This window comes from Streptomyces sp. NPDC047017 (assembly GCF_040644175.1).
In the GTDB taxonomy this organism is placed as follows: Bacteria; Actinomycetota; Actinomycetes; order Streptomycetales; family Streptomycetaceae; genus Streptomyces.
This window is the reverse complement of the sequence record NZ_JBEYVW010000018.1, coordinates 1-114,188: the sequence shown is the minus strand read 5'-3', so window position 1 is coordinate 114,188 and position 114,188 is coordinate 1. Positions and strand designations below refer to the sequence as shown.

The following is a 114,188-nucleotide window of genomic DNA, read 5'->3' as shown; positions in this document are numbered from 1 at the left end:
TAGCGCAGCACGCGGGCGTTGTCGTCGCCGGGGCCGTCCCCGTCGACCGGGCCCAGCTCGGCCTTCATCTTCCCGGCCATGGCGAAGGTGCGCCGCACGGTCTCCCCGGCGCGGCCCATGCCCTGCGCGTCGGAGGAGGTGATGCCGATCGCGCCCAGGTCGTGCAGCACGTCCTCGGCGCCCATGGTGCCGGCCCGGATGCGGTCGCGGGCCATGGCGGCGTCGCCGGGCAGGTCGGTCTTCAGGTCGTGGACGGAGACGATCATGCCGTAGTGCTCGGCGACCGCGTCCCGGCCGAAGGGCAGGGTGGGGTTGGTGGAGGAGCCGATGACATTGGGCACGCCGGCCATCTTGAGCACGTTGGGTACGTGCCCGCCGCCGCAGCCCTCGATGTGGAAGGCGTGGATGGTGCGCCCCTCCAGGACGCGCAGGGTGTCCTCCACCGACAGGCACTCGTTGAGGCCGTCGCTGTGCAGGGCGACCTGCACGTCGTGCTCCTCGGCCACGCGCAGCGCGGTGTCCAGGGCGCGGGTGTGGGCGCCCATGTCCTCGTGCACCTTGAAGCCGGACGCGCCGCCCTCGGCCAGCGCCTCGATCAGCGGGGCGTCGTGCGAGGACGAACCCCGGCCCAGGAAGCCGATGTTGACCGGCCAGGCGTCGAAGGCGTTGAAGGCGTGCCTGAGCGCCCAGGGCGAGTTGACGCCGACGCCCCACACCGGCCCGAACTCCTGGCCGATGATGGTGGTCACGCCGGAGGCGAGCGAGGCCTCCATGACGCGCGGTGACAGCAGGTGGACGTGGGTGTCCACGGCGCCGGCGGTGGCGATCATGCCCTCGCCGGAGACGATGGTGGTGCCGGTGCCGACCACGACGTCCACGCCGTCGAGGGTGTCGGGGTTGCCGGCCCGGCCGACCGCGCAGATGCGTCCCTCGCGGATGCCGATGGACACCTTGCGGATGCCCTGCGCCGCGTCGATCACGACGACGTTGCTGATCACCACGTCGCAGGTGTCGCGGACGGCGGCCGCCTTCAGGTGCAGGCCGTCGCGGGCGGTCTTGCCGAAGCCGGCGAGGAACTCGTCGCCGTACTGCTGCGCGTCGGACTCCACGCGGATGACGAGTCCCGAGTCGCCGAGGCGGACCCGATCGCCGGCGCGGGGGCCGTGGGTGGCGGCGTAGGCGTGCGGGTCGACGTGGATCGCCCGGCTGACCTCGCGTCCCTTGGAGCGGCTCATCGGTCGCCTCCTTCCGGTGTGATGCCCAGATATCCGCAGGCGGCGGCCCGGCGCAGGGCCTCCTGCTTGGCGCCGGGCGCGTCCAGCGGCCCGTCGACCAGCCCGGCGAAGCCGATGGCGACGCGCGCGCCGCCGATCGGCACGAGCCCGACCTCGGCGCTCTCGCCCGGCCCGAACCGCACCGAGGACCCGGCGGGCACGGCCAGCCGCATGCCGTAGGCGGCGGCGCGGTCGAAGTCCAGGCGCGGGTTGGCCTCGAAGAAGTGGAAGTGGGAGGTGACGGAGACCGGGACGGCGGCGGTGTTGGTGACCGTCAGGCACACGGCCGGCTCGGGGTCGGCGTGCTGCGGCGCGGGCAGCAGCGCGCCCGGCGCGTCCTCGCCCAGGCTGCCGCCGGCGAGCGGCTCGGTGACGATCGCGAGGCGGGATCCGTCGTCGAAGACGGCCTCCACATGGACCTCGGTGACCACGTCGGCCACGCCCGGCAGGACGTCGTCCAGGCCGAGCACGGTACGGGCGCGCTCGATCGCCTCGGTGAGCCGGGCGCCGTCGCGGGCGGCCTCGCACACCGTGTCGGCGATCAGGGCGGTGGCCTCCGGCACATTCAGCCGCAGGCCGCGGGCCCGGCGGGCGCGGGCCAGCTCGGCGGCCCCGAAGAGCAGCAGCCGGTCACGTTCGGTGGGGGTCAGTCTCACGCCTCGGCACCTCCTTGCCTCTCACACTTTAGAACACCACTCTAAACGTGGAATTCATAGAAACGAAAGGTTGACTGCACCACAAACCTCCGGTCACATTGAACGTCGCTCTAACCCGTACGCCCAACCCGTACGCCAACCCGTACGCCCAACCCCGTACGCCCGACCCTCCCCCAACCCGCTCCCCCATGCAGGCCCAGCAGGCGGCAGTCGAAGGAGACCCGGCCATGCCGATCGAACAGCGCGGTGTCGACACCATCCCGGACCACGAACGCACCAGTGGCCCGCGCGATCTGGTGTCGATCCTGCTCGGATCCAATCTGTGTCTCGGCGTGATCATCTTCGGCTGGCTGCCGCCCTCGTTCGGGCTCGGCTGGTGGGCCTCGGTCAGCGCGGTGGCCGCCGGGACCGTGGTCGGCACCCTGTTCACCGCCCCGCTGGCACTGGTCTCGCTGCGCACCGCCACCAACCTGTCCACCTCCTCCGGCGCCCAGTTCGGCGTACGCGGACGGCTGGTCGGCTCGGTGGTCGGGCTGCTGCTCGCCCTCGGCTACACCGCGCTGACCGTGTGGATCGGCGGTGACGTGATGGTGAGCGTGCTGCACCGGCTGTTCGGCCTCACGGCCGGCTCGGTGTCGTACGCCGTCGTCTACACGCTGCTCGCCGCGGCCACCGTCACGGGCGCGGTCTACGGCTACCGGGTGCTGCTCACCATGTCCCGCGTGCTGTCGATCGGCATGACGGCCCTGCTGGTCCTCGGCGTGTTCGCCTACGCCCCGCACTTCACCACCGCCGCGCTGCCGGAGGCCGGCGGCTATCTGCTCGGCGGGTTCTGGCCGACGTGGTTCCTGGCCGCCGTGGCCGCCGGGCTGTCCGGCCCGATCGCCTTCATCACCCTGCTCGGCGACTACACCCGCTACATGTCCCCGCGCCGCCACTCCCCCCGCCGGGTGCTGCACGCCACCTGGCTCGGGCTGGTCCTCGGCCTGCTGGTCCCGCAGCTGTTCGGCACCTTCACGGCGTACGGCGCCCGGGCCGCCCTGGAGTACGCCGGGCCGCTGGTGGCCGCCTCCCCCGCCTGGTACCTGATCCCGCTGCTGCTCGCCGCCTCCGCCGGATCGGTCGGCAACGCGGGCCTGATGCTGTACTCGATGGGCCTGGACCTGGACGCGATCCTGCCGCGCGCCTCCCGCGCCCGCGCCACCTTCACGGTCGCCGTGGTCGCCACGGTGTGCGTCTTCATCGGGCACTACGCCTGGAACGCGCAGTCCGCGATGACCTCCTTCGTGCTGCTGCTCACCGCGATCGGCACCCCCTGGGCGGTCATCACGCTGATCGGCTTCGTCCGCTGCCGCGGTGTCTACGACGCCGACGCCCTCCAGGTCTTCAACCGCCGCTCGCACGGCGGCGTCTACTGGTACCGGGCCGGCTGGAACGTCCAGGCCACCCTCTCCTGGGCCGTCGGCGCCGGCGTCGGCCTGCTGGCGGTCTCCCTGCCCTCCTACCAGGGCCCGCTGCTGCACCTGACCGGCGGGGTGGACTGCAGCTTCCTGCTGTCGGGCGCGGCGGGCGGCGTGGTGTACCTGCTGCTGACGGCGCGCCGCCGGGAAGGCGCCAGGGCCGCCGTGGACGAGGAGTCCACGGCGGCCCTGGTGACGAGCGGGGAGCTGTAGCCCCTGCCGGGCCGCACTGCCCCGGCCTGTACTGCCTAGCCGATGCGGTGCATCCAGCCGTGCTGGTCGGCCACGACACCGCGCTGGACGCCGAGCAGGGCCTCGCGCAGGCGCAGGGTGACCGGTCCGGGCGTGCCGTCGCCGTGCGTCCAGGCGCCCGACTTGGTCTTGACGTGGCCGATCGGGGTGACCACGGCGGCGGTGCCGCAGGCGAAGACCTCGGTGAGCGCGCCGGAGGCGGCGTCCGCCCGCCACTGCTCCAGGGTGACCACGCCCTCCTCGGCGGTCAGGCCGAGGTCGCGGGCGACCTGGAGCAGCGAGTCGCGGGTGATGCCCTCCAGGATGGAGCCGCTCAGCTCCGGGGTGACGATCCGGTCGCCGTAGACGAAGGCGACGTTCATGCTGCCGCTCTCCTCGACCTTGGTGCGGGTCACCGCGTCGAGGTAGACGACCTGGTCGCAGCCGTGCGCGGCGGCCTCGGCCTGGGGCAGCAGGGAGGCCGCGTAGTTGCCGCCGGTCTTGGCGTCGCCGGTGCCGCCGGGGACCGCGCGGACGTGGTCCTCGGCCACCCAGATGGTGACCGGCTTCAGCCCGCCGGAGAAGTAGGCGCCGGAGGGCGAGGCGATCAGCATGAACAGGTACTCGTTGGCGGGGTGCACGCCGAGCCCGGTCTCCGAGGCGAACATGAACGGGCGCAGGTAGAGCGACTCCTCGCCGCCGTGCGGCGGCACCCAGGCGGCGTCCTGGGCGAGCAGCGCGTCCAGGGCCGCGATGAACAGCTCCTCCGGCAGCTCGGCCATCGCCATGCGGCGGGCGGAGTTGCGGAAGCGGCGGGCGTTGGCCTCCGGGCGGAAGACCGCGACCGAGCCGTCCGGCTGGCGGTACGCCTTGAGCCCCTCGAAGATCTCCTGGCCGTAGTGCAGGACGTGGCAGGAGGGGTCCAGGGAGATGGGTCCGTACGGGACGAGCTGCGCGTCGTGCCAGCCGCGGCCCTCCGTCCACCGGATGGTCACCATGTTGTCGGTGAAGTGGCGGCCGAATCCGGGATTGGCCAGCATCGCTTCCCGCTCGGTGGCGGAGAGCGGGGTGGCGGAGGGCTTGAGCTCGATCGTGGGCGTCGTCATGAGTGGATGTCCTTCACCGGTTGTCGTGACGGGCCGCATTCACGCCCGCACGGCCGGGTGTCCGGCCAGTGGTTGGACGTCCGAGCATTCCCTCATACCGCGGCTCCGCGTTCGATTATCGCGCGGGGTCCGCGGTGGACGGAATCGGGGTGAGAGGCGGCCCCGGGATTGATGGTGGCACCCGGCGGCGGACACAGGAAAGCCGCCGGGCGCTGATGCGACCCGACGGCTTCGATGTGTTCGAGGAGCGCGGCGGGTCAGCCGGCTACTCGTACGGAGAGCGCGTCGCCGATCTCGGAGGTGCTGCGCGCGGGCAGCGTGCCGCGCTCCGCGAGGTCGGCGGAGACGGCGTCCTCGACGCGGGCCGCCTCGGCCTCGTAGCCGAGGTGGCGCAGGAGCAGGGCGACGGAGAGCACCGTGGCGGTGGGGTCCGCCTTGCCCTGGCCGGCGATGTCCGGGGCCGAGCCGTGCACCGGCTCGAACATGGACGGGAAGGCACCGCCCGGGTTGATGTTCCCGGAGGCGGCGACGCCGATGCCGCCGGAGACGGCCGCGGCGAGGTCGGTGATGATGTCGCCGAAGAGGTTGTCGGTGACGATCACGTCGAACCGCTCGGGCTGGGTGACCAGGTAGATGGTCGCCGCGTCGACGTGGATGTACTCGGTGGTGACCTCGGGGAACTCCTCGGCCACCCGGTGGAAGATGTTCGTCCACAGGTGACCGGCGAAGGTCAGCACGTTGTTCTTGTGGACCAGGGTGAGCTTCTTGCGCGGGCGGGCCTGGGCGCGGGCGAAGGCGTCGCGGACCACGCGCTCGACGCCGTAGGCCGTGTTGACGGAGACCTCGGTGGCGACCTCGTGCTCGGTGCCCTTGCGGATGGTGCCGCCGTTGCCGGTGTAGGGGCCCTCGGTGCCCTCGCGGACCACCACGAAGTCGATCCGCGGGTCGCCCGCGAGCGGGGTGGCCACACCGGGCAGGAGCTTGCTCGGGCGCAGGTTGACGTGGTGGTCGAAGGCGAAGCGGAGCTTGAGCAGGAAGCCGCGCTCCAGCACGCCGGAGGGCACCGACGGGTCACCGATCGCGCCGAGCAGGATGGCGTCGTGTCCCTTGAGGGCGTCGAGGTCGGCGTCGGTGAGGGTCTCACCGGTGGCGTGGTAGCGCCGGGCGCCGAAGTCGTACTCCTTGGTCTCCAGCTTCACGTCCTGCGGGAGGACGGCGGTGAGGACCTTGAGTCCCTCGGCCACGACTTCCTGGCCGATGCCGTCACCGGGGATCACTGCGAGATCGATGCTGCGAGACATGCCGGAACCCTACTCCTCGTCCCGAGAGCTGACACGGACTGTCCGCCATGTGGACGAGGGCGACGACGGACGGGCGGCGGACGGATGCCGGGCGGGCGGCGGACGCGGGCGGGACGGCTCAGTGGCCGGTCCGCCCAGTGGCCGGTCCGCCCAGTGGCCGGTCCGCTCAGTGGCCGGTCCGCTCAGTGGCCGGTCTCGCCGCCGTTGTCGCGGCGGTCGAGGGCGCGCTGCAGGGCGGCGGCGGCGTTCTTGCGGTCGGACTCGCCGGTGCGGGAGGCGTGGCGGACGCGGCGGCGGACGGTCGTCTCGGCCATGAGGGATCGACTCCTTCGAGAAGACACAGCGGGGTGCCTGGGCAGAGGGGGGTTGCAAGACGCCGGAAGGGCGGGGAGCGAGGGCCGCAGGGGTGACCTGCGCGGGGCCCGGCTCACGACCGCCGTTCGCTGGATGGAGCGAATCGTTCGGCTCTCCTCCCAAGCTAAGGGAGGTCCGCGCGCCTGTCTGCACCATTACTCGGACTTCCTACTATCTGAGACGGCGGCCCCGGCCGTCCGCCGACGGCACCGCCCTGACCTGCGCGGATCTCAGAGCACATCGCCGTCCCGCCAGTCGAAGAGCAGTTCGTCCCCCAGATCCCCGGCGTCGGCGGACCCGGGCCACACATAGGTGGTCCCCTCCTCCCCGGCCAGCCGCACCACCCCGTCCGGGCCGAGCGCGCACAGCCGTCCGCCCCACACCCGCCAGCCCCGCCCCCGGTACAGCCCGGCGCCGTCCTCGCTCGCGGACAGGGCGCCGAACGCGTACGCCCGCGCGACGACCTCCTCCAGGGCGCCCATGATCCGGCCGCCGGTCCCGGCGCGCCGTACGTCCGCGCGGACCGCGACCCCCTCGACGTACCCGACCCGCAGCCACCGCCCGCGGCAGCGCGCCCGCCGCATGACGACGGCCCCGTGCCCGGCGATCCCGCGCCCGTCCTCCACCAGCACGTGCACACCGCCCAGCGTGTGGTCCCAGTCGTCGTCACCGAAGTCGCCGTCGAAGGCGCCGTCCAGCAGGCCGCGGACGGCCCGCAGGTCGCGGGGGGTGAGCTGGGCCGTGTGGGCGGTGCGGAGCCTGGCGGTCATCGGGCCAGTATCGCGGGGGCGCCGGCCGGTCCGCACGGGCCCGCACGGCGGCCCCCGCCTCGCCCACCCGGCTGATCCTCGGCCCGGCGGGCGGCATCGGCGGGCGGCCGGGGAACGGTTGAGGTCATGGACGACACGGACAGGGCATGCCTGGAGGGCGGCCCGCGGGACCTGCCCGAACGGATCGTCGCGCGCCCGGCACCGGGCGAGGACGTGAAGGTCGAGCTGCGCGGCGGCTACGAGCACTTCCGGGCGACCTCGCGGCACACGGAGACGGACGAGGGCAGGCTGCCCGTGTACGAGTGGTGGGAGCGCACGGAGATGCCCGGCTAAGGTCCGGTCGCGGCGTACGACCCCGGACGCGTACGACCCCGGACGCGTACGGGCACGCGGACGGGCCGGTCCGTTTCCGGAACCGGCCCGTCGGGTGCGCCCGGGGCGTCAGCCCATGTGCGGGTAGCCGTAGTCGGTCGGCGGGACCAGGGTCTCCTTGATGGCGCGGGTCAGCGTCCAGCGCATCAGGTTCTGCGGGGCGCCGGCCTTGTCGTTGGTGCCGGAGGCGCGGCCGCCGCCGAAGGGCTGCTGGCCGACGACGGCACCGGTCGACTTGTCGTTGATGTAGAAGTTGCCGGCCGCGTAGCGCAGCTTCTCCATCGTGTACGCCGCCGCCGCGCGGTCGTTCGCGACGACCGAGCCGGTGAGGGCGTAGTCGGAGACCGACTCCATCTGGGTCAGCATCTCGTCGTACTTGTCGTCCTCGTAGACGTGCACGGCGAGGACCGGGCCGAAGTACTCGGTGGTGAAGACCTCGTTCTCCGGGTCGGTGCACTCGATGACGGTCGGGCGGACGAAGTAGCCGACCGAGTCGTCGTAGCTGCCGCCCGCCACGATCGTGCAGGCCGGGTCCTGCTCGGCCCGGTCGATGGCGGCCTTGTTCTTGGCGAAGGACCGCTCGTCGATGACCGCGCCGATGAAGTTCGACAGGTCGGTGACGTCACCCATGGTGAGGTAGTCGACCTCGGCGGCGAACTCCTCCTTGAAACCGGAGTTCCACACGGAGGCCGGGATGTACGCCCGCGAGGTGGCCGAGCACTTCTGGCCCTGGTACTCGAAGGCGCCGCGGGTCAGGGCGGTCTTGAGGATCGCGCGGTCGGCGCTCGGGTGGGCGACCACGAAGTCCTTGCCGCCGGTCTCGCCGACCAGGCGCGGGTAGGTGCGGTACTTCTCGATGTTGTTGCCGACCGTCTTCCACAGGTGCTGGAAGGTCTTGGTGGAGCCGGTGAAGTGGATGCCGGCCAGGTCGCGGTGGTTCAGGGCGACCTCGGAGACCTCGATGCCGTCGCCGGTGAGCAGGTTGATGACGCCCTTGGGCAGGCCCGCCTCCTCAAGCAGCTTCATCAGCAGCACGGCGGCGTGGGTCTGGGTCGGGGACGGCTTCCAGATCACCACGTTGCCCATCAGCGCGGGCGCGGTGGGCAGGTTGGCGGCGATCGCCGAGAAGTTGAACGGCGTGATCGCGTAGACGAAGCCCTCCAGCGGGCGGTGGTCCATGCGGTTCCACACGCCCGGGGAGTTGGCCGGGGGCTGCTCGGCCAGGAGCTGACGGGCGTAGTGCACGTTGAAGCGCCAGAAGTCGACCAGCTCGCAGGGGCTGTCGATCTCCGCCTGCTGGGCGGTCTTGGACTGGCCGAGCATGGTGGAGGCGGCGATGGTCTCGCGCCAGGGGCCGGCCAGCAGCTCGGCGGCGCGCAGGATGATCGCCGCGCGGTCGTCGAAGGACATCGCGCGCCAGGCGGGGGCCGCGGCGAGCGCCGCGTCGATGGCGTCCTGCGCGTCCTGCTTCGTGGCGTGGCGGCCGGTGCCGAGGACGGCCTTGTGCCGGTGCGGCTGCACGACCTCGAAGGACTCGCCGCCGCCCAGGCGCTTCTCGCCGCCGATGGTGCAGGGCAGGTCGACCGGGTTCTCGGCCAGCTCCTTGAGCTTGGCCTCCAGCCGGACCCGCTCGGGCGAGCCGGGGGCGTAGCCGTGCACCGGCTCGTTGACGGGCGTGGGGACCTGGGTCACAGCGTCCATGGGTTCCGTAACTCCTTGACTTGAGCGGGGTGGCGGGCGGGCGGTGCGGGCTCAGCCCTTGCTGACCATCGAGCGGAGGAAGAAGCGCAGGTTGGCCGGCTTCTCCGCCAGACGGCGCATGAAGTAGCCGTACCAGTCGGTGCCGTAGGCGGTGTAGACGCGCATGCGGTGACCCTCGGCGGCCAGCCGCAGGTGCTCGTCGCCGCGGATGCCGTACAGCATCTGGAACTCGTACTCGTCCAGCTTGCGGCCGGCCGTGCGGGCCAGCTCCTGCGCGATGGTGATCAGGCGGGGGTCGTGGGACCCGACCATCGGATACCCCTCGCCCTCCATCAGGACGCGCAGGACACGGACGTACGCCTTGTCGATCTCGTGCTTGTTCTGGTAGGCGACCTCGGCGGGCTCCTTGTAGGCGCCCTTCACCAACCGTACGCGGCTGCCGGCGGCGGCGAGGCGGCGCGCGTCGGCCTCGGTGCGGAAGAGGTAGGCCTGGATGACGCAGCCGGTCTGCGGGAAGTCCTTCCGCAGCTCCTCGTGGATGGCGAACATCGAGTCGAGGGTGGTGTGGTCCTCCGCGTCCAGGGTGACCGTGGTGCCGATCGCGGCGGCGGCCTCGACGACCGGGCGGACATTGGCGAGGGCCAGCTCGTGGCCGCCGTCCAGCGCCTGGCCGAACATCGAGAGCTTGACCGACATCTCGACCTTCTCGCCCAGCTCCAGGTCCTTGATCCGGTCGATCAGCGCCAGATAGGCGTCCCGGGCGGCGCCGGCCTGCTCGGGGGTGGTGATGTCCTCGCCGACCACGTCCATGGTCAGCTCCAGGCCGCGCGCGGTCAGGTCCTCGATGATGGGGACGATGTCGTCCACGCCCTCGCCGGGTATGAAACGGTCCACGACCTGCTTGGTCACCGGGGCCGCCGAGATCAGGCGGCGCATCCGGTCGCTGCGCGACGCGGCAAGAATCACGGGACCCAGCACGGGGCACCTCCACAGGTGAGCAAGGAGACCGAAACCCGACCGTTCGGGAACGGCACGGAGAACCACCGTGAAAGGTAGGGAACGCTCCGATCGTCTGCCATCGACAGCTGTCACGCATCCGTGCCGCCGATCTCAGACAGATGTATGAAAGCCCCGGGAGAATGGGAGAGAATGCCCGGGTGATGGCCGATTACAGGGGTGACTACCAGGAGCTGGTCGACGAGATCTCGGAGCTGCTCGGCGCGCCGGCCACCCTGGAGAACCGCGACTTCGAGCTGCTCGCGTTCGGCGCCTACGACAGCGAGGGCGACCTGGACCCCTCGGCCCTGGACCCGGTGCGCACCCGCTCGATCCTCACCCGCCGCTCCACCGCGGCCGTCCGCCGCTGGTTCGAGGGCTTCGGCATCACCCGCGCCACCGGCCCGGTCCGCATCCCGCCCACCCCCGAGGCGGGCGTCTACCGGGGGCGGATCTGCCTGCCGGTACGCCATCGGGGTGTCGTCCTCGGCTACGTCTGGCTGCTGGTCGACGATCCCGGGCCCACCGAGCAGCAGCTGACGGCGGCCATGCGGGTGACCGGGCGGATCGGCGCGCTGCTCGCGGACGAGGCCCAGCACGGCGCCGACCTCACCCGGGAGCTGCGGGCGGTGCTGGCCGCCGAGGAGGGCTGGCCCCGGGACATGGCGGTGGCCGAACTGCGGACGGCGCTGGGCGCGCGCGCCGACGGGCCGCACACGGTGGTGTGCGTGGCGCCGTGGCCCTCGGCCGACCCGGACGACGCCCCCTCGGTCCGTACGCTGCCGGGCGCGACGGCCCTGTGCACGCTGCCCTGGGGCACGGCCGCCCAGTGCCTGGCCCTGCTGGTGCGGCTGCGTTCCACGGACACGCCGGCCCCGGCGGTGTCGGTGGCGACCCGGCTGCTGGAGCGGGCGGGCGGCGCGGCCGCCGGCGGGATCGCCGCCGCCCGCACGGGGCTGGCCGAGCTGGGCACGGCCTGGACGCAGGCGTCGGCGGCGGCGCGGGCCGCGCTGGCCGAACCACGGCTGGGGCCCGTCGCCCAGTGGGCGTCGATCGGGCCGTTCCGGCTGCTGACGGCGCTGCCGCCGCAGGCCGCGTACGACCCGGCCGTGCACGCCCTGCGCTCCCCCGCCCACCAGGAGCTGGCCCGCACCGCCGAGGTCTACCTCGACTGCGCGGGCCAGGCCGGCCGCACCGCCGCCGAGCTGGGCATCCACCGCCAGACCCTGTACTACCGCCTGTCCCGGGTGGAGCAGCTCACCGGTCTCGACCTGGACGACGGCGAGGACCGGCTGCTGCTGCACATGGCGCTGAAGGCGGCGCGGCTCTGACGCTTGAGGCGGGTCGGCTCTGACGCTTGAGGCGGGGTCGCCCTGCCGCTTGAGGCGGGGTCGCCCTGCCGCTTGAGGCGGGGTCGCCCTGCCGCTTGAGGCGGGGTCGCCCTGCCGCTTGAGGCGGGGTCGCCCTGCCGCTTGAGGCGGGTCGCCCTAACGGCCCTGTGCGGCGCCCGCGAGCACCCGGCGCAGGCCCTCCGTGAGCTGGTCGGCGCCGGTGGCGGTGTCCGGGTCGAAGAGCCACTGCACCATGAGCCCCTGCAACAGGGTCTGGTAGAGGCGGCCCTCGGTGTCGACGGTCGCCGCGTCGAGGTCGGCCTCGGGAACGTCGTTGAACAGCGGGACGATGCCCGAACGGCCCTCCTCCTGCGCCCGCGCGAGCAGCTTGCGCACCTCCGGCACGCGGTCGCCCTGGAAGATCAGCTCGAAGCTCAGCAGCCAGATCGCGCGCGACTCGGGCACCGAGCGGATGACGCTCGCCCACACCTCATGGAAGCGCTCCAGCGACCCGGGGGCCGAGCGCGTCGCGCCGTCCGCCCCCCAGCCGGGCCCGTAGCTGTCCCCCGCCTCCTGGATCAACGCCACGTACGCCTCCACCAGCAGCGCGTCCTTCGAGCCGTAGTGGTAGCCGATCGAGGCCAGGTTGGCCCCGGACTCCTTGACGAGGTCGCGCGCGGTGGTGCGCAGGAAGCCCTTGGCCAGCAGGCAGCGCTTCGCGCCCGCCAGCAGATCCTCACGATGTCCCATGCGCTCCACCCTACCCACGATCCATACAAGCGTCCTAGACGCATGACTTATACAAGTGTTCTAGACACCCGTATAAGACGTCTGTACATTCCTCGGCATGACGAACTCGACGAGCACCACGAGCACCACCCCGGCCGGGACGGGCCGCGCCGGCCGCCGTGAATGGACCGCCCTCGGCGTGCTGATGCTGCCGCTGCTGCTGGTCTCGATGGACGTCTCGGTCCTCTACTTCGCCATCCCGGCGATCAGCGCGGACCTGGAGCCGAGCGGCACCCAGCAGCTGTGGATCTTCGACATCTACGCGTTCGTGCTGGCCGGCCTGCTGATGACGATGGGCTCGCTCGGCGACCGCGTCGGCCGCCGCAGGCTGCTGCTGATCGGGGCCGCCGCCTTCGGCGCCGCCTCCCTGGTGGCCGCGTACGCGAACAGCGCCGAGACACTGATCGCCGCCCGCGCGGTGCTCGGCATCGGCGGTGCGACCCTGATGCCCTCGACGATGGCGATCGTGCGCACCCTGTTCACCGACCCCGGCCAGCGGGCGAAGGCGATCGGCATCTGGACCGGCGTGATGACCGCAGGCATCGCGCTCGGCTCGGTGCTCAGCGGCGTCCTGGTGGAGTTCTTCTGGTGGGGCTCGGTCTTCCTGGTCAACCTGCCCGCGATGGCGCTGCTGCTGGTGCTCGGCCCGGTCCTGCTGCCCGAGTCGAAGAACCCCGCGCCCGGCCGCTTCGACCTGATCAGCGTGCCTCTGTCGATGGCCGCGGTGCTGCCCGTGGTCTACGGCCTCAAGGAGATCCCCTCCGAGGGCGCGCACCCGCTCTACGTCGTCTCGATCACCGTCGGCCTGCTCTTCGCGGTCCTCTTCGTGCGCCGCCAGCGCACCGCGGCCTCCCCGATGATCTCGCCGGCCCTGTTCCGCGGCCGGGGCTTCGCCCCCGCGGTGGCCCTGAACCTCGTCTCCGCGTTCGCGATGATGGGCTCGGCGTACTTCACCACGCAGTACCTGCAGTCGGTGCTCGGCAGGAGCGCGCTGGAGGCCGCCCTGTGGGCGCTGCTGCCCTCGGTGCCGATCGGGATGGCCGCCCCGCTGGCGACCTCGCTGGTCCAGAGGGGTGTCGACCGGGCGTACGTCGTCACCGCGGGCTTCGCGATCGGCGCGGCCGGTTACGCGCTGCTGGCCCTGGCCGGGACGGACTCCCTGTGGCTGGTCCTGGCGGCGTGCGGCGTGCTCTCCTCCGGCGCCGTGATGGTCATCTCCCAGCTGACCGACCTGGCGCTGGGCGCGGCCCCGCCGGAGCAGGCGGGCGCGGCCTCCTCGCTGCTGGAGACCGGCTCGGAGTTCGGCGGCGCGCTGGGCATGGCGGTGCTCGGCTCCATCGGCACTGCGGTCTACCGCCACGAGATGCCGGCCTCGGCCCCCGCCGCCGCCCACGAGACCCTCGGCGGCGCGCTCGCCGTCGCCGCCCACCTGCCGGGCCGCACCGGCCAGACCCTGACGGCGGCGGCCCGCGAGGCGTTCACCAGCGGGATGCAGGGCGCGGCCATCGCGGGTACGGCGATCCTGGCCCTGGCCGCCCTCGGGGCGGCGACGACACTGCGCCGGGTGCGCGGCGGGGAGACGGCACCGGAGGGGGCGGCGGAGACGGTGGAGGCACTGGTCTGAGCGGGGCCCGCAGACGAAGGACGCCGGACGGGCTGGTTCTCACCAGCCCGTCCGGCGTTTGAGGACGAGGCCGTTCAGGCCGAAGCGGGGGCCTGGGGGCGGCAGCCCCCGGGGACGTGCGGCGAAGTCAGACCAGGTTCACCGAACGCGCCGACGTCGCCCCGATCTCCGCCGACACCTCCGTGAGGACCCCCGCCGGCACCGTGTCGTCCACGGTCAGCACGGCCAGCGCCTCGCCGCCCACCGCCGCGCGGGCGACCTGCATGCCGGCGATGTTGATACCGGCCTCGCCGACGATCCGGCCGACCGTGCCGACGACGCCGGGACGGTCCTCGTAGCGCAGGACGACCATGTGGTCGGCGAGCGCGAGGTCCACGTCGTACTCACCGACGGCGACGAGCTTCTGCAGGTGCTTGGGGCCAGCCAGGGTGCCGGAGACCGAGACCTCCTCGCCGTCGGCCAGGGTGCCGCGCACGGTGACCACATTGCGGTGGTCGGTGGACTCGCTGCTCGTGGTCAGGCGCACCTCCACGCCGCGCTCCTGCGCGAACAGCGGCGCGTTGACGTAGGAGACGGTCTCGTCGACGACGTCCTCGAAGACGCCCTTGAGCGCGGACAGCTCAAGCACCTTGACGTCGTGCTGGGTGATCTCGCCGTACACCTCGACGTCGAGGCGGACGGCGACCTCGCCCGCGAGCGCGGTGAAGATACGGCCGAGGCGCTCGGCGAGCGGCAGGCCCGGCTTGACGTCCTGGGCGATGACCCCGCCCTGGACGTTGACCGCGTCGGGCACCAGCTCGCCGGCGAGCGCGAGGCGCACCGACTTGGCGACGGCGATGCCCGCCTTCTCCTGGGCCTCGTCGGTGGAGGCGCCCAGGTGCGGGGTGCACACGACCTGGTCGAACTCGAACAGCGGGGAGTCGGTGCAGGGCTCCTTGGCGTACACGTCGAGGCCGGCGCCGGCCACCCGGCCCTCCTTGAGCGCCGAGTACAGCGCCGCCTCGTCGACGATGCCGCCGCGCGCGGCGTTGACGATGCGCACGCTGGGCTTGACCTTGCGCAGCGCCTCGTCACCGATGAGGCCGAGGGTCTCGGGGGTCTTGGGGAGGTGCACGGTGATGAAGTCGGAGACTTCGAGCAGCTCGTCCAGGGTCAGCACCTTGACGCCCATCTGCGCGGCGCGCGCGGGCTGCACATAGGGGTCGTAGGCGACGACCTTCATGCCGAAGGCGGACATGCGCTGGGCGACCAGGGCGCCGATGCGGCCGAGGCCGACGACACCGAGGGTCTTCTCGGCCAGCTCGACACCGGTGTACTTGCTGCGCTTCCACTCGCCGTTCTTCAGCGCGCCGTTGGCCTGCGGGATGTTGCGGGCGGTGGCGAGGAGCAGGCCGCAGGCCAGCTCTGCGGCGGTGACGATGTTGGAGGTCGGGGCGTTGACGACCATGACGCCGGCCTTGGTGGCGGCGGAGACGTCGACGTTGTCCAGGCCGACCCCGGCGCGGGCGACGACCTTGAGCTTCTTCGCGGCGGCGATCGCCTCGGCGTCGACCTTGGTGGCCGAGCGGATCAGGATCGCGTCCACGTCGGCGATGGCGGGGAGCAGTTCGGCACGGTCGGCGCCGTTGCAGTGCCGGATCTCGAAGTCCGGGCCGAGCGCGTCGACGGTGGCGGGCGACAGCTCTTCAGCGATGAGTACGACAGGTTTCGAGCTCACGTGAGTCCTCACAAGTCCAATGCGGACGGCCGTCCCGACGGCCGCAGGCGGTGGAGGGGCATGCCGCGTGGAAGACGCACGACGCTGTGGGCCTGACGCGTTGTTGTGCAGCAGTCTAGTGGCGCTGCGCGGTGCTGATTGCGCCTCTGCGGCAGGATCACCCGGAAGTGGCTGGACACGGCGGCCAAACGAAAAACAGCCCCTCCGGCGCTGGAGGAGCGGGGTTCAGGACAGAGCCCCGCGACGGTGCCCGCAGCAGGCGGCACCGTCGCGGGGCGCTCCGCTCAGGCCTCTTCGTTCACCCAGCTCATGAGCTTGCGCAGCTCCTTGCCGGTGGTCTCCAGGAGGTGCTCGGAGTCCTGCTGCTTGTACTCGTTGTACTTCTTCAGGCCGCCGTGGTACTCCTCCATCCAGTTCCGGGCGAACGTCCCGTCCTGGATCTCCGCGAGGACCTTCTTCATCTCCGCCTTGGTGGCGTCCGTGATGATGCGCGGGCCGGTGACGTAGTCACCCCACTCGGCGGTCTCCGAGATCGACCAGCGCATCTTCTCCAGGCCGCCCTCGTACATGAGGTCGACGATCAGCTTCAGCTCGTGCAGGCACTCGAAGTAGGCGATCTCCGGCTGGTAACCCGCCTCGACCAGCGTCTCGAAACCGGCCTTCACCAGCGCCGCCGTCCCACCGCACAGCACGGCCTGCTCACCGAACAGATCGGTCTCGGTCTCCTCGGTGAACGTCGTCCTGATGACGCCGGCCCGGGTGCCGCCGATGCCCTTGGCGTACGACAGCGCCAGCGCGAACCCGCCACCCGAGGCGTCCTGCTCGACCGCCACGATGCACGGGACACCGCGGCCCTCCTCGTACTGACGGCGCACCAGATGACCCGGCCCCTTCGGGGCGACCATGCACACGTCCACGCCGGCCGGCGGCTTGATGAAGCCGTAGCGGATGTTCAGGCCGTGGCCGAAGAACAGCGCGTCGCCGTCCTTCAGGTTCGGCGCGATGTGCTCCTCGTAGACCTGGCCCTGGATCGGGTCCGGCACCAGGATCATGATGACGTCGGCCTCGGCGGCGGCCTCGGACGGGCTCACCACGCGCAGGCCCTGCTCCTCGGCCTTCGCCTTGGACCGGGAGCCCTCGTGCAGGCCGACGCGCACGTCGACACCCGAGTCGCGCAGCGACAGCGCGTGGGCGTGACCCTGGCTGCCGTAGCCGATGACCGCGACCTTGCGGCCCTGGATGATGGACAGGTCGGCGTCAGCGTCGTAGAACAGCTCGGCCACTTTGGGTTCTCTCCTTGGTGTGCAGGTTGTGCGTCCCACCGTATGCCGGTGAGGTGACGGGAAGTCTCGGGGTCTCGGTATCCGGGCGGCCGGTGTCGCCCGGCCGCCCGAACGTGTCGTTACGCCGAACGGTCCAGGGCGCGCAGCGACCGGTCCGTGATCGAACGGGCGCCGCGGCCGATCGCGATCGTGCCGGACTGGACCAGTTCCTTGATGCCGTACTGCTCCAGCATCTTGAGCATGGCGGTCAGCTTGTCGCTGGACCCGGTGGCCTCGATGGTCACCGCCTCCGGGGAGACGTCGACGGTCTTGGCGCGGAAGAGCTGGACGATCTCGGTGATCTGGGAGCGCGTCTCGTTGTCGGCGCGCACCTTCACCAGGACGAGTTCGCGCTGCACGGCCGAACCGGGTTCCAGTTCGACGATCTTGAGCACGTTGACGAGCTTGTTGAGCTGCTTGGTCACCTGCTCAAGCGGCAGGTCCTCGACGCTGACCACGATGGTGATCCGGGAGATGTCGGCGTGCTCGGTGACACCCACCGCGAGCGAGTCGATGTTGAAGCCGCGGCGGGAGAACAGGGCGGCGATCCGGGCGAGGATGCCGGGGGTGTTCTCGACCAGGACCGAGAGCGTGTGCTTGGTGGACATGACGGTCGTACCTTCCTGAAGTCCTCGGGCGGGCTCTCAGTCGTCGTCGTTGTCGCCGAAGTCGGGTCGGACGTCCCGGGCGGCCATGATCTCGTCGTTGGAGGTGCCGGCGGCGACCATCGGCCAGACCATGGCGTCCTCGTGGACGATGAAGTCGATCACGACCGGGCGGTCGTTGACCGCGTTCGCCTCCTCGATGGCCTTGTCCAGGTCCTCGGGGCGCTCGCAGCGGATCGCGTGGCAGCCCATGGCCTCGGACAGCTTGACGAAGTCGGGGACGCGGGTGCCCCGGGCCTCCGGGTTGACGTCGTCCGGGCCGGAGTGCAGGACCGTGTTGGAGTAGCGCTGGTTGTAGAAGAGGGTCTGCCACTGGCGGACCATCCCGAGGGCGCCGTTGTTGATGACGGCGACCTTGATCGGGATGTTGTTCAGGGCGCAGGTGGTCAGTTCCTGGTTGGTCATCTGGAAGCAGCCGTCGCCGTCGATCGCCCAGACCGCGCGCTCGGGCCGCCCGGCCTTGGCGCCCATGGCGGCCGGGACCGCGTAGCCCATGGTCCCGGCGCCGCCGGAGTTCAGCCAGGTGGCGGGCTGCTCGTACGTGACGAAGTGCGCCGCCCACATCTGGTGCTGGCCCACACCCGCCGCGAAGATCGTGCCCTCGGGGGCGAGCTGACCGATCCGCTCGATGACCTGCTGCGGCGACAGGGAACCGTCCGCGGGCTGGTCGTAGCCGAGCGGGTAGGTGTCGCGCCAGCGGCTGAGGTCCTTCCACCAGGCGCTGTAGTCGCCCCGGTGGCCCTCGGCGTGCTCCTTCTGCACGGCCTGGACCAGATCGGCGATGACCTCGCGGGCGTCACCGACGATCGGCACGTCGGCCTCGCGGTTCTTGCCGATCTCGGCGGGGTCGATGTCGGCGTGGACGATCTTGGCGTACGGGGCGAAGCTGTCCAGCTTGCCGGTGACGCGGTCGTCGAAGCGGGCGCCGAGGGCGACGATCAGGTCGGCCTTCTGCAGCGCGGTGACGGCGGTGACCGCACCGTGCATGCCCGGCATTCCCACGTGCAGCGGGTGGCTGTCGGGGAACGCGCCGAGCGCCATCAGGGTGGTGGTGACGGGCGCTCCGGTGAGTTCGGCCAGCACCTTCAGCTCGGCGGTGGCGTTGGCCTTCAGGACGCCGCCGCCGACGTAGAGGACCGGCCGCTTGGCGGCGGTGATGAGCTTGGCGGCCTCGCGGATCTGCTTGGCGTGCGGCTTGGTGACGGGCCGGTAGCCGGGCAGGTCCATGACGGGCGGCCAGGTGAAGACGGTCCTGGCCTGGAGGGCGTCCTTGGCGATGTCCACCAGGACCGGACCGGGACGGCCGGTGGAGGCGATGTGGAACGCCTCCGCGATCGTCCGCGGGATGTCCTCCGCCTTGGTCACCAGGAAGTTGTGCTTGGTGATCGGCATGGTGATGCCGACGATGTCCGCCTCCTGGAAGGCGTCCGTACCGATCGCCTTGGAGGCGACCTGGCCCGTGATCGCCACCAGCGGCACCGAGTCCATGTGCGCGTCCGCGATCGGCGTGACCAGATTCGTCGCACCGGGACCGGACGTCGCCATGCAGACACCGACCCTGCCCGTGGCCTGCGCGTACCCGGTCGCCGCGTGCCCCGCGCCCTGCTCGTGCCGGACCAGGACATGGCGCACCCGGGTCGAGTCCATCAGCGGGTCGTAGGCGGGCAGGATCGCCCCGCCCGGGATGCCGAACACGGTGTCGGCGCCGACCTCCTCAAGCGAGCGGATGAGGGACTGCGCACCCGTGACATGCTCGGGCGCGGACTGGTGTCCTCCGGATCGGGGCCGCGGCTGCGGATGGTGGGCCCCGGTGGCCTGCTCGGTCATCGGCATTCTCTTCTCGATGCTGAGGTTCTACGAAGCTTCTGGTGTCGGCTTTCGCCGGGTTCGCACGGTGTGCGGCCGGGGTGCGGCCGGTGCCCGTGCAACAAAAAACCCCTCGTGCCGTGAGGCAAGCGAGGGGAGCGCGCCGGTGAGGGTCGCTGGGGATTCCGGATCTCCTCCGGTGGGTCCCAGCTCAGCCGACGCGCTGTCCAAGTACGAGAATTCGGGTGCGCATGGCACTGACCCTCCCCCCGGCACGCACTCACTGTCAAGTGGGTGGGACGGGCGTCTCATTATGTGGGCGCAGTGCCGTCCCGCCACGGAAGACGGCCGGCGACGGCCCGCCGTACCCGCCCGCGCCGCCCCGCACGGCGAACGCCGGTTCGGCCGGTGAGTGCGGCACCGGGCAGCGGCCGGAGGCGAGCGCCCGGCGCAGCCGGTACTCGTCCAGCGGGCCGGCGAACGCCATGCCCTGCCCGTGGGTGCAGCCCATCGCGCGCAGGGCCACGACCTGCTCGGGCAGGTCGACGCCGTCGGCCACCGACTGGAGTCCGAGATCGCCGGCGATCCGCAGCAGCCCGCTGGTGATCTTGTACAGGCGGGCCGACTCGACCACCCCCTCGACCAGGCCGCGGTCGAGTTTCAGTACGTCGACGGGGAGCCTGCGGAGCGCGGTGACCGCCCCGTGGCCGCTGCCGAAACCGTCCAGGGCGATGCGCACACCGAGCCGCCTCAGGGCGGACAGGCGCCGCTCCAGCTCGTCCAGCGGCACCCGCGGGTCGGTGTCGGCCAGCTCGACGACGAGGGCGCCGGAGGGCAGCCCGTGCCGGGTCAGCAGCGTCTCCACCGAGCCGGGCGGCAGGGAGCGGTCGACCAGGCGGCGGGCGCCGGTGCGGACCACCACGGGCACGGGCAGGCCGGTCCGGGCGCGCTCGGCGGCCTGTTCGACGGCCTCCTCCAGCAGCCAGCGGTTCAGCTCGGCGGTCTTGTCGCTGTCCTCGGAGACCCGGAGGAACTCGGCGGGCGTGAAGAGCACCCCCTGGGAGGAGCGCCAGCGCGCCTGGGCGGCGACCGATGTGATCCGGCCGTCCGAGAGGCGGACCACCGGCTGGTGCAGCAGGGTGAACTCGCCGTCGCTCAGCGCGGACCTGAGCCGGCCGGCCAGCTCCGCCTTGCGGACCACGTCCTGCTGCATCTGCGGCTTGTACAGCTCGACGCGGCCCTTGCCGGCCGCCTTGGCCCGGTACATCGCCAGGTCGGCGTTGCGCAGCAGCTCGCCCGCGCCGAGGCCGGTCTCGGCGAAGGCGACGCCGATGGAGGCGGCGACCCGGACATCGTTGCCGTCGATGAGATAGGGCTGCGAGAGGGTCACTCTGAGCCGGTCGGCCAGCTCCAGGATGTGGCCCTCGCGGGCGGCGCGGTCGCGGGTGCCGTCGCCGAGGATCAGGGCCGCGAACTCGTCGCCGCCGAGCCGGGAGGCGGTGTCCCCGTGCCGGACCGACTCGTGGAGTCTGCGGGCGGCCTGCACGAGCAGCGCGTCCCCGGCCTGGTGCCCGATGGTGTCGTTGACGCCCTTGAAGCCGTCCAGGTCGATGAAGAGCACGGCGGTGCCGTGGTCGGTCGAGCGGCGGCCGGACAGGGCCTGCTGCACGCGCCGGGTGAACAGCGCGCGGTTGGGCAGGTCGGTGAGCGGGTCGTGCTCGGCGTTGTGCTGGAGCTGTGCCTGCAGGCGCACCCGCTCGGTGACGTCCCGGCTGTTGAAGATCAGGCCGCCGTGATGGCGGTTGATGGTCGACTCGACGTTGAGCCAGCCGCCGTCGCCCGAGCGGAACCGGCACTCGATGCGGGCGGTGGGTTCCTCCAGCGGCCCGGCGGTGAGGAACCGGCGCACCTCGTGCACCACGCAGCCCAGGTCCTCGGGGTGGATCAGGCCGGCCAGCTCGGTGCCCACCAGTTCCTCGGCGGGCCGCCCGTACACCCCGGCGGCGGCCGGCGAGACGTAGCGGAGGATGCCGTTGGGCGCGGCGATCATGATGACGTCGCTGGAGCCCTGCACCAGGGAGCGGAAGTGGTTCTCCTTCTGGGCCAGTTCCTGGGTGAGGGCGATGTTGTCGAGCAGCATGATGCCCTGGCGGACGACGAGGGCGAGCACCACGGCGCCGGCGGTGATCAGCACCACCCGGTCGACGCTGTGGCCGTTGAGCACGTTGTAGAGGACTCCCAGCGTGCACACGCCGGCGGCGAGGTAGGGCGTGAGGGCGGCGAGCGAGCCGGCGATGGGCCGGCCGGCCGGATAGCGGTCGTGATCGGGTGCGGGCACGGGCGGCCGGGCGTGCTCGCCGGGCGGTGCCGTGCGCTGTCCGGGCACGTGCTCGTGCGCCCCGTCCGCGGGGCCGCCGGGTGCGGGCCCGCGTCCGTCGGCCACGCGCGTGTGGCCGCCGTCGCCCGTCCCGGGCGCGTGCCCGGCGTACGCCGGGGCGCGGGGCGGGAGGGTCTCGTGCGGGACGGTCTCGTGCGGGCGGGCCTCGTAGGGACGGGTGGCGTACGGGTGGGTCGCGTGCGGGTGGCCGTCGGCCGTGGCGCGGGGCCCGCGGCGGGGACCGGTCCCCTGGTGGTGGGCGGCGGGGCCGCTCGCGGGCCGTCCGGCGCGGAGGTGATCGGCGGGCCCGGTGTGTCCGTCCGGGGCGCGGCGGTCCTCGGCCGGCTCGCCGCCGTACCGGGCGGCGACCCAGGGGGCGTACGCCAGGAGCAGTGAGCCGGCGAACCAGCCCGCGTCCAGGAGCTGTCCCGAGCGGTAGTTGCTGTGCAGCAGCGGCGAGGTGAACAGGGCGTCGCTGAGCACGGTCAGGGCCAGGCCGCCGATCGCGGTGTTGACGGCGGTGCGGTTGAGCGGCGAGCGCCGGAAGTGCAGCGCGAGCACCATGCTGACCAGGGCGATGTCCAGCAGCGGATAGGCCAGGGAGAGCGCGGTGTGCGCGACGCTCGGCCCGTCGAACCGGGCCGCCTGGGCCAGCGCGAGGCTCCACGACAGGGTGAGCAGCGAGCCCCCGATCAGCCAGGCGTCCAGCGCCAGGCAGACCCATCCGGCCCGCGTCACCGGCCGCTTGGCGAGCACCAGCAGGCCGACGATCGCGGGCGGCGCGAAGCACAGGAAGAACAGGTCGGCGTAGCTGGGGCTGGGCACCGGCTCGTCGAGGACGACCTCGTACCACCCCCAGACGCCGTTGCCCAGGGCGCCCATCGCCGAGGAGAGGGAGAACAGCAGCCAGGCGGACCGGAAGCGGACGCGGCGGCCGCGCGCGTACAGGCCGCAGGAGACGGCCGCGGTGCCGGCCGCGGCGCTCAGCCCGAAGTCGCCCATGACCAGGGCGACCGCGTGCGAGCCCCAGTCGCACGCGGAACCCACGGCGTACCCCGCGCACACCAGTGCGAGCAGGAGCTGGGGGCCCAGTCGGCGGGCGCCACCGTCCGCGGCCGGCGGCGAAACCGGCCGCGGGCCGGTCGGGGACAGCGGCCGCGACGCTTCGTCGGGCCTGGTCAGGGCGGGGGTGGGCGGGCTCACCGGATGCTCCCGGTGCCTGCCGCCGGGTCCCGCTGGGCCCGCTGTGCCGGGTGGGTGTGCCTCCTGCGGCCGCCGGGCCCGCGGTGCCCGGGCCCGCTGTGCTCGCCGGGCCGGTGGTGCGGGCCGCTGTGGTGGCCGCGGCAGTGCGCGGCGGCCGGGTGCCCGGGCCGCCGGTGGCGGCCCCGCCGCGTCGGATGGTTCGTCCATAGGCCGTGCATCGCCCGTCGCCCCCCTCGCAGTCCGACATGTTCGTCCCGGCGCCGGGACGGTGCCCGGCGCTACCCCTGTCGGGACGATACACCAGTCTCGTCACTCAGGGACATAGCTTCTCTACGCTCCGTGACGATCACCGAGAGGGCGGGTACGGACCGCGTCCGGGGGGTCGCCGACCGTGCCCGGAGCGGGCCAGGGCCTGTCTGACCATTCCCGTCGTCGCCCGGAGGGCGGCCGCGCGGCGTCAGGTGCGTGCTCTCGGGGTGCCGGGCGGAGAGCCTCGTACTGGGTGTACTCGGCTCTGCGCCCGGTGCGGCGAGAGGGCGTGCATGGCGTCGCGCGGCAGACGGGAATGGTCAGACAGGCCCTAGGCGCCGGTCCCGTCCGTGGTCAGGACCACGTGGGCGAGCGGTTCGCCGTGCGCGTAGCGGCGCAGCTGGGCGGCGAGCAGCCGCTTGGCGCGGGGCAGGTAGGCCGAGGTGGGGCCGCCGACGTGGGGGCTGATCAGCACGCCGGGCGCGTGCCACAGGGGGTGCCCCGGGGGCAGCGGTTCGGGGTCGGTCACGTCGAGTGCGGCGGTGAGGCGGCCGCCCTTCAGCTCGGCCAGCAGTGCCTCGGTGTCGACGACGGGGCCGCGGGCGACGTTCACGAGGAGGGCGCCGTCCTTCATCCGGGCCAGGAACGCGGCGTCGGCCAGGTGGCGGGTGTCCTGTGTCAAGGGCGTGGACAGCACCACGACGTCGGCGTGCGGAAGCAGGCCGGGCAGATCGGTGAGCGGGTGCACCGGACCGCGCGCTGAGGTGCGCGCGGAGCGCGCCACGCGCGCCACCCGCGCGACCTCGAAGGGCGCGAGCCGGTCCTCGATGGCCGAGCCGATGGCCCCGTAGCCGACGATGAGGACGCTCCTGTCGGCGAGCGCGGGATGGAAGCCGCCCTGCCAGTGCTCCTGCTGCTGGGCGCGGACGAAGCCGGGGACGCCGCGCAGCGAGGCGAGGACGAGGGTGAGGGCGAGTTCGGCCGTGCTCGCCTCGTGCACGCCTCGCGCGTTGCACACCTGGACGCCCGGCGGCAGGTCGGACAGGTGCGCCAGGACGTCGTCGACGCCGGCCGTCAGGGTCTGGACGACCCGGAGGGCGCGCATCCGCGGCAAGGGGCGCGCCTTGACCGGGCCGCGCTTCATGTACGGCACGACGTACACGGCGCAGTCGGCCGGGTCCCCGGGGAAGGGCTGCGTACCGTCCTCGCCGCCGTCCCAGAACAGGTACCGCGGGCCTTCGGGGAGCCCCTCGATCTCCTCGGGCGGGATGGGCAGCCACACGTCAGCACTCATGGTCAGGAGGCTATGCCAGGTGCCCGCGGAGGCAGAGGTTAGGTTGGTGGACCGCGAGAGAGGGAGGGTTACGGCGAGGTGGAGCGCAGGACGATCGGCGCGACGGCGCTCGCGGTGGGGGCCGTAGGACTGGGGTGCATGCCGATGAGCTGGGCGTACACCGCCTCCCGGCGGCGGGGCGAGGAGTCGCTCAGGGCGGTGCACCGGGCGCTGGACCTGGGCTCGACGCTGCTGGACACCGCCGACATGTACGGCCCGTTCACCAACGAGCTGCTGGTGGGGCGGGCGTTGAAGGAGCGGCGGGCGGACGCGTTCGTCTCCACGAAGGCCGGGCTGCTGGTGGGCGACCAGCACATCGTGGCCAACGGCCGCCCCGGGTACGTGAAGCGGGCCTGCGACGCCTCGCTGCGGCGGCTGCAGACCGATGTGATCGACCTGTACCAGTTGCACCGCGCCGATCCGGAGGTCCCCGTGGAGGAGACCTGGGGGGCGATGGCGGAGCTGGTGCGGGCCGGGAAGGTGCGGGCGCTCGGGCTGTGCGCCGTGGGGGTGCGCGGCGGACGCCGGTCGGGGGCACGACTGTACGACGGAACGATTCGGCAGCTGGAGCGGGTGCAGCAGGTGTTCCCGGTGAGCGCGGTGCAGGCCGAGCTGTCGGTGTGGGCGCCGGAGGCGCTGGAGTCCCTGCTGCCCTGGTGCGCGGCGCGGGGCGTGGGCCTGCTGGCCGCGATGCCGCTGGGCAACGGCTTCCTGACCGGCACGCTCACCCCCGGCCAGGGCTTCGAACCGGACGACCTGCGCGCCCGCCACCCCCGGTTCACCGCCGAGATGATGGCCGCCAACCAGCCGGTCGTGGCCGGTCTGCGCCGGGTCGCCGCGCGGCACGGCGAGCACGTCACCCCGGCCCAGGTGGCCCTGGCCTGGCTGCTCGCCCAGAGCCCGCTCGTGATACCGGTGCCCGGCAGCAAGCGGGAGCGCTGGGTCGCGGAGAACGCGGGCGCGGTGGCGCTGCGCCTGACGGGGCGGGACCTGGCGGAGCTGGGCCGGCTGCCGGCCGCACGGGGGTCCTGGGACTGAGGCCGGCCGGTCGCGGCGGCGTCGGATCGGGCCGATCGGGAACCTGGAGGGCGCGGGCGGTGTATGAGAGGTGCAGGGGTGCCACCGCCGCGTCGAAGGGACATGATCGTGCGAGGTCGAGCTGTGCCGGGCGTCCTGACCGCCGCCGCGCTGCTGCTGGCGGCCGGCTGCTCCTCCGGGGGCCCGCCGCCCGGCCTGGAGAGTACGGCCCCCGGCTCCACGGCGGCCGCGCCCTCCTCCCCCGGACCTGCGCCCACGCGGAGCGCGCCGCCGGCCAAGGGCTCGGTGACGGTGCTGCGCACGGTCGCGGAGGGCCTGGACAGCCCGTGGAGCCTGGCCGCGCTGCCCGGCGGCGGGCTGCTCGTCTCCTCCCGCGACCGGGCCACCCTCACCCGGATCGACGACAGGACGGGGCGCAAGACCGAGCTGGGCACGGTCTCCGGGGTGGCGCCGCAGGGCGAGGGCGGCCTCCTCGGCATCGCGCTCTCCCCCGATTACGCCACCGATCACCTGATCTACGCCTATTTCACCTCGGCCTCGGACAACCGCATCGTCCGGATGCTGTACGACGAGCGGAAACCGGCCGGGGAGCAGCTCGGCGCGCCGGACACGGTGTTCCGGGGCATCCCCAAGGGGGTCGTCCACAACGGCGGCCGGATCGCCTTCGGCCCGGACGGCATGCTGTACGCGGGTACCGGCGAGAGCGGTGAGCGGGGACTCGCCCAGGACATCAAGTCCCTGGGCGGCAAGATCCTGCGGCTGACCCCGGACGGCGAGCCGGCCCCCGGCAATCCGTTCCCCGGCTCCCCCGTGTACTCCTACGGCCACCGCAATGTGCAGGGCCTGGCCTGGGACACCCGGCAGCGGCTGTTCGCCTCCGAGTTCGGCCAGGACACCTGGGACGAACTGAACGCGATCGCGCCCGGCGGGAACTACGGCTGGCCCGACGCGGAAGGCCGGGCCGGCGAGGCGAAGTACCGCGACCCGGTGGCCCAGTGGCACACCGACCAGGCCTCCCCGAGCGGCATCGCCTGCGTCCAGGGGTCCGTCTGGCTGGCCGGACTGCGCGGTCAGCGCCTGTGGCGGGTCCCGCTGGACGGCACCCGGGCCGCCGCGCCGCCGCAAGCCTTCCTGACCGGCACCTACGGCCGGCTGCGCACCGTGGCACCGGCCGGCGGGAACCGGCTCTGGCTGGTCACCGGCGACACCGACGGCCGCGGCACCCCGAAGAGGGGGGACGACCGGATTCTGGAGCTGGAGGTGCGGTGAGGAGCGCTACTCGTCGATGAGGGACTGATCGAGGTTCGCGACGGACACCAGGATCAGGAACGCCCGGTGCACCATGTGGTCGACGGTCAGCCCCGGAGCGACGGACACGACCCGGATGTCCTCGCCGCTCACCGCCTGGGACACCGGCGTGAACGGGTCCTCGGCAAGCTTGTGGAGGCCGCGCTCCAGGAGCTTGCGCCTGCCCTCGGGCAGCGCGTCCGTTGTCCGGCCGCGCGCTCGGGGAACTCGATCTGGTACAACACGGCTCCTCCGTGGCTGGTTCCCGGGTCACGTTATCCCGCAAGCACCCCCTCCTCGGCCGCCTGCGGGAACAGTTCCAGCCGGTGGGCCACCGCCGCCGCCTCGCCGCGGCCCGAGACGCCGAGCTTGCCGAGGATGTTGGAGACGTGGACGCTGGCGGTCTTGGGCGAGATGAACAGCTCCTCGGCTATCTGGCGGTTGGTGCGGCCCAGCGCGACCAGGCGCAGCACGTCGCGTTCCCGGCTGGTGAGGCCGAGAGCGGCGGCGGGGTCGGCGGGCGCGGGGCGCTGCCCCGGGGCGGGCGTCAGGGACAGGCGGGCGCGCTGGGCGAGCAGGGCCGCGGCCTCGGCGAGCGGGCGGGCCCGCAGGTGCTCGGCGACCGCGTGGGCCAGCCGGAGCAGTTCGGTGGCGCGGTCCCGCTGGTCCTCCTCGCCGGCCAGCAGCAGCGCCTCGGCCAGCCGGCAGCGGACGCGGGCGAGGTCGTAGGGCCGCTCCAGCGTCTCGAACGCGGCGACGATCCCGGTCCAGTCCTCCGGGCGGCCCCGGCCCTCGGCGCGCAGCAGTTCGGCGCGCACCCAGCGTTCGTGGGCCTGCCAGACGGGCACGTTGGTGCTGAGCGACTTGGCGCCCCGGCGGATGCCGTCGAGCGCGCGGGAGCGGCCCGCGTCGGCGGCGGGCAGCCCGGCCGCGCGGGCCTCCACGGTGGCCGCGGCAAGGAGCAGGGGCCAGCCGTAGCGCTGGGTGCCGGGCGGGAAGCCGGTGTCCAGCACGCCGTCGAGTGCGGTGCGGGCGTCCAGCAGCCGGCCCTCGCCGGCCGCCACGCCGATCGCGATGCGGCTCAGCGGCAGGCTGTGCTGCGGCGCGCAGTCGTAGGTGCCGAAGTGGGTGCGGGCCTCGGCCAGATGGGCGGCGGCCTCGGCCGTCTCGCCGCGGGCGAGCGCGAGTTCGGCGCGGATCCGGGCGTGGAAGGCCCGCGGCCGGGCGCTCTGGCCCACCCGCCGGGACCGGGACGCCGCCTCGGCGGCCTCCTCCCAGCGGCCCAGGGTGAACAGCGACTCGGCGAGATTGCCCCACGCCCACGCCTCCTGGTCGAGCAGCCCGAACCGCCGGGTGTAGGCGATGCCCTGCTCCAGGAGGGGCACGGCCTCGCGCGAGCGGCCCACGGACTCCAGCTCGGAGGGCAGGTTGACGTAGGAACGCCCGGCCACGGCGGTGATGCCGTCGGCCACCGTGCGCTCCTGGACCTCGTACATCCCGGCGAGTCCCGCATCGACATGGCCGGCGTCGACCATGAGGCCGGCCAGGGTCAGGCGCGCGTTCATCTCGATCTCGCGGGCGCCGACCATGCGCGCGTACTCGACGGCCTGTTCGGCGGCCGAGAACGCGTCGGGGCCCGGCCGGTGCACCATGGACCAGTTGGCGACGTGGGCGAGCACCTCGGCGTGCACCTCGGACGGCGGCAGGCCGCGCACCAGCTCCTGGGCGCGGGCCAGTTCCTGCCAGCCGTCGCCCTGGGCCTTCGACTGGACCAGGCGGGAGCGCTGGATCCAGAACCAGGCGGCGCGCAGCGGGTCGTGCTCGTCGTCCAGCAGGCGCAGCGCCCGCTTGATGATCTTCATGGCGCGGTCCCGCTCCCCGCAGAAGCGGCCCGCGACGGCGGCCTCGGCCATGAGGTCCAGATAGCGCAGCGGGGTGGTGGCCGGATCGCAGCCGCAGGGCGGGTAGACCTCGGCGTAGTCCACCGGCCGCAGCCGGTCCCGTACGTCCTGGGGGGCGGTGTCCCACAGCTCCATCGCCCGCTCAAGGAGCCGTAGCTGTTCGCTGTAGGCGTGCCGGGAGCGGGCCGTGACGGAGGCGTCCAGGACGGCGGGCAGGGCCTTGGCGGCGTCGTGCGCGTGGTACCAGTAGCTGGCCAGCCGCATGACGCGCTGGTCGGCGGGGACGAGCGCCGGGTCGTCCTCCAAGGCCTCGGCGTAGCGGCGGTTGAGGCGGGAGCGTTCGCCGGGCAGCAGGTCGTCGCTGACGGCCTCGCGGACCAGGGCGTGCCGGAAGCGGTAGCCGTCGCCGGTGGGGGCGGCGGTGAGGATGCTGGCGTGCACGGCGGCCCGCAGCGCCTCGATCAGGTCGTCCTCGGTGAGCCGGGCGACGGCGGCGAGCAGCCGGTGCTCGACGGTGGAGCCGCCCTCGGCGGCGATCCGCACGACCCGCTGGGCGGGCTCCGGCAGTGCCTCGACGCGCACGAGGAGCAGGTCGCGCAGGGAGTCGCTGAGGTCGATGCAGCCCTCGTGGGCGCAGACGGCGAGTTCCTCGACGAAGAAGGCGTTCCCGTCGGAGCGCGCGAAGATCTCGTCGACCTGGGCCGGGTCCGGTTCGGTGGCGAGGATGCCGGCGATCTGGCGGCCGACCTCCTGCCGGGTGAAGCGGGCCAGTTCGATCCGGCGGACCGTGCGCAGCCGGTCGAGTTCGGCGAGCAGGGGGCGCAGCGGGTGGCGGCGGTGGATGTCGTCGGAGCGGTAGGTGGCCAGGACGATCAGGCGGCCGGTGCGCAGGGTGCGGAAGAGGTAGGCGAGCAGGTGCCGGGTGGAGGCGTCGGCCCAGTGCAGGTCCTCCAGGGCGAGGACCACGGTGTGTTCGGCGGCGATGTGCTCCAGGAGGCGGGCGGTCAGCTCGAAGAGGCGGGCCATGCCCTCCTCGTCGTGCCGGCCCGCGCCGCGCGCGGCGCCCTGCTCGCCCAGTTCGGGCAGCAGCCGGGCGAGTTCCTCCTCCTGGCCGGCGGCCGCGGCGGCGAACGCCTCGGGCCGTTCGCGGCGCAGGGCGCGCAGGGCGGTGGAGAACGGCGCGAACGGCAGTCCGTCGGCACCGATCTCCACGCAGCCGCCGAGCGCGACGACCGCGTCCCGGCGGCCGGCGACGGCGGCGAACTCCTCGACCAGCCGCGTCTTGCCGACGCCGGCCTCGCCGGCCAGCAGCAACGCCTGCGGCTCGCCCGCGGCCGCGCCCGCGAGCGCCTCGTGCAGCGTGTCCAACTCGTGTGCGCGGCCCACGAACACCGGACTGACAGACCTGGTCTCCACGGTCCAGAGGATCGCACGCGGGTCTGACAGTGCGGCACCGGTTTTCCGCCGGGCGGCCGGTGTGAGGCGGCGGGCCGGTCCCGGCGCGGGGCCCGGAGGGCGGGGGGCCGGTGCCGGTGGGGAGCCCGGAAGGCGGGGGGCCGGTGCCGGTGGGGAGCCCGGAAGGCGCCCGGCCGTCCCCCCGCGACGGCCGGGCGCGTTCCGGGGGCCGGGGGTCATGCGGCCCGGGTGAACCGGTGCCTGCGGGGGCCGCCGCTATGGCCCTCCGCCTCGCGGGTCTCCTCGGCGGCAGGGCGGTGCTCGGTGCGGCGGGCGAGGACGGCCTCGCGGGCCAAGCGCTCCTGGTCGGCCTGGTGGCGCAGTTCGGCGGAGCGCAGCTGGTAGAGCGTGTACGTGAGGAACATGGGGTCCGGTCTCCCTCTGACGGTGGTGTCCGGCACCGTCGGTCCGGTGCCATGGACCACCTTCGTCGGCCAGGGGGGCCGGCGGCATCGGGAGAGTTCCGCATCTTCGGGGCCGCCGGGGGCCTTAGACGCGCGCGGGGGCCCCGGAGCCGCCGTAAGAGGTACCTACGGCGGTCCCGGGGCCCCTGGGTGTGCGGGCCCGGCGGCCGGTCAGGCGGAGGGCAGGCCGAGCAGGACGTCGGTGTACTTGAGCACGGCCAGCAGCAGGCCGACCACGCCGAGCGCGACACCGGCCCAGGCGACCGACTTGATCCAGGGCGCCTGCACACGGCCCGGCACGCCGAACGCGGGCCGGGCGAGCACCGCGACGCCGGCGATCAGGGCGACCAGCGCGAACACGCCGCCCCATAGGGCGGTGGTGTGCCAGGCGTCGCCGTAGATCTCCTTGACCTGCGTGGCCACGCTCGCCGAGGTCGCGGTCCGGAGCTGGCCGATCAGCTGTTCGCGCGCTCCGGCGACGGTGCCGAGCCAGCTGCCGCTGAGCGAGACGAGGCCCAGCGCGGCGGAGACGACGGCGGCGGCGCCCTGCGCGGGCCCGTTCGGACGGTCCTGCCCGGCCTCCTCGCCGGACGTCACGGCCGCCGCGCCGGCCGCCCCCTCAGCCTCGGCCTCCTCGGCCTCGGCCTCCTCCGTCCCGGCCGCCGCCCCGGTCTTCTCGCCCCCGGTGCCGGCCGCCGGGCCGGGCTCGGTGGTCTCGGCGGTCCTGGGGGTCCCGGGGGCCTGCTGGTCGTGCTCCGCCTCGGGGGCGGTGGTGGCTGCGGTCGTGTCGTCTGCGGTCGTGGTTCCCATGCCGGGCACCGTACGGACGCTCTCTGAGAGGCGTCTTAACGAACCTTGTGCGCGTCATCGGCGCGGGCCGCGCGCCACTCGGGGGCGAGCACCGCCCAGATCTCGGTGTCCTGGCGCATCCCCCGGTAGGGGTAGTTCTCGCGGAGCACGCCCTCACGGGACAGGCCCAGCCGGCGGGCCACGGCGACGCTGGGCCCGTTGGCCGAGGAGACGTGCCACTCCACGCGGTGCATGCCCCGGGCCTCGAACGCCCAGTCGATCAGCACCCGCGCCCCGCGGGTGACCAGGCCCCGGCCGGTCGCGGCCGGCTCCAGCCAGCAGCCGGCCTCGCACATGCCGGTCGCCGCGTCGAAGATCCGGAACAGCACCCCGCCCACCAGCGTGCCGTCCAGCCACAGCCCGTGCAGGGAGCCGCTGTCGGCGGCCCGCTTGTCGGCGTACGCGCGCAGCACCGCGCGCGCGGAGTCCACGTCCGTGGCGTGCGCCCCGAAGGGGACGTGCCGGGTGATGAAGTCGCGCCCTCGGTCGAGGTGCGCGAGGAACTCCTCGGCGTGCCAGGTCTCCAGGGGCCGCAGTTCGGCCCCGTCCTCACCCAGGGATATCGCGTACATCCCGCTGCTGCTCCTTCGCCAGTTCGGCCACGACGTCGCCGAGCCTCTCATGCGCGGCCCGGCATTCGGGCGGCTCGATGCTGATCCGCGGCAGGACGCGGTCCAGGCGGCGCGGCAGCCACCAGTTGGCGCGGCCCAGCAGGTGCATCAGGGCGGGCACCAGCAGGGTGCGCAGCACGAAGGCGTCCAGGGCGACGGCGGCGGCCAGCGCGATGCCGAACATGGCGATCACCCGGTCGCCGCTGAGCACGAAGGCGAGGAAGACGGAGATCATGATGACGGCCGCGGAGTTGATCACCCGGCTGGTCTCGGCGAGGCCGACGCGCACGGCACGCCGGTTGTCGCCGGTCTCCAGCCACTCCTCGTACATCCGGCTGACCAGGAAGACCTGATAGTCCATGGACAGCCCGAACAGCACCGAGACCATGATCACCGGCAGGAACGGCTCGATGGGCCCGGCCCGGCCCAGGCCCAGGAACTCGCTGCCCCAGCCCCACTGGAAGATCGCGACGACCACGCCGAAGGCGGCGGCGACCGCGGCGACGTTCATGACGGCGGCCTTGAGCGGGATGCCGACGGACCGGAAGGCGAGCAGCAGCAGCACGCAGCCCAGGCCGACGACCACGCCGACGAACAGCGGCAGCCGGCCCACGATGACACCGGCGAAGTCGTCGTACCCGGCGGTGACGCCGCCCACGTGCACGTCCAGCGAGGTGCCGGTCTCGGCGCGGGGCAGCACCTGCCCGCGCAGCCGGTCGACGAGGTCGCTGGTGCGCTGGGACTGGGGGGCGGAGTCGGGGACGACGTTCAGGTACGCGGTGGTGGAACCGGTGTCGTAGGTCACCGGGCCGACCGCGGCCACGCCCTCGGTGGCGCGCAGGGTGGTGCCGAGGTTGTCCAGGGCGAGCTTGTCCTCGGCGCCGTGCACCCGGGTCACCAGGGTGAGCGGCCCGTTCATGCCGGGCCCGAAGCCGTCGGCGACGAGGTCGTAGGCCCGCCGGGTGGTCGAGGAGGCGGGGTCGTTGCCCTGGTCGGAGGTGCCGAGGTGGAGGGAGAAGGTGGGCAGGGCCAGGACGGCGACGACGGCCAGGGCGAGCGTGCCGAGCAGCTTGGGGTGGCGTTCCACGAAGGCCGACCAGCGGGCGGCGAATCCGGTGGGCACCTCGGGCTCGGGCCCGTGTGCGGCGAGCCTGCGCCGCTCGCGGCGGCTGAGGGCGCGCGGGCCGATACAGGACAGCAGGGCGGGCAGCAGGGTCACCGCGGCGGCGACGGTGAGCACGACGGTGGAGGCGGCGGCGACGGCCACGCCGTTGAGGAAGCCGAGGCGCAGGATCAGCATGCCGAGCAGGGCGATGCAGACGGTGGCGCCGGCGAAGACGACGGCGCGCCCGGTGGTGGCCACGGCGCTGGTGGCGGCCTCGGTGACGGTGAGGCCGCGTTTGAGGCCGCGGCGGTGCCGGGTGACGATGAACAGGGCGTAGTCGATGCCGACGCCGAGCCCGATGAGCATGCCCAGCATGGGGGCGAAGTCGGCCACCGTCATGGCGTGGCCGAGCAGTCCGATGGCGCCGTAGGCGGTGCCGACGCTGACCAGCGCGGTGGCGATGGGCAGCAGGGACGCGGCGAGCGAGCCGAAGGCCAGCAGCAGCACCACGGCGGCCACCGCCACGCCCAGGATCTCGGCGAGGTGCCCGCCGGAGGGCAGTGTGGAGCCGACGGCGCTGCCGCCCAGTTCCACCTGGAGTCCGTCGCCCTGGGCCGCCTTGGCGGCGCTGACGACGGCGCGTGCCTGCGGGGCGGGGATGTCCTGCGCGGGGTGGGTGAAGGTGACCGTGGCGTAGGCGGTGTGCCCGTCGGGGCTGATCTGGTCGGTGCCCTGGCCCTGGTAGGGGCTGACCACGGAGGCCACCCCGGGCAGGGTCCCGATGCGGTCCAGGGTGCGGGTCATCGTCTGCTCGACGTCGGCGGCGCGGACGGTGCCGGTGCCGGACGCGGTGTGCCAGACGACGGTGTCGCTGTCGCCGCCGAGGCCGGGGAAGCCCTGCTGGAGCAGTTGGGTGGCGCGGCCCGACTGGGTGCCGGGGACCTCGTAGTCGTTGGAGTACGCCGGGCCCGCGACGGCGGCGGCGACGGTGACCCCGCCGAGGGTGAGGAGCCAGAGCAGAACGGTGACGAGGCGGTGCCGGACACACCAGCGCGCGAGGGCTGCCACGAAACGTGCTCCCAGATGACATTTTGTGGATCTTTGACCGGGAACAGTCGTCCATGAACGGAACGACCCGCAAAGAACGCATGAGCAAGGTGTGGACACTCTTGCAGGCGATTGTGATCGTTTACCGGATTCGTGGGCTTACTCACAGGACTGCGACCCGATTCACAGGGCGTTCAGGTGAATTCCTTACGTCCTTCGGGTGGTCGCCGGCTTACCCGATGGACGGCCTTCCCGGTCGGCTCCTCGCCGGGCAGCCGCCGGGTCCGGACGTGCCTGGGGGGACGCATCGTGTGCGATGCGTCCCCCCAGGGGCACTGCCTGCGGTGGCTCAGCCCTCGCTGACGCCCAGCTTCGCCAGGATCAGCTCCTTGACGCGGGCCGCGTCGGCCTGGCCGCGGGTGGCCTTCATGACCGCGCCGACCAGGGCGCCGGCCGCGGCCACCTTGCCGCCGCGGATCTTGTCCGCGACGCCCGGGTTGCCGGCGATGGCCTCCTCGACGGCGGCGGTCAGCGCGCCCTCGTCGGAGACGACCTTCAGACCGCGCCGGTCGACGACCTCGTCCGGGGTGCCCTCGCCCGCGAGGACGCCCTCGATGACCTGGCGGGCCAGCTTGTCGTTCAGGTCGCCGGAGACGACCAGCTCGGTCACCCGCGCCACCTGCCGCGGGGTGATGACCAGCTCGTCCAGGGTCCGGCCGGACTCGTTGGCGCTGCGTGCCAGCTCGCCCATCCACCACTTGCGGGCGGAGGCGGCGTCGGACCCGGCGTCGATGGTGGCGACGATCAGGTCCAGGGCGCCGGCGTTGAGGATGGCCTGCATGTCGGTGGCCGAGATGCCCCACTCCGCCAGGAGACGGGTGCGGCGGGCCAGCGGCATCTCGGGCAGCCCGGCGCGGATCTCCTCGACCCACGCGCGGGCCGGGGCCACCGGCACGAGGTCGGGCTCCGGGAAGTACCGGTAGTCCTCGGCCTCCTCCTTGATCCGGCCCGAGGTGGTGGAGCCGGTGTCCTCGTGGAAGTGGCGGGTCTCCTGGACGATGGTGCCCCCGGAGGAGAGCACGGCGGCGTGCCGCTGGATCTCGAAGCGGGCGGCGCGCTCCACCGAGCGCAGCGAGTTGACGTTCTTCGTCTCGCTGCGGGTGCCGAACTTGTCGGCGCCCTTCGGCATCAGCGACAGGTTGACGTCGCAGCGCATCTGGCCCATCTCCATGCGGGCCTCGGAGACACCGAGCGCCCGGATGAGTTCGCGCAGCTCACGGACGTACGCCTTGGCGACCTCGGGGGCGCGCTCGCCGGCGCCGACGATGGGCTTGGTGACGATCTCGATGAGCGGGATGCCGGCGCGGTTGTAGTCCAGCAGGGAGTGGGACGCGCCGTGGATGCGGCCGGTGGCGCCGCCGACGTGCGTCGACTTGCCGGTGTCCTCCTCCATGTGGGCGCGCTCGATCTCCACCCGGAAGGACTCGCCGTCCTCCAGCTGCACGTCGAGGTAGCCGTCGAAGGCGATCGGCTCGTCGTACTGGGAGGTCTGGAAGTTCTTCGGCATGTCCGGATAGAAGTAGTTCTTCCGGGCGAAGCGGCACCATTCGGCGATCGAGCAGTTCAGCGCGAGGCCGATCTTGATCGCGGACTCCACGCCGGTCGCGTTGACGACCGGGAGCGCGCCGGGCAGGCCGAGGCAGACCGGGCAGGTCTGGGCGTTCGGGTCGGCTCCGAGCGCGGTGGAGCAGCCGCAGAACATCTTGGTGCGGGTGCCGAGTTCGACATGGACCTCAAGGCCCATGACGGGGTCGTACGACGCCAGGGCGTCCTCGTACGACACCAGATCGGTCGTGGTGGTCACGGTGAAAACTTCCCTCTCAGCCCAGCAGGACGTCGTCGTCGCCCAGCCGCTTCAGCTCGCGGTAGAGGATGGCGAGTCCGGTGACGATGGCGACGGCGGACACCGAGGCGTCGATCAGGCGCAGCGTGTCGCTCTCGGCGCGAGCCTTCTTGATCTGCTTGGCGACACCGAGCGCGCCGAAGGCGGTCGTGGCCATGGACAGGTACGTACCGGACTTGGACTTCTTGAAGCCTTTGGCCTTGGACAGTGCGTTGCTCACAGCGACGGAGCCTCCTCAAGCAGCGGGTGACCCCACTTTTCCATGAACGCGGCCTCGACGGCGGCGCCGACCTTGTAGAGCCGGTCGTCCTTCATCACCGGGGCGATGATCTGCAGGCCCACCGGGAGGTTGTCCTCCGGGGCGAGGCCGCAGGGCAGCGACATGGCGGCGTTGCCCGCCAGGTTGGTGGGGATGGTGCACAGGTCGGCCAGGTACATCGCCATCGGGTCGTCGGCGCGCTCGCCGATCGGGAAGGCGGTGGTCGGGGTGGTCGGGGAGACGATCACGTCGACCTGCTCGAACGCCGTGTCGAAGTCCTGCTTGATGAGCGTGCGGACCTTCTGGGCGCTGCCGTAGTACGCGTCGTAGTAGCCGGAGCTGAGCGCGTAGGTGCCGAGCATGATGCGGCGCTTGACCTCGGGGCCGAAGCCCGCCTCACGGGTGAGGGAGGTGACCTCCTCGGCCGAGTGCGTGCCGTCGTCGCCGGTGCGCCGGCCGTAGCGCAGGCCGTCGAAGCGGGCCAGGTTGGAGGAGCACTCGGACGGCGCGATCAGGTAGTAGGCCGAAAGGGCCAGGTCGAAGGACGGGCAGTCCAGCTCGACGATCTCGGCGCCCAGACCGCGGAGCACCTCGACGGCCTCGTCGAAGCGCTGCACGACACCGGCCTGGTAGCCCTCGCCGCGGAACTGCTTGACCACGCCGACGCGCATCCCCGCGACGCTGCCGTTGCGGGCGGCCTCGACGACCGGCGGGACCGGCTCGTCGACGGAGGTGGAGTCCAGCGGGTCGTGGCCGGCGATGACCTCGTGCAGCAGGGCCGCGTCCAGGACCGTACGGGCGCACGGGCCGCCCTGGTCGAGGGAGGAGGAGAAGGCCACCATGCCGTAGCGGGAGACCGCGCCGTAGGTCGGCTTCACGCCGACCGTGCCGGTGACGGCGGCCGGCTGGCGGATGGAGCCGCCGGTGTCGGTGCCGATGGCCAGCGGCGCCTGGAAGGAGGCGAGCGCGGCGGAGGAGCCGCCGCCGGAGCCGCCGGGGATCCGGGTGAGGTCCCAGGGGTTGCCGGTCGGGCCGTAGGCGCTGTTCTCGGTCGAGGACCCCATGGCGAACTCGTCCATGTTGGTCTTGCCGAGGATGACGACGCCGGCGGCCTTGAGCCGCCGGGTGAGCGTCGCGTCGTACGGCGGGATCCAGCCTTCGAGGATCTTGGAGCCGACGGTGGTCGGCACGCCCTCGGTGGTGAAGATGTCCTTGAGCGCGAGCGGGACGCCGGCCAGCGGGCCGAGCTTCTCCCCGCGCTCGCGCTTCTCGTCGACGGCGCGGGCCTGGGCGAGGGCGCCCTCGCGGTCGACGTGCAGGAAGGCGTGCACCTTCTCGTCGACGGCCTCGATCCGGGCCAGGTGCGCCTCGGTGACCTCGACGGCCGTCAGCTCGCCGGAGGCGATCTTCTCGGCGGTCTCGGCGGCGGTGAGCTTGATGATGTCCGTCATGACTGCTTACTCCTCCCCCAGGATCTGCGGCACCTTGAAACGCTGCTGTTCCTGGGCCGGGGCGCCGGAGAGCGCCTGCTCGGGGGTGAGCGACGGACGGACCTCGTCCGCGCGCATGACGTTCGTCAGCGGCAGCGGGTGGGAGGTCGGCGGTACGTCTTGGTCGGCGACCTCACTGACGCGGGCCACCGCGCCGATGATGTCGTCCAGCTGTCCCGCGAAGTGGTCGAGCTCTTCGGGCTTCAGCTCCAGACGCGCCAGCCGGGCGAGGTGGGCGACCTCCTCGCGCGTGATGCCAGGCATGCAGCGTTCCTCTGGGGTGAGTGTGTGTGGTTTGGGGCCAATCCTAGGGGGCGAGGAGGCGTGTCCGTACAACGGTTTCCCCCGCCCGGCTCCCGCTCCGCTCCTGCCCGGTGCGGTCAGCGGGCGAAGAGCAGGCCGGCGCTGGTCAGGACGATGAGCGCGGTGGCGAAGTGGATGCCGTACGCGACCGCCTTCGGCCCGCCGTGGCGCAGGACGATCAGCGTGTCGAGGAGCGGTACGAGCGCCACGCAGGCCATGAACCACGCCTCGGCGCGCGCCCCGGCGAAGGCGAGCAGCGCCAGGCCCACCAGGCCGAGGGCGCCGTCCCGCGACCCCTTGACCGAGAGGTAGGCGCCGGCGTCGCCGGCCGGGTCGGCGGGGACGCCGTAACCGGCCGCGGCGGGGGCGGGCCGGCACAGGAAGCGGTACCCGAGGAACAGGCAGAACAGGTCGAGCGCGGTGGCCAGGGTGTACGCGGTGACGGTCATGTCTCTTCTCCCCGAATTCCCGGATTCATCGCGGTCGTCACGACTCGCTTGCTAGCGGCGCTAGCGCTGAGAGTGAAGCTAGCAGAGCGTCGGCAGATTGGCTAGCGCCGCTATAATCCGGGGTATGACGATCCAGACGCGCCGGGAGCGCGAGCGGGCGGAGCGGGAGCGGCTGATCGTGACGGCCGCGCGGGAGCTGGCGGAGGCGGAGGGCTGGGACGCGGTCACCACCCGCCGGCTGGCCGCCGAGATCGAGTACAGCCAGCCGGTCCTCTACAGCCACTTCAAGGGCAAGGACGCGATCATGGCGGCCGTCGCGGTGCAGGGGTGCGCGGAACTCGCCGTCGGCCTGCGCGCGGCGCGCACGGCGGCCGAGGGCGCGCGCGCGGCGCTCACCGCGGTCGGTGAGGCGTACACCGCCTTCGCCCGGCAGCGGCCCGCGCTCTACGACGCGATCTTCACCCACCGGGTGGACCTGCCGTTCGCGACACCGCAGGCCCCCGCGGCCCTGCACGAGGCGTTCGGTGAACTGCTGGCGGCCGTCGAGCCGATCGCGGCCGAGGGCGACGACCCGGGACTGCTCACGGAGACGTACTGGGCGGCTCTGCACGGCCTGGTGACGCTGACGCGCAGCGGCCGCCTCCCGAAGGACGCCCACGAGCGCCGGCTGGCGCTGCTGACCGGGCACTTCGTGCCGCACGGGACGAGCTGACCGCAGGCCGCCCGGAGCGGGCGCGCCGCGTCAGGGCCGGGGGCGGACGGTCCCGGGGCTCACTCGTCGGTGGCCACCGCGGGCAGCGCCGCGGCCGGGCGCACCCAGCCCCGGGCGCCGCGCGCCCGCAGCCAGGCCGTGGTCTCCTCGGGCGGCATCGCGGCGGCGACCAGCCAGCCCTGTACGGCGTCGCAGCCCAGGTCCCGCAGGCGTTCCCAGGTCTCGTCGTCCTCCACGCCCTCCGCGACGACCAGCAGGCCGAGGGAGTGGGCGAGGTCGACGGTGCAGCGCACGATCTCGGCGTCCTCGGTGTCCACCGCGAGCCGGGCCACGAACGAGCGGTCGATCTTCAGTTCGCTCACCGGCAGCCGGCGCAGGTGCACCAGCGAGGAGTAGCCGGTGCCGAAGTCGTCCAGCGACATCTTCACGCCGTGCGCGGTGAGCCCGGCCAGGGTGTCGGCGGCCCGCTGCGGGTCCTCCAGGAGCACATGCTCGGTGATCTCCAGCTGGAGCGAGCCCGCGGGGACGCCGTGCCGGGCCAGCCGGGCGGCCACCGAACCGGCGAACCCGGGGGTGTGCACATCGCGCGGCGAGACATTGACCGCGACCGGCACGAACAGCCCCTGGGCGCGCCACGCGGCGACCTGCCCGAGGGCGGTCTCCAGCACGTACTCCGTCAGATGGGGCATCAGCCCGGAGGACTCGGCGATCGCGATGAACTCGTCCGGCGGGACCTTGCCGCGCTCGGGGTGCACCCAGCGCACCAGCGCCTCCAGGCCGGCGACCTGGCCGTCGAAGCGGACCTTGGGCTGGTAGTGCAGCTGGACCTCGTGGGCGTCCAGGGCCCGGCGCAGGTCGCCCAGCAGCCCGAGCCGGTCGGGGGTGTTGGAGTCCCGCTTGGACTCGTACACCTCCACGCCCGTGCGGTCCCGCTTGGCCTGGTACATCGCCACGTCCGCGCGGCGCAGCATGCCCTCGGCGTCCAGGGCGTGGTCGGGGAAGACGGCGACGCCGGCGCTGGCCTCCAGGACGAGGGTGAGGCCGTCCAGGTCGAGCGGTGAGCTGAGGGTGGTGACCAGGCCGCGGGCGACGCGGGTCGCGGACGTCGTGGAGTCCGCGACGGGCAGTAACACGGCGAACTCGTCCCCGCCCAGGCGCGCCGCCTCCGCCCCGCGCGGCAGCGCCTGCCGCAGCCGGTCGGCGATCTGCAGCAGCAGCCGGTCCCCGGCGAGATGGCCGAGCGTGTCGTTGACCGAGCGGAAACGGTCCAGGTCGATGAGCATCAGGGCGGCCCGGGCGCCCACGCGTTCGGCCTCGTCGAGGGCGGTCCAGATGCGCTCCTGGAGCCACTGCCGGTTGGGCAGCCCGGTCAGCGGGTCGCGCAATTGCTCCTCGGCGCGGGCGCGCGCCATCCACAGGGTGGAGTCGAGCGCGATGAGCGGGATGGCGAACAGCGGCAGCAGCACCGGTTCGGCGACCGCGACGACGCAGACCAGCGGGGCGATGCCGAGCAGCGCGACGGCGACCAGGCCCTGGCGGACCAGCGCGGTGCGGGCGGCGGTGGGCACCGGCTCGGCGGGCCCCGATTGCAGGTACCACAGCAGGGCGCGGGTGACGGCGAGATGGACGGCGGCGACCAGCACCACCTGCGGGACGGTGTACGCGGTCCAGGTGCCCGGGTCCCAGGGCTGCTCGACGGTCGGCACCCGGCCGAAGGCGCCGAGGACCAGGGCGGCGGCGCCGATGCCGAGGATGTCCACCGCGCCGTGCAGCACACCGGCCCGCCAGCGCTGGTGCCTGGCTATGCCGACCAGGACGACGACGGTGAGGCTGACCATGCCGGCCGGCGCCCAGCCGTAGAGCAGCAGGACGGCGAGGGTCAGGGCGGCGCCGGAACCGGTGCCGCCCCACCAGCGGGCGCGGCCGAGCATGACGAGGTGGCCGACGATGATGCCGGTGAGCACGGCCAGCGACCAGCCGGTCGTGCCGGACGGGAAGAGCGCGTGGCTGCCGGTGAACGCCCGGTAGAAGCCGGCGCCGAGGGCGAGGCCGGCCGCCGCGACGAGCACCGCGGGCAGGGCCGGCCGGGGCGACGGCTGCCGCTCGGGTCCGGCGCCCGGCAGCGCGTGGGGGCGGTCGGCGGCCGGCCGGGCGGCGTGGACGTGCACACGCGGGTGCGGTCCGCCGGCGGGGACCGCGTGCCCGGGGCTGCGCTCCGCGGTCCGTCCCGTGGTGCGCCCGGTGGTCCGTCCCGGGTTCCGTCCTGTGGTCGCGCGCTGCTGCGCGCGCTCCCGGCCCGCGCGCCACGCGCCGGTCATCCGGCGCAGCCGTGAGTGCGGGGCGGCGCTCTCGGTCGGTTCCATTCCCGTCCCTCTCACAGCCGGCGGTGCCCACGCCACGCGGCCCGATGCCCGGCGATCCTTGGGCGGCACCGCGCTGGAAAACCCTTCCACGCGCTCGTCGGAGCGCGGGGATGCCCCGGCCGCAGTCGGGCACGGCGGGCGCATCCCTCAACAGTAGGCCGCGGAGGGCTTCCCCGGGCAGCGGTCGCCGACGGTTGCCCGAATGCGACCCGGCCACCCGTATGCCTCTGGTATGCGCCGAACGGGGGGCCTTCAACCGCTACTCGCCGGTCGGCAGAGCGACTTCGGCCGCCGCTTCCGGCCCTCTGTCCAGCAGCACCCCGAACCCGTCCTCGTCCAGGACCGGCACCTTCAGCTGCATCGCCTTGTCGTATTTCGATCCCGGGTTGTCGCCGGCCACCACGAAAGACGTCTTCTTCGAGACGGCCCCGGTCACCTTCGCCCCGCGGCTCTGCAGCGCCTCCTTGGCGCCGTCGCGGGTGAAGTGTTCGAGGGTGCCGGTGACCACGACCGTCAGGCCCGCCAGCGGACGCGGGCCCTCGTCCTCGCCGGGGCCCTCGTCCTCCAACGGCACCCCGGCCGCCTTCCACTTGCGCACGATCTCGCGGTGCCAGTCCTCGGCGAACCACTCCTTGAGGGCTGCGGCGATGATCGGGCCCACCCCGTCGGTGTTCGCCAGCTCCTCCTCGGTGGCCTGTTCGATCCGGTCCAGGGAACGGAACTCGCGGGCCAGCGCCTGAGCGGCGACCGGGCCGACATGGCGGATGGAGAGCCCGTTCAGGAACCGGGCCAGCGGACGGCCCTTGGCCTCCTCGATGTTCCGCAGCAGCGCCAGGGTGTTCTTCTTCGGCTCGCCCTTCTGGTTGGCGAAGACCGTGACGACCTTCTCCTCGCCCGTCTTCGGGTCCCGCTTGGGCAGGCCGCTGTCCGGGTCGAGGACGTACGCCGTGATGGGCAGCAGCTTGTCCACGGTGAGGTCGAACAGGTCGCCCTCGTCGGCCAGCGGCGGCGTGGCCGGCTCCAGCGGGCGGGTCAGCGCGGCGGCGGCGACCTGGCCGAAATGCTCGATGTCCAGGCACTGGCGGCCCGCCAGATAGGCGACCCGCTCGCGCAACTGGGCCGGGCAGGTGCGGGCGTTGGGGCACCGCAGGTCGATGTCGCCCTCCTTCATGGCCCGCAGCGGCGTACCGCACTCGGGGCACTCGGCGGGCATCACGAACTCCCGTTCGCCGCCGTCGCGCAGGTCGACGACCGGGCCGAGGATCTCCGGGATGACGTCACCGGCCTTGCGCAGCACCACGGTGTCACCGATCAGGACGCCCTTGGCCTTGACCACCTCCTGGTTGTGCAGGGTGGCGAACTCGACCTCGGAGCCGGCCACCGTGACCGGCTCCACCTGGGCGTAGGGCGTGACGCGGCCGGTGCGGCCGACGCCCACCTTGATGTCGATCAGCTTGGTGTTGACCTCCTCGGGCGCGTACTTGTACGCGATCGCCCAGCGCGGGGCGCGGGCCGTGGAGCCGAGCCGGCCCTGGAGGCGGATCTCGTCGAGCTTGACCACCACGCCGTCGATCTCGTGGGCGACCGAGTGCCGGTTCTCGCCGTAGTGGGCGATGAACTCGCGCACGCCCGCCAGGTCGTCGACCATCCTGTTGTACGGGGAGGTGGGCAGGCCCCAGCCGTGCAGCAGCTCGTACGCCTGGGACAGGCGGGCCAGGCCCGTGTAGCCCTCCAGGGCGCCGATGCCGTGGACCACCATGTGCAGCGGGCGGCCGGCGGTGACGCGGGGGTCCTTCTGGCGCAGGGAACCGGCCGCCGCGTTGCGCGGGTTGGCGAAGGGCTTGTCGCCGGCCTCGACCAGACGGGCGTTCAGCTCCTCGAACTTGTCCATCGGGAAGTAGACCTCGCCGCGGATCTCCACGAGGTCCGGGACCCGGTCGCCGCCCAGGCGCTCCGGGATCTCCGCGATGGTGCGGACGTTGGGGGTGATGTCCTCGCCGGTGCGGCCGTCGCCGCGGGTGGCCGCGCGGGTGAGGCGGCCGTGCTCGTAGGTGAGGTTCACGGCGAGGCCGTCGACCTTCAGCTCGCACAGGAAGTGGTAGTCCTGCTCGCCCAGCTCCCGGGCGATGCGGTCGGCCCAGGCCGCGAGGTCCTCGTCGTTGAACGTGTTGTCCAGGGAGAGCATGCGCTCGCGGTGCTCGACCGCGGTGAACTCCGTGGCGTACGAACCGGCGACCTTCTGGGTCGGCGAGTCGGGCGTGCGCAGCTCCGGGTACTCCTCCTCCAGCTCCTCCAGGGAGCGCAGCAGCCGGTCGAAGTCGGCGTCGCTGACGACGGGGGCGTCCTTGACGTAGTACCGGAAGCGGTGCTCCTCGACCTGGTCCGCGAGCCGGGCGTGCCGCTCCCGCGCCTCGGCGGGCACCGCTGTCTCCGCTTGCTGCTTGTCGCCGGCCACCGTGGTGTCCTCCCGTTACTCAGGGTTGTCCGCGAGGGATCTCGCCGCCCGGACGCAGTGGGCGAGCGCACGGCGCGCGTACGCGGGGGAAGCGCCCGCGAGTCCGCACGCCGGGGTGAGGGTGACCGACTGGGCGAGCAGCCCCGGTCGCAGCCCCAGCCTGCGCCACAGCGTTCTGACACCCATGACGCTACCGGCAGGGTCTGACAATGGGCCGTCCGTGGTCGCCACGACACCGGCGAAGAGGTGGGTGCCGCCCTCCACGGCCTCCCCGATCGCCTCGTCGTCACGCTCGGTGAGCAGCGAGAAGTCGAAGGAGATGCCCGTGGCGCCCGCCCGGCGCAGCAGGGCGAACGGCACGTCGGGCGCGCAGGAGTGGACGACGGCGGGGTCCTCGGGGTGGACGCCGAGGACGTCCCGGAGGGTGGCCTCGACGACCTGCCGGTCGGCGGCGCGGTGGGTGCGGTAGCCGCTGGCGGTGCGCACCTGGCCGCGCAGCACGGCGGTGAGGGAGGGCTCGTCGAGCTGGAGGACGAGCCGGGCGCCGGGAACGCGGCGCCGGACCTCCGCGAGGTGCGAGCGCAGTCCCTCGGCGAGCGAGCCGGCCAGGTCACGGCAGGCGCCGGGGTCGGACAGGGCGGCCTCGCCGTTCTTCAGCTCCAGGGCGGCGGCGAGTGTCCAGGGCCCCACCGCCTGCACCTTCAGCACACCCTCATAGCCCTGGGTGAACTCCTCCAGGGCGTCGAGGTCCTCCCCCAGCCAGGACCGTGCCCGCTTGGTGTCCCGGCCGGGCCGGTCGCCGAGCCGCCAGCCGCTGGGCTCCACGCGCGCGTACATCTCGACGAGCATCCCGGCGGTGCGCCCGATCATGTCGGCGCCGGGGCCGCGGGCGGGCAGCTCGGGCAGGAAGGGGAAGTCCTCGAAGGTCCCGGTGACGGTCTTGACGGCCTCCCGGGCGTCCCCGCCGGGCAGCGACCCGACGCCGGTGGCGGCACCGAACCTGGACTGGCTGTTTTCACTCACCGGGTCAGCCTACGGAACACCGGGGCGGCCCAGAAAACCGCCGGGCTCCCCCGGCCCGCGGAACCAACGGGCCTCCCCGGTCCGCGGAACCAACGGGCCTCCCCGGTCTCCCCCTCGCCCCTCCCCCTCGGGTCAGCGTCCCGGGCGCACCGTCAGGTCGTTGACCTCCGCGTCGCGGGGCAGGTCGAGGGCCATCAGGACGGTGGTGGCCACCGACTCGGGGTCGATCCAGCGGGCCGGGTCGTACTCCTTGCCCTCCTGCTGGTGCACCTTGGCCTGCATCGGGCTCGCGGTACGGCCCGGGTAGACGGAGGTGACCCGGACGCCGTGCGCGTGCTCCTCCTGGCGCAGGGCGTCGGCGAGCGCCTTCAGGCCGTGCTTGGAGGCGGCGTACGCGGCCCACTCGGCGTGCGCGTTCAGGCCCGAGCCGGAGTTGACGAAGACGACGTGGCCGCGCGCGGCGCGCAGCTGGGGCAGGAAGTGGCGGGTCAGCTCGGCGGGGGCGACCAGATTGACGTTCAGCTGGTGGTGCCATGCCTTGGGTGTCAGCTCACCGACCGGGCCGAGGTCGACCACGCCCGCGACGTGCAGCAGGGAGTCCACCCGGTCGGGCAGCGACTGGTGGGAGAACGCCCAGCTGAGGCGGTCCGGGTCGGACAGGTCGCCGACCAGGGTCCCGGCGCCGGGGAAGGCGGCCGCCAGTTCCCTCGCGCGGCCCGCGTCGCGCGCGTGCAGCACGATGTCGTCCCCGCGCGCGTGCAGGCGGCGGGCGAGGGCCGCGCCGATGCCGGAACCGGCCCCGGTGATCACATGTGTAGCCATGCCCGCCATGGTCGCACCCGCGGCTCAGCCCCCGTTCAGCGACTCTTCCAGGTGGGCCAGCGCCCCGGCGGGCTCGTCGGCGAAGAACACCAGCTCGGACAGTGGCCGGGGCAGGAAGCCCTCCTCCTCCATGCGGCGGAACTGCTCGCGCAGGCCGTCGTAGAAGCCGGCCGTGTTCAGCAGCACCACGGGCTTGGTGGTGCGGCCGTGCTTCTTCAGCTCCATGATCTCGGTGGCCTCGTCGAGGGTGCCGGTGCCGCCCACCATGACGACCACGGCATCCGCCTTCTCCAGGAGCAGCTTCTTGCGCTCGGCGAGGTCGCCGGCGATGACCATCTCGTCGGCGCCGGGCCGCGCCTTGGCCGAAAGGAAGTCCACCGACACGCCGATCAGCCGGCCGCCCGCCTCCTGCACCCCGTCCGCGACGACCTTCATCAGCCCCGTGTCGGAACCGCCCCACACCAGGGCGTGGCCGGCCTTGCCGAGCAGCCGGGCGAAGTCCCGCGCGGGACGCGTGTAGCGGTCGTCGAGGTCGGCGGCGGAGAGGAAGACACAGATGTTCATGCGCCTCACGGTACGCGGCGGGCACGGGCGGGCGCAGGACGGGAAGAACCGGGGCCGCGTGAGCGCTGTTCCGGTATGACCCAAGGACACACGATCACCATCGAGCGCAGCGACGAGCACGTGCGCGTGGTGCACGGCGGGCAGGTCCTGGCGGAGAGCGAGCGCCCGCTGGTACTGCGCGAGACCGGCTGTCCCCCGCGCTACTACCTGCCCTCCGAGGACGTACGCCTCGACCTGCTGACCCCCTCGGACACGCACACGGAGTGCCCCTTCAAGGGCACGGCCTCGTACTGGTCCCTGCCGGGCGCGGCCGACCTGGTGTGGGCCTATCGGGACCCGAAGCCGGAGGTCGCGCGGATCAAGGACCACCTCTGCTTCTACGACGTCGAAGTGTTGTGACCCGTCGACGTGTTGTGACCCGATGAACCCGGTGAGTCCGGGGTGCCGTGGCAGTCTTGATGGGCATGGACAACAAGACCCTCTCGCGTGACGGCACCCCGATCGCCTACCACCGCACCGGGCGGGGCCCGGTGGTCGTCCTGGTCAGCGGGGCGATGTCGACGGGCGCCACGGTCGCACCGCTGGCCACGGCGCTCTCGGACCGCTTCAGCGCCGTCGTGTACGACCGCCGGGGCCGCGGGGAGAGCGGGGACACCGCGCCGTACGCGGTGGAGCGCGAGGTGGAGGACCTCGCGGCCGTGCTCGACGCGGTGGGCGGCGACGCGGCGCTCTACGGCGTCTCGTCGGGCGGCGCGCTGGCGCTGCGGGCGGCGGCGGGCGGGCTGCCGGCGCGGCGGGTCGCGGTGTACGAGCCGCCGTTCGAGGTGCGCGAGGGGCACGAGCGGGAGCACGCCGCCTACAGCCGGGGCCTGGCCGAAGCGCTCGCCGAGGGCCGGCGCGGGGACGCGGTGGAGCTGTTCCTCGGCGTCACCGGCCTGGCCCCGCAGATGATCGTGAACGCCCGGCAGTCCCCCATGTGGCCCGGCCTGGAGGCGGTCGCGCCCACGCTGGCGTACGACGACGCCGTGATGGGCGACGGCACGGTCCCGCGCGACCTGCTGGCCTCCCTGCGGGTGCCGCTGCTGGCGCTGGCGGGCGGCGCGAGCCCGGAGTGGATGCGGGAGGCGGCCCGGCGGGCGGCGGCGGCCGCGCCCGAGGGGGCGCACCGCGTCCTGGAGGGCCAGACCCACGCGGTGGAGCCGGAGGTGCTGGCGCCGGTGCTGGCGGAGTTCTACGGGGCGTAGGGCCGTCCCCGGCGGCGCGGGGCGGTGGCCTTGGCTACGCCACCCCGGCCGTGGCCCGGACCGTCGTCGCGATGGTCGCCGAACCCACCACGCGGGTGCCGTCGTAGAGCACGATCGCCTGGCCGGGCGCCACGCCCCGGACCGGTTCGGTGAAGGAGACCTCCAAGGTGCCGTCGACGACTTCGGCCCGCACCTCGCTCTCGCCGCCGTGGGCGCGCAGCTGGGCGGTGTAGGTGCCGGGGCCGGTGGGGGCGGTGCCGCACCAGCGGGGCTTGACGGCGGTGAGGGCGCCGACGTCGAGGGCGGCGGCGGGGCCGACCGTGACGGTGTTGGTCACCGGGGAGATGTCCAGGACGTAACGCGGCTTGCCGTCCGGGGCCGGGGTGCCGATGCGCAGGCCCTTGCGCTGGCCGACGGTGAAGCCGTAGGCGCCCTCGTGGGTGCCGACGACCGCGCCGGTCTCGTCGACGATGTCGCCCTCGGCCTTGCCGAGGCGGCGGGCGAGGAAGCCCTGGGTGTCGCCGTCGGCGATGAAGCAGATGTCGTGCGAGTCGGGCTTCTTGGCGACGGCCAGGCCGCGGCGCTCGGCCTCGGCGCGGATCTCGTCCTTGGTGGTGACGGTGTCGCCGAGCGGGAAGAGGGCGTGCGCGAGCTGGCGCTCGTCGAGCACACCGAGGACGTACGACTGGTCCTTGGCCATGTCGGAGGCGCGGTGCAGTTCGCGGCCGCCGTCCTCGCCGACGATCACCTGCGCGTAGTGGCCGGTGCAGACCGCGTCGAAGCCGAGGGCCAGCGCCTTGTCGAGCAGCGCGGCGAACTTGATCTTCTCGTTGCAGCGCAGGCACGGGTTCGGGGTGCGGCCGGCCTCGTACTCGGCGACGAAGTCCTCGACGACGTCCTCGCGGAAGCGGTCGGCGAGGTCCCAGACGTAGAAGGGGATGCCGATGACGTCCGCGGCGCGGCGGGCGTCGCGGGAGTCCTCGATGGTGCAGCAGCCCCGCGCGCCCGTGCGGAACGATTGCGGGTTCGCGGAGAGCGCGAGGTGGACGCCGGTGACGTCGTGCCCGGCTTCGGCGGCGCGGGCCGCGGCGACGGCGGAGTCCACGCCGCCGGACATGGCGGCGAGGACGCGGAGGGGGCGGGGGCGCGGCGAGGTCTCAGTCATAGCCCCTCCAGGGTACGGGTGCGCGCGGTCAGTGGTCGCGGGCGTTCTGATCCCGCGGGTCCGGCGGCACCCGGGCCGCCGTATCGAAGTCGTCGACGGCGGCGAAGGCGGCGAAGATGCGCGGGACGTCCCGCCCGGCGCGCCCGGCAGATGGCGGTTCACCGGGCGGCCGCCCGGTGGGCGCGGCCGGCGGCGGCGTGGGCCTCGGCGGCCGCGCCGAACCCGCCCCGGGCGCCGCGTTCCGCGAGCGCTTCCGCCGCCCTGAGCCGTTCCGCCCGGCGTGCGCACTCGCGCGGGGCCGTGTCGCTCGTGTCCTTCTGCACCGCGATGCCCGCTTCACCGCGATGCCCGTCGATCGGTCCGGGCTACGTCAGCCCCGCCGCCCTGGCCCGTTCCACCGCCGGGCCGATGGCCTTGGCGACCGCTTCGACGTCCGCCGCGGTGGAGGTGTGGCCCAGGGAGAAGCGCAGGGTGCCGCGGGCCAGGTCCGGGGCGGTGCCGGTGGCGAGCAGGACGTGGCTGGGCTGGGCGACGCCCGCGGTGCAGGCGGAGCCGGTGGAGCACTCGATGCCCTGGGCGTCCAGGAGCAGCAGCAGCGAGTCGCCCTCGCAGCCGGGGAAGGTGAAATGGGCGTTGGCCGGAAGGCGCCCCGCGGGGTCGGGGTCGCCGCCGAGGATCGCGTCGGGGACGGCCGCGCGGACCGCCGCGATCAGGTCGTCGCGCAGCGCGCCGATCTCGCGGGCGAACCGCTCGCGCCGCTCGGCGGCGAGCCGGCCGGCCACGGCGAAGGAGGCGATGGCGGGCGCGTCGAGGGTGCCGGAGCGCACGTGGCGTTCCTGGCCGCCGCCGTGCAGGACGGGTACGGGGCTGTGTTCGCGGCCCAGCAGCAGCGCGCCGATGCCGTAGGGCCCGCCGATCTTGTGGCCGGAGACGGTCATCGCGGCCAGCCCGGAGGCCGCGAAGTCGACCGGGAGCTGACCGAACGCCTGGACCGCGTCCGCGTGCAGCGGTACGCCGAACTCGGCGGCGGTCTCGGCCAGTTCGCGGACCGGCAGTACCGTGCCGATCTCGTTGTTGGCCCACATCACGGTGGCCAGGGCCACGGAGCCGGGGTCGCGGGCGACGGCCTCGCGCAGGGCCTCGGGGTGGACGCGGCCGTGGGCGTCGACCGGGAGGTACTCGACGGTGGCGCCCTCGTGCTCACCGAGCCAGTGCACGGCGTCGAGGACGGCGTGGTGCTCGACGGGGCTGGCCAGGACGCGGGTGCGGGCGGGGTCGGCGGCCCGGCGGGACCAGTACAGGCCCTTGACGGCGAGGTTGTCGGCCTCGGTGCCGCCGGAGGTGTAGACGACCTCGCTGGGGCGGGCGCCGAGGGCTTCGGCGAGGGTCTCGCGGGACTCCTCGACCGTGCGGCGGGCCCGGCGGCCGGACGCGTGCAGGGAGGAGGCGTTGCCGGTGACGGCCAGCGCGGCGGTCAGCGCCTCTGCCGCCTCCGGAAGCATCGGGGTGGTCGCGGCGTGGTCGAGGTAAGCCATGGTGGGGCTGATTCTACGGGCGCGGGCGGGCGGCCAGGAGCGCAGGACGGTCCGGCGGGGCAGGCGCCGGGGACGCCGGAGGCCGGCGAGGGGCCGGGGGGCGCCGGAAGCCGGCAGCGCACCGGGGACCCACGGACGCCGGAGTCGCCGAGGACGCCGAGGACGCCGAGGACGCCGAGGACGCCGAAGGCTAGAAGCTCCAGGACACCGTGTGGTCCGCCTGCATGAAAACTGCGAGGACGAGGAGGTCGGCTGCGCCGAGGGCCAGGCCGAGGAAGGCGCGGCCGCGGCGGGTCGTGCCGCGCCACAGCGCGACCGCGGCCAGCGCGAGGGCGATGGGGCCGAGGAACAGGTTCAGGACGAGGAGGCCGAGCAGGCCGAGGATGAAGGACGCGACGGCCATGCCGTCGGCGTCGCGCGTGAGCGTGCGGCGCGTGGTCGCGGTGGGGCGGGTGGCCGGTGCGGTCAGGTGCATGGCGGTTGGCTCCCTGCGGTGGGGCGAGAAGGGCGCGGGCGGGGCGTGCCGGGTCAGTGGGACGTGCCGCGCCGGCGGGCGAGGCGCTCGCGGAGGGCGAAGACGCCGAGCCAGGCGGCGATCACGACGGCGGCGACGGCGGAGAAGCCGAGCGGCGCGTGGGCGACGGTGCCCAGGGTCACGCCGAGGAGCAGCAGTGCGGCGACGAGGAACAGCATGGGATCGGATCCCCCTTCGGCGCTCGCCGGCGTCCGGCCGGCGCACGCTTGCGGTAACAGTTGTTCACTGACTACCGAGTCTAGCGCGCGCACCGCTTGGAAATTACGGAGAACAGTTGTTAACTGTATGGCATGAGTCACACGACCGGCATCCGGCAGGCCCAGAAGCAGCGGACCCGGCAGTCCCTGCTGGACGCGGCCCTCGCCCTGCTGGAGGAGCAGAGCCTGAGCAGCCTGGGCCTGCGCGAGGTCACCCGTGCCGCCGGTGTCGCCCCGACCGCCTTCTACCGGCACTTCCGCTGCACCGCGGACCTCGGCGTGGCCCTGGTCGAGCAGGTGCTGGGCAGCCTGCACCCGATGATCCGGACCACGGTGTCCACGGCCGGTGACAGCGAGGAACGCATCGCGCGCGCCGTCGAGCTGATCGCCCGTCATGTGGCTCAGTACCCGGCCCACGTCCGCTTCATCGCCCGCGAGCGGCACGGCGGGGTCCAGCCGGTGCGCGAGGAGATCCGGGAGCAACTGGCCCGCTTCGCCCGCGAGGTGAAGGACGAACTGGCCAAGGACGCGCCGGCCGAGGGGTGGAGCGACGACGACCTGCTGATGCTCGCGCATCTGTACGTCGACCAGATGCTGATCACCGCCTCGCTGTTCCTGGAGGCGCTGGACGCCCCGGAGGCCGAGCGCGAGCGCGTCACCCGGCTCGCGACCCGGCAGCTGCGGCTGATCAGCATCGGCCGCCGGCACTGGCGGGAGTGAGCCGCACGCACCGGCGGAGTGAGGCTCACGGGCTCACGCCTCCTCCGCCGCACCGCGCCCGTACAGCCCGGTGACGGAGGCGAGCGCGGCCCGCAGTTCCGCGCGTGCCCCGGGCGGCGCCACCACCTCCACCTGGTCGGAGAAGCCGAGCAGTTGGCGCACCGCGCGCACCGAGCCGTACGACAGCCGCGCGGTGATCCACTCGCCCTCCCCGCTGTCGTCGGGGTGCTCGGTCAGCGACGGGCCGTGCATGCGCAGGAACATGTCCAGGCGCGCGCGGCGCACCCGTACGGTGACGTCCAGGCCGCCGGGGCGCGCCTCGACCTGGCGGCGCAGCGCCTCCCACGCGTCGGCCAGTTCGACCCCCGGCCTGCGCCGCACCGGCTCGTCCAGGAGCCGGGCCGAGCGCACCCGGTCGGCCCGGAACAGCCGCGGTGCGCCCCGCCGGTCGGCGACCAGATACCAGTCGCCCGCCTTGGCGACCAGCCCGTACGGGTCGACGGTGTACGTCCGCGGCTCCTGCTCGCCGCTGTGCCGGTAGCGCAGCCGCAGGCGGCGGTCGGCGAACACCGCGTCCTGGAGCACGTCCAGGTCGACGGGCCGGCGCGGGCCGCTCCGCCAGCGGGTGGCGTCCACCAGGATCCGGCGGCCGGCCTCCTCGGCGGCGGGCCGGTGCGGGGCCGGCAGCGCCGCCATCACCTTGCGCAGCGCCGAGCCGAGCGCCGAGTCCAGCCCGAGGGCGGCGTGCGCGCCCCGCGCGGCCAGCACGAACAGCGCGCGGGACTCGTCGGCGGTCAGCCCCGTGACGTCGGTGCGGAACCCGGCGAGCAGGGCGATGCCGCCGTGCCGGCCGCGTTCGGCGTAGACCGGGACACCGGCGGCCGACAGCGCCTCGACATCGCGGTAGATGGTGCGCACCGACACCTCCAGGCGGCCGGCGAGTTCACGCGCGGGCACCCGGCCCCGGGTCTGCAGGAGGAGCAGGATCGACAGCAGGCGGTCGGACTTCACGGCCCCAGGATCGCGCCCCCGGGACACCGGGAGCAAATGTTGACGGGAGCTGTCAGGTTTACGGCCGATGCTTCTCTCAGCGCCGGGCAGCGGGCCCGGTCGCGGAACCGGAAGAGGCAGCACATGAACTCCCCCGACCCCCGTCCCCTGTACACCCGCGCCACCGAGCAGTTCGCCGCGCTGGTCGCGACCGTACGGCCGGAGCAGCTGACCGGGCCGACGCCCTGTGCCGAGTTCGACGTACGGGCGCTGCTGGGGCATGTCGTCGGCGGCAGCCGGCGGATCGCGGTCGTCGGCGAGGGCGGCGACGGGCTCGCCGTCGCCCCGGTCGCGGACGGTGTCGCCGACGACGGCTGGGCGGCCGCCTACGAGGAGGTCCGTACCCGCGTGCTGAGGGCGTGGGCGGGCGACGAGCGGATGGCGGCGACGGTGCGCGTGCCGTGGGGCGAGGTGCCCGGCAGCGCCGCGCTCAGCGGCTATGTGATGGAGCTGGTGACCCACACCTGGGACCTGAACGAGGCGCTGGGCCGGCCGCTGGCGCTCGACGCGGAGCTGGCCGAGTTCTCGCTCGCCAACGCCCGCCGGGTGCTGGCCGAGCCGGAGCGCGACGCGCAGGTCCCCTTCGGCTCGGCCCGGCCGGTGCCCGAGGGCGCCGGCGCCTACGAGCGGCTGGCGGCCTGGCTGGGCCGGCGCCCGCTCAGCCGAGCCTGACGCGCGCGAGCTGCCGGGACTGCGCCACCAGCCGGCCGGCGCCGTCCCAGACCTCGGCGTCCTCCTCCAGGAAGCCGCCGGCCAGGTTGCGGGTGGTGACGGAGATCCGCAGCGGGCCGGGGGCCGGGCGGCAGCGGACGTGCACGGTCAGCTCGACGGTCGGCACCCAGCCCTTGATGCCGAGTTCGAAGGCGGTCGGCGGCAGCGCGTCCACCGCGAGCAGCAGGGAGAGCGGGTCGGCGTCGCGGCCGTCGGCCAGCCCGAACCAGGCCCGCATCTCGCCCTTGCCGGAGGGCGCGCCGAGCGCCCAGCCGAGGGTGGCGGGGTCCAGCTTGATCATCAGGCGGTCGGTGATGGCCGAGCTGCCGGGGACCGGGGCCGGGCCGTCCTCGGGGCCGAGGCACTGGCCGATCGGCGGGATCGCGGGCGGCTCGGCGGTGGTGCGCACGTCCTCGGGCAGGGCGTCCAGGTCGCCGTAGGAGGCCAGGACCCGGATGCGCTCGACCTCCGCGCCGCTCTCGTCGCGCTGGAAGAGGGAGGCCTGGCCGGTGGAGAGGGTGCGGCCGGTGCGGACCACCTCGGTGCGCACCACGGCCGGGCCCGGCTGGGAGGCGGTGAGGTAGTGCGCCGAGACGGTGAACGGGTCCGGGTGGGGCAGGGCGTCGGCGAGCGCGCGCCCGAGGACCGCCAGCAGATAGCCGCCGTTGACGGCGTTGATGATCGTCCAGCCGGCCGAGAGGTCGAGGTCGTAGACGCCCGGGGCGCGGCGGGCGACCGCGGTGTCCCGGTCGAACTCGCTGTCGCCGATCACGGCCCGCGCGGCGGGGGCGGAAGCTGCTTCTGGCATGGCTGAACGGTACAACAGCCAACTACTAAGCGGTAGCTTTTTGTAGACCCCTCCCCCGACTCCCGCGACCCACACCCCCACCCCCCTGTGACTCGCACCACTTACCCGATAGATTTCCGGCAATTTCTCGGTAAGTGTCCGACTCGTCCGTAAACCCGGGGCCGCTGATTCCCCTCTATGGGGACATGAGCCTCACCGGGACTCCGTTCCTGTACACCTCCATCGCGCTGAGCTTGATCGCCCTGGCCCTTCCGTTCGCCGCCTGGACGCGGCTGAGGGGCCCCCGGGCGCTGCGGACCGCGCTCCGGGCGCTGATGCTGCTGTTCGCCCAGGCCACGGCCATCACCCTGGTCTTCGTACTGGTGAACAACGCCAACAACCTGTACGACAACTGGGCCGACCTGCTGGGCACCGGCAACCATGTGCAGCAGGCCGCCGACCTGGGCGCCGACGGCACCGGCGGCGTCGCTTACCGCAAGCTGCCCAAGGTCGAGCAGAAGTTCTCCCCGGCGGACGGCCCCGGTATGGGAGCGGCCGGCGGAGTGAAGGTCACCCAGCTCAAGGGACGCGTCTCGGGTGTGGACGCCGAGGTCTACGTGTGGCTGCCGCCGCAGTACGACGACCCCGCCTACCAGGACAAGAAGTTCCCCGTGGTGGAGCTGCTGTCCGGCTACCCGGGCTCGGCCAAGGCGTGGTTCGGCTCCATGCACGCGCACGAGCAGTTGCTGCCGCTGATGAAGAGCGGCAAGGTCGCCCCGTTCATCCTGGTCTCCCCGCGCACCAATCTGGTCGCCAAGACGGACACGGGCTGCGCCAACATCCCCGGCACGGTCAACGCCGACACCTGGCTGAGCATCGACGTGCCCAAGATGATCACGGACAACTTCCGCGCCGAGTCCGGGCCCGCCGGCTGGGCCACGGCCGGTTACTCGGCCGGCGCCCACTGCGCGGCCAAGCTGGCCGTCGCCCACCCCGACCGCTACCGGGCCGCGGTGAGCCTGTCCGGGTACAACGACCCGATCGGCGAGCCCAACTCGCTGGCCAACCAGAGCATGGAACTGCGCCGGGCCAACAACCCCTTCCTGCTGCTCCAGCAGTCCCCCACGCCGCCGCCCGTCGCGCTCTACCTCTCCGGCGAGCCCGGCGACGGCTACGAGGCGGGCATGGCCCTGCAGAAGGCGGCGAAGGCGCCGACGACGGTGCGCGTGGTCTTCCTGCCGCGCAGCTCGGGCCCGCACGCCATGTCGCTGTGGCGGCCGCAGGTGCCGGCCGTCTTCCGCTGGCTGACCGAGCAGCTGCACGCCGGCGGCCAGGGCGGCGCTACTCCTCCCGGACGGTCGAGCGGCGGTTCCACGCCCGCGGAGCTCGCCAGTGGAAACGCATCGCAAGGAGGCGCAGGGCGAAAGCGGTGACCGCCGCGAGCCCGGTGGTCAGCGGGGTCAGCGCGTCGTAGTGGATGCACAGCACCACCATGGTGGAGCCGACGATCGCCGGGACCGCGTACAGGTCGCGGTCCCAGCGCAGCAGTGAGGGCACCTCGTTGGCGAGCACGTCGCGCAGCACACCGCCGCCGACGGCGGTGGCCAGGCCCATCGTCGCCGACGAGGTGAGGCTCAGCCCGTAGGCGTACGCCTTGGTGGTGCCCGAGACGCAGAACAGGCCGAGGCCGGCCGCGTCGAAGACGTAGACCGCCCGCTGGATGCGCTCCACGTGCGGGTGCAGGAAGAAGACGACGACCGTGGCGAGCAGCGGGGTCAGGAAGTACCCGAGGTCGGTGAAGGCGGCCGGGGGCACGGCTCCGATCACGATGTCGCGGAACAGCCCTCCGCCCAGCGCGGTGACCTCGGCGAGCATGGCGATGCCGAAGACGTCGAAGTTCTTGCGGACGGCCAGCAGCGCGCCGGAGATGGCGAACACGAAGATGCCGATGACGTCCACCGTGTGCTGGACGGAGGGGCTGAACAGTTGCGGAAGCACCCCATATTCTTACGCAGGGTGCGCACCGGGCCGCGCGCCGCGCGGCCCGGCCCCCGCTACAGGGCGGGCTTGCCCGTGGTGTGGAGCCACTTCTGGAACAGGTCGTCCAGGTGCTGCCCGGAGACCTTCTCGGCGAGCCGGACGAAGTCGGCGGTGTTCGCGTTGCCGTAGCGGTGCAGGCTCGTCCAGGCCGGCAGCAGCTTGAAGAACGCCTTGTCGCCGATGCGTTCGCGCAGCGCCTGCAGCGTCATCGCGCCGCGCTCGTAGACGGCGTCGGCGAACATGGTGTCGCGCTGCGGGTCGGCCACCTTCACCTGCCAGAAGGAGTCGTCGGCGCCGAGGGAGTCGTACGCGGCGCGGAAGGCGTCGTGCGCCGAGCGGGTGCCCTTGTGCTCGGCCCACAGCCACTGCGCGTAGGTGGCGAAGCCCTCGTTGAGCCAGATGTCCTTCCAGCGCTCCACCGACACCGAGTCGCCGAACCACTGGTGGGCCAGCTCGTGCACGATGGTCGTCTCGTTGCGCACGGCGGAGTAGGCGGGCTTGCTCTGCACCTCCAGCGAGAACCCGGCCTGCGGCATGTCGTCGACGATGGCGCCGGTCTCCTCGAACGGGTACGGCCCGAACACCTGCGACCAGTAGTCGGTGGCGGCCGCGGTGACCGCGTACACGTCGACCTTGTTGCTGTCCTTCAGCTTGGGGTCGATGGCCACGTACTCCGGGATGCCGCCCGGTGTCCTCCCGGTGCGCACGTCGAACTTGCCGATGGTGGCGGTGGCGAGATAGGTGGCCATGGGGCGGTTCTCGCGCCAGTGCGTGTACGTCGAGCCGCCCTTGTCGTACGTCGACACCAGCCGGCCGTTGGAGACGCCGGTCAGGCCCTTGGGCGCCTTGATGCGGATGTCGTAGGTGGCCTTGTCGGAGGGGTGGTCGCTGGAGGGGAACCACGTGGAGGCGGCGTTGGGCTCGCAGGCCACGAAGACGCCGTCGTCGGTCTTCATCCAGCCGTACTGGGAGCCGAAGACGATGGGGCCGCTCAGCGGCAGGGGTATGCCGCCGTAGGTGACGGTGACCGTGAAGCTGCGGTTCTTGCGCAGGGTCCCGCGCGGGGTGACGCGCAGTTCGTCGCCGGCGCGGGTGAAGCGCGCCGCTCTGCCGTCCACCTCGACCCGGGTGACCTGGAGTTTTTGCAGGTCCAGGTCGAAGGAGGAGAGGTTCTCGGTGGCGTGGGCGGTCAGCGTGGTCCGGCCGTCGAGGCGGCCGGTGCCCGGATCGTAGGCCACGTCGAGGTCGTAGTGGCGGGCGTCGAAGCCGCCGTTGCCAAGCTCCGGGAAGTAGGGGTCGCCGATGCCGGGCGCGCCGTGGACGGGGGCCGAGGAGGCGGCGACGGCCAGGAAGGAGAGCGCCGCGGTGGCGACGGCTCCCAGACGTGCCGAACGGGAGAATGCCATGAGGTCATCCCTTCGCGCGTGATCAGTGGATCGCACGGACAGGGCGACTCTGCACTCTCCCGTTCGGTCATGTGCATGACTTTACGAAGTTGTCATGCCTCAGTCGTCGCTTGACTCCTGACGGCCGGTGTCAGCGGCCTCCGCGGCCTTCTCGGCCTCGACTGCCTTCCCGGCTTTTTCGGCCTTCTCGACTTTTTCGGCCTTCTCGGTATGTCCGACGGCGGGCTCGGCGGGCTCGGCCGGCCCGGCGGGCTGCTCGGAGACCTCCGCGGCGACCGCCGCCGAGACCGCGGCGGACTGGGCCAGCGCCTCCTCGGACACCAGCTCCGCCGCCTCCTTCGCGGCCGACAGCAGCACCGTGTCCTGCGGGGCCTGGTCCGCGAAGTTCTCCGGGTGGTGGCAGGCCACCCGCTGGCCGGGCTTCAGCTCCACCAGCGCCGGTTCGGTGGTGCGGCAGATCTCCGTCGCCTTCCAGCACCGGGTGTGGAAGCGGCAGCCGCTCGGCGGGGAGATCGGCGAGGGCACGTCGCCCTTGAGCAGGATGCGCTCGCTCTTGGCGTTCTTGCGCCGCGGGTCCGGGATCGGCACCGCCGACATGAGCGCTTTGGTGTACGGGTGCATCGGCGCCCGGTACAGCGAGTCGCGGTCCGCCAGCTCCACGATCTTGCCGAGGTACATCACCGCGATCCGGTCCGAGACGTGCCGGACGACCGACAGGTCGTGCGCGATGATCACGTACGTCAGGCCCAGCTCCTGCTGGAGGTCGTCCAGCAGGTTGACGACCTGGGCCTGGATCGACACGTCGAGCGCGGAGACCGGCTCGTCGGCGACGACCAGCTTCGGCTTGAGCGCGAGCGCGCGGGCGATGCCGATGCGCTGGCGCTGGCCGCCGGAGAACTCGTGCGGATAGCGGTTGTAGTGCTCGGGGTTGAGCCCGACCACCGACAGCAGCCGCTGCACCTCCTTCTTGATCCCGCCCTCGGGCTCGACGCCCTGGAGCCGGAAGGGGGCGCCGACGATGGTGCCGATGGTGTGCCGCGGGTTCAGCGACGAGTACGGGTCCTGGAAGATCATCTGCACATCGCGGCGCATCGGGCGCATGCCGCTCACCCCGAGGTGCGTGATGTCCTTGCCCTCGAACTCGACCCGCCCGTCGGTGGGTTCGAGCAGCCGGGTGATCAACCGGCCCATCGTCGACTTGCCGCAGCCGGACTCGCCCACCACCCCCAGGGTCTCGCCCGAGCGCACCTCGAAGTCCAGGCCGTCGACGGCGCGCACGGCTCCGACCTGGCGCTGGAACAGGCCCTTCTTGATGGGGAAGTGCTTCTGCAGCCCGGTCACCTTCAGCAGCACCTCGCCGGGCGCGGCCTCCTTGGTGAGGGTGGCCGTTCCGGCCGTGCGGGTGGCCGGTCCGGCGCCCTCGGCCCCGGTCTCGTCGCCGTCGCTCTGCGCAGGGATGACCACTGCCTCGTCCTTGGCGTTCTCGCTCACAGCTTCGGCGCAATCTCTTCGGTCCAGATCCGCTCCCGCTGCTCCCGCGACATGTGGCAGGCGGCCCAGTGCCCGCCGCTCACCTCGGTCAGCTCGGGGCGCACCGTACGGGTCACGTCGTCCTTGGGGACGTCGGCGTACGGGCAGCGCGGGTTGAAGGCGCACCCGGAGGGGATGTTGATCAGGGAGGGCGGTGAGCCCTTGACCGGGATGAGCCGCTCCTGCTGCTCGCGGTCCAGGCGCGGCATCGAGCCGAGCAGGCCCCAGGTGTAGGGGTGGCGGGGCTCGTAGAACACCTGCTCGGCGGGGCCGCGCTCGACGCACCGGCCGCCGTACATCACCAGGATGTCGTCGGCGAGTTCGGCGACGACGCCCAGGTCGTGGGTGATGACGATGACCGCGGAGCCGAACTCCTTCTGCAGGTCCCGGATGAGGTCGAGGATCTGCGCCTGCACGGTGACGTCCAGGGCCGTGGTCGGCTCGTCCGCGATGAGCAGTTCGGGGTTGTTGACCAGCGACATCGCGATCATCGCGCGCTGGCGCATACCGCCGGAGAACTCGTGCGGGTAGCTGTCCACCCGCTTGTCCGGCTGCGGGATGCCCACCCGGTCGAGCATCTCGACCGCGCGCCTGCGGGCGGTCTTCTTGTCGACGTCGTGGTGGACGCGGTACGCCTCCACGATCTGCTGGCCGATCGTGTAGTACGGGTGCAGCGCGGACAGCGGGTCCTGGAAGATCATCGCCATCTGCCGGCCGCGCAGCCTGCGCACCTGGTCGGGGTCGGCGCCCAGCAGCTCGGTGCCGTCCAGCCAGATCTCGCCGGAGATCCGCGCCTTGCGCTTGCCGTACTGGCCGGCGGTGTGCAGGCCCATGATGCCCAGCGAGGTCACCGACTTGCCGGAGCCGGACTCGCCCACGATGCCGAGGGTCCTGCCCTTCTCCAGCTGGAAGCTGAGCCCGTCGACGGACTTGACCAGGCCGTCGTCGGTCGGGAAGTGGACCTTCAGGTCGCGCACTTCCAGGAAGGCGCTCGGGGCGGGCGAGGCGCCGGTGGGCTCGCCCACCGCGGCCCCGCTCTTGCTGAGGTCGGTCATGCGAGCCTCACTCGGGGGTCGATCACGGCGTACAGGACGTCCACCACGAGGTTGGCGACGAGCACCGCGAGGGAGGTGATCAGGGTGACGCCCAGGATGATGGGCAGGTCCTGGGTCCTGATGCCGTTGAGCACGGCCTGGCCGAGGCCGGGCAGGCTGAACGTGGTCTCGGTGAGGATCGCGCCGCCGATCAGGGCGCCGAGGTCCATGCCGAGCATGGTCAGGATCGGGGTCATGGTGGAGCGCATCGCGTGCTTGCCGATGACGGTCTGCTCGCGCAGGCCCTTGGCGCGGGCGGTGCGGATGTAGTCCTCGCCGAGGACCTCCAGCATGGTGGCCCGGGTGATGCGCGCGTACATCGCCGCGTAGAGGAAGGCCAGGGTGATCCAGGGCAGGATCATGCCGCCGAACCAGCCGGTGAAGCTGTCGCTGAGCGGTACGTACTGGCCCTCGAAGAGTTTCAGCCCGAAGACGAAGATCGCCATGGTGAGCATGCCGGTGAAGTAGATCGGCAGCGAGACGCCGCTGAGGGCGACGACCATGGCGCCGCGGTCCCACAGGCTGCCGCGCTTGAGCGCGGACAGGACACCCGCCGAGAGGCCGAAGACCAGCCACAGCACGGCGGCACCGAGCGCGAGTTCCAGGGTCACCGGGAAGCGGTCGGTGAGCACCGGCCAGATGGCCTGCTCGCTGTGGAAGGAGTAGCCGAAGCAGGGCGCGGAGCAGTGGATGACGTCGCCGCCGCCGGAGTAGGTGCGGCCGGCGAAGATCCCCTTGAAGAACTCCCAGACCTGCGAGTAGATCGGATCGCCCAGGCCCAGCTTCTCCCGGACCCCCTCGACGGCGGCCGGGTCGGCCTGTTTGCCCACGAAGCTCAGGGCGATGTCGACGCCCGCCCACTTGGGGACGAGGAAGAAGATGCTGAAGACCACCACGACGATGACCACCAGCATCACTGCGGCGGCGAACAGCCGCCTGATGAGGTAAGCGAGCACAGCTAACGGCCCGCCGCGGACCGCGGGCCACCGGAGGTCTTCCGGTGGCCCGCGATCACGCCGCGCCGGCCTTCACCTGCCTTTCGAGCCGTTCGGCGGGTGTGCCGGGTTTACTTCGTGGAGGACAGGCCGAGGTTGACGAAGTCGTAGTAACCGCTGTACGCGTTCGTCGTGTACACGTTGGCCAGACGCGAGGAGCGCCAGTTGAGGAACTTCTCGAAGGTGAAGGGCAGGTAGTAACCGCCCTCCATGACCTTGTGGTTGATCTCCGTGGCGATCTGCTTCTTCTTGCCCTCGTCCAGCGTGGTGCTGTACTGGTCGAACAGGCCGTCGATCGACTTGTCCTTGATCAGGGCGAAGTTGTTGTTGCCGCTCTGCAGGATCGAGCGGCTGTCCCACAGCGGCACGCCGTAGCCCTGGACGGTCGGGAAGTCCGGGCCCCAGCCCATGATGATGATGCCGTAGCCCTTCTTCTGGACGTTGCTGGGGCTGCCGATGATGCCGGAGTACTGCGAGCCGTCGTACTGGTAGATGTCGGCGGTGATGCCGATCTTCTTCAGCGACGCCTGCATGGACTGGGCGGTGGCCACCTCGACCGGCTTGTTGTTGCGCACCGCGATGGTGGTCTTGAAGCCGTTCGGCTGGCCGCAGGCCTTCAGCTCTTCCTTGGCCTTGGCGACGTCGCCGTTCTTGCCGGAGCCGGCGATGTTGTACGGGTCGTACTTCTGGCCCTCGGAGCCGGCCACCGACGGCGGGAGCATGTTGGTGCCGATGTCACCACCGGCGATCGGGCCGCCGCGGGCGGTCTGCAGCGACACGTGGTCCGAGCCGTAGATGACGGCCTTGCGGCAGTGCTCGTTGTCGAACGGCTTGACGCTCTGCGGGAAGGCCGCGTACCGGATGAAGCCGGAGAGCGGGTTGTCCAGGTTGCCCTTGTGCTGCTTGAGGGCGATCTGGCGGCCCTGCGGGGACATGCCGGTCTGGCTGATGTCCACGTCGAAGTCGCCGTTGATCAGACGCTGGTCCAGGTCGTTGGCGTTGGTGAACAGCTTGAGCGAGATCTTGTCCGGGTACGCCTTGCGGACCGGGTCCGAGGACGCCTTCCAGTTGGTGTTGCGGGACAGGACCAGGCTCTTGCCCGGGTCGTAGGAGTCGAACTTGTACGGCCCGGAGGAGAACGGGTGCAGGCCGTACTTCGACTTGGTGTCCTTGTCCTGGCGGACCGGCGAGGCCGAGGTCAGCGCCAGCATCTGGATGAAGTCGGAGTTGGCCGTGGGCAGGTGGAAGACGATCGTCTTGTCGTCCGGCGTCTCGATCGCCTTCAGGCCCAGGTGGTCCGCGGAGGTGTCCTTGTACGGGCCCGGGTAGGTGCTCTTGGGGTCCAGCGCGCTCTTCAGGTAGATCGGGCCGCCGGACAGGACGTCCTGCGCCCACACGCGCTCGATGCCGTACTTGATGTCCTTGGAGGTGATCGGCTTGCCGTCCTCCCAGGTGATCCCGTCGCGCAGCGAGAACGTGTACGTCTTGCCGTCCGTGGAGACCTTCGGCATGGCCGTCGCCAGGTCCGGCGTCAGCTCGGCGCCGGCGGCGCCCGGCTCGGTCTTGTAGGTGAGCAGCTGGCGGCTGTAATAGCGCGAGAAGTCCCACATGAAGCCGTAGTAACCGCGGGTGGTGTCCCACGAGTCGGCGTCCTGGGTGCCGCCGTAGCGCAGTTCGCCGCCCTTCTTGACCGCCGAAGCGTTGACGACCTTGTTGTTCGCCGCGTCGAAGCCGGCCGCGCCGCTCTTCGAGTCGCCGTCGCCGCCGCCGCACGCCGCCGTGGTCAGCAGCCCGGCGACCACGGCCGCAGCGGCGAGCGCCTGCTTGCGCCGCTTTGAGGTGCGTTGGGTAGTCACGATCTCGGTTCCTCCGGATTTGATGAGAGACCCCGGGTAAGCGCCACGGGTCGCTTGGTTACGGCGGTTCAGCGGGAGCCCTTGGGGTCCAGCGCGTCGCGTACGCCGTCGCCGAAGAGGTTGAAGGCCAGGACGGTGATGAAGATCGCCACACCCGGGATGATCATGTACATCGGGTCCGAGTCGTAGTAGTCGATCGCGCTGGAGAGCATCTGCCCCCAGGAGGCGGTGGGCGGCTTGACGCCCACGCCCAGGAAGCTGAGGGCCGCCTCGGTGAGGATGTTCGTCGGGATCATCATCGTCGTGTACACGATGATGGGGGCGACCAGATTGGGCAGCAGCTCCTTGAACAGGATGTAGAACCGCCCGGCGCCCAGCGAGCGCGCCGCCTCCACGTACTCGCGCTCCCGCAGGGAGAGCGTCTGGCCGCGCACCACGCGGCCGATGTAGGGCCAGCCGAAGAAGCCGATGACCAGGACCATCACGGCCACGCGCATGCTCGAACCGGTCAGGCCCAGCATGTTGTCGGGCATGACCGAGACCAGGGCGATGATGAACAGCAGCTGCGGGAAGGCCAGCAGGCCGTCCATGACGCGGCTGACGAGCGAGTCCACCCAGCCGCCGAAGAAGCCCGCGAGGATGCCGAGGATCGTGCCCAGCACCACGGCGACCAGGGCGGACAGGAAGCCGACCAGGAGGGAGATCTGCGCGCCGTAGAGGATGCGGGCGAAGATGTCGCGGCCGTTGACCGGCTCGACGCCGAGGAGGTGGTCGCCGCTGATGCCGCCCAGGGATCCGGTGGGCGTGCTGAACAGCGGGTCGATCAGGTTCTCGTGGTAGGCGTCCGGGTCCTGCCCGATCAGCTTGGCGAGCAGCGGCGCGAACACCGCGACCACGATGAGCAGGAGCACGACCACGCCACCCGTCAGGGCCAGCTTGTCCCGCTTGAGGCGCTCCCAGGCGATCCGGCCCAGGGAACGGCCCTGAACGGCCTCGGCGCCCGTGGTGGCGGCCGACGCCTCCTCGGCGGCGCCCGGGGCCGCTTCCGCGGTCGGCTCGTGCAATGGTGCCGTCATTAGGCAGGGACCCCTCTCAACCGGCGGTGGCCGGCCCGCACTTGCCGCTGTGGCGGCGTGATCAGTCCGTCGTACGCAGGGGCGAACGCCCCTTGTTGCGGGAGTCTTCAATGACGGGGTGATCTGTTGCCAGACTTGGCGGTGAAAGGATGCGCAAACGTGATGCGGGCCGGGGGGTTCCGTTATCCGGACAGTGGGTAACGGGGGGCGGACGCGGGCCAGTCGGCGGTTTCCCGGCCAGAACCGGACCTTCCACCCTCATCTACGCGCGAAGAAGGTCACGGAGCGCGATCGCCGTCCACGGCGGCGGGGTGCGCCCGGTCAGAGACCCGCGCCGGCCGGCGGGTAGCCGTAGCCGCCCGCCGGGTGCCCGCCGAAGCCGCCGTGGGCTTCGCGGTCGTAGAAGGGGCGGGCGTGGGCGCGCAGCCACATCGCCACCGGGTCGAACTCGTCGGACATCGCCACGGTCGACACCGGCAGCCCCTCGGGGACGGCCGCCACCGACTGCTGCATCATCGCCCGCACCGAGTCGACGGCCGGCGGCGAGGTGTCGTACACGTCCAGGCCGATGGCGAGGTACGGCGAGCCGAGCGCGGGCTGCACCCAGGCCCGGCGCAGCGAGCGCAGCGCCGGGGTGCGGTGGGCGGCCTGGGTGAGCAGGGCGTAGAACTGCGGTACCTCGACGGCCGGTTCGGAGAGTCTGAGCGGTCCGGCCGGCTGGCGGTCCAGGCCGGTGGCGATGCGCCGCAGGTCCAGCCAGGGGATGCCCACGCCGCCGCCCGGGGCGTGCGGATTCAGCCACAGGCCGTAGTGGTCGGGGTAGAGGGTGCGGGCGACGTCCAGGCCCTCGGCCACCTCGTAGGACCGCATCCAGCCGCTCGCCGACAGCTCCTGGGCGGAGGTGACGCAGGGGGCGTAGCCGTGGCCGCCGACCTCCATGAGGCCGTACCGGGCGTCGGGGGAGCCGGCCTGGCCGTGCCACAGCAGCATCCAGATCTGGCCGGAGGCGGGGGTGGCCAGGGCGCGCAGCAGCGCCTCGTAGGCGTCGTAGCGTCCGGGCCTCACCTGGCGGAGCGTCTGCTCCACATGCCCGGCCGCGGTGTCGCTGGCGCTCACCCTTTTACCGCCCCTCCATGCAACCAAGGTCTCGACCGAGCCGTGGGTCCAGCTTAAAGGCCGCCCGTGTTTCAGTGACCGTACTGGTAGAACGGCCGGACCCGCTCCCGCATCCAGTCGGCGACCGGGTCGTCCGTGATGTCCAGGAGGATCAGGTTGACCGGCCAGGGGGCCGGGGCCTGGGCCAGGGCGCGGCCCAGCGCGTCCAGCGGGAGGGCGCGCAGGTCGCCGTCCCACGGGGAGAGTTCGACGCCGACGAACATCACCGGGTCGGCCGTCTCCACGGCGGCCAGGCAGCGGCGGGCCGTGCGGACCACCCCGGTGCCGGCGAACTCGGCCGAGGCGGCGGCGAGGAAGTCCACCGGTTCGTCCTGCCAGTCGGGCTCGAAGAGGCGGACCCGGCCGCCGCTCGCGGGGCCGTCCAGCTCGGTGCGGCCCGCCCGGCACAGTTCGGCCACGGCCGGCGGGGGCAGCGGGAGGCCGGCCACGCCGTCCGGGTTGAGCGCGATGCCGACCTGGGCCGGCAGCCCGCGCGCGAACTCGACCGCGGGCGCGACGGTGAACGGCAGGTGCCCGCCGGCCACCTGGCGCAGCTGCTCCTCGGAGCTGAAGACCGGCACGTACACCTGGCCGTCCAGGTCCAGCGTGGGCAGGTCGAGCGGACCGCCGTGCGGACCGCGGCCGTTGGGCAGCGGCACCCACAGGAAGCTGCGGGCGAGCACCTCGGTGATCCGGCCGCCGGCGGCCGGGATGCCGAGGGCGGCCGAGAGCACCTCCTCCAGCTCGTTGCCGGGCCATCCGCCGTGCGGATGGGGGTGCGTCTGTACCGGGAAGTCCCCCGGGATGTCCGCGGAGAAGTCCGCCGGGAAGTCCATCTGCCTACCGCCTGCCGGTCACCACTGCTGTGACCGAAAGGCTAACGGGTGCCGGCGGCGGGCCGGCCGGCGAAGGCGATGCGGCGCAGCTCGCCGGCGGCCGCGCGGTCCAGCAGCACGGCCGAGCCGCAGCCCGCGGGCACCTCGCCGCGCTCCGCCGCGCGCACCAGGCGGCCGGCGGTGCGGCGGTGGCGGGCGAAGGCGTAGCGGGAGACGCGCCGGCCGCGCCGGTGCTGGCCGCTCAGCGCGGCGTCGGGGGTGACGTCCAGCAGGATCAGGTGGAGGGTGCCGCCGCGGCGGCGGGCGGCGCGGGCCAGCCAGGCGCGCACCCAGCTCTGGGTGCCGCAGTCGTGGACCACGACACCCCCGCCGGCGCGCAGGGCGCGGCGCAGCGCGGCGTAGTGGGCGAGGCGGACCAGGGGGCGGTAGAGGGCGTAGGGCAGGCGGCGGGCGAGGCGGGCGTCGAAGCGGTCGCGCACGTCCTGGGAGTCGATCCGCGCCCCGGGCACCGCGCGGTCCATCAGCGTGGACTTGCCGCTGCCCGGCAGCCCGGTGACGACGGCCAGGTCACGGGGGCCGAAGAGCAGTTCGCGCGGGGCGCGGCCGGGGCGGTCGCGCAGGTCGCGGACCATGGGAGCGGGGTGCTCGCGCGGGGCGCGGACCACGGGGGCGGGACCCTCGCCCGGCTCGCCGGCCACGGGCCCGGGAGGCTCCCGCAGGTCTCGGACGACGGGCGTGGAATCCTCCCGCAGGTCACGGACGCCGGGAGCCGGGTGCTCACGCGGGGCGCGAACGGCGGGAGCCGGGTGCTCGCCCGGCTCACCGGCCACAGACGCGGGAGGCTCCCGCAGGTCGCGGACGCCGAGCGTGGAATGCGCCCGCAGGTCACGGACGCCGGGAACCCGGCGCTCACGCGGGGCGCGAACGGCGGGAGCCGGGTGCTCGCCCGGATCGCCGGCCACGGGGCCGGGAGGCTCCCGCAGGTCACGGGCCACGGGTACGGAGTGCTCCCGCAGGTCGCGGGCCACGGGCGTCGGGGGCTCGCCGTCCCTGTCGCGGGCCGGGGTCCCTGTCGGTGCGGGCAGGGCGGGCGCCCGGGTCGTGGCGTACGCCGGCGCGGTCCTGTCCACCCTCGTCCTCCTCCCCCGGGGCGGTGACGGTCACCTTCCCATCGAGCGTAAAGAGAAGGTAATGCGTGGCGCCCGTCGCTGTCGTGCGCGTTCTGCCACAGGACGGTTACGGATGCGGCCCTGCCGCGAGCGCGCCGGGCGTGCAATGATGTGCGCGCCAACTGCATACCGGCCGCTTGAATCCGCGCGGGAGAGTTCCCAGCAGTCGTCTCGCTGGGGCGCCGAAGGAGCAAGTCCCTCCCTTGAATCTCTCAGGCCCCGTTACCGCGCGGGCGAGGCACATCTGAAAAGCGGGCCGCTGCCGCAGCGGCCCCACCCAAGGTGCAAACCGTGACCGTCCGCATGCCGGCGGTCATGGCGAACCTCTCAGGTTCCGATGACAGATGGGGAGGACACGAGTCCTGTCCTCGCCCCCATCGCCTTGGAGACCGACCGATGAGCAGTTCCGCGCCCCTCCGTCACACCGCGCTGGACACGGTGCACCGCTCGCTCGGTGCGACGATGACCGACTTCGCCGGCTGGGACATGCCGCTGCGCTACGGCTCCGAGCGCGACGAGCACCTGGCCGTGCGCACCCGGGCCGGTCTCTTCGACCTCTCCCACATGGGCGAGATCACCGTCACCGGCCCGCAGGCCGCCGCCCTGCTGGACTTCGCCCTGGTCGGCAACATCGGCTCGGTCGGCACCGGCCGCGCCCGCTACACCATGATCTGCCAGGAGGACGGCGGCATCCTGGACGACCTGATCGTCTACCGGCTGGCCGACACCCGCTACATGGTCGTGGCCAACGCCTCCAACGCCCAGGTGGTGCTGGACGCGCTCACCGAGCGGGCGGCCGGCTTCGACGCCGAGGTCCGCGACGACCGGGACGCCTACGCGCTGCTCGCCGTCCAGGGCCCCGAGTCCCCGGGCATCCTGAAGTCCCTGACCGACGCCGACCTGGACGGCCTCAAGTACTACGCGGGCCTGCCCGGCATGGTCGCCGGGGTGCCCGCGCTGATCGCCCGCACCGGCTACACCGGCGAGGACGGCTTCGAGCTGTTTGTGGAGCCGGAGCACGCGCCCGCGCTGTGGCAGGCGCTGACCGGGGCGGGCGAGGGCGTCGGCCTGGTCCCGTGCGGCCTGTCCTGCCGGGACACGCTGCGCCTGGAGGCGGGCATGCCGCTGTACGGGCACGAGCTGACGACCGCGCTCACCCCGTTCGACGCGGGCCTCGGCCGGGTGGTCAAGTTCGAGAAGGAGGGCGACTTCGTCGGGCGCGAGGCGCTCGGGGCCGCCGCCGAGCGGGCCGCCGCGCAGCCGCCCCGGGTCCTGGTCGGCCTGGTCGCCGAGGGCCGGCGCGTCCCGCGCGCGGGGTACTCCGTCGTCTGTGGCGGCGAGGTGATCGGCGAGGTCACCTCCGGCGCCCCCTCCCCCACCCTGGGCAAGCCGATCGCCATGGCCTACGTGGACGCCGCGCACGCCGCTCCGGGCACGCCGGGGGTCGGCGTGGACGTCCGGGGCAACCACGAACCGTACGAGGTCGTGGCACTGCCGTTCTACAAGCGGCGGAAGTAGACACTGGTCCCGGCCCGGCGGGGCCGCGCCGCGTCAGGCCCTGACGCGTCCGCCCTCCGGCGTGCCCGGGTGTGACCCCGGGCACGTTCCGCCGCCCACCAGCGTTTCCCGCAGTCCCTCATCCACCAGCACTCCCCCGCGTACAGGAGAATTCAGGCCATGAGCAACCCCCAGCAGCTGCGCTACAGCAAGGAGCACGAGTGGCTGTCGCCCGCCGAGAACGGCGTCGCGACGGTCGGCATCACCGAGTTCGCGGCCAACGCGCTCGGCGATGTCGTCTACGCCCAGCTCCCGGAGGTCGGTTCCACGGTGGCCGCGGGCGAGACCTGCGGTGAGCTGGAGTCGACCAAGTCGGTCTCCGACCTCTACTCCCCGGTCGGCGGTCAGATCACCGAGATCAACCAGGACGTGGTGGACGACCCGTCCCTGGTGAACTCCGCGCCCTTCGAGGACGGCTGGCTCTTCCGGGTGCGCGTCACCGACGAGCCGGACGACCTGCTCTCCGCCGCCGAGTACACCGCCCAGAACGCGGGCTGAGAGGGGACGCGGAGATGACTGTCCTCAACACCCCCCTGCACGAGCTGGACCCGGACGTGGCCGCCGCGGTCGACGCCGAGCTGCACCGCCAGCAGTCCACCCTCGAAATGATCGCCTCGGAGAACTTCGCCCCGGTCGCGGTCATGGAGGCGCAGGGCTCGGTCCTCACCAACAAGTACGCCGAGGGCTACCCAGGCCGCCGCTACTACGGCGGCTGCGAGCACGTCGACGTGGTCGAGCAGATCGCCATCGACCGGATCAAGGCGCTGTTCGGCGCCGAGCACGCCAATGTGCAGCCGCACTCCGGCGCCCAGGCCAACGCGGCCGCGATGTTCGCGCTGCTCAAGCCCGGTGACACGATCATGGGCCTGAACCTCGCGCACGGCGGGCACCTGACCCACGGCATGAAGATCAACTTCTCTGGCAAGCTCTACGACGTCGTCGCCTACCACGTGGGCGAGGACGGCCTGGTCGACATGGCCGAGGTGGAGAAGCTGGCCAAGGAGTCCAAGCCGAAGCTGATCGTGGCCGGCTGGTCGGCCTACCCCCGGCAGCTGGACTTCGCCGCGTTCCGCCGGATCGCGGACGAGGTCGGCGCGTACCTCATGGTCGACATGGCGCACTTCGCCGGCCTGGTCGCGGCGGGCCTGCACCCCAACCCGGTGCCGCACGCCCATGTGGTCACCACCACCACCCACAAGACGCTGGGCGGCCCGCGCGGCGGTGTGATCCTGTCCACGGCCGAGCTGGCCAAGAAGATCAACTCCGCGGTCTTCCCCGGTCAGCAGGGCGGCCCGCTGGAGCACGTGATCGCGGCCAAGGCGGTCTCGTTCAAGGTCGCCGCGAGCGAGGACTTCAAGGAGCGCCAGCGGCGTACCCTGGAGGGCGCCCGCATCCTGGCGGAGCGCCTGGTCCAGGAGGACGCCAGGGCGGCGGGCGTGGACGTGCTGTCCGGCGGCACCGACGTGCACCTGGTCCTGGTGGACCTGCGCCATTCGGAGCTGGACGGCCAGCAGGCCGAGGACCGGCTGCACGAGGTCGGGATCACGGTCAACCGCAACGCGGTCCCGAACGACCCCCGGCCGCCGATGGTCACCTCCGGGCTGCGGATCGGCACGCCCGCCCTGGCCACCCGCGGCTTCACGGCCGAGGACTTCACCGAGGTCGCGGACGTGATCGCCGAGGCGCTGAAGCCGTCCTACGACGCCGAGGCACTGGCGGCCCGGGTGAAGGCCCTGGCCGACAAGCACCCGCTGTACCCGGGTCTGAACAAGTAACCACGCCCCCGGGGCGCGCCGCGCAGGTGAGACCCACCGCGCCGCGCCCCGGCCGGCGCCGCCCCAGCACCACCCCCGCTTTGAGGAGTCTCCGTGGCCATCTCGGTCTTCGACCTGTTCTCGATCGGCATCGGCCCGTCCAGCTCCCACACGGTCGGCCCGATGCGCGCGGCCCGCATGTTCGCCCGCCGGCTGAGCGGCGAAGGGCTGCTGGAGCCGACCGTGTCGCTGCGCGCGGAGCTGTACGGCTCGCTCGGCGCGACCGGCCACGGCCACGGCACCCCGAAGGCGGTGCTGCTCGGCCTGGAGGGCGACTCCCCCCGCACGGTCGACGTGGAGCACGCCGACGAGCGGGTGGAGAAGATCAAGGAGTCGGGCCGTCTGAACCTGCTGGGCGAGCACGAGATCGCCTTCTCCTTCGACGACGATCTGGTCCTGCACCGCCGCAAGGCCCTGCCCTACCACGCCAACGGCATGACCCTGTGGGCGTACGACGCCTCGGGCGCCGAGCTGATGGCCAAGACGTACTACTCGGTGGGCGGCGGCTTCGTCGTGGACGAGGACGCGGTGGGCGCCGACCGGATCAAGCTGGACGACACGGTCCTGAAGTACCCGTTCCGCACGGGCGACGAGCTGCTGCGCCTGGCCAAGGAGACCGGGCTGTCGATCTCCGCGCTGATGCTGGAGAACGAGCGGGCCTGGCGCACCGAGGACGAGATCCGCGCGGGCCTGCTGGAGATATGGCAGGTGATGCGGGCGTGCGTGACGCGCGGCATGTCCCGTGAGGGCATCCTGCCGGGCGGCCTCAAGGTGCGCCGCCGCGCGGCCGTCACCGCCCGCCAGCTGCGCGCCGAGGGCGACGCGGCCTCCCGCGCGATGGAGTGGATCACCCTCTACGCGATGGCGGTCAACGAGGAGAACGCGGCCGGCGGCCGGGTGGTGACCGCGCCGACCAACGGCGCGGCCGGCATCATCCCCGCGGTCCTGCACTACTACATCAACTTCATCCCCGGCGCCGACGAGGAGGGCGTGGTCCGCTTCCTGCTCGCGGCCGGCGCGATCGGGATGCTCTTCAAGGAGAACGCCTCCATCTCCGGCGCCGAGGTCGGCTGCCAGGGCGAGGTCGGCTCGGCCTGCTCGATGGCGGCGGGCGCGCTGGCCGAGGTGATGGGCGGCACCCCCGAGCAGGTGGAGAACGCCGCGGAGATCGGCATGGAGCACAACCTCGGCCTGACCTGCGACCCGGTCGGCGGCCTGGTGCAGATCCCGTGCATCGAGCGCAACGGCATGGCCGCCGTCAAGGCCGTCACCGCGGCCCGCATGGCCCTGCGCGGCGACGGCTCCCACAAGGTCTCCCTGGACAAGGTCATCAAGACCATGAAGGACACCGGCGCGGACATGTCGGTCAAGTACAAGGAGACGGCGCGGGGCGGGCTGGCGGTGAACATCATCGAGTGCTGAGCGGCGACCCGGACTGATGTTCGGCCGTCCTGAAGGGGTCGAGTGCCGGGGAGAGCGGGCACAACCCAGGGGAGGACTCCTTCCCCACGGCACTTCAGGGAGTTTGCATGCTGCGTGGCATCGATGTGAGCGCTTATCAGTCCGCGAGCTACGGCACGCACGGCCTCTCCTTCGTCTTCATCAAGGCGACGGAGGGCCGTTCGTACATCAGCTCCAAGCTCACCGCCCAGACCAAGCACGGCCGCGACGCCGGACTGGTCCTGGGCTTCTACCACTTCCTGTGGCCCGGCGACATCGACGCCCAGGCCGCGTACTTCGTCGCGCACGCGCCCGAGAAGGCCGGTGACGTCCTCGCCGTCGACTGGGAGAGCACCAGCGCCGGCACCCACGCGTCCAACGCCGAGAAGGACCTGTTCATCCGCAAGGTGAAGCAACTGCGGCCGCACAACCGGGTGGTGCTCTACACCAACCGGCATTTCTGGCTGACCGTCGACACCACCTCCTACGCCGGCGACGGCCTGTGGATCGCCGACTACGTCAAGGCCGGTCACCCCCGGATCAAGGCCAAGTGGCTCTTCCACCAGTACACCGACGATCCGCAGGACACCGATGTGGCGAACTTCGGCAGTGCGGACGCGCTGCGGGACTGGGCGAAGGCGTAGGCGGGGCGGCGGTTCGTGAGGCCGCCCCGCCCGCTCAGGGCCTTAAGCCGCCGTTCAGGCCCGGAAGTCGGCCGGGCGCTGCGGGGACGCCTGTGCCAGGGCCTCGGTGACGGCCGCGGTGCCCGCGCGCAGCCCGTAGACCGGGGTGCCGGGCTGCTGGCGCCAGGACTCGTCGAGGGTGCCGGAGTCCACCGTGTCGAAGCCCAGCTCGTCGATCAGCGCCCGTACCGTCGCCTTGGCCGCCGGGTCGTCGCCGGCCACCGGGAGCGCCATGCGGTCGGGGTCGCCGGCCGGGCGGGGCCGCTCCAGGATGTCCTGGGCGTACGTCCCGTTGAACGCCTTGATCACGGTGTGGCCCAGGTGCCGGGCGCTCCAGCGGCTCTCGGTGAGGCCGTCGTCCTCGATCTCCGCGATCCGGCCGTCCCGCTGCGGGTAGTAGTTGCCGGTGTCGATCACGGCCACGTCCTCGGCGGCCTCCTTCAGCAGGCCCGACGGCAGGCCGGGGACCGCCTTGAGCGGCACGGTGACCACGACGACCTCGGCGCCGCGTGCCGCCTCCTCGGCCCGCACAGGCCGCGCGCCGGTCTCCTCGGCCAGTGCCGCGAGGGTCTCGGGTCCGCGTGAGTTCGCCACGGTGACGTCGTGCCCGAGGGCGGTGAGCCGTCGGGTGAGGTTGCCGCCGATGTTGCCCGCTCCGATGATGCCGATCTTCATCTCTGCCCGCCTCGCTCCTCCGGGCCCCCGGAGGTCGTCTGGATGCGGCCGCCTTCCGGCGCCGTCGTCCGCGTGCAACCTCCCGGCCGCGCGGGCTGTTCCCGGTTCGCGCCGAACGGGTGAAAGACGAGGGGCGCCCGGCGGTCGTCACCGCCGGGCGCCCCCGCGTCCGCCTCACTTCTGCGGGCTCACTTGTTCAGGTAGGCCCAGAACTCGTCGAAGGAGAGGACCTGATCGCCGTTGAGGTCCCGCTGCCTGATGATCGCCTCGGCCACCGTGTCGGTGACGTTCCAGTCGCCGCCCTGGGCCAGGGCCGACTTGAACTCGGTGGCGGTGATGAAGCCGTCACCGTCCGCGTCGATCCGCTGGAACTGCTTGCGTGCTTCCTCGATGTCCGCCACCGGTCCGCCCCTTTTGCGTCGCGTCTGATCTGTCGTGCCGCGGTACGTACGTCGTACCGACGCAGGTCAGATTAACGGCCCGGCCAGGCCCTCAGTGCCGCGGCCACCCAGGCGAACTCCTCCTGGTGGCTCGGGGGCTCCCGCTCGCCCTTGATCACAGCCCCCAACTCCCAGTACCGGCCCACCTCGGGGCCCAGGTCGATACGGCGCAGCACGGCCGCCCGGTCGGTGTCGCCGAACAGTTCGGTGAGGACGGTGTCCGCCTCCGGGTCGCCGGGCGCCACGCCGCGCTCCCGCGCGGCGCCGGCCAGCTCGATCATCCGCTGCACGAACCGTATCGAGGAGCCGGCCGGGGCGTCGGGGCCGCGGTCGGCCGCGCCGGACTCGACCACCCTGCGCATGGTGGCCCGGAATGTGGGTTTCTGCAGCAGCCCCGCCAGTTCCACCCAGGCGTCCACCTGCTCCGGAGCGGGGTCGTCGGGCAGGTGGACGCCGACCCGGCGGGTACGCTCGCGGATCCACGGGTCCGCGGTGTCCAGTCCCTGGAAGACGTCGTCCACGAACTCGTCCACGATCCGCTGCCGCTGGGCCGCCGACAGCCGTGCCAGCTTGTTCATGAGGGTCATCTCCTCCGCGCTCGAACCGCGTCGGGCGACGCTCGCCAGCACCGTCCGGGTCACCTTCAGCGAGGCGATCTGGGCGTCCAGCGCGGCCACGTGGGCCGCCGCGACCTGGGCGGCCGTCCGTTCACCGGTCAGCACCCGGCGCACGTCGTCCAGGCCGAGGCCCAGTTCGCGCAGGGTGCGGACCAGTTCCAGACGGGCCACCGAGGCGGCGTCGTACAGGCGGTAGCCGCCCGCCGACCGGGCCACCGGGGGCAGGGCGCCCTCGTCGGACCAGTAACGGATGGTCCGTACGCTCAGTCCGGTCGCCCGGGCCAGTTCGCCGATGGTGACCAGTCCGGTGCTGTCGTCGTCGCTCACGTCCGCGAGTCTGGACCTTCCACGGGGTGGAGACTCAAGCGCGGGGCCCGGCGTGAGAGGGACCGACGGCCTCAGCGGAAGACGCCGGTGTGTCCCAGCGAGTAGCGGCCGGGCTGCGGGTAGACGGCCAGGCCGTGCGGGCCGCTGCCGACCTTGATGCGGGCGAGCTGCTTGCCGGTGCGGGTGTCGATGGCGTACACCTCGGAGTTGTAGCGGCCCGAGAGCCACAGCACCGTGCCGTCGGCGGAGACGCCGCCCATGTCGGGGCTGCCGCCGTGGGGCAGGCGCCACTTCCCGGTGAGCTTGCCGGTGGCGAAGTCGAAGACGGAGATCGTGCCCTCGCCGCGGTTGGAGACGTACATCTCGCGGGAGTCGCGGCTGACGTAGAGGCCGTGGGCACCCTTGCCGGTGTGCAGGAACGCCGGCTTGCCGAACGTGTCGCCGTCCAGGATCCACAGGCCGTCGGCCACCATGTCGGCGATGTAGAACTTCTTGCCGTCGGGCGACATCTTCACGTCCTGCGGCATGGCCCCGCGCACGTTCAGCTTCTGCTGCCCGACGACCTTCATCTTCGCGGTGTCGACCTTGAGCAGTTCGCCGCTGAACTCGCAGGAGACGATGAAGTAGCGGCCGTCGGTGGAGAAGTCGGCGTGGTTGACGCCGCCGCAGCCGACCGGCAGGGCCTTGACCTGCTTCATGGTGTGCGCGTCGCGGAAGACGAGTTGGCGGTCCTTGGAGGCCATGACGACGGCGTACTTGCCGTCGGGCGTGAAGTACAGGTTGTACGGGTCGTGCACGGCGACCGGCTTGCCCGCCTTGCCGGTCCTCGGGTCGATGGGGGTGAGCGAGTTGCCGAGGTCGTTGTTGACCCACAGCGTCTTCAGGTCCCAGGAGGGCACGACGTGCTGGGGCTGGCGGCCGACCGGGAGGGTCTCGATGACCTTGTAGGTCTTCGGGTCGATCACGGTGACCGTGTCGGAGTTGGTGTTGGGGACGTAGATCCGCGAGGGGAAGTCCTTGACCACCGGGGAGAGCTGGCCCGGGCGGTCGGCGGCGTAGACGTCCTTGGGGTCGAGGACCGGCGGCATGCCGGGCAGGGCGTCGGCGGCCTGCCGCGCGGGCTGCTCGGGCCGGGCGGGCGCCTTGCTGCCGAGGGCTTCGTCGGCGCCGCTGCCCGAGCCGCCGCCGCTGCACGCGGACAGGGCGGACAGCGCCGCGCAGGCGGCACCGGCGAGCAGGACCCGGGTGAGGCGGGCAAGTGAAGTGGCGTGCATCAGCTCAGCAGCTCCGTGGTGGTGACCGCGTGCAGGCCGCGGCGGTCGAGTTCGGCGAGTACGTCGGGCAGGGCCTCGGCCGTGTCGGGGTAGCCGAAGTGCAGGCTCACCACCGATCCGGCCCGGACGGCGGACAGCACGTTGCGGGTGACCGCGGCGGCGCCGGGCCGGGTGAAGTCGAGGGAGTCGACGTCGTAGGAGAGGACGTGCGGGTATCCGGCGGCGCGGGCCAGCCGGGCGACCAGCGGGGTGGCGGTCTGGGCGCGTGAGGGGCGGAACCACGTGCCGATGGAGCCGGTGAGCCGCTTCAGGCGGTCGGCGCAGCCGGTGATCTCGGCCCGGGCGTCGGCCTCGGACATCTCGTTGACGGACAGGTGGCGCCGGGTGTGGTTGCCGAGGTCGTGGCCGCCGTCGAGGATCCGGCGGGCCAGCTCCGGGTACTGGTCGAGCCAGGTGCCGACGGCGAGCACGGTCACCCGGGCGCCGTGCTTCTCGGCCGTGCCGAGCAGGGTGCGGGCCAGCGCGGGGTCGCCCTGGCCGTGGAAGGTGAGCGCGACGCGGGGCCGGTCGCGGGGGCCGTGGGCGATCTGCGCGGGCTGCCCCGGGAAGGCGCGCGGGGCGGGGGCGGCGGGCGGGGAGGCGGGGGCGGCGGTGGTGGGGGCGGCGGACGCGGCGGGGTGCGGGGCGGTGCCGGCGGGGGTGCACCCGGCGGTGAGCGCGCCCGCGGCGACGAACCCGGCGCCGGCCCGCAGCGCGCCGCGGCGGTCGGTGGTGGTCACCCGCACCATTTAAGGGGCGCAAAGTAAGAAAACGGGCGATTCACACGTATGGCTGCCGCTTGAGCGTCGGTCAGGAAGCGGGCGCGCGACGCCCCCGGGTCAGCGGTCCGCGACCCGCATCTCGAACCACGTTGTCTTGCCGCGCGGCAGCAGATCGACCCCCCAGCGGTCGGCGAGCTTGTCCACGAGGAACACGCCCCGGCCACTGATGTCCAGCTCCTGCACGGGCATCAGGCACGGCAGCCCGCGCGAGGGGTCGCGGACCTCGACGCGGACCCAGCCCCGGCGGCGGCGCATCCGCAGGCCGAACACGCGGGCGCCGGTGTGCCGTACGGCGTTGCCCACGAGTTCGGAGGCGAGCAGGACCGCGTCCTCGGCGAGCTTGGGGCTCAGGCCCCACTGGCGCAGGACGACGACCTGGACCAGCCGGCGCGCGATGGCCGCCGACTCGGGCAGGGACGGCAGCGGGACGTCGCACTCGGCCGGGTTGCCGTACAACTCCAGTGCGGCCAGCGCCCGTTCGTCCTCGACCGCGGGGGACCAGCGCGCCGCGGCCGCCCGTCTGCCTTCCCGCGGCTGCTCGATGCCCTCCAGCCCCGCCATGGCCCCCATCATGGACGCCCACAAAGCGTGCTGTGCCCGTTCCGGCGGAATACGCCCCCCGTGCGCCCCCTGCCCACCCCCGGTGAGCGGCATATGCCGGGGGTACGTCGCGGACCGGGACGGCCCGGCCGGCGAGCGGGAAACGGGCAGGTCGGCGGCGGTCGCCCCCGGTCCACCGGCCGGGCGCCCGCGGCGGTCCCGCGGCCCGCCGGGACCGCCGTGCCGGGCGGCCCGTGCTCCGGTGCCGCGGCGGCGGTGGAAGATTGGCGTGATCCCGACGGGCGCGCGGGGCGCGCCCGGCGCCCTCGGCGCGCGCCCGCCGGGCGGACCGGCTCAGACGAACTTCGCCTTGCCGGGTCCCTCCTCCACGAAGCTGCGCATCCCGCGCTCGCGGTCCTCGGTGGCGAACAGGCCCGCGAACCAGGCGCGTTCCACGGCGAGCCCGGTGTCGAGGTCGGTCTCCAGTCCGCTGTCGATCGACTCCTTGGCGGCGCGCAGCGCGATCGCCGGCCCCTGGGCGAGCCGCGCCGCCCAGGCGTGCGCCGCCTCGTACACCTCGGCGGCCGGCACCAGCCGGTCCACCAGGCCGAGCGCGAGGGCCTCGTCGGCCTTGACCTGGCGGCCGGTGAAGATGAGGTCCTTGGCCTTGGAAGGGCCGATCAGCCGGGACAGCCGCTGGGTGCCGCCGGCGCCGGGGATGAGGCCGAGCAGGATCTCCGGCTGGCCCAGCTTGGCGTTGTCCGCGGCGATCCGGTAGTCGGCGCACAGCGCCAGCTCGCAGCCGCCGCCCAGCGCGTAGCCGGTGACCGCGGCGACCACCGGCTTGGGGATGCGGGCCACGGCGGTGAGGGAGTCCTGCAGGCCGCGGGCCCGGCGCACCATGGCGGCGTGGTCCATCACCCGCATCTCCTTGATGTCCGCGCCGGCCGCGAACACCTTCTCGCCGCCGTAGATCACCACGGCGCGCACATCGGCGCGGTCGGCGGCCTCCTCGGCGAGTTCCTTGATCCGGTCCTGCGTGGCGACGTCGAGCGCGTTCATGGGCGGACGGTCCAGGCGCAGCGTGCCGACGCCCTCGGCGACTTCCAGAGTTACGGTCATGCCAGCAGGTTAACGGGGACTAACGCGAGGCGGCCCGGTGCGGTCGGTCACACACCGGGCCGGTCGGCCGGGACGGGCGGGTGGGGCAGGTGGGGCAGGCGCGTCGGGCGGGTCAGGCCCGGGGGCTCACGCCTTCCACTGCGCCCAGGGCAGGTTCCAGCCGTTGAGGCCGTTGTCCGGGGTCACGGTCTTGTCCTCGGAGTTCTTGACGACCAGGACGTCACCGATCAGCGAGTGGTTGAAGAACCAGGCGGCCGCCACCCCGCTGTCGCCGCCGCCGCGCACGTCGCGCAGGCCGACGCAGCCGTGGCTGGCGTTGTAGTTGCCGAACGCGTCGCCGCCCCAGTAGTTGCCGTGCACGAAGGTGCCGGAGGTGGTCAGGCGCATGGCGTGCGGGACGTCCTTGATGTCGTACTCGCCGCCGTAGCCGACCGTCTCGCCGTTCATCCGGGTCACGGTGAGCTTCTCGCTGATGACCATCTGGCCGTTCCAGGTCGAGTAGCCGGGCTTGCCGGTGGTGACCGGGATGGTCTTGACGACCTTGCCGTCCTGGGTGACCTTCATCGTGTGCGCCTTGGCGTCGACCACGGAGACCTGATCGCGGCCGATGGTGAAGGAGACGGTCCTGGTCTGCTTGCCGTAGACGCCGGGGCGGCCCTCGACGCCGTCCAGGCTGAGCTTGACGGTGACCTTGGTGCCGGACTTCCAGTACCGCTCGGGACGGAAGTCGAGGCGGTCGTTGCCGAACCAGTGGCCCTCGACGTCGACGGCCGGCTCGGTCTTGATCTGGATGGCCTTCTCGACGTCCCGCGGGTGCGTGATACCCCGGGTGAAGTTGACGGAGAACGGCATCCCGACGCCGACGGTGGAACCGTCCTCGGGGGTGAAGTTCGCGACGAACGTGTTCTTCGGCGTCAGGGTGGTGAAGCTGGAGTCCTCGGCGGCCTCGCGGCCGGCGGAGTCCCTGGCGACCGCGTGGACCGTGTACCGGGTCGAGGCGGCCAGGTGGGAGGCGGGCGTCCAGGAGGTGCCGCCGGATATCGCGCCGGCTATCTCGGTGCCCTTGGCGTCCTTGACGACGACCTGGGTCAGGGAGCCCTTGCTCGAACTCACCTTCAGGGCCCCGTTGGTGTCGACGGAGGTGGCGCCGTCCTTGGGCGCGATGGTGAGGACCGCCTGCGACTGCTGGCTCTCGGCGGCGTCCTTGCCCTTGCTCTCACCGGAGGCGGAGCCGTCGCCTCCGCCGCACGCGGTGACGGCCAGGACCAGCGCGCCGGACATCAGTGCCAGCAGCCCCTTGCTTCCCCGCCGCCGTCGTACGCCCCCGTCAACCGACGCCCCCGATATCGGCCGCACGTTCACGTCTGTCTCCCCTCCCCGGGCCGGTTCAGACCCGCGCCCCGGCGCGTCCCACGCGCACCCTGGCGCATAGTAACCACAAGGTCAGGGGCGAGATGTCAGCCAATTGTCACTGTTCCGTCCCAAGTTCGGCAGCCGATGGACAGCCGGTGGAAACGGACGTGGGCGGTCCCGGCGCGCCCGCCCGCGACCGCCCACGCGCCCCCCGCGGCGCCGGTCACTCGACCGCGCTGCCCGCCGTCCAGGCGCCCCAGTCCATGTTCCAGCCGCCGAGGCCGTTGGCGGCGCTCACCGTCCTGTCGTCGCTGTGCACGATCTCCACCACGTCCCCGACGAGGCTGCGGTCGAAGAACCAGCCCGCCGGGGTGTCCGGGCTGCCGCCCTTGACGTCCTTGAGGCCCACGCAGCCGTGGCTGACGTTGGCCCGGCCGAACGGGTCGGGCGTGGACCAGTAGTTGCCGTGGATGAAGGTGCCGGAGTCGGTGAGCCGCATGGCGTGCGGGACGTCGGGGATGTCGTACTCGCCGCCGAAGCCGACCGTGCGGCTGTTCATGCGGGTCACCTCCAGCATCTCCATCACCACCATCTTCCCGTTGTACGTGGTGTGCCCGGGGGCCCCGGCGGTGACGGGGACGGTGGCCAGCAGCCGGCCGGCGCGGCGCACCCGCATGGTGTGGGTGGCGGCGTCGACCAGTGACTCCTGGCTGCGGCCGACGGTGAAGGAGAAGGTCTTGTCCTGGAGCCCGTACACGCCGGGCGCCGCCTGGACGTCCCTCAGCCGCAGTTCGACGGTGACCTGGGTGCCGGGCGTCCAGTACCGCCGGGGCCGGAAGTCGAGGCGGTCCTTGCCGAACCAGTGCGGGCGGATCTCCACCGGCGGCCGCGCGGTGACGCGGACGGCGCGCTGGACGGCGGCGCGGTCGGCGATCTCCCGGCTGAACGCCAGCGAGACGATCATCCCGGTGCCGACGACGGCACGGTTCTCCGGGGTGACGTAGCCGATGAACCGCTCCTGGGGGACGTAGGTGGTGAAGGTGGTGTGCCGGGCGGAGCGCCGGCCGTCGCCGTCGACGGCCACCGCGTCGACGGTGTACTTGGCGGCCAGGGCCAGCCGGTCGTCGTCGGGCCGCCAGGTCCGGCCGTCGTCGCCCAGGCGGCCGGACACCGGGGTGTCCTGCGCGTCCAGGGACCTGACGACCTTGACGGACTCCAGGTGCCCGTCGCCGACCCGCACCCGCAGTCTCGTGCCGGGCCGGACGTCCTTGCTGCCGTCGTCCGGCGCGACGCGGATCACCTCCCCGTCCCCCGCGGACCTGCCGAAGGCCCGGCCGAGGGCGCCCGGGCCGCCGGCGTCGCAGCCGACGGCCCCGGCCAGTAGTCCTGCCCATGTCAGTAGGGCGGCCAGCGCGGCCCCCGCGCGCCGTGCGCGCCGTTGTACGTGCCTCACGGCCTGCCCAACGACGCGCCCGCTTCCGGGAAACGTGAGTGCGAGCCGAGCGGTGGGCAGAACAGTGGGGAGGAGCGCGCGGCGAAAGGACGCGCGGGGAGGAAGCCGCGACAGCGGGCCGGAACCGAAGCGGGGTCTTTCGTGGGATCAGGCCGGATCGGAGCCCGGCACGACCCGGACGGGAGGCCCGAGCCGCGACAGCCGAAAAAAGGGGCCGACCAGGTGTCCAGCGCAGCCGGGCAGGAGGCGGTGGCGGGCGGGCGCGCCACCGGGAACGGGCGCACCACGAAGGACGGACGCACCACCGAGGACGGGCGCAGCACCCAGGACGGACACACCACCGGGGACGGGCACCCGGCCGGGAACGGGACCCCGGCGGCGGCCGGCACCCCGGCCGGGACCGGGCGCACCGGGACCGGTGAACGCGCCGGCGCCGCCGGGCGCGTCGACGGCGAAGGGCGCGGCGGCGGTGACGCGCGCGCCCCCGGTGACGGGCGGGCCGGCGCCCAGGCGCGTCCGGCGGGCGTCGTCACCGGCGGTCCGCGGGCCGCGCCGCCGCCCGCCGTGCCCGTGTGGCCGGGTACGCCGACGCCGCTGGGCGCCCGCTTCCGGGCCGGTCCCGACGGGGTGGCGGGCACCGACTTCGCGCTGTGGGCGGGCGGCGCGGAGGCGGTCGAGGTGTGCCTGTTCGACGAGGCGGGGCGGGAGACGCGGGCCCGGCTCACCGAGCTGACGCACGAGGTCTGGCACGGCTTCGTGCCCGGCGTGCCGCCCGGCCGGCGCTACGGCTACCGGGTGCACGGCCGCTGGGACCCGTGGACCGGCGCCCGCTGGAACCCGGCGAAGCTGCTGCTCGACCCGTACGCGCGCGCGGTGGACGGCGAGTTCCGGCTGCCGCCGGAGGTGTACGGGCATGTGCGGGACTGGCCGGAGCAGCATGTCGCCGACACCGTGCGCGACGACCGCGACTCGGCGCCCTTCGTGCCCAAGGGCGTGGTCGTGCACGATGACGACGACTGGTCGGACGACCACCGCCCCGGCACCCCGTGGGCGGACTCGGTCATCTACGAACTGCATGTGCGCGGCTTCACCCGGCGCCACCCGGGCATCCCCGAGGAGCTGCGGGGCACCTACGCGGGCCTGGCCCATCCGGCGGCAGTCGAGCACCTGGTGCGGCTGGGCGTGACGGCGGTGGAGCTGCTGCCGGTGCACCAGTTCGCGCACGAGGACCACCTGCTGAGACGGGGGCTGCGCAACTACTGGGGCTACAACTCGATCGGCTACTTCGCCCCGCACGCCGGGTACGCCGCCGCCGGCACCGCCGGGCAGCAGGTCGGCGAGTTCAAGCGGATGGTGCGCGCGCTGCACGCGGCCGGCATCGAGGTCATCCTCGACGTGGTCTACAACCACACCGCCGAGGCCGGCGAGTACGGCCCGACGCTCTCCCTCAAGGGCATCGACAACCAGCGCTACTACCGTCCGGCGCCCGACGCCCGCCGGTACGCCGACTACACCGGCTGCGGCAACACCCTGAACGTGGTGCAGCCGCACGTGCTGCGCCTGATCACCGACTCGCTGCGCTACTGGGTGACCGAGATGGGCGTGGACGGCTTCCGTTTCGACCTGGCCGCCGCGCTGGCCCGTTCCCTGCACGACGTGGACATGCTCTCCCCGTTCCTCGCGGTGATCGCGCAGGACCCGGTGCTGCGCCGGGTCAAGCTGATCGCCGAGCCGTGGGACGTGGGCTCGGGCGGCTATCAGGTGGGGGCCTTCCCGCCGCTGTGGGCGGAGTGGAACGACCGCTACCGCGACGCCGTACGGGACTTCTGGCGGCACGCCCTGCCGGACGTGCGGGAGATGGGCTACCGGCTGTCCGGCTCCAGCGACCTGTACGCGTGGGGCGGCCGGCGCCCCTACGCGTCGGTCAACTTCGTCACCGCGCACGACGGTTTCACCCTGCGGGACCTGGTGTCCTACGACCGCAAGCACAACGAGGCCAACGGCGAGGGCAACCGGGACGGCACCGGCGACAACCGCTCCTGGAACTGCGGGGCGGAGGGCGAGAGCGACGACGAGCGGGTCCGGGCGCTGCGCCGCAGGCAGTTGCGCAACCTGCTGACCACGCTGCTGCTGTCCACCGGGGTGCCGATGCTGGTCGCGGGCGACGAGATGGGCCGCACCCAGCACGGCAACAACAACGCGTACTGCCAGGACAACGAGACCGGCTGGGTGGACTGGTCGCTGACGGCCGACCCGGGCTGGAAGGCGCTGTTCGAGCTGGCCGCCCGGCTGATCGCGCTGCGCCGCCGCCATCCGGTGCTGCGCCGGCGGGCGTTCTTCTCCGGGCGCGCGCACTCGGCGGACGGGCTGCGGGACCTGGCCTGGTTCACCGCGGGTGGCACCGAGATGACCGAGGGCGACTGGTACGCCCCCGCCGCCACCTTGGGGATGTACCTGTCCGGGCGGGACATCCCGGGCCGCGACGAGCGCGGCGCGCCCGTCCTGGACGACAGTTTCCTGGCGGTGCTGCACGCCGGGGACCGGCCGGTGCGGTTCGTGCTGCCGGGGCCGCCGTGGGCCGGACGCTACGAGGTGGTGGTGGACACCTCGCGGGAGGAGCAGGGGGCGGCGCCGGGGGTGACGCACCGGGCCGGGGCGGCCGTCACGGTGCCGGCGCGGGCGGTGCTGCTGCTGCGGGTCACCGGCTGAGTCCGCAGGGCACCGGCGAGCGGCCGCCGGGTCCCGGCCGGCCCGTGCTCGCCGGGGCCTCAGCCCAGGATGCCCCGGTCGTAGGCGACCGCGACCGCCGCCGCGCGGTCCTTGACGCCGAGCTTGGCGTACAGGTGGGTCAGGTGGGTCTTCACCGTGGCCTCGCTGATGAAGAGTTCCCGGGCGATCTCGCGGTTGGCGGTGCCGCGGGCGACCAGGACCAGCACCTCGCGTTCGCGCGCCGAGAGCGCCTCGCCGCCTGCGGCGGGGGCGCGGACCGCGGAGACCAGGCGGGAGGCGACGGCCGGGGAGAGGACGGTACGGCCCTCGGCGGCGGCGCGCACCGCGGTGAACAGCTCGTCGCGCGGGGCGTCCTTGAGCAGGTAGCCGGTCGCGCCCGCCTCGATCGCGGGCAGGGTGTCGGAGTCGGTGTCGTACGTCGTCAGGACGAGCACCTTGGCGCGGGCGCCGCGGCGGGTCAGCTCCCGGATGGCGTCCACGCCCGGGCCGCCGGGCATCCGCAGGTCCATCAGGATCACGTCCGGATCGAGGGCCGCGGCCCGTGCCACCGCCTCGACGCCGCCCGAGGCCTCACCGAGCACGGTGAACCCGGCCGCGGACTCGAACATGCCGCGCAGCCCGTCGCGTACGACGGGGTGGTCGTCGACGATGAGGAGGGAGATGGAGGACGTGTCATCGCTCATGGCGTACCAACGGTACGCGAGCGGAGACCGCCGTGCCGTGCCCGGGTTCGGTCTCCACGGTGAGGGAGCCCGCGATGCGTTCGGCGCGGGCGCGCATGCCGTCCAGGCCGAAGCCGCCGGAGCGGGTGCGGGCGGGTACGGCGGCCGGGTCGAAGCCGGTGCCGTCGTCGCGGATGTCGAGGCTGACCTCGTCGCCCATGAAGGACAGGGTGACCCCGACCCGGGCGGGGCGGGCGTGCCGGGCGGCGTTGGACAGGGCCTCCTGGGCGATGCGCAGCAAGGTGGCCGAGACCTCGTCGTGGAGCTGCTCGGTGGTGCCGGTGACGGTGAATCCGGCGCGCACTCCGGTGCGGTCGCCCCATTCGCTGACCGTCCTGTGCAGCGCCTCGGGCAGGCCGGTGTCCGCCAGCGCCACCGGGGCCAGGTTGTGCACCGAGCGGCGGGCCTCGCCGAGGCTGTGCCGGGCCAGCGTGGAGGCGCGCTCCAGGTGGGTGCGGGCGGTGGTCAGGTCGGGAGCGTTCGCCACCACCTGCAACTGGGCGATGATGCCGGTCAGCCCCTGGGCGAGGGTGTCGTGGATCTCGGCGGCCAGGCGCCGGCGCTCGTCGGCGACGCCGGCCTCGCGGGCCTGGACGAGCAGTTGCGCGTGCAGGGCCGCGTTCTCGTCCAGGGCCTGCTGCAACGCGGTGTTGGTGCGCTCCAGTTCGGCGATGGTCTCGGCCTGGGCGACGGCGCGGGTCTGCTCCTGCTCGGCGAACCGGGTGAACAGGGCGACCAGGCCGACGTTGGCGCCGAGGACCACGCCGAAGCCGAGCCAGGCGACCGTCCCGCGGGGCGGCATGCCGCCGATCTCGCTGCCGGCCATGGTGACGGCGGTCAGGATCAGGCCGGGCAGCACCAGCCGGCGGGGCAGCTGCCGGCCCGCGGTGTAGTAGCCGCAGACGGCGTAGAAGGCGAAGAACGGGTTGAGCCAGGTCAGCACGAAGGCGAGCGCCCAGCGGGTGAAGTACAGGCAGGCACTGGTCCGGCTCGGCGTCGGCCGGTGGCGGGCCAGCCGCGCCCAGCCGATCTGGAGGAGCAGCGCGACGGCCACCAGGGCACCGGCCGTGTACAGCTCGCCCCGGCCCATGCCGACCACCTCGGCCGAGCCGGCCGAGGTCACCACGCCCACCGCGAGCAGCGCGAAGGGCCCCCAGTCGTCGAAGGTGGCGCGCGGCGGCTTCCAGTCGGCGTTCGTCATGCCCCCAGTGTCCGGCACGGCCCGCTCACTCCCAGCGGAACCAGCGCGCGGCCGCGGCCGTGAGCAGGACCGTCCAGGCGGCGAGCACTGCCAGGTGGGTCCAGCCCGGCCAGTGGCCGGCGGCGGCCTGGCCCAGGGCCTGCGCGGCGGCGCCGAAGGGGGTGTAGCCGGTGATCCGGGCGAGCAGGTGGGGCATGGCCTGCACCGGCACCCACAGGCCCGCGCAGAACATCATCGGGAAGAGCACCGCGCTGCCGACCGCGCTCGCGATCTTCGTGGTGCGGGACAGGGCGCAGATCAGCGAGCCCAGCGCGAGGGCGGTGGCCACGGCCAGCAGCAGGGCGAGCGCGTAGCCGAAGCCCTGTTCGGGCAGGCGCACCCCGAAGGCGATCCGGCCGACGAGGAGGGCGAGCACCGCCGAGGTCAGGGCCGCGCCCGCGAAGACCACCATGTGCGCGGCGAGCAGGGTGACGGGCCGCACGGGGGTGGTGGACATCCGGCGCAGGATGCCGCGTTCGCGGTAGCCGGTGAGGACCTGCGGCATGCCCTGCATACCGCCGAGGATCATGCCGAGCAGTACCGCGACCGGCACATAGGTGTCGATGAGCCGGAGCCCGCCGAGCGAGTCGTCGTGGTGGCGGAAGGACGGGACGGAGCCGAGGATCGCCAGCAGCAGGGTGGGGAACAGCACGATCCAGAAGATCGCGCCGGGTTCGCGGCGGAAGAGGCGGATCTCGGTGCGCAGGACGGCGGGGTTCAGGGCGGCGGAACTCATGCGGCGGTCTCCGTGAGGTCGAGGAAGGCGTCGTCGAGGGTGGCGTCGGTGACGCGGAGCTGGTGGGCGGTGATGTGCCGGCGGGCGAGCAGCGAGAGGACCGCGTTGACGGTCGTGTCGGTGCCGGACAACGTGATCCGGCCCTCGTTGCAGGCCACCGAGGACAGTTCGGGCAGGGCGTTCAGCTCGGTCTCGTCCAGCGGCGCGGACGGGGTGAAGGTGATCACGGTGGCGCCTGCCGAGCGCCGGATCAGGCCCTCGGGGGTGTCCAGGGCGGCGACGCGGCCCCGGTCGATCACCGCGATCCGGTCGCACAGCCGCTGGGCCTCCTCCATGAAGTGCGTCACCAGCAGGACGGTGACCCCGCCGGCCCGGACGTCCTCGATGAGCTGCCAGGTGTCGCGGCGGGCACGCGGGTCGAGGCCGGTGGTCAGCTCGTCGAGGACCACCACCCGGGGGTTGCCGATGAGGGCGAGCGCGATGAACAGGCGCTGCTTCTGGCCGCCGGACAGCTTGCCGAAGCGGGTGGTGAGCTTCTGGGTGAGGCCGAGGCGTTCGGCCAGCGGCCGCCAGTCGGCGGGGCGCGGGTAGAAGGAGGCGTACAGCTCCAGGGCCTCGCGGACGGTGAGTTTGCCTTGCAGCTCGCTCTGCTGGAGCTGGGCGCCCAGCACGCGGGCGACCTGCTCGCGTTCGGTGACGGGGTCGAGGCCGGTGACCCGGACCCGGCCGGCGTCGGGGACGCGCAGCCCCTCGACGCACTCGACGGTGGTGGTCTTGCCGGCGCCGTTGGGGCCGAGGACGCCGAAGATCTCCCCTTCCTCGACGGCGAAGGAGACACCGTCGACGACGCTCCGGCCGCCGTAGGACTTGCGCAGTTCGCTGACTTCGATGACGGACATGGCATCAGCCTCCCGCCGGCCGCCCCGCCCGCGCATCGCCCGACGCGCTCGAAGCGGCATCAGCCGATCGGTTGATGCCCCGCTACGACCGGACGCCGGCCGCCCTCCTCCGACCGGCCGAACGCGCAGGTCGCAGGGCAGGCGGCGGAGCCGGCCCGGCCGAAATCCAGTAGGCGATGTCAGTGCCGAACCGTACGCTCGCTCCTGATGGCCACGACACCCGCTCCCGCCGAGGAGTTCACCGAGCGACCCGCCGCGGACCGCCCCGAAGGCACCGGCCCGGCCGGGCGTTCGGCCGTCCGCACCCTGCTGCGCCTGTGGCCGTACGTCCGCCCGGTGCGCGCCCGGCTGTCCGTCGCCGCGTTCATCGCGATCGTCGCCTCCTGCGTGGGGCTGGTGATCCCGCTGGTGCTGAAGTGGATGGTGGACGGGCCGGTCGCCGGCCACGACACGGGGGGCGTGTGGCGGGGCGCGCTGTACCTGCTGCTGCTCGGTGTCGCCGAGGCGCTGCTGTTCGGGCTGCGGCGGTGGCTGGTGGCGCGTCCGCTCTCCCGGGTCGAGGCGGAGATGCGGGCGTCCCTCTACCGGCATCTGCAGCGGCTGCCGGTCGCCTTCCACGACCGGTGGGCGTCGGGCCAGTTGCTCTCCCGGGCCACCACCGACCTGATGCTGCTGCGCCAGTTCCTCGCCTTCCCGCTCACCTTCCTGCTGGTCAACGGCGTCACGATCCTGGTGGGCGTGGTCATCATGCTGCTCCAGGACTGGACGCTGGGACTGGTGATGCTGGCGCCCGCCGTGCCGCTGGTGGTGCTGAGCGCGCTCTTCGAGAAGCGGTACGCGCACGCGGCCCGGCAGGCGCAGGACCAGGTCGGAGACCTGACGACGGTGGTCGAGGAGAGCGTGCTCGGCATCCGCGTCATCAAGGGCTTCGGCCGGCACCGCAGCCAGGCCCGCGCGTTCCGCGAGCTGTCGGCCACCCTGCGCGGCACCGAGCTGCGCAAGGCCCGGCTGCTGGCCGCCGTCTGGGCGGTCATCATGACGCTGCCCGAAGTGGCCATCGGGGCCACGCTGGTGGTGGGCGCGGTGCGGGTGGCCGACCACGCGCTGTCGGCGGGCACGCTGGTCGCCTTCCTGTCCACGGCGCTCGCGCTGCGCTGGCCGGTGGAGTCGATCGGCTTCCTGCTGGCGATGAGCCAGGAGGCGGCGACGGCCACGGAACGCTACTTCGAGGCGATGGACGCCGTACCGGAGTCCGCGTCGAAGCCCGCGCCCACCGAGTCCCGCCCCGCCGTCGCGGACGAGGGCGGGCTGCGCTTCGAAGGCGTCCGCTTCCGCCACCCCGACGCCCCGCCCGGCTCGCCGCCCCTGCTCGACCGGGTGGACCTGCGCATCCGCCCCGGCGAGTCGATGGCCCTGGTCGGCGCGACCGGCAGCGGCAAGACGACGCTGACCGCGCTCGTCCCGCGCCTGCACGAGGTCACCGAGGGCCGTATCACCCTGGACGGGCGGGACATCGCCGCGCTGCCGCGCGAGGAGCTGCGCGCGCTGGTCGCCGTCGCCTTCGAGGAGCCCACCCTGTTCTCCGCGAGCGTCGGCGACAACGTTCTCATGGGCGCGGGCCGGTCCGTGGACGCGGGCGATCTGGACCGGGCGCTCGCGGTGGCCCAGGCGGACTTCGCGTACGCCCTGCCGCAGGGCACCGACACGCAGGTGGGTGAGCAGGGCCTCAGCCTCTCGGGGGGCCAGCGGCAGCGGCTCGCGCTCGCCCGGGCCGTCGTCGGCCGCCCGCGCTTCCTGATCCTGGACGACCCGCTGTCCGCGCTGGACGTGCACACCGAGGCCGCCGTGGAGGCCGCCCTGCGCCAGGTCCTGGCCGGCACCACGGCCCTGATCGTCGCCCACCGCCCCTCCACGGTGCTGCTGGCCGACCGGGTCGCCCTGCTCTCCGGCGGCCGGATCGCCGCCGTCGGCACCCACCACGAACTGCTGCGCACCAGCGACGAGTACGCCCGGCTGATGTCCGGCGCGCCCGCGCACGGAGAACCGGGGCCACCCGAGGAATCTGGGGGACCCGTGCGACCCGAGGAACCGGAACGACCCGCAGAGCCGGCGAAGTCCGCGGAGCCGGCGAAGCCCGCAGAGCCCGCGAAGTCCGCCATGCCGGCGGGGCCCGCAGCACCCGAGACGGAGGGCGACGACCGATGACGGCCCCCACCACGTCCGTCCCCACCACCGCCGACGACGCGGCGGACCAGGCCCGGACCGAGCAGACCAGCGACCCCTTCGACCGGGACGTCCTGCCCACCGTCCCGGGCGCCACGGCCGCCCTGCTGCGCTCGCTGCTGGCCCCCATGAAGGCGCGCGTGGCCGGCACCTCGCTCCTGCTGCTGCTCCAGCAGGCGGCCGTGCAGGCGGGCCCGCTGCTGGTGGCGTACGCCATCGACACGGCCGTACCGGCGTTCCGGGCGCACGAGCACGGGCCGCTGCTCGCGGTGGCCGTGGGCTACCTGCTGTGCGCGCTGGCCTCCGGCGCCCTGCAATGGGGGTTCGTCATCGCCTCCGCCCGGGTCAACCAGGACGTGCTGCTGGACCTGCGCGGCCGGATCTTCCGCCACGCGCAGGCGCTCAGCGTGGACTTCCACGAGCGCTACACCTCGGGCCGGCTCATCTCCCGCTCCACCACGGACGTGGAGTCGCTGCGCGAACTGCTCGACGAGGGCTTGCAGGAACTCGTCACCGTCATCCTGTCGTTCGTCTCCATCTCGGCGATGCTGCTCTGGCTCGACCCGGGCCTCGGCGCGGTCGCGGTGGCCTCCCTCGTCCCGCTGTACCTGCTGGTACGGCTCTATCAGCGACGCGTCGGACGGGTCTACCGGGAGCGGTCCACGGCGATCGCGGCGGTGATCGTGAAGTTCGTGGAGACGATGAACGGCATCCGGCCGGTGCGGGCCTTCCGCCGCGAGGCGGCCAACGACGCGGACTTCGCCGCGCTCAACGGGCGCCACGAGCGGACCAACGGTGACGCGCTGCTGGAGATGGCCCGCTATGTCGTCGGCTCCCGCCTGGTGGCGAACACGGCGGTCGCCGGGATCGTGCTGTGGGGCGCCTGGCGGGTGACGGACGGCTCGCTGGAGCTGGGTGTGCTGGCGGCGGCGGTGCTGTACCTGCGCCGGCTGTACGACCCGATCGACCGCCTCGGCATGTTCCTCAACTCCTACCAGTCGGCGGCCGCCTCCCTGGAGAAGATCGCGGGCCTGCTCGCCCAGGCCCCCTCCGTCCCGGAGCCGCAGGAGCCGCTTCGGCTGCCGCCGCCGGCGTCCGCGCTGCCCGGCCGCGAGGTCGTCTTCGACCGGGTCCGCTTCGCCTACCGCACCGGCGGCGAGGTGCTGCCCCGCTTCGACCTGACGCTGCCCGCCGGGCAGACCGTCGCGGTGGTCGGCTCCACCGGCGCCGGCAAGTCGACCCTGGCCAAGCTGCTGGCCCGGTTCTACGACCCGAGCGAGGGCCGGGTGCTCCTTGACGGGGTGGACCTGCGCGACCTGGCCGTGCCCGAACTGCGGCGCGGGGTGATCATGGTGACGCAGGAGGCGTTCCTGTTCTCCGGGACGGTCGCCGAGAACATCGCGGTCGGCCGCCCGGAGGCGAGCCGCGCGGAGATCGAGCGCGCGGCCAGGGCGATCGGCGCGCACGACTTCATCACCGCCCTGCCCGACGGCTACGACACGGACGTACGCAAGCGCGGCGGCCGGATCTCCGCGGGCCAGCGCCAACTGGTGGCGTTCGCACGGGCGTTGCTCGCCGATCCGGCGGTGCTGATCCTCGACGAGGCGACCAGCTCGCTGGACATCCCCGGCGAACAGGCCGTGCAGCGCGCGATGGCCACGGTGCTGCGCGGCCGTACGGCCGTGGTGATCGCGCACCGGCTGTCCACCGTGGAGATCGCCGACCGGGTGCTGGTGATGGAGCACGGCCGGATCGTGGAGGACGGCCCGCCCGCGCGGCTCATCGCGGGCGAGGGCAGGTTCGCGGGCCTGCACCGCGCCTGGCGCGACAGTCTGGCCTGAGCGGACGGGACGGGAGAAGCAGTGATCGACGCGTACGAGGACCCGGGCACGCCCGACCGCCGCAGCGGCCCGCGCTATCTGTGGTGGCTGGTGACCCGGCAGCCCGGGCGGTCGGTGGCCGGGGCGGTGCTGGCCAGTGTCTGGATGGTGCTGCTGGCGGCGACCCCGTACCTGATGGCGCGGGCGGTGGACGACGGGCTCCAGCCCCGGCGCATGGGTGCCCTGGCGGGCTGGTCGGCGGCCCTGTTCGCGGTCGGCGCGGTCAACGCCTGGCTCAGCATCCTGCGGCACCGCACGATGACCCGGGTGCGGATGGACGCCAATTTCCGCACGGTGAAGGTCGTCGTCGACCATGTGGTCCGGCTCGGCGCCGCGCTGCCGCGCCGGGTGGGCGCCGGCGAGGTCGTCACCGTGGGGGTGGGTGACGTCCGGGTCATCAGCCAGTGCCTGACGGTGGTCGGTCCCGGCATCGGCGCGTTCGTCGTCTACACGGTCGTGGCGGGACTGCTGCTGTCCCTCTCCGTCCTGCTGGCCGCCGTCGTCCTGCTCGGGGTGCCGCTGACCGTGCTGCTCGTCGGGCCGCTCACCCGGCGCCTGCAAGGCGTCGAGGGCGAGTACCGGGAGCGGCAGGCCGTGCTGACCGCGCGGATCGCGGACCTCGCGGGCGGGCTGCGCGTCCTGAACGGGCTGGGCGGCAAGAGGCTGTTCGCGGACGCGTTCGGCCGCGACTCGCAGCGGCTGCGGGAACAGGGCTACCGGGTGGGCGCGGTGAGCAGCTGGCTGCAGGCGTTCGGCGTGGGGCTGCCGACGCTGCTCCTGGCCGTGGTGACCTGGCTGGCGGCCCGGCTGGCCGCCGAGGGCGAGATCACCGTGGGCGAACTGGTGTCGGTGTACGGCTATGTCGCCGTGCTGGTGACCCCGGTGTCGTTCCTCGTCGAGTCGGCCTACGAGCTGAGCCGGGGCGTGGTGGCCGCGCGCCGGGTGGTCGCGCTGCTGCGGATCGAGCCGGAGGAGGACACCGGCACCCGCGACGCCCCCGCCGAGCCCTCGGTGCTGCACGACCCGGACTCGGGCGTACGGGTGCGGCCGGGGCGGCTGACCGCGCTGGCCTGCGCCCGCCCCGCCGAGGCGGCGGCCGTCCTGGACCGGCTGGGCCGCTACGAGCCGTCGGCGGCCACCTGGGGCGGGGTGCGGCTCGACGAGATCGCGCTGCCCGTCGTACGGGAGCGGGTCCTGGTCGCCGACCACGAGGCCGACCTGTTCGCCGGCACCCTGCGGGAGCTGCTGGGCGGCCGCCGGGACCGGGACGCGGACACGGTGGCGCGGGCGCTGCACGCGGCCGTCGCCGACGACGTCGTGCAGGGGCTCCCGGCCGGTCTGGACGCGGCCGTCTCCGCGCAGGGCCGCAGCCTCTCCGGCGGGCAGCGCCAGCGCGTCCGGCTGGCCCGGGCACTGCTGGCCGACCCGGAGGTGCTGCTCGCCGTGGAGCCGACCTCGGCGCTGGACGCGCACACCGAGGCGGCGGTCGCGGCGCGGCTGCGGCGGGCGCGGGCGGGCCGTACGACGGTCCTCACCACCACCTCGCCGCTGGTCCTCGACCACGCCGACACCGTGCACCTCCTGGTCGGCGGCAAGGTCGCGGCCACCGGCACCCACCGCGAACTGCTGGCCGCGGAGCCGGCGTACCGCGCGCTGGTGGCGCGGGACGCGGAGGAGGGCGACGCGGCGGGCGGGGACGCGGCGGGCGGGTGCGTGCCGGGCGGGGACGCCTGCGCGCCGGACGCTCGCGGTGCGCGCTCGGACGCTTCCGGCGTGGACTCGGACGCTTCCGGTGCGGACTCGGATGCTTCCGGTGTGAAGGAGAGTGTGCGATGAGCCGGGTGACGGGCGGTACGCGTACGGCGGGCCGTACGGCAACAGGGCGCGCGGCGGGCCTGGCGGCGGCGGGCGAGGACGCGGGGCGGCTGCCGGTGGCCGGGCCCGCGCGGGTGCGGCGGGCCGCGGTGCGGCTGGTCCGGGCCGACGGGCGCGCGTTCACGGCCGCCCTCGCCCTGAACGGGCTGGCCGCCGCGGCGGGTCTGGCCGGCCCGTGGCTGCTGGGCCGGATCATCGACCGGGTGCGCGCCGGTGCCGGGGTGGGCGCGGTGGACCGGCTGGCCCTGGTGATCGTGGGGTGCGCGCTGGCGCAGCTGCTGCTGGCCCGCTGGGCGCGGTACGTCGGGTACCGGTTCGGTGAGCGCACGCTGGCGCGGGTGCGCGAGGAGTACGTGGACCGGGCGCTGGCGCTGCCCGCGTCGGTGGTGGAGCGGGCCGGCACCGGTGACCTGACCACGCGGGGCACCGCGGACGTGGACACCGTCGGCACCACGCTGCGGGACGTGGGTCCCGAACTGCTGGTGAGCGCGGTGCAGGCGGTGTTCCTGCTGGTCGCCGTGTTCCTGATCGATCCGCTGCTCGGCGCGGTCGGCGTGCTCGCGCTGACACCGGTGTGGCTGGTCACGCGCTGGTATCTGCGCCGGGCCCGGGACGGTTACCTCGCCGAGGGCGCGGCGGCCTCGCAGATCGCGGAGATCCTGGCGGCGACCGCCTCCGGGGCCCGTACGGTGGAGGCGTTCCGGCTGGCCGGCCGGCGGGTCGCGGCGAGCCGGGACGCGCTGGAGGCGTCCCGGCGGACCCGGCTGTACACGCTGTTCCTGCGCACCGTGTTCTTCCCGGTGGTCGAGACCGCGTACCTGCTGCCCGTGGCCGCGGCGCTGCTGGCCGGCGGCGCGCTGTACGCGCGGGACGCGGTGAGTGTGGGCGCGGTGGTGGCCGCCGCGCTGTACCTGCGGCAGCTGGCCGATCCGCTGGACCGGGTCCTCATGCACGTGGAGCAACTGCAGAGCAGCGGCGCCTCGTTCGCCCGGGTGGAGGGCCTGGCCCGGGCCCCGCGTACCGCCGCGACCGCCTCCTGCGCCCCGGCGCACGACCGTATCGACGTCACCGGGGTGCGGTACGCCTATGAGCGCGGCGGCGAGGTGCTGCGCGGGGTGGACCTGACGGTGCGGCCCGGGGAGCGGCTGGCGGTGGTGGGACCGTCCGGCGCCGGCAAGACGACGCTGAGCAGGCTGCTGGCGGGGGTGGACGCGCCGACCGAGGGCTCGGTCACGGTGGGCGGCGTGCCGGTCGCCGGGCTGGAACCGGAGCGGCTGCGCCGTCAGGTCGTGCTCGTCACCCAGGAGCACCACGTGTTCCTGGGCACGGTCCGCGACAACCTGCGGATCGCCGAACCGGCGGCGACGGACGAGCAGGTGTGGTCGGCGCTGGCCGCGGTGGGCGCGGACGCCTGGGTGCGGGAACTGCCGGAGGGCCTGGACACCGCGCTGGGCACGGGCGAGCGGCCCACCGACGGTTCCCGGGCGCAGCAGCTCGCGCTGGCCCGGGTGGTGCTGGCCGATCCGCACACCCTGATCCTGGACGAGGCCACCGCCCTGCTCGACCCGACGACCGCCCGCCACACCGAACGCGCCCTGGCCGCCGTGCTGGAGGGCCGCACCGTCATCGCCATCGCCCACCGCCTGCACACCGCCCACGACGCCGACCGGGTCGCCGTGATGGAGGAGGGCCGCCTGACCGAACTGGGCACCCACGACGAACTGGTCGCGGCGGGCGGGGCGTACGCGGCGCTGTGGCACACGTGGCACGGGGACGGCGGGTCCGCCGGCGGGAGCGGGGCGTCGCCGTCCAAGGGCGGGGCGGGTGCCGGGGCGGCGGCCGGGTGAGGTGCGTCCGGCGAGGTGTCCCCGGCGGACCTCCGCGGCTCGGTGGCGACCGGGCTGCGGGCGGGCCCGCCGGGTGATGGCAGGCTGGGAGCGCTCGCCCGGACCCGTTCGACGGAGGAGAACACCCGGCATGGCCGTCATCCACCGCACCACGATCCATCCGACCAAGCTCGAACTGCTGACGGCCTGGCTGCCGTCCCGTCCCTGGTACGGCGGCGACGGCGCGCCGCTACTGGAGAAGGCGGGCGGCTTCCGCCTGGACGACCCGGAGGGCGAGGTCGGCATCGAGTTCCTCGTCGTCAACGACATCGCCTCCGGTGCCGCCCCGGTCACCTATCTCGCGCCGCTCACCTACCGCGGCGCCCCGCTCGACGGCGCGGAGCACGCGCTGGTGGGCACCATGGAACACGGGGTGCTGGGCAGGCGCTGGGTCTACGACGGCTGCCACGACCCGGTGTTCACCGCCCAGTTGCCGGCCCTGATCGAGGGCCGGGTCCCGGCCCAGGCGCAGAGCACGAGCGACACCGAGGACAAGGACGTCGCCCGCTCCTGCACCGGCACCGGCCCGGTCCCCACGCGCTTCGCCCCGGCCACCGACAGCGCGGACGCCACGGACCTGTCCGCTGCGGACGGTACGACCCTGCGCGTGCACCGCGTCCTGCGCCCCACCGCCCCGGACGGCTCACCCCTGCCGCCGACGGCGTCGGCAGGGGCAGCAGCGGCGACCGGCCAGGTCACCGCCGTCTGGAACCTGCCGGACGGCACCCCCGCGAGGGGCCTGTTCTGCGTCCTCCACGACGCCGCTCCGCGCGCCTGAGCCCCTAGATCCGGCCCCCCGAGTCACCGCCCTCCACCCCCGTCTCCCCGTCCCCTTCCCCATCCCCGTCCCCGTCGGCGTCGGCGTACTGCGCGAGCCGGCGGGACAGGGCGCGGACCTCGTCGCGCAGGGCCTGCGGGGACTCGATCACGAACGGCAGGTCGAGCCAGGCGAGGACGGAGGGGACCCACTCCAGGCGCTCGGCCCGCAGCCGCAGCCGGACCCAGTCGCCGCCGTCGTCGTCCAGTTCGCGGACGGTCGCGACACCGGCCGGAAGGCGGGCGCGGATCTGCTCGGCGGTGCCCCGGACCCGTACGGACACGTCGTGCCGGTAGGGGACGCGGGCCAGCCCGGAGAGCACCTGGGCGGCCGGGTCGAACCCGGTGGGCACCTCGAACGTCCCCGGCAGCGCGGTCGCGGTCCTGATCCGGTCCAGCCGGAAGGTGCGGACCTCGCCGGCCGCGGAGTCCGCCCCCGTGACGTACCAGCGCCCGGAGTGGGCGACGATCCCGTACGGGTGCAGGACGCGCTCGCTGGGGCGGCCGTTCCAGGAGGTGTAGCCCAGGGCGACCGGCCGCCGGTCCCGGGCGGCCTCGGCGAGCAGGAGCAGGACGCCCGTCTCCGGGGTGGCCACGGGGCGGGCCGCGGCCGTGAAGTCGGCGGTGGACAGCAGCGCGTCCAGGCGGCGGCCCAGCGCCTCGGGCAGCACCCGGCGCACCTTGGCGGCGGCGCTCTCCGCCGCGGCGACGGTGGTGGTGACCAGCCCGGCGCGGCGGCCGGCGACCAGGCCGAGCAGCACGGCCAGCGCCTCCTCGTCGGTGAGCATCAAAGGCGGCATCCGGTAGCCGGGGGCGAGCCGGTAGCCGCCGTAGCGCCCGCGCACCGAGCGGACCGGGACGTCCAGGTCGATGAGATGGCCGACGTAGCGGCGGACGGTGCGTTCGTCCACGTCGAGCCGGGCGGCGAGTTCGGCGACGGTACGGGTGCCGCCGGACTGGAGGATCTCCAGCAGGGCGAGGACACGGGCGGTCGGGCGGGTCATGCCGGGATTCTCCCTCGGATACCGGGCGGAATCTGCCCGCTATGGGCCCTCATGTGACCGGCATGACGACCTACGTGCTCCTCCCCGGGTTCTGGCTCGGCGCCTGGGCCTGGCGCGATGTCACCGACGCGCTGCGCGGGCACGGCCACGAGGTGCACCCGCTGAGCCTGACGGGCCTGGGCGAGCGGGCCCACCTGGCCGGTCCCGGCACGGACCTGGAGACGCACATCACCGACGTGCTCGACCTGATCCGGCGCGCGGACCTGCGGGACGTGGTGCTGGTCGGCCACAGCTACGCGGGCGCGGCGGTCGTGCCGGGCGTGGCGGACCGGATGCCGGAGCGGATCGCGCGGCTGGTGTTCGTGGACGGCGGACCGCTGCCGGACGGCATGTCCCAGGCGCAGTTCGCCTCGCCCGAGGAGCAGGCCCGCAACGCCGAGCTGGTCCGCACGGCGGGCCGCGGCCGGCTGCTCCCCCCGCCGCCGTGGCGTGAGATGACCTCCGAACTGGGCGCGCTGTCGGAGCAGTCCCTCGACCGGCTGATCCGCCTGTCCGCCCCCCAGCCGTGGGCCACCGCGACCACACCGGTACGGCTCACCGGCACCTGGGAGGCACTGCCCCGACTGCACATCCTGTGCGGCTTCACCGCCGAACAGGCCCGCCACCTGGCCACCACGGTCCCCGCCTTCCGCCACATGGCGGACCGGAACCGGACCCACCGCGACCTCCCCGGCAGCCACTGGCCGATGCTCGACCGCCCCACCGAACTGGCCACGCTCCTGCACGAGGCCGGGTGACCCGCCGGCCCCCCGGACCCGACTCCGGCCCCGCCCGCAGGACCGGGCGTCGTGGCCGGCTGGCTAGGCTCGCGGGGTGATGGAGACCATCGTGTTCGACATCGGGGAGACGATCACCCGCGACGACCGCTACTGGGCCTCCTGGTCCGACTGGCTGAGGGTGCCACGTCATACCCTCTCGGCTCTCGTCGGCGCCGTCGTCGCTCAGGGCCGCTGCAACGCGGACGCCCTCCGGCTGGCGCGCCCCGGCATCGACCTGGACGCCGAGTACCGGGCCCGGGAGGCCGCCGGCCGCGGTGAGCACCTCGACGAGAGCGACCTCTACGAGGACGTACGCCCGGCGCTGTCGGCGCTCCGCGTGCGCGGCGTGCGCGTGGTGGTCGCGGGCAACCAGACAGCGCGGGCGGGTGAACTGCTGCGCGCCCTGGCGCTCCCGGCCGACCTCGTCGCCACGTCCGGCGAGTGGGGCGTCGCCAAGCCTCGGCCCGAGTTCTTCCGACGCGCGGTCGAGGCAGGCCGGGCCGCTCCCGACAGGACCCTGTACGTGGGCGACCACCCGGCCAACGACATCTTCCCCGCGAAAGCCGCCGGCCTGCGCACGGCACACCTGCGACGCGGACCGTGGGGACACCTGTGGGCGGACGACCCGGAGGTGGTCCGAGCAGCCGACTGGCGCATCGACAGCCTCACGGACCTCACCACGATCATCGAGGGCCGGGGCTGACCGGGGCCCATGTGGGCGAGGGCCACGTGGGAGGCGGCTGAGGAGCAGCTCAGGTTCCTGGTCGCGGGCCCGGGCGGCGAGGGCGGCGGTGCGGCGCGCGTTGGCCGGTATGTCTGCCGGGGCGCAGGTCAGCTGAGCTGCGGCGGTCTTCGTGCGGGGCAGGTTCGCAGGGGCCGGCCCGGGGGTCGCGTGAGGTCGCTGGTCCGGTTCACGACGGGCCGGCGGACGGGATGCGCAGGCTCAGCAGTGCGCCGCCGCCCGGGGCGTGGCCCGCGGTGAGGTCGGCGGCGTGTGCGCGGGCGATCTGGCGGGCCATGGCCAGGCCCAGGCCGGAGCCGGGCAGGGCACGGGCCGTGCGGGCGCGGTAGAAGCGGTCGAAGACGTAGGGCAGGTCCTCGTCGGAGATGCCGGGTCCGTGGTCGCGTACGGTCACGTCGAGGTGGTCCCCGAGGCGGGTGAACGTCACCTCGACCGGGCGGCCGGGCGGGCTGAACTTCGCCGCGTTGTCGAGGAGGCTCGACAGCAGGCGGGCGAGCCGGGCCGGTACGCCCGCGACCGTGACGGCCTCGGCGTCCGGGTCCACGGCCAGGGCGAAGGGGACGGCCGGCCAGTGGTCGCGGGCCGCCGTCACGGCGTGGGTGACCAGGGGCGCCAGGCGTACGTCCTCCACCAGCGGGTCCGGTTCCTCGTCGCGGGCCAGCTCGATCAGGTCGTTGACCAGCACGGTGACCTCGCGCAACTGGCGGCCGAGCGCGGCCGCCGCCCGTTCGCGCTGGGCGTCGGTGAGGCGGGCGGAACGGGTGAGCAGTTCGGCGTTGGTGCGCAGCGCGGTGAGCGGGGTGCGCAGTTCGTGCGAGGCGTCGGCCACCAGCCGGCGCTGCGCGCCGACGGACTTCTCCAGTTCGTCCAGCATGGTGTTGAACGCGGCCGCGAGCCGCGTGACCTCGTCCTCGCGGCCCGCGCGCTCGGGCGGCAGCTCGATGCGGTGCCGGGCGTCGCGGGTGATGGCGATGCGTTCGGCGGTCGCGGTGAGGCGGCTGACCGGGGCCAGGCCCGTACGGGAGACCCAGGAGCCGAGGGCGCCGGCCAGCACCACCCCGGCCGCGCCGACCACGGCGAGGACGCCGGCGGCCTGCCGTACCCCCTGGTCGACGGTGTCGGCGCGGGCCGCGACCTGGACGGCCCGGCCGGTGTCCAGGTGCGTGGTGAGCATCCTCGCCCGGTGTCCGGCCAGCTCCGGGTCGCTGTAGTAGGCGCCCCGGGTGCCGGCCGCGACCTCGCGGGTGGCGCGGGTGACCGGCAGCAGATACGGCGCGGCCGGGTCCTGGGCGGCCCGGGCCGGGACCAGCTGGGCGCAGGCCGGGGCGGCGAGGAAACGGCACTCGCCCTGCACCACGCCCACCGGCTCGTGCCGGTACTGCTGGGCGGCCAGCCGGGCGGACTGGGTCAGGTGCAGGTCGAGCTGGTGCTGCAACTGGTGGCGGATCACCAGGAACGCGGCACCGCACACACCGAGGGCGACGGCCGCCACCGCGAGGGAGGCGGCCAGGGTCAGGCGGGTGCGCAGGGGGCGGCGGCGCAGCCAGCGGGCGTGCCGCCGCCGGGCCGGGCCGCCTCCGGCCGGGACGCCTCCGCCGGGTCCGCCTCCGCCTGGGATTCCTCCGCCGGGTCCGCCTCGGTCCGCACTGTCGCCACCCGGTCCGCCTCCGCCCGGGGCTCCCCCGCCGGACCCGCCTCGGTCGGAGCCACCTCCGCCTGGGGCTGCTCCACTCGGGCCGCCTCCGCCCGGGGCTCCCCCGCCGGACCCGCCTCGATCCGCACTGTCGCCACCCGGCCCGCCTCCGCCCGGGACGCCTCCGCCGGGCCCGCCTAGATCGGAGCCACCTCCGCCTGGGGCTGCTCCACTCGGGCCGCCTCCGCCCGGGGCTCCCCCGCCGGACCCGCCTCGGTCGGAGCCGCCTCTGCCCGGGGCTGCTCCACTCGGGCCGCCTCCGCCCGGGGCTCCCCCGCCGGGTCCGCCTCGGTCCGGGCCGCCTCGGCCCCAGCCACCTCCGTCCGCGCCACCGCGGCCCGGTCCATCTCCGTCCGGTCCACCTCGGCCCGCGCCATCTCGGCCCGCGCCATCTCGGCCCGTGCCGCCCCGGTCCGCGCCGCCCCAGCCACGTCCGTGCCAGCCCGACCCGCGTCCGCCCGATCCGCGCCCGTCCCCTCCGCGTCCGCCCCCTCCGCGTCCCTCCCCTCCGCGACGGTTCCCGCCACGCCGGTCCGGCTCGTGCCCGGCCGCCCCGCGCCCGTCCGCTCCGCGCCGAGTCCCCGTACCGGCCCGTACCGTGATCCTCATGGCCGGTCCCCGAGGTCTCGCGGCGGGTCGGCCTGGGGGTGGAGATCCCGCGGCGGCTCCTGCGGCTCTCGGGGCAGGTCCAGCCGGTAGCCCACGCCGTGCACGGTGTGCACCAGCCGTGGCTCGCCGCCCGCCTCCAGCTTGCGGCGCAGGTAGCCGATGTAGACGGCGAGCGAGTTGGAGTCGGGGCCGAAGTCGCGGCCCCACACGCGTTCCAGGATCGTCTCGCGCGGCAGCACCTGCCCGGGGTGGCGCAGCAGCAGCTCCAGGACGAGGAACTCGGTGCGGCTGAACTCGATGGCGCGACCCGCGCGCCACCCGGTGCGGGTGGCCGCGTCCACCACCAGATCGGCGAAGCCGGGCACCGCGTCCGCTCCGGGCTCGGCGGCGGCAGCGGTGGCGGTGCGGCGCAGCAGCGCGCGGACCCGCGCCACCAGCTCGTCCAGCGCGAAGGGCTTGACGAGGTAGTCGTCGGCCCCCGCGTCGAGGCCGTCCACCCGCTCGCTGACCGAGTCCAGCGCCGTCAGCACCAGCACGGGCAGGCGGTCGCCCAGGGCGCGCAGCCGCCGGCACACCGCCAGCCCGTCCAGGCCCGGCATCATCACGTCGAGCACCATCGCGTCGGGCGCCCACCCGGCGACCGCGGCCAGCGCCGCCAGACCGTCCTCGGCCCCGCGCACGTCGTAGCCCTCCACGGCCAGCCCGTCGGCGACGGCGTACCGCACCTCGGGCTCGTCGTCCACGACCAGGATCTTCGGTGCTCTCCCGCACCCGTCGGCACCGCTCATACCGGACAGCCTGCCAAACGCGGTCTTAAAAAGTTCTTAGACGCCGCCAGCAGCGTGAGCCCCATGAGGACACCGAGGACCCAGCACGTATCCCCGTCCCCGTCCCGTCTGTCGGTGGTGATCGGCGCCGGCGGCACCGGCGGGCACATCTACCCCGGCCTGGCACTGGCCGAGGCGCTGCTGCGGGCCGTACCGGACGCCGTGATCTCGTTCGTCGGCACGGAACGCGGCCTGGAGACACGGCTCATCCCGGACGCCGGTTTCCGGCTGCACACCGTCGACATGATCCCCTTCGATCCCTCGCTCGGCGCCCGGCGCTTCCTGCTGCCCGCCGCGCTGGCGAAGTCCGGCGCCCAGTGCCGGTCGATCCTGCGGGAGCAGGGCGCGCAGGTCGCGGTGGGCATGGGCGGCTACCCGAGCGCACCCGTGATCGTCGGCGCCCGGCTGGCCGGGCTGCCCAGCGTGATCCACGAGTCCAACGCGGTGCCCGGCCGCGCCAACCGGTTCGCCGCGCTGCTCACCGACCGGATCACCCTGGCCTTCGAGGCGGGCCGCGAGCACCTGCCCGGCAGCCGGCACGCGGACGTCGTGGGCATGCCGATCGCGGCGGAACTGGCCGCGCTGGACCGCCGCCGTCCCGGACTGCGGGCCGCCGCCCGGCGGGCGCTCGGCGTCCCGGGCCGGGGGCGGCTGGTGCTGGTGAACGGCGGCAGCCTGGGCGCGGCCAGGCTCACCGCCGCGGCGACCGGTCTCGCGCGGCGCTGGCGGGACCGTACGGACGTCCAGCTGCTGATCAAGACGGGCCCGGCCGCGCTGGCGGAGGTGCGCGGGCAGCTGGCCGCGAGCGGCGGCGACCGGGTGGCGACCGCCGTGCCATACCTGGACCGGATGGACCTCGCCTACGCGGCGGCCGACCTGGCCGTGTGCCGGGCCGGTTCGGCGACCGTCGCCGAACTGTCGGCCACCCGGACACCCGCCGTGCTGGTGCCGTACCCGTACGCGCCCGGGGACCACCAGACGCACAACGCCCGGGTGCTCACCGACGCCGGCGCCGGGCTGCTGCTGCCCGACGCCGAAGCGGACGCCGAGCGGCTGGCCGCCCTGGCCGAGCCGCTGCTCGCCGAGCCGCACCGGCTGACCGCCATGGCGGCCGCCGCACCCGGCGGCCGGCACGCCCGAGCCGCCGACCTGCTGGCCGCCCACGTCCTCGACCTGTCCGGCCATACGGCGCCCTCGCCCGGCTTCGGCTCCGGCTCCGCTTCCGGTTCTGACTCCGGTCCCCCGCCCCGTCCCGGTACCGCCCCTCACCTCCTCGCATCCGCCCCGCACCCCGACTCGGAGACCGCAGCATGAACGGCACCAGCGCCCCCGGCGACACCACCACCCTCACCACCTCCGACACCCCCACCCCCATGCCCACGCCCGCCCCCTTCGACTGGACCGGCCGTACCGTCCTGGTCACCGGCGCCGAAGGGTTCATCGGGTCCACCCTCGTGGACGCGCTCGTCAGGCGCGGGGCGCGCGTCCGCGCGTTCGTGCACTACAAGCCGTACGGCGACAAGGGCCACCTCGCCCGCTACCTCACCGACCCGCACGGCCCGGTGGAGATGGTGGCCGGCGATGTCCGCGACGCCGGGCGGGTGATGGACGCCGTGGCCGGCTGCGACACCGTCTTCCACCTCGCCGCCCTGATCGGCATCCCGTACAGCTACGACTCGCCGGGCGCGTACGTGCAGACCAACGTGGTGGGCACGGAAAACGTGGCCGAGGCATGCCGCCGGCACGCCGTGCGCCGCCTGGTGCACACCTCCACCAGCGAGGTCTACGGCACCGCCCGCACCGCGCCGATCAGCGAGGACCACCCGCTGCAGCCGCAGTCGCCGTACTCCGCGTCCAAGATCGGCGCGGACATGATGGCGCTGTCGCACTGGCACGCGTTCGAGCTGCCGGTGACCGTCGTACGTCCCTTCAACACCTACGGCCCCCGGCAGTCCGCGCGTGCGGTGATCCCCACGATCCTTTCCCAACTGCACGCGGGAGTACGCCGGATCAAGCTCGGTTCGCTCACCCCGACCCGTGACTTCACCTACGTCACCGACACCGCCGCCGGGTTCCTCGCGCTGGCCGCCTGCGAGCGCGCCGTGGGCCACAGCGTCAACCTCGGCACCGGGCAGGAGATCTCCGTCGGTGACCTGGCCAAGGCGCTGGTCATTGCCTCGGGGCGGGACGCCGAGATCGTCGTCGATCCCGGCCGGCTGCGCCCGGCGGGCAGCGAGGTGCAGCGGCTGCTCTCGGACAACTCCCGGGCCCGCGAGTGGGCCGGCTGGGAGCCGGAGGTCCCGCTGGAGGAAGGGCTGCGGCGCACCTCCGACTGGATCGCGGGCCACCCGCACCTCTTCGCCGCCGACCGCTATCAGGTCTGACACAGCGGCAGCGGCTCGTCCCCGGTACCGGCCGCCGCCCCCTCCCCCGGGGCGGCGGCCACCGGGCGCGGACCCGCGTCCGGTTCGTATACCGAACATGAACTTCCGGACAACGAACGTTTTCCAGCCAACTTAGTGACGCGCTCCTGACAACAGCCACGTCCTCCTGCCAATCTTCCCCTCGGCCGTGCACAGCCACCCCACAGCATCCCCCACAGTTCGAGGACTGTGACCCGGCCGGGCACCGCCGCACGGCGCACCACCGGCACCCCCGCACTCCCGCACCGCGCACCACCGGCACCCCCCGCACCGCGTACCACCGGCACCCCCGCACCCCCGCGCCGCGCACCTTCGCATGGCGCACCGTGCACCGCGTACCGCGTACCGCCGCATCTCGCACCCCGCACGTCCGCACCTGGTTCCGCTTCTCGCAGTTCTGCCCGGACGGCCGACCCCGCGTCCGGATCTCCCCCATGGCCGTGCGACCCGCGGCCGCGCAGAAGGAGTCAGTGTTGAGTAGCAGCAGCTCCCGCAGACGCACCTCCCCCACCTCCTCCCCCACCACGCACCGCCGGGCGGCGGGCATCGCCCTGGCCGGTGTCGCCGCGCTGATCGCCGCGGCCGTCCAGTCGGGCGCCGCGAGCGCCGCCCCCGGGCACGCGCCGCAGACCGGGAAGATCAACACGGCCCATCTGGCCGTGCGGCTCACGCCCTCGCAGCGCGCCGAGCTGATCCGCGACGCCGACGGCACCAAGGCCCGCACGGCCAAGGACCTCGGCCTCGGCGCCCAGGAGAAGCTGGTCGTCAAGGACGTCGTCAAGGACGCCGACGGCACCGTGCACACCCGCTACGAGCGCACCTACGCCGGCCTGCCCGTCCTCGGCGGCGACCTCGTCGTCGACACCGCGAAGTCGGGCACGACCGAGCGGGTGGTCAGGGCGACGAACGCGGCCGTGCGGGTCAGCAGCCTCACTCCGGCCGTGTCGAAGGCGGCCGTGGAGAAGCAGGCGCTGCAGCGCGCCAGGTCGCTGGGCGCGGCGAAGACCTCGGTGGCGCCCTCCTCCCGCCAGGTGGTCTGGGCGGCGAACGGCACGCCGGTGCTGGCGTACGAGACGGTGATCGGCGGTTTCCAGGACGACGGGACGCCCAACCAGCTGCACGTCATCACCGACGCGCACACGGGCAAGGAGCTGTTCCGCCACCAGGGCATCGAGACCGGGGTCGGCAACACCCAGTACAGCGGCCAGGTCCAGCTGACGACGACCCAGTCGGGGTCGACGTACACGCTGAACGACGGGGCGCGCGGCGGGCACAAGACGTACAACCTCAACCACGGCTCGTCGGGCACCGGCACGCTGTTCTCGCAGACCAACGACACCTGGGGCAACGGCACCACGTCGAACGCGGCCACCGCGGGGGCCGACGCCCACTACGGCGCGGCGGTCACCTGGGACTTCTACAAGAACACCTTCGGCCGCAACGGCATCAAGAACAACGGCCAGGCGGCCTACTCGCGCGTCCACTACGGCAACTCGTACGTGAACGCGTTCTGGGACGACAGCTGCTTCTGCATGACCTACGGCGACGGCTCCAACAACGCCGACCCGCTGACCTCGCTGGACGTGGCCGGCCACGAGATGAGCCACGGCGTCACCTCCAACACCGCGGGCCTGGAGTACTCCGGCGAGTCCGGCGGCCTGAACGAGGCGACCTCCGACATCTTCGGCACCGGCGTGGAGTTCTACGCCAACAACAGCTCGGACGTCGGCGACTACCTCATCGGCGAGAAGATCGACATCAACGGCGACGGCACCCCGCTGCGCTACATGGACAAGCCCAGCAAGGACGGCGCCTCGGCGGACTCCTGGTCCTCCGGCGTGGGCAACAAGGACGTGCACTACTCCTCCGGCGTCGCCAACCACTTCTTCTACCTGCTGAGCGAGGGCAGCGGCGCCAAGGTGATCAACGGCGTCAGCTACAACTCGCCCACCTCGGACGGGCTGCCGGTCACCGGCATCGGTCGGGACAAGGCGCTGCAGATCTGGTACAAGGCGCTGACCACGAAGTTCACCTCGACCACCAACTACGCGGCGGCGCGCACCGGCACGCTGGCGGCGGCCGGCGAGCTGTACGGGACCACCGGCGCCGAGTACAAGGCCGTGCAGGACGCCTGGGCGGCCGTCAACGTCGGCTCGCGGCCCGGTGACCCGGGCGACCCCGGTGACGGCACCACGTTCGAGAACAGCGCGGACGTGCAGATCCCGGACTACGGCGCGGCGGTCACCTCGTCGATCTCGGTCACCGGGCGTACCGGCAACGCCCCCTCGAACCTCAAGGTCACGGTGGACATCGTGCACACCTTCAGCGGTGACCTCCAGATCGACCTGGTCGCGCCCACCGGGAAGACGTACCGGCTCAAGAGCAGCAGCTCCGACCCGACGCCCGATGTGCACCAGACCTACACGGTCAACGCGTCCACGGTGGCGGCCAACGGCACCTGGAAGCTGCGGGTTCAGGACAAGGGTCCGCAGGACACCGGCTACATCGACGGCTGGAAGCTGACGTTCCCGTAAACGCGTCGTTACGGGTACGCACGGGCCGCGCGGGTCCGTCCGCGCGGTCACTCGGCCCCTCCCCCCGGTCCTTCAGCACGCTGACGGGCCTTCAGGGCAGGGCGCCGCTCCGGAGGTGAGGCACCCGGGGCGGCGCCCGTTCACACCGACGAAACAGAAACCAGTCAGGCGGTTTCCAGCCAACATCACCTCGGGGTCCTGACATGTACGCGTCCTAGGTGTCACTCTCTCTCCACCCGCCGCACGAGCAAGCGACCCCACCCCCCAAGCCGGCCGGTACCCCCACGCCGGCCGGACTCCCCACATAAGGAGCTTGTGTGACTCCCCGTACCTCGCGCCACCAGCGCGTTCTTCTGGCCGCCGCCACCGCCGTCGCCGCCGGAGCCCTGCTCAGCACCGGACTGGCCACCAGTGCCTCGGCCCAGGCCCCGGCCGACTCCGCCGGCCGCACCCTGGCCGCCGCCCCCGCCGCCCTGAGCACCGCGGCCCGCACCTCGCTGCTGGCCCAGGCGCAGAGCGACGCGCAGTCCACGGCGCAGAAGATAGGTCTCGGCGTCCAGGAGAAGCTGGTCGCCAAGGACGTCGTCAAGGACGCCGACGGCACCGTGCACACCCGCTACGAGCGCACCTACGCCGGCCTGCCCGTCCTCGGCGGCGACCTGATCGTCCACACCTCCAGGGCCGGCGCGACGGAAGGCGTCACCAAGGCCACCGAGGCCACCATCAAGGTCGCCTCGCTCACGCCGAAGGTCGCCCCCGCCAAGGCCCAGACGCAGGCGCTGTCCCTCGCCCGGGCCGCCGGTTCCGCCAGCACCTCCGCCGACCAGGCCCCGCGCAAGGTCATCTGGGCCGGCAGCGGCAAACCCGTCCTCGCCTACGAGACGGTCGTCGGCGGCCTCCAGGACGACGGCACGCCCAACCAGCTGCACGTCATCACCGACGCGGCCACCGGCAAGAAGCTCTTCGAGTACCAGGGCATCGAGACCGGCACCGGCAAGACCCTGTACTCCGGCCAGGTGACGCTCACCACCACCAAGTCCGGCTCGTCGTACCAGCTGTACGACACCACGCGCGGCGGCCACAAGACGAACAACCTGGCCCACAAGACCTCCGGCACCGGGACGCTGTTCACCGACGCCGACGACGTCTGGGGCACCGGCACCGCCTCCAGCTCCGCCACCGACCAGACGGCCGCCGCCGACGCCGCCTACGGCGCCCAGGAGACGTGGGACTTCTACAAGTCCACCTTCGGCCGCAACGGCATCAAGAACAACGGCGTGGGCGCCTACTCCCGCGTCCACTACGGCAGCAACTACGTCAACGCGTTCTGGGACGACAGCTGCTTCTGCATGACCTACGGCGACGGCTCCGGGAACAACCACCCGCTGACCGCGCTGGACGTGGCCGGCCACGAGATGAGCCACGGCGTCACCTCCAACACCGCGGGCCTGGAGTACTCCGGCGAGTCCGGCGGCCTGAACGAGGCGACCTCCGACATCTTCGGCACCGGTGTCGAGTTCTACGCCAACAACGCCGCCGACAAGGGCGACTACCTCATCGGCGAGAAGATCGACATCAACGGCGACGGCACCCCGCTGCGCTACATGGACAAGCCCAGCAAGGACGGCGGCTCCGCCGACTACTGGTCCTCCGGCGTGGGCAACAAGGACGTGCACTACTCCTCCGGCGTCGCCAACCACTTCTTCTACCTGCTGAGCGAGGGCAGCGGCGCCAAGGTGATCAACGGCGTCAGCTACAACTCGCCCACCTCCAACGGCGCCAAGGTCACCGGCATCGGCCGGGACAAGGCGCTGCAGATCTGGTACAAGGCGCTGACCACGTACATGACGTCGACCACCAACTACAAGGCCGCCCGCACGGCGACCCTGAACGCGGCGTCGGCCCTGTACGGCTCCAGCAGCACCGAGTACAAGACGGTCGCGGCGACCTGGTCGGCGGTCAACGTCAACTGATCTTCCGCGACAACCGGCGACACGGCGGCACCCGGGCGGAGCGATCCCCCGGGTGCCGCCCTACTCTTGGGTCCCATGGCTTCGGAGGACTTCACCTACGAGGAGGTCGGCGCGACCCGCGAGCAGGGACACTGCCCGCCCGGCTTCCGCCCGCTGCACGTGCGCACCCGCCTCGGCGAGGGCGAGGAGCTGTTCCGGCGCGCCGCCGAGGCCGTCCTCACCTGGGAACTGCACCGGGCGGCCGGCGTCGGCATCGACACGGCCGCCGCGCGCGCCGTCCCGGGCGCCGACGTCACCGTCACCCTCGCCGGGATGATCAAGGCGCCCTGCCGGATCGTGTGGACGGTGGACGAACCCCGCCGGGCCGGCTGGGCCTACGGCACCCTGCCCGGCCACCCCGAGACCGGCGAGGAGTCCTTCGTCGTGGACCGCACCGGCGACGGCACGGTCTGGCTCACCGTGACCGCCTTCAGCCGCCCCGCCAAGTGGTACACCCGCGCGGCCGGCCCCGCCGCCCGCGGCTTCCAGCACGCCTACGCCCGCCGCTGCGGCACGGTACTGCGCCGCCTGTGCGGCGAACTGGACGAGGCCTGACCGTCACACGGTCAGCACGCGGGTCCGACAGCGGTGGGCTCCCGCACGGGGGCCGGACGTTCCGGCCGCCGCCGGTCCGGCAGCGGTGCCGCCGACCGGACCGGCCGTCCCGCCGAGCGGGCGGCGGCGGCCGGCGGCGGGTCAGCGCAGCAGCACCCCCGCCCCCTCCCCCGCGTCCTGCTCGGGCTCCGTGACCAGACCGAGTTCGGCGGGGGAGGCGAGCAGGCGGTGGGTGGGGAGGATGCGGACGGTGTAGCCGTAGGGGCCGGTGCGGTCCAGGGGGAGGGGGCCCTCGTAGGCCCAGCGGCCGTCGGGGCCGGGGGCGCCGGACGGTTTCAGGGCGACCGTGGTGGCGTCCGTGATGCGGTCCTCCTCGTCGACCCGGCCCGAGACGGCCTGCACCTCGACGTCCTCCGGGCCCAGGCCGCCCAGGCCGACGCGCACCCGCAGCGCGAGGGTGGCCCCCAGTTCGGCGGTGCTCGCGGTGGCCGAGGTCTCCACGTGGTCGACGCTCACCCCGTGCCAGGCGGAGCGCACCCGCGCCTTCCAGGCCGCCAGCTCGCGCGCCGCGTCCGCGTCCAGGGCGCGGTGGGCGTGCGCGGCGGGCGTGTAGAGCCGGTCGACGTACTCGCGGACCATCCGCCCGGCCAGCACCTTGGGGCCCAGCAGGGCCAGGGTGCGGCGGACCATCTCGATCCAGCGGTCCGGCAGGCCGCCCCGGCCGCGTTCGTAGAAGCGGGGCGCGACGCGCCGCTCCAGCAGCTCGTAGAGCGCGGCCGCCTCGACGTCGTCGCGGTGGTCGGCCTCCTCCTCCGTGACCGGGCCGAGGCCGCCGCCGTCCGCGGTGGGGATCGCCCAGCCGAAGTCGGGCTGGAACCACTCGTCCCACCAGCCGTCCAGGACCGACAGGTTGAGGCAGCCGTTGAGCGCGGCCTTCATCCCGGAGGTGCCGCACGCCTCCAGCGGGCGCAGCGGGTTGTTCAGCCACACGTCGCAGCCCTGGTAGAGCTTCTGCGCCATGGCGATGCCGTAGTCGGGCAGGAACACGATCCGGTGGCGTACGCGCGGGTCGTCGGCGAAGCGGACCAGTTCCTGGATCAGCCGCTTGCCGCCGTCGTCCGCCGGGTGCGCCTTGCCCGCGACGACGATCTGCAGCGGCCGCTCGGGGTGCAGCAGCAGGTCCATCAGCCGGTCCCGGTCGCGCAGCATCAGCGTCAGCCGCTTGTACGAGGGGACGCGGCGGGCGAAACCGATCGTCAGCACGTCGGGATCGAGCACGCCGTCGATCCAGCCCAGCTCGGCCGGGCCCGCGCCGCGCTGCCGCCAGGACGCCCACAGCCGGCGGCGGACCTCCGTCACCAACTGCTCACGCAGATCGCGGCGCAGCTCCCAGATGTCCTGGTCGGGGATGTCGGCGACCGCGTCCCAGCGGTCCGAGCCGCCCACGGACAGCGCGTCCTCGGCGCGCTGCACGCCGATCTGCCGGGCGCCGAGCCGGAACACCTCCGGCGCCACCCAGGTCGGGGCGTGCACCCCGTTGGTGACCGAGGTGATCGGCACCTCCTCGGGGCCGAAGCCCGGCCACAGCCCGGCGAACATCTCCCGGCTGACCCCGCCGTGCAGCAGCGACACCCCGTTGGCGCGCTGGGCCAGCCGCAGCCCCATCACGGCCATGTTGAACAGGTTCGGCTCGCCGCCCGGGTACGTCTCCAGGCCCAGCCGCAGGATCCGCTCGACGTCGATGCGCGGCAACTCGGCGTCGGGGCCGAAGTGCCGGGCGACCAGTTCCCGGTCGAAGCGGTCGATACCGGCCGGGACGGGGGTGTGCGTGGTGAAGACCGTGCCCGCGCGCACCGCCTCCAGGGCGGCGTCGAAGTCCAGGCCCTGATCGCCCAGCTCCGCGATCCGCTCCAGGCCGAGGAAGCCCGCGTGCCCCTCGTTGGTGTGGAACACCTCCGGCGCGGGATGCCCGGTGAGCCGGCAGTACGTCCGTACCGCCCGCACCCCTCCTATGCCCAGCAGCATCTCCTGGAGCAGCCGGTGCTCGCTGCCGCCGCCGTACAGCCGGTCGGTCACCCCGCGCTCGCCGAGGTCGTTCTCCTCCACGTCGGAGTCCAGGAGAAGCAGCGGGATCCGGCCAACCTGGGCGAGCCAGACGCGGGCGTGCAGGGCCTTGCCGCGGGGCAGTGCAAGCGACACCCGGGCGGGGCTGCCGTCGGCCTCCCGCAGCGGGGTCACGGGCAGCTCGTGCGGGTCCAGGACCGGGTAGTGCTCCTGCTGCCAGCCGTCCCGGGACAGGGTCTGGCGGAAGTATCCGTGCCGGTAGAGCAGCCCGACGCCGATCAGCGGCGCCCCGAGGTCGCTGGCCGCCTTGAGGTGGTCGCCGGCCAGGATGCCGAGGCCGCCGGAGTACTGCGGCAGGGCGGCGGTGATCCCGAACTCGGGCGAGAAGTAGGCGACGGCCTCGGGCAGTCCGGCGGGCTGCGCCTGGTACCAGCGCTCGCCGCGCACATAGTCGTGGAGGTCGTCGGCGGCGGCGTTCAGGCGGCGCAGGAAGCGGCGGTCGGCGGCCAGCTCGGCGAGCCGCGCCGGGGGCACGCCGCCGAGCAGCCGTACCGGGTCGCCGCCCGAGGCGGCCCAGCGCTCAGGGTCGGCGGACTGGAACAGATCACGCGTCTCCGCATGCCAGGACCAGCGCAGATTGCGGGCCAGCTCGCTGAGCGGCCGGAGGGGCTCGGGGAGAACGGGACGGACGGTGAACCGACGGATCGCCTTCACATTCCACCTCGGCGCGTTGCTGATGGACGCACGGCACGTGCGCTTCGCCGCAGGACGCACGGCACTGTGCGCCCCGTCACACAGCACCGTACCGGGGCCGGTGCGGGTGCCGCTGGGGACTGCGCCACCCGGTGGACCAAGAAGCGGCCAACTTTGTGTGTAGACATACGCGCGAGGAGTTAACAAAGCTCCGGATTGCTCACCCGAACAGGGTGGGAAGGCTTCTGCGGTACCACCCGACGGATGGACCCGCAGGACCCACCTCCCCACAGACATCCGCCCACACCCTCGTTGACGCGGACAGGAGCGGTCATGCCCGCCACGCACCACCCCGCACCACCCCCGACCGACGGCACGAGCACCGGTACCGGCACCGGCGCGAAGCCCGGTACGAACACCGGCGCCGAGACCGGCCCGGGCAGCACGCGCCGCCGCCGCGCCGCGGACCCGCAGGACCGGGCCCGGCGCCCGGAGAAGGCACCGGCGGCCGAGCCCGCCGTCGGCCGGATACCCGTCCTCGACGTCTCGCCCCGCGTGTGCCACGGCCGCAGACCGGCCAAGGCGGTGACCGGCGAGTCGTTCGAGATCTCGGCCACCGTGTTCCGCGAGGGCCATGACGCCGTCGCCGCGAACGTCGTCCTGCGCGATCCGCGGGGCCGCCCGGGCCCGTGGACGCCGATGCGCGAGCTGGCCCCGGGCACCGACCGCTGGGGCGCCACCGTGAGCGCCGGCGAGCCCGGCCGCTGGACGTACACGGTCGAGGCGTGGGGAGACCCGGTCACCACCTGGCGCCACCACGCCCGGATCAAGATCCCGGCCGGGATCGACACCGGTCTGGTCCTGGAGGAGGGTGCCCGGCTGTACGAGCGGGCCGCCGCCGGGGCGCCCCGGCAGGGCGGCGAGCGGGACGTCGTCCTGGCCGCCGTGGCGGCGCTGCGCGACGAGACCCGTCCGGCCGCCTCGCGGCTCGCGGCGGCGTTGACGCCGGAGGTGGACGCGGTCCTGGCCCGCCATCCGCTGCGTGAGCTGGTCACCGCCTCCGATCCGCTGCCTCTCCAGGTCGAGCGGGAGCGGGCCCTGTACGGCGCGTGGTACGAGTTCTTCCCCCGTTCCGAGGGCACGGCCGAGGAGCCGCACGGTACGTTCCGTACCGCCGCGCGCAGGCTGGGCGCGATCGCGGCGATGGGTTTCGACGTTGTCTACCTGCCCCCGGTGCACCCCATCGGGACCACCTTCCGCAAGGGCCGCAACAACAGCCTGGACCCCGGCCCCGACGATGTCGGCGTGCCCTG

At 73.2% G+C, this 114,188-nt stretch carries 96 protein-coding genes, 1 pseudogene and 1 riboswitch (1 of these 98 running past the window's edge); of the genes and pseudogenes, 31 read left to right on the top strand and 66 right to left on the bottom strand.

What is annotated here, in order from left to right:
- Both ABZ858_RS27530 and ureA read right to left on the bottom strand, forming a co-directional pair.
- On the bottom strand, positions 1-1,235 hold the 5' portion of the coding sequence (locus ABZ858_RS27530) for an urease subunit alpha (protein WP_361384050.1). Its footprint begins 490 nt before the window's first position; the window shows 1,235 of its 1,725 coding nt (coding positions 1-1,235); its start codon is at positions 1,233-1,235; the stop codon falls past the left edge of the window.
- On the bottom strand, positions 1,232-1,930 hold the full coding sequence (ureA, locus tag ABZ858_RS27525) for an urease subunit gamma (RefSeq protein WP_361384047.1): 699 nt from the start codon (positions 1,928-1,930) through the stop codon (positions 1,232-1,234). The genes ABZ858_RS27530 and ureA overlap by 4 nt, the downstream gene beginning before the upstream one ends.
- Positions 1,931-2,157: 227 nt before the next feature.
- Here ureA and ABZ858_RS27520 point away from each other — a divergent pair, with 227 nt between their 5' ends.
- Positions 2,158-3,603, top strand: coding sequence for a cytosine permease (locus ABZ858_RS27520; protein WP_361384044.1), 1,446 nt, complete (start codon positions 2,158-2,160; stop codon positions 3,601-3,603).
- 35 nt (positions 3,604-3,638) lie between these two features.
- Here ABZ858_RS27520 and ABZ858_RS27515 read toward each other — a convergent pair whose 3' ends face one another.
- The 4 genes from ABZ858_RS27515 to ABZ858_RS27500 all read right to left on the bottom strand — a co-directional run bounded on the left by ABZ858_RS27515 (position 3,639) and on the right by ABZ858_RS27500 (position 7,152).
- Positions 3,639-4,727, bottom strand: a complete 1,089-nt coding sequence (locus tag ABZ858_RS27515; RefSeq protein ID WP_361384041.1) for a branched-chain amino acid aminotransferase — start codon at positions 4,725-4,727, stop codon at positions 3,639-3,641.
- A 257-nt stretch (positions 4,728-4,984) separates the two neighbouring features.
- Positions 4,985-6,028 (bottom strand): 3-isopropylmalate dehydrogenase, encoded by a 1,044-nt coding sequence (locus ABZ858_RS27510; protein WP_361384038.1) that lies wholly within the window; start codon positions 6,026-6,028, stop codon positions 4,985-4,987.
- 182 nt (positions 6,029-6,210) lie between these two features.
- Positions 6,211-6,342, bottom strand: coding sequence for a hypothetical protein (locus tag ABZ858_RS27505; protein ID WP_361384035.1), 132 nt, complete (start codon positions 6,340-6,342; stop codon positions 6,211-6,213).
- A gap of 270 nt (positions 6,343-6,612) precedes the next feature.
- On the bottom strand, positions 6,613-7,152 hold the full coding sequence (locus ABZ858_RS27500; protein ID WP_361384032.1) for a GNAT family N-acetyltransferase: 540 nt from the start codon (positions 7,150-7,152) through the stop codon (positions 6,613-6,615).
- Between the two features lie 126 nt (positions 7,153-7,278).
- Here ABZ858_RS27500 and ABZ858_RS27495 point away from each other — a divergent pair, with 126 nt between their 5' ends.
- Positions 7,279-7,485, top strand: a complete 207-nt coding sequence (locus ABZ858_RS27495; protein ID WP_361384029.1) for a DUF5988 family protein — start codon at positions 7,279-7,281, stop codon at positions 7,483-7,485.
- A 108-nt stretch (positions 7,486-7,593) separates the two neighbouring features.
- Here ABZ858_RS27495 and pruA read toward each other — a convergent pair whose 3' ends face one another.
- Together pruA and ABZ858_RS27485 are read right to left on the bottom strand one after the other, a co-directional pair.
- Entirely contained in the window at positions 7,594-9,225 is a 1,632-nt protein-coding gene (pruA, locus tag ABZ858_RS27490; protein ID WP_361384026.1) for an L-glutamate gamma-semialdehyde dehydrogenase, read from the bottom strand.
- A gap of 51 nt (positions 9,226-9,276) precedes the next feature.
- Positions 9,277-10,203 (bottom strand): proline dehydrogenase family protein, encoded by a 927-nt coding sequence (locus tag ABZ858_RS27485; RefSeq protein WP_361384023.1) that lies wholly within the window; start codon positions 10,201-10,203, stop codon positions 9,277-9,279.
- Between the two features lie 161 nt (positions 10,204-10,364).
- On the opposite strand from ABZ858_RS27485, the gene ABZ858_RS27480 reads away from it, so the two are divergent.
- On the top strand, positions 10,365-11,552 hold the full coding sequence (locus tag ABZ858_RS27480; protein WP_361384020.1) for a helix-turn-helix domain-containing protein: 1,188 nt from the start codon (positions 10,365-10,367) through the stop codon (positions 11,550-11,552).
- A gap of 156 nt (positions 11,553-11,708) precedes the next feature.
- On the opposite strand, the gene ABZ858_RS27475 is transcribed toward ABZ858_RS27480, so the two are convergent.
- Positions 11,709-12,302: a TetR/AcrR family transcriptional regulator gene (locus ABZ858_RS27475; RefSeq protein WP_361384017.1), complete on the bottom strand. Its 594-nt coding sequence runs from the start codon at positions 12,300-12,302 to the stop codon at positions 11,709-11,711.
- Positions 12,303-12,399: 97 nt separating this feature from the next.
- On the opposite strand from ABZ858_RS27475, the gene ABZ858_RS27470 reads away from it, so the two are divergent.
- Complete coding sequence (locus tag ABZ858_RS27470) at positions 12,400-13,965, top strand: MFS transporter (RefSeq protein ID WP_361384014.1); 1,566 nt, start codon at positions 12,400-12,402, stop codon at positions 13,963-13,965.
- 127 nt (positions 13,966-14,092) lie between these two features.
- Here ABZ858_RS27470 and serA read toward each other — a convergent pair whose 3' ends face one another.
- The 6 genes from serA to ABZ858_RS27440 all read right to left on the bottom strand — a co-directional run bounded on the left by serA (position 14,093) and on the right by ABZ858_RS27440 (position 24,598).
- Positions 14,093-15,682 (bottom strand): phosphoglycerate dehydrogenase, encoded by a 1,590-nt coding sequence (gene serA, locus ABZ858_RS27465; RefSeq protein ID WP_361384011.1) that lies wholly within the window; start codon positions 15,680-15,682, stop codon positions 14,093-14,095.
- A gap of 284 nt (positions 15,683-15,966) precedes the next feature.
- Positions 15,967-16,965, bottom strand: coding sequence for a ketol-acid reductoisomerase (gene ilvC, locus ABZ858_RS27460; protein WP_361384008.1), 999 nt, complete (start codon positions 16,963-16,965; stop codon positions 15,967-15,969).
- A 119-nt stretch (positions 16,966-17,084) separates the two neighbouring features.
- Entirely contained in the window at positions 17,085-17,612 is a 528-nt protein-coding gene (gene ilvN / locus ABZ858_RS27455) for an acetolactate synthase small subunit (RefSeq protein WP_361384005.1), read from the bottom strand.
- 36 nt (positions 17,613-17,648) lie between these two features.
- The gene (locus ABZ858_RS27450; protein ID WP_361384002.1) at positions 17,649-19,496 is read right to left on the bottom strand and encodes an acetolactate synthase large subunit; all 1,848 of its coding nucleotides are present in this window, start codon (positions 19,494-19,496) and stop codon (positions 17,649-17,651) included.
- A gap of 265 nt (positions 19,497-19,761) precedes the next feature.
- The gene (locus ABZ858_RS27445; protein WP_361383999.1) at positions 19,762-23,262 is read right to left on the bottom strand and encodes an EAL domain-containing protein; all 3,501 of its coding nucleotides are present in this window, start codon (positions 23,260-23,262) and stop codon (positions 19,762-19,764) included.
- 373 nt (positions 23,263-23,635) lie between these two features.
- Positions 23,636-24,598, bottom strand: coding sequence for a 2-hydroxyacid dehydrogenase (locus ABZ858_RS27440; RefSeq protein ID WP_361383996.1), 963 nt, complete (start codon positions 24,596-24,598; stop codon positions 23,636-23,638).
- A gap of 78 nt (positions 24,599-24,676) precedes the next feature.
- On the opposite strand from ABZ858_RS27440, the gene ABZ858_RS27435 reads away from it, so the two are divergent.
- Both ABZ858_RS27435 and ABZ858_RS27430 read left to right on the top strand, forming a co-directional pair.
- The gene (locus ABZ858_RS27435) at positions 24,677-25,675 is read left to right on the top strand and encodes an aldo/keto reductase (protein WP_361383993.1); all 999 of its coding nucleotides are present in this window, start codon (positions 24,677-24,679) and stop codon (positions 25,673-25,675) included.
- Positions 25,676-25,777: 102 nt separating this feature from the next.
- Positions 25,778-26,944 carry a PQQ-dependent sugar dehydrogenase gene (locus tag ABZ858_RS27430; protein ID WP_361383990.1) on the top strand — a complete coding sequence of 389 codons (1,167 nt, stop codon included), beginning with the start codon at positions 25,778-25,780 and terminating at the stop codon, positions 26,942-26,944.
- A gap of 6 nt (positions 26,945-26,950) precedes the next feature.
- Here ABZ858_RS27430 and ABZ858_RS27425 read toward each other — a convergent pair whose 3' ends face one another.
- The 11 genes from ABZ858_RS27425 to ABZ858_RS27375 form a co-directional block, all read right to left on the bottom strand.
- Positions 26,951-27,088, bottom strand: coding sequence for a hypothetical protein (locus ABZ858_RS27425; RefSeq protein WP_361383987.1), 138 nt, complete (start codon positions 27,086-27,088; stop codon positions 26,951-26,953).
- Between the two features lie 149 nt (positions 27,089-27,237).
- The gene (locus tag ABZ858_RS27420; RefSeq protein WP_361384280.1) at positions 27,238-30,291 is read right to left on the bottom strand and encodes an AAA family ATPase; all 3,054 of its coding nucleotides are present in this window, start codon (positions 30,289-30,291) and stop codon (positions 27,238-27,240) included.
- A gap of 203 nt (positions 30,292-30,494) precedes the next feature.
- The gene (locus ABZ858_RS27415) at positions 30,495-30,683 is read right to left on the bottom strand and encodes a hypothetical protein (RefSeq protein ID WP_361383984.1); all 189 of its coding nucleotides are present in this window, start codon (positions 30,681-30,683) and stop codon (positions 30,495-30,497) included.
- Positions 30,684-30,893: 210 nt separating this feature from the next.
- On the bottom strand, positions 30,894-31,532 hold the full coding sequence (locus ABZ858_RS27410) for a hypothetical protein (protein WP_361383981.1): 639 nt from the start codon (positions 31,530-31,532) through the stop codon (positions 30,894-30,896).
- A gap of 35 nt (positions 31,533-31,567) precedes the next feature.
- Positions 31,568-32,143 (bottom strand): GNAT family protein, encoded by a 576-nt coding sequence (locus ABZ858_RS27405; RefSeq protein ID WP_361383978.1) that lies wholly within the window; start codon positions 32,141-32,143, stop codon positions 31,568-31,570.
- Positions 32,121-34,355: an MMPL family transporter gene (locus ABZ858_RS27400; RefSeq protein ID WP_361383975.1), complete on the bottom strand. Its 2,235-nt coding sequence runs from the start codon at positions 34,353-34,355 to the stop codon at positions 32,121-32,123. The genes ABZ858_RS27405 and ABZ858_RS27400 overlap by 23 nt, the downstream gene beginning before the upstream one ends.
- 328 nt (positions 34,356-34,683) lie before the next feature.
- Positions 34,684-36,198, bottom strand: coding sequence for an Asp-tRNA(Asn)/Glu-tRNA(Gln) amidotransferase subunit GatB (gatB, locus tag ABZ858_RS27395; protein ID WP_361383972.1), 1,515 nt, complete (start codon positions 36,196-36,198; stop codon positions 34,684-34,686).
- Between the two features lie 16 nt (positions 36,199-36,214).
- Positions 36,215-36,457 (bottom strand): hypothetical protein, encoded by a 243-nt coding sequence (locus tag ABZ858_RS27390; RefSeq protein WP_164587284.1) that lies wholly within the window; start codon positions 36,455-36,457, stop codon positions 36,215-36,217.
- A complete protein-coding gene (gene gatA / locus ABZ858_RS27385) occupies positions 36,454-37,947 on the bottom strand; it encodes an Asp-tRNA(Asn)/Glu-tRNA(Gln) amidotransferase subunit GatA (RefSeq protein ID WP_361383969.1) in 1,494 nt (497 codons plus the stop codon). Before gatA ends, ABZ858_RS27390 begins: the two co-directional genes overlap by 4 nt.
- 6 nt (positions 37,948-37,953) lie before the next feature.
- Complete coding sequence (gene gatC, locus ABZ858_RS27380) at positions 37,954-38,250, bottom strand: Asp-tRNA(Asn)/Glu-tRNA(Gln) amidotransferase subunit GatC (RefSeq protein ID WP_006130840.1); 297 nt, start codon at positions 38,248-38,250, stop codon at positions 37,954-37,956.
- A gap of 116 nt (positions 38,251-38,366) precedes the next feature.
- Positions 38,367-38,738 (bottom strand): DUF4267 domain-containing protein, encoded by a 372-nt coding sequence (locus ABZ858_RS27375; RefSeq protein ID WP_361383966.1) that lies wholly within the window; start codon positions 38,736-38,738, stop codon positions 38,367-38,369.
- Between the two features lie 124 nt (positions 38,739-38,862).
- Here ABZ858_RS27375 and ABZ858_RS27370 point away from each other — a divergent pair, with 124 nt between their 5' ends.
- Positions 38,863-39,450 (top strand): TetR/AcrR family transcriptional regulator, encoded by a 588-nt coding sequence (locus ABZ858_RS27370; RefSeq protein WP_361383962.1) that lies wholly within the window; start codon positions 38,863-38,865, stop codon positions 39,448-39,450.
- Positions 39,451-39,509: 59 nt separating this feature from the next.
- Here ABZ858_RS27370 and ABZ858_RS27365 read toward each other — a convergent pair whose 3' ends face one another.
- From ABZ858_RS27365 to ABZ858_RS27345, 5 genes are all read right to left on the bottom strand, one after another.
- Positions 39,510-41,813, bottom strand: a complete 2,304-nt coding sequence (locus ABZ858_RS27365) for a bifunctional diguanylate cyclase/phosphodiesterase (protein ID WP_361383959.1) — start codon at positions 41,811-41,813, stop codon at positions 39,510-39,512.
- Between the two features lie 259 nt (positions 41,814-42,072).
- The gene (ligA, locus tag ABZ858_RS27360) at positions 42,073-44,268 is read right to left on the bottom strand and encodes an NAD-dependent DNA ligase LigA (RefSeq protein ID WP_361383955.1); all 2,196 of its coding nucleotides are present in this window, start codon (positions 44,266-44,268) and stop codon (positions 42,073-42,075) included.
- 15 nt (positions 44,269-44,283) lie between these two features.
- On the bottom strand, positions 44,284-45,291 hold the full coding sequence (locus ABZ858_RS27355; protein ID WP_361383952.1) for a methionine synthase: 1,008 nt from the start codon (positions 45,289-45,291) through the stop codon (positions 44,284-44,286).
- Positions 45,292-45,423: 132 nt separating this feature from the next.
- A complete protein-coding gene (locus tag ABZ858_RS27350; RefSeq protein ID WP_361383949.1) occupies positions 45,424-46,122 on the bottom strand; it encodes an SDR family oxidoreductase in 699 nt (232 codons plus the stop codon).
- Between the two features lie 15 nt (positions 46,123-46,137).
- Complete coding sequence (locus tag ABZ858_RS27345) at positions 46,138-46,677, bottom strand: TIGR00730 family Rossman fold protein (RefSeq protein ID WP_361383946.1); 540 nt, start codon at positions 46,675-46,677, stop codon at positions 46,138-46,140.
- A gap of 75 nt (positions 46,678-46,752) precedes the next feature.
- Here ABZ858_RS27345 and ABZ858_RS27340 point away from each other — a divergent pair, with 75 nt between their 5' ends.
- Complete coding sequence (locus ABZ858_RS27340) at positions 46,753-47,076, top strand: DUF427 domain-containing protein (RefSeq protein WP_361383943.1); 324 nt, start codon at positions 46,753-46,755, stop codon at positions 47,074-47,076.
- Between the two features lie 65 nt (positions 47,077-47,141).
- Positions 47,142-47,921, top strand: a complete 780-nt coding sequence (locus ABZ858_RS27335; protein ID WP_361384277.1) for an alpha/beta fold hydrolase — start codon at positions 47,142-47,144, stop codon at positions 47,919-47,921.
- Positions 47,922-47,955: 34 nt separating this feature from the next.
- On the opposite strand, the gene mnmA is transcribed toward ABZ858_RS27335, so the two are convergent.
- From mnmA to ABZ858_RS27310, 5 genes are all read right to left on the bottom strand, one after another.
- The gene (mnmA, locus tag ABZ858_RS27330) at positions 47,956-49,086 is read right to left on the bottom strand and encodes a tRNA 2-thiouridine(34) synthase MnmA (RefSeq protein WP_361383940.1); all 1,131 of its coding nucleotides are present in this window, start codon (positions 49,084-49,086) and stop codon (positions 47,956-47,958) included.
- Between the two features lie 158 nt (positions 49,087-49,244).
- A complete protein-coding gene (locus tag ABZ858_RS27325; protein WP_361383937.1) occupies positions 49,245-49,409 on the bottom strand; it encodes a hypothetical protein in 165 nt (54 codons plus the stop codon).
- Between the two features lie 42 nt (positions 49,410-49,451).
- Complete coding sequence (locus ABZ858_RS27320; protein WP_361383934.1) at positions 49,452-50,621, bottom strand: cysteine desulfurase family protein; 1,170 nt, start codon at positions 50,619-50,621, stop codon at positions 49,452-49,454.
- 190 nt (positions 50,622-50,811) lie between these two features.
- Entirely contained in the window at positions 50,812-51,096 is a 285-nt protein-coding gene (locus ABZ858_RS27315) for a DUF4190 domain-containing protein (protein ID WP_361383931.1), read from the bottom strand.
- A 53-nt stretch (positions 51,097-51,149) separates the two neighbouring features.
- Entirely contained in the window at positions 51,150-51,314 is a 165-nt protein-coding gene (locus ABZ858_RS27310) for a hypothetical protein (protein WP_361383928.1), read from the bottom strand.
- Between the two features lie 132 nt (positions 51,315-51,446).
- On the opposite strand from ABZ858_RS27310, the gene ABZ858_RS27305 reads away from it, so the two are divergent.
- Positions 51,447-52,073 (top strand): TetR family transcriptional regulator, encoded by a 627-nt coding sequence (locus ABZ858_RS27305; protein ID WP_361383925.1) that lies wholly within the window; start codon positions 51,447-51,449, stop codon positions 52,071-52,073.
- A 33-nt stretch (positions 52,074-52,106) separates the two neighbouring features.
- On the opposite strand, the gene ABZ858_RS27300 is transcribed toward ABZ858_RS27305, so the two are convergent.
- Complete coding sequence (locus ABZ858_RS27300; RefSeq protein ID WP_361383922.1) at positions 52,107-53,084, bottom strand: YafY family protein; 978 nt, start codon at positions 53,082-53,084, stop codon at positions 52,107-52,109.
- 123 nt (positions 53,085-53,207) lie between these two features.
- Here ABZ858_RS27300 and ABZ858_RS27295 point away from each other — a divergent pair, with 123 nt between their 5' ends.
- Positions 53,208-53,795 carry a TIGR03086 family metal-binding protein gene (locus ABZ858_RS27295; RefSeq protein WP_361383919.1) on the top strand — a complete coding sequence of 196 codons (588 nt, stop codon included), beginning with the start codon at positions 53,208-53,210 and terminating at the stop codon, positions 53,793-53,795.
- Here ABZ858_RS27295 and ABZ858_RS27290 read toward each other — a convergent pair.
- Positions 53,782-54,642, bottom strand: coding sequence for a thioesterase family protein (locus ABZ858_RS27290; protein WP_361383916.1), 861 nt, complete (start codon positions 54,640-54,642; stop codon positions 53,782-53,784). The genes ABZ858_RS27295 and ABZ858_RS27290 overlap by 14 nt on opposite strands.
- A gap of 185 nt (positions 54,643-54,827) precedes the next feature.
- Here ABZ858_RS27290 and ABZ858_RS27285 point away from each other — a divergent pair, with 185 nt between their 5' ends.
- The gene (locus ABZ858_RS27285) at positions 54,828-56,054 is read left to right on the top strand and encodes an alpha/beta hydrolase-fold protein (protein ID WP_361383913.1); all 1,227 of its coding nucleotides are present in this window, start codon (positions 54,828-54,830) and stop codon (positions 56,052-56,054) included.
- Here the strand turns inward: ABZ858_RS27285 and ABZ858_RS27280 are convergent.
- The 10 genes and pseudogenes from ABZ858_RS27280 to ABZ858_RS27235 form a co-directional block, all read right to left on the bottom strand.
- Positions 55,963-56,619, bottom strand: coding sequence for a trimeric intracellular cation channel family protein (locus tag ABZ858_RS27280; protein WP_361383910.1), 657 nt, complete (start codon positions 56,617-56,619; stop codon positions 55,963-55,965). The genes ABZ858_RS27285 and ABZ858_RS27280 overlap by 92 nt on opposite strands.
- A 56-nt stretch (positions 56,620-56,675) precedes the next feature.
- Positions 56,676-58,067 carry a M1 family metallopeptidase gene (locus ABZ858_RS27275; protein ID WP_361383907.1) on the bottom strand — a complete coding sequence of 464 codons (1,392 nt, stop codon included), beginning with the start codon at positions 58,065-58,067 and terminating at the stop codon, positions 56,676-56,678.
- Positions 58,068-58,166: 99 nt separating this feature from the next.
- Positions 58,167-59,558: a dipeptide ABC transporter ATP-binding protein gene (locus ABZ858_RS27270; protein ID WP_361383904.1), complete on the bottom strand. Its 1,392-nt coding sequence runs from the start codon at positions 59,556-59,558 to the stop codon at positions 58,167-58,169.
- Entirely contained in the window at positions 59,555-60,652 is a 1,098-nt protein-coding gene (locus ABZ858_RS27265) for an ABC transporter ATP-binding protein (RefSeq protein ID WP_361383901.1), read from the bottom strand. The genes ABZ858_RS27270 and ABZ858_RS27265 overlap by 4 nt, the downstream gene beginning before the upstream one ends.
- Positions 60,649-61,647 (bottom strand): ABC transporter permease, encoded by a 999-nt coding sequence (locus ABZ858_RS27260; protein WP_361383898.1) that lies wholly within the window; start codon positions 61,645-61,647, stop codon positions 60,649-60,651. Before ABZ858_RS27260 ends, ABZ858_RS27265 begins: the two co-directional genes overlap by 4 nt.
- A gap of 110 nt (positions 61,648-61,757) precedes the next feature.
- Positions 61,758-63,542 (bottom strand): ABC transporter substrate-binding protein, encoded by a 1,785-nt coding sequence (locus ABZ858_RS27255; RefSeq protein ID WP_361383895.1) that lies wholly within the window; start codon positions 63,540-63,542, stop codon positions 61,758-61,760.
- A 68-nt stretch (positions 63,543-63,610) separates the two neighbouring features.
- Entirely contained in the window at positions 63,611-64,618 is a 1,008-nt protein-coding gene (locus ABZ858_RS27250) for an ABC transporter permease (protein WP_361383892.1), read from the bottom strand.
- 321 nt (positions 64,619-64,939) lie between these two features.
- On the bottom strand, positions 64,940-65,734 hold the full coding sequence (locus ABZ858_RS27245; protein WP_361383889.1) for an enhanced serine sensitivity protein SseB C-terminal domain-containing protein: 795 nt from the start codon (positions 65,732-65,734) through the stop codon (positions 64,940-64,942).
- Positions 65,735-65,805: 71 nt separating this feature from the next.
- Positions 65,806-66,609: an enhanced serine sensitivity protein SseB gene (locus tag ABZ858_RS27240; RefSeq protein ID WP_361383886.1), complete on the bottom strand. Its 804-nt coding sequence runs from the start codon at positions 66,607-66,609 to the stop codon at positions 65,806-65,808.
- Positions 66,610-66,650: 41 nt separating this feature from the next.
- A pseudogene (locus ABZ858_RS27235) lies at positions 66,651-67,250 on the bottom strand (AAA family ATPase); the annotation flags it as partial.
- Positions 67,251-67,916: 666 nt separating this feature from the next.
- A riboswitch (glycine riboswitch) is annotated at positions 67,917-68,016 on the top strand.
- A 158-nt stretch (positions 68,017-68,174) separates the two neighbouring features.
- Here ABZ858_RS27235 and gcvT point away from each other — a divergent pair.
- From gcvT to ABZ858_RS27210, 5 genes are all read left to right on the top strand, one after another.
- Positions 68,175-69,296, top strand: a complete 1,122-nt coding sequence (gcvT, locus tag ABZ858_RS27230; RefSeq protein ID WP_361383883.1) for a glycine cleavage system aminomethyltransferase GcvT — start codon at positions 68,175-68,177, stop codon at positions 69,294-69,296.
- A gap of 159 nt (positions 69,297-69,455) precedes the next feature.
- The gene (gene gcvH / locus ABZ858_RS27225; protein WP_361383880.1) at positions 69,456-69,833 is read left to right on the top strand and encodes a glycine cleavage system protein GcvH; all 378 of its coding nucleotides are present in this window, start codon (positions 69,456-69,458) and stop codon (positions 69,831-69,833) included.
- A gap of 14 nt (positions 69,834-69,847) precedes the next feature.
- Positions 69,848-71,110, top strand: coding sequence for a serine hydroxymethyltransferase (gene glyA, locus ABZ858_RS27220; protein ID WP_361383877.1), 1,263 nt, complete (start codon positions 69,848-69,850; stop codon positions 71,108-71,110).
- A 93-nt stretch (positions 71,111-71,203) separates the two neighbouring features.
- Complete coding sequence (locus tag ABZ858_RS27215; RefSeq protein WP_361383874.1) at positions 71,204-72,571, top strand: L-serine ammonia-lyase; 1,368 nt, start codon at positions 71,204-71,206, stop codon at positions 72,569-72,571.
- Between the two features lie 107 nt (positions 72,572-72,678).
- Complete coding sequence (locus ABZ858_RS27210) at positions 72,679-73,233, top strand: GH25 family lysozyme (protein WP_361383871.1); 555 nt, start codon at positions 72,679-72,681, stop codon at positions 73,231-73,233.
- A gap of 54 nt (positions 73,234-73,287) precedes the next feature.
- Here the strand turns inward: ABZ858_RS27210 and ABZ858_RS27205 are convergent, their stop codons facing one another.
- The 9 genes from ABZ858_RS27205 to ABZ858_RS27165 form a co-directional block, all read right to left on the bottom strand.
- Complete coding sequence (locus ABZ858_RS27205; RefSeq protein ID WP_361383868.1) at positions 73,288-74,025, bottom strand: NAD(P)-binding domain-containing protein; 738 nt, start codon at positions 74,023-74,025, stop codon at positions 73,288-73,290.
- 110 nt (positions 74,026-74,135) lie between these two features.
- Positions 74,136-74,348, bottom strand: coding sequence for an EF-hand domain-containing protein (locus ABZ858_RS27200; protein WP_361383865.1), 213 nt, complete (start codon positions 74,346-74,348; stop codon positions 74,136-74,138).
- Between the two features lie 71 nt (positions 74,349-74,419).
- Positions 74,420-75,331, bottom strand: coding sequence for a MerR family transcriptional regulator (locus ABZ858_RS27195; RefSeq protein ID WP_361383862.1), 912 nt, complete (start codon positions 75,329-75,331; stop codon positions 74,420-74,422).
- Between the two features lie 71 nt (positions 75,332-75,402).
- A complete protein-coding gene (locus ABZ858_RS27190; protein ID WP_361383859.1) occupies positions 75,403-76,605 on the bottom strand; it encodes a beta-propeller fold lactonase family protein in 1,203 nt (400 codons plus the stop codon).
- Positions 76,605-77,393 carry a polysaccharide deacetylase family protein gene (locus ABZ858_RS27185; protein WP_361383856.1) on the bottom strand — a complete coding sequence of 263 codons (789 nt, stop codon included), beginning with the start codon at positions 77,391-77,393 and terminating at the stop codon, positions 76,605-76,607. Before ABZ858_RS27185 ends, ABZ858_RS27190 begins: the two co-directional genes overlap by 1 nt.
- Positions 77,394-77,483: 90 nt before the next feature.
- On the bottom strand, positions 77,484-77,987 hold the full coding sequence (locus ABZ858_RS27180) for an ATP-binding protein (RefSeq protein WP_361383853.1): 504 nt from the start codon (positions 77,985-77,987) through the stop codon (positions 77,484-77,486).
- Positions 77,988-78,320: 333 nt separating this feature from the next.
- Positions 78,321-79,088, bottom strand: coding sequence for an enoyl-CoA hydratase/isomerase family protein (locus tag ABZ858_RS27175; protein ID WP_361383850.1), 768 nt, complete (start codon positions 79,086-79,088; stop codon positions 78,321-78,323).
- A 126-nt stretch (positions 79,089-79,214) separates the two neighbouring features.
- Positions 79,215-80,450, bottom strand: a complete 1,236-nt coding sequence (locus ABZ858_RS27170; RefSeq protein WP_361383848.1) for an Ig-like domain-containing protein — start codon at positions 80,448-80,450, stop codon at positions 79,215-79,217.
- A 214-nt stretch (positions 80,451-80,664) separates the two neighbouring features.
- Positions 80,665-81,894: an Ig-like domain-containing protein gene (locus ABZ858_RS27165; RefSeq protein ID WP_361383845.1), complete on the bottom strand. Its 1,230-nt coding sequence runs from the start codon at positions 81,892-81,894 to the stop codon at positions 80,665-80,667.
- Between the two features lie 564 nt (positions 81,895-82,458).
- Between ABZ858_RS27165 and glgX the strand changes: the two genes are divergently transcribed.
- The gene (glgX, locus tag ABZ858_RS27160; RefSeq protein WP_361384274.1) at positions 82,459-84,603 is read left to right on the top strand and encodes a glycogen debranching protein GlgX; all 2,145 of its coding nucleotides are present in this window, start codon (positions 82,459-82,461) and stop codon (positions 84,601-84,603) included.
- Between the two features lie 59 nt (positions 84,604-84,662).
- Here glgX and ABZ858_RS27155 read toward each other — a convergent pair whose 3' ends face one another.
- From ABZ858_RS27155 to ABZ858_RS27140, 4 genes are read right to left on the bottom strand one after another with little or no spacing between them, the layout of a single operon-like run.
- Positions 84,663-85,307, bottom strand: coding sequence for a response regulator transcription factor (locus ABZ858_RS27155; RefSeq protein WP_361383842.1), 645 nt, complete (start codon positions 85,305-85,307; stop codon positions 84,663-84,665).
- Entirely contained in the window at positions 85,297-86,547 is a 1,251-nt protein-coding gene (locus ABZ858_RS27150; RefSeq protein WP_361383839.1) for a sensor histidine kinase, read from the bottom strand. The genes ABZ858_RS27155 and ABZ858_RS27150 overlap by 11 nt, the downstream gene beginning before the upstream one ends.
- Positions 86,548-86,572: 25 nt before the next feature.
- Positions 86,573-87,322, bottom strand: a complete 750-nt coding sequence (locus ABZ858_RS27145) for an ABC transporter permease (RefSeq protein ID WP_361383836.1) — start codon at positions 87,320-87,322, stop codon at positions 86,573-86,575.
- Entirely contained in the window at positions 87,319-88,221 is a 903-nt protein-coding gene (locus ABZ858_RS27140; RefSeq protein ID WP_361383833.1) for an ABC transporter ATP-binding protein, read from the bottom strand. Before ABZ858_RS27140 ends, ABZ858_RS27145 begins: the two co-directional genes overlap by 4 nt.
- 207 nt (positions 88,222-88,428) lie before the next feature.
- On the opposite strand from ABZ858_RS27140, the gene ABZ858_RS27135 reads away from it, so the two are divergent.
- The 5 genes from ABZ858_RS27135 to ABZ858_RS27115 all read left to right on the top strand — a co-directional run bounded on the left by ABZ858_RS27135 (position 88,429) and on the right by ABZ858_RS27115 (position 96,863).
- Positions 88,429-90,426: an ABC transporter ATP-binding protein gene (locus tag ABZ858_RS27135; protein WP_361383830.1), complete on the top strand. Its 1,998-nt coding sequence runs from the start codon at positions 88,429-88,431 to the stop codon at positions 90,424-90,426.
- Positions 90,423-92,285, top strand: a complete 1,863-nt coding sequence (locus ABZ858_RS27130; protein WP_361383827.1) for an ABC transporter ATP-binding protein — start codon at positions 90,423-90,425, stop codon at positions 92,283-92,285. The genes ABZ858_RS27135 and ABZ858_RS27130 overlap by 4 nt, the downstream gene beginning before the upstream one ends.
- A gap of 21 nt (positions 92,286-92,306) precedes the next feature.
- Entirely contained in the window at positions 92,307-94,160 is a 1,854-nt protein-coding gene (locus ABZ858_RS27125; RefSeq protein WP_361383824.1) for an ABC transporter ATP-binding protein, read from the top strand.
- Positions 94,157-96,046 carry an ABC transporter ATP-binding protein gene (locus ABZ858_RS27120; protein ID WP_361383821.1) on the top strand — a complete coding sequence of 630 codons (1,890 nt, stop codon included), beginning with the start codon at positions 94,157-94,159 and terminating at the stop codon, positions 96,044-96,046. The genes ABZ858_RS27125 and ABZ858_RS27120 overlap by 4 nt, the downstream gene beginning before the upstream one ends.
- Before the next feature lie 130 nt (positions 96,047-96,176).
- Positions 96,177-96,863, top strand: a complete 687-nt coding sequence (locus ABZ858_RS27115) for a 1,4-alpha-glucan branching protein (protein WP_361383818.1) — start codon at positions 96,177-96,179, stop codon at positions 96,861-96,863.
- Between the two features lie 4 nt (positions 96,864-96,867).
- On the opposite strand, the gene ABZ858_RS27110 is transcribed toward ABZ858_RS27115, so the two are convergent.
- Entirely contained in the window at positions 96,868-97,905 is a 1,038-nt protein-coding gene (locus tag ABZ858_RS27110; RefSeq protein ID WP_361383815.1) for a YafY family protein, read from the bottom strand.
- A gap of 62 nt (positions 97,906-97,967) precedes the next feature.
- On the opposite strand from ABZ858_RS27110, the gene ABZ858_RS27105 reads away from it, so the two are divergent.
- Both ABZ858_RS27105 and ABZ858_RS27100 read left to right on the top strand, forming a co-directional pair.
- Positions 97,968-98,702 (top strand): alpha/beta hydrolase, encoded by a 735-nt coding sequence (locus ABZ858_RS27105; protein WP_361383812.1) that lies wholly within the window; start codon positions 97,968-97,970, stop codon positions 98,700-98,702.
- Between the two features lie 79 nt (positions 98,703-98,781).
- The gene (locus tag ABZ858_RS27100; protein WP_361384271.1) at positions 98,782-99,426 is read left to right on the top strand and encodes an HAD family hydrolase; all 645 of its coding nucleotides are present in this window, start codon (positions 98,782-98,784) and stop codon (positions 99,424-99,426) included.
- 208 nt (positions 99,427-99,634) lie between these two features.
- Here the strand turns inward: ABZ858_RS27100 and ABZ858_RS27095 are convergent, their stop codons facing one another.
- The 3 genes from ABZ858_RS27095 to ABZ858_RS27085 form a co-directional block, all read right to left on the bottom strand.
- Complete coding sequence (locus tag ABZ858_RS27095) at positions 99,635-100,975, bottom strand: HAMP domain-containing sensor histidine kinase (RefSeq protein ID WP_361384268.1); 1,341 nt, start codon at positions 100,973-100,975, stop codon at positions 99,635-99,637.
- A gap of 2 nt (positions 100,976-100,977) precedes the next feature.
- Positions 100,978-101,196 (bottom strand): hypothetical protein, encoded by a 219-nt coding sequence (locus ABZ858_RS27090; RefSeq protein ID WP_361384289.1) that lies wholly within the window; start codon positions 101,194-101,196, stop codon positions 100,978-100,980.
- Between the two features lie 567 nt (positions 101,197-101,763).
- Positions 101,764-102,555, bottom strand: a complete 792-nt coding sequence (locus tag ABZ858_RS27085; RefSeq protein WP_361383809.1) for a response regulator transcription factor — start codon at positions 102,553-102,555, stop codon at positions 101,764-101,766.
- 63 nt (positions 102,556-102,618) lie between these two features.
- Here ABZ858_RS27085 and ABZ858_RS27080 point away from each other — a divergent pair, with 63 nt between their 5' ends.
- The 5 genes from ABZ858_RS27080 to ABZ858_RS27060 all read left to right on the top strand — a co-directional run bounded on the left by ABZ858_RS27080 (position 102,619) and on the right by ABZ858_RS27060 (position 110,118).
- The gene (locus ABZ858_RS27080; RefSeq protein WP_361383806.1) at positions 102,619-103,908 is read left to right on the top strand and encodes a UDP-N-acetylglucosamine--N-acetylmuramyl-(pentapeptide) pyrophosphoryl-undecaprenol N-acetylglucosamine transferase; all 1,290 of its coding nucleotides are present in this window, start codon (positions 102,619-102,621) and stop codon (positions 103,906-103,908) included.
- Between the two features lie 59 nt (positions 103,909-103,967).
- Complete coding sequence (locus ABZ858_RS27075) at positions 103,968-104,978, top strand: GDP-mannose 4,6-dehydratase (protein WP_361384265.1); 1,011 nt, start codon at positions 103,968-103,970, stop codon at positions 104,976-104,978.
- A 512-nt stretch (positions 104,979-105,490) separates the two neighbouring features.
- Positions 105,491-107,551 carry a M4 family metallopeptidase gene (locus ABZ858_RS27070; protein ID WP_361383803.1) on the top strand — a complete coding sequence of 687 codons (2,061 nt, stop codon included), beginning with the start codon at positions 105,491-105,493 and terminating at the stop codon, positions 107,549-107,551.
- A 317-nt stretch (positions 107,552-107,868) separates the two neighbouring features.
- Positions 107,869-109,524, top strand: coding sequence for a M4 family metallopeptidase (locus tag ABZ858_RS27065; protein ID WP_361383801.1), 1,656 nt, complete (start codon positions 107,869-107,871; stop codon positions 109,522-109,524).
- 75 nt (positions 109,525-109,599) lie between these two features.
- Complete coding sequence (locus ABZ858_RS27060; protein WP_361383799.1) at positions 109,600-110,118, top strand: DUF1990 domain-containing protein; 519 nt, start codon at positions 109,600-109,602, stop codon at positions 110,116-110,118.
- A 141-nt stretch (positions 110,119-110,259) separates the two neighbouring features.
- Here ABZ858_RS27060 and ABZ858_RS27055 read toward each other — a convergent pair whose 3' ends face one another.
- Positions 110,260-112,896, bottom strand: a complete 2,637-nt coding sequence (locus ABZ858_RS27055) for a glycosyltransferase family 1 protein (RefSeq protein ID WP_361383796.1) — start codon at positions 112,894-112,896, stop codon at positions 110,260-110,262.
- 312 nt (positions 112,897-113,208) lie between these two features.
- Here ABZ858_RS27055 and ABZ858_RS27050 point away from each other — a divergent pair.
- Positions 113,209-114,188: maltotransferase domain-containing protein (locus ABZ858_RS27050; RefSeq protein ID WP_361383793.1), on the top strand; the 980-nt coding region annotated here is incomplete at its 3' end.

Coding starts and splice junctions, on each gene's coding strand:
- ABZ858_RS27520 (WP_361384044.1), top strand. CDS start 2,158: ATGCCGATCGAACAGCGCGGTGTCGACACCATCCCGGACCACGAACGC.
- ABZ858_RS27515 (WP_361384041.1), bottom strand. CDS start 4,727: ATGACGACGCCCACGATCGAGCTCAAGCCCTCCGCCACCCCGCTCTCC.
- ABZ858_RS27510 (WP_361384038.1), bottom strand. CDS start 6,028: ATGTCTCGCAGCATCGATCTCGCAGTGATCCCCGGTGACGGCATCGGC.
- ABZ858_RS27505 (WP_361384035.1), bottom strand. CDS start 6,342: ATGGCCGAGACGACCGTCCGCCGCCGCGTCCGCCACGCCTCCCGCACC.
- ABZ858_RS27500 (WP_361384032.1), bottom strand. CDS start 7,152: ATGACCGCCAGGCTCCGCACCGCCCACACGGCCCAGCTCACCCCCCGC.
- ABZ858_RS27495 (WP_361384029.1), top strand. CDS start 7,279: ATGGACGACACGGACAGGGCATGCCTGGAGGGCGGCCCGCGGGACCTG.
- pruA (WP_361384026.1), bottom strand. CDS start 9,225: ATGGACGCTGTGACCCAGGTCCCCACGCCCGTCAACGAGCCGGTGCAC.
- ABZ858_RS27480 (WP_361384020.1), top strand. CDS start 10,365: ATGGGAGAGAATGCCCGGGTGATGGCCGATTACAGGGGTGACTACCAG.
- ABZ858_RS27475 (WP_361384017.1), bottom strand. CDS start 12,302: ATGGGACATCGTGAGGATCTGCTGGCGGGCGCGAAGCGCTGCCTGCTG.
- ABZ858_RS27470 (WP_361384014.1), top strand. CDS start 12,400: ATGACGAACTCGACGAGCACCACGAGCACCACCCCGGCCGGGACGGGC.
- ilvN (WP_361384005.1), bottom strand. CDS start 17,612: ATGTCCACCAAGCACACGCTCTCGGTCCTGGTCGAGAACACCCCCGGC.
- ABZ858_RS27450 (WP_361384002.1), bottom strand. CDS start 19,496: ATGACCGAGCAGGCCACCGGGGCCCACCATCCGCAGCCGCGGCCCCGA.
- ABZ858_RS27445 (WP_361383999.1), bottom strand. CDS start 23,262: ATGGACGAACCATCCGACGCGGCGGGGCCGCCACCGGCGGCCCGGGCA.
- ABZ858_RS27440 (WP_361383996.1), bottom strand. CDS start 24,598: ATGAGTGCTGACGTGTGGCTGCCCATCCCGCCCGAGGAGATCGAGGGG.
- ABZ858_RS27430 (WP_361383990.1), top strand. CDS start 25,778: ATGATCGTGCGAGGTCGAGCTGTGCCGGGCGTCCTGACCGCCGCCGCG.
- ABZ858_RS27415 (WP_361383984.1), bottom strand. CDS start 30,683: ATGTTCCTCACGTACACGCTCTACCAGCTGCGCTCCGCCGAACTGCGC.
- ABZ858_RS27410 (WP_361383981.1), bottom strand. CDS start 31,532: ATGGGAACCACGACCGCAGACGACACGACCGCAGCCACCACCGCCCCC.
- ABZ858_RS27405 (WP_361383978.1), bottom strand. CDS start 32,143: ATGTACGCGATATCCCTGGGTGAGGACGGGGCCGAACTGCGGCCCCTG.
- gatA (WP_361383969.1), bottom strand. CDS start 37,947: ATGACGGACATCATCAAGCTCACCGCCGCCGAGACCGCCGAGAAGATC.
- gatC (WP_006130840.1), bottom strand. CDS start 38,250: ATGCCTGGCATCACGCGCGAGGAGGTCGCCCACCTCGCCCGGCTGGCG.
- ABZ858_RS27375 (WP_361383966.1), bottom strand. CDS start 38,738: ATGACCGTCACCGCGTACACCCTGGCCACCGCGCTCGACCTGTTCTGC.
- ABZ858_RS27370 (WP_361383962.1), top strand. CDS start 38,863: ATGACGATCCAGACGCGCCGGGAGCGCGAGCGGGCGGAGCGGGAGCGG.
- ABZ858_RS27365 (WP_361383959.1), bottom strand. CDS start 41,813: ATGGAACCGACCGAGAGCGCCGCCCCGCACTCACGGCTGCGCCGGATG.
- ABZ858_RS27350 (WP_361383949.1), bottom strand. CDS start 46,122: ATGGCGGGCATGGCTACACATGTGATCACCGGGGCCGGTTCCGGCATC.
- ABZ858_RS27345 (WP_361383946.1), bottom strand. CDS start 46,677: ATGAACATCTGTGTCTTCCTCTCCGCCGCCGACCTCGACGACCGCTAC.
- ABZ858_RS27340 (WP_361383943.1), top strand. CDS start 46,753: ATGACCCAAGGACACACGATCACCATCGAGCGCAGCGACGAGCACGTG.
- ABZ858_RS27335 (WP_361384277.1), top strand. CDS start 47,142: ATGGACAACAAGACCCTCTCGCGTGACGGCACCCCGATCGCCTACCAC.
- mnmA (WP_361383940.1), bottom strand. CDS start 49,086: ATGACTGAGACCTCGCCGCGCCCCCGCCCCCTCCGCGTCCTCGCCGCC.
- ABZ858_RS27320 (WP_361383934.1), bottom strand. CDS start 50,621: ATGGCTTACCTCGACCACGCCGCGACCACCCCGATGCTTCCGGAGGCG.
- ABZ858_RS27315 (WP_361383931.1), bottom strand. CDS start 51,096: ATGCACCTGACCGCACCGGCCACCCGCCCCACCGCGACCACGCGCCGC.
- ABZ858_RS27310 (WP_361383928.1), bottom strand. CDS start 51,314: ATGCTGTTCCTCGTCGCCGCACTGCTGCTCCTCGGCGTGACCCTGGGC.
- ABZ858_RS27305 (WP_361383925.1), top strand. CDS start 51,447: ATGAGTCACACGACCGGCATCCGGCAGGCCCAGAAGCAGCGGACCCGG.
- ABZ858_RS27295 (WP_361383919.1), top strand. CDS start 53,208: ATGAACTCCCCCGACCCCCGTCCCCTGTACACCCGCGCCACCGAGCAG.
- ABZ858_RS27290 (WP_361383916.1), bottom strand. CDS start 54,642: ATGCCAGAAGCAGCTTCCGCCCCCGCCGCGCGGGCCGTGATCGGCGAC.
- ABZ858_RS27285 (WP_361383913.1), top strand. CDS start 54,828: ATGAGCCTCACCGGGACTCCGTTCCTGTACACCTCCATCGCGCTGAGC.
- ABZ858_RS27275 (WP_361383907.1), bottom strand. CDS start 58,067: ATGGCATTCTCCCGTTCGGCACGTCTGGGAGCCGTCGCCACCGCGGCG.
- ABZ858_RS27265 (WP_361383901.1), bottom strand. CDS start 60,652: ATGACCGACCTCAGCAAGAGCGGGGCCGCGGTGGGCGAGCCCACCGGC.
- ABZ858_RS27250 (WP_361383892.1), bottom strand. CDS start 64,618: ATGACGGCACCATTGCACGAGCCGACCGCGGAAGCGGCCCCGGGCGCC.
- ABZ858_RS27240 (WP_361383886.1), bottom strand. CDS start 66,609: ATGGACTTCCCGGCGGACTTCTCCGCGGACATCCCGGGGGACTTCCCG.
- gcvT (WP_361383883.1), top strand. CDS start 68,175: ATGAGCAGTTCCGCGCCCCTCCGTCACACCGCGCTGGACACGGTGCAC.
- gcvH (WP_361383880.1), top strand. CDS start 69,456: ATGAGCAACCCCCAGCAGCTGCGCTACAGCAAGGAGCACGAGTGGCTG.
- glyA (WP_361383877.1), top strand. CDS start 69,848: ATGACTGTCCTCAACACCCCCCTGCACGAGCTGGACCCGGACGTGGCC.
- ABZ858_RS27210 (WP_361383871.1), top strand. CDS start 72,679: ATGCTGCGTGGCATCGATGTGAGCGCTTATCAGTCCGCGAGCTACGGC.
- ABZ858_RS27190 (WP_361383859.1), bottom strand. CDS start 76,605: ATGCACGCCACTTCACTTGCCCGCCTCACCCGGGTCCTGCTCGCCGGT.
- ABZ858_RS27185 (WP_361383856.1), bottom strand. CDS start 77,393: ATGGTGCGGGTGACCACCACCGACCGCCGCGGCGCGCTGCGGGCCGGC.
- ABZ858_RS27180 (WP_361383853.1), bottom strand. CDS start 77,987: ATGGCGGGGCTGGAGGGCATCGAGCAGCCGCGGGAAGGCAGACGGGCG.
- ABZ858_RS27175 (WP_361383850.1), bottom strand. CDS start 79,088: ATGACCGTAACTCTGGAAGTCGCCGAGGGCGTCGGCACGCTGCGCCTG.
- ABZ858_RS27155 (WP_361383842.1), bottom strand. CDS start 85,307: ATGAGCGATGACACGTCCTCCATCTCCCTCCTCATCGTCGACGACCAC.
- ABZ858_RS27150 (WP_361383839.1), bottom strand. CDS start 86,547: ATGACGAACGCCGACTGGAAGCCGCCGCGCGCCACCTTCGACGACTGG.
- ABZ858_RS27145 (WP_361383836.1), bottom strand. CDS start 87,322: ATGAGTTCCGCCGCCCTGAACCCCGCCGTCCTGCGCACCGAGATCCGC.
- ABZ858_RS27140 (WP_361383833.1), bottom strand. CDS start 88,221: ATGTCCGTCATCGAAGTCAGCGAACTGCGCAAGTCCTACGGCGGCCGG.
- ABZ858_RS27135 (WP_361383830.1), top strand. CDS start 88,429: ATGGCCACGACACCCGCTCCCGCCGAGGAGTTCACCGAGCGACCCGCC.
- ABZ858_RS27130 (WP_361383827.1), top strand. CDS start 90,423: ATGACGGCCCCCACCACGTCCGTCCCCACCACCGCCGACGACGCGGCG.
- ABZ858_RS27120 (WP_361383821.1), top strand. CDS start 94,157: ATGAGCCGGGTGACGGGCGGTACGCGTACGGCGGGCCGTACGGCAACA.
- ABZ858_RS27115 (WP_361383818.1), top strand. CDS start 96,177: ATGGCCGTCATCCACCGCACCACGATCCATCCGACCAAGCTCGAACTG.
- ABZ858_RS27110 (WP_361383815.1), bottom strand. CDS start 97,905: ATGACCCGCCCGACCGCCCGTGTCCTCGCCCTGCTGGAGATCCTCCAG.
- ABZ858_RS27105 (WP_361383812.1), top strand. CDS start 97,968: ATGACGACCTACGTGCTCCTCCCCGGGTTCTGGCTCGGCGCCTGGGCC.
- ABZ858_RS27100 (WP_361384271.1), top strand. CDS start 98,782: ATGGAGACCATCGTGTTCGACATCGGGGAGACGATCACCCGCGACGAC.
- ABZ858_RS27085 (WP_361383809.1), bottom strand. CDS start 102,555: ATGAGCGGTGCCGACGGGTGCGGGAGAGCACCGAAGATCCTGGTCGTG.
- ABZ858_RS27080 (WP_361383806.1), top strand. CDS start 102,619: ATGAGGACACCGAGGACCCAGCACGTATCCCCGTCCCCGTCCCGTCTG.
- ABZ858_RS27075 (WP_361384265.1), top strand. CDS start 103,968: ATGCCCACGCCCGCCCCCTTCGACTGGACCGGCCGTACCGTCCTGGTC.
- ABZ858_RS27060 (WP_361383799.1), top strand. CDS start 109,600: ATGGCTTCGGAGGACTTCACCTACGAGGAGGTCGGCGCGACCCGCGAG.